General features: G+C 42.3%; 92 protein-coding genes, 3 tRNA genes and 1 riboswitch (2 of these 96 cut by a window edge). Of the genes, 59 read left to right on the forward strand and 36 right to left on the reverse strand.

Features of this window, described 5'->3' with window-relative positions:
- From AB4298_RS16495 to rnd, 6 genes are all read left to right on the forward strand, one after another.
- Window positions 1-179: the 3' portion of a hypothetical protein gene (locus tag AB4298_RS16495; protein WP_371987533.1), read on the forward strand. Its footprint begins 139 nt before the window's first position; 179 of the gene's 318 nt are visible here — the last part of the coding sequence; its start codon lies beyond the left edge, outside the window; the stop codon is at window positions 177-179.
- Complete coding sequence (locus AB4298_RS16500; RefSeq protein WP_248997395.1) at window positions 172-888, forward strand: M50 family metallopeptidase; 717 nt, start codon at window positions 172-174, stop codon at window positions 886-888. Before AB4298_RS16495 ends, AB4298_RS16500 begins: the two co-directional genes overlap by 8 nt.
- A gap of 166 nt (window positions 889-1,054) precedes the next feature.
- Window positions 1,055-1,888, forward strand: a complete 834-nt coding sequence (locus AB4298_RS16505) for a class I SAM-dependent methyltransferase (protein WP_371987535.1) — start codon at window positions 1,055-1,057, stop codon at window positions 1,886-1,888.
- A gap of 8 nt (window positions 1,889-1,896) precedes the next feature.
- On the forward strand, window positions 1,897-2,766 hold the full coding sequence (locus AB4298_RS16510; RefSeq protein ID WP_371987536.1) for an alpha/beta fold hydrolase: 870 nt from the start codon (window positions 1,897-1,899) through the stop codon (window positions 2,764-2,766).
- Between the two features lie 183 nt (window positions 2,767-2,949).
- Window positions 2,950-4,623, forward strand: a complete 1,674-nt coding sequence (gene fadD / locus AB4298_RS16515; protein WP_248997392.1) for a long-chain-fatty-acid--CoA ligase FadD — start codon at window positions 2,950-2,952, stop codon at window positions 4,621-4,623.
- Window positions 4,624-4,712: 89 nt separating this feature from the next.
- Window positions 4,713-5,825 (forward strand): ribonuclease D, encoded by a 1,113-nt coding sequence (gene rnd, locus AB4298_RS16520; protein WP_371987537.1) that lies wholly within the window; start codon window positions 4,713-4,715, stop codon window positions 5,823-5,825.
- 146 nt (window positions 5,826-5,971) lie between these two features.
- Here the strand turns inward: rnd and minE are convergent, their stop codons facing one another.
- The 3 genes from minE to minC are packed head-to-tail and all read right to left on the reverse strand — an operon-like array spanning window position 5,972 to window position 7,738.
- Window positions 5,972-6,232: a cell division topological specificity factor MinE gene (gene minE / locus AB4298_RS16525; protein WP_248470561.1), complete on the reverse strand. Its 261-nt coding sequence runs from the start codon at window positions 6,230-6,232 to the stop codon at window positions 5,972-5,974.
- 2 nt (window positions 6,233-6,234) lie between these two features.
- Window positions 6,235-7,044: a septum site-determining protein MinD gene (gene minD / locus AB4298_RS16530; RefSeq protein ID WP_371987538.1), complete on the reverse strand. Its 810-nt coding sequence runs from the start codon at window positions 7,042-7,044 to the stop codon at window positions 6,235-6,237.
- A 28-nt stretch (window positions 7,045-7,072) separates the two neighbouring features.
- Window positions 7,073-7,738, reverse strand: a complete 666-nt coding sequence (minC, locus tag AB4298_RS16535; protein ID WP_371987539.1) for a septum site-determining protein MinC — start codon at window positions 7,736-7,738, stop codon at window positions 7,073-7,075.
- Between the two features lie 120 nt (window positions 7,739-7,858).
- Between minC and AB4298_RS16540 the strand changes: the two genes are divergently transcribed.
- The 3 genes from AB4298_RS16540 to AB4298_RS16550 all read left to right on the forward strand — a co-directional run bounded on the left by AB4298_RS16540 (window position 7,859) and on the right by AB4298_RS16550 (window position 9,961).
- Complete coding sequence (locus tag AB4298_RS16540; RefSeq protein ID WP_371987627.1) at window positions 7,859-8,140, forward strand: YcgL domain-containing protein; 282 nt, start codon at window positions 7,859-7,861, stop codon at window positions 8,138-8,140.
- Between the two features lie 39 nt (window positions 8,141-8,179).
- A complete protein-coding gene (locus AB4298_RS16545) occupies window positions 8,180-9,175 on the forward strand; it encodes a lytic murein transglycosylase (protein WP_371987541.1) in 996 nt (331 codons plus the stop codon).
- Window positions 9,176-9,520: 345 nt separating this feature from the next.
- A complete protein-coding gene (locus tag AB4298_RS16550) occupies window positions 9,521-9,961 on the forward strand; it encodes a YcgN family cysteine cluster protein (RefSeq protein WP_371987542.1) in 441 nt (146 codons plus the stop codon).
- Window positions 9,962-10,043: 82 nt separating this feature from the next.
- Here the strand turns inward: AB4298_RS16550 and dsbB are convergent, their stop codons facing one another.
- A complete protein-coding gene (gene dsbB / locus AB4298_RS16555) occupies window positions 10,044-10,556 on the reverse strand; it encodes a disulfide bond formation protein DsbB (protein WP_248997386.1) in 513 nt (170 codons plus the stop codon).
- A 93-nt stretch (window positions 10,557-10,649) separates the two neighbouring features.
- Window positions 10,650-12,236: a sodium/proton antiporter NhaB gene (nhaB, locus tag AB4298_RS16560; RefSeq protein ID WP_371987543.1), complete on the reverse strand. Its 1,587-nt coding sequence runs from the start codon at window positions 12,234-12,236 to the stop codon at window positions 10,650-10,652.
- Between the two features lie 308 nt (window positions 12,237-12,544).
- Here nhaB and fadR point away from each other — a divergent pair, with 308 nt between their 5' ends.
- Complete coding sequence (fadR, locus tag AB4298_RS16565) at window positions 12,545-13,264, forward strand: fatty acid metabolism transcriptional regulator FadR (RefSeq protein ID WP_248997384.1); 720 nt, start codon at window positions 12,545-12,547, stop codon at window positions 13,262-13,264.
- 97 nt (window positions 13,265-13,361) lie between these two features.
- Here fadR and AB4298_RS16570 read toward each other — a convergent pair whose 3' ends face one another.
- Window positions 13,362-17,390, reverse strand: a complete 4,029-nt coding sequence (locus AB4298_RS16570; protein ID WP_371987544.1) for a translocation/assembly module TamB domain-containing protein — start codon at window positions 17,388-17,390, stop codon at window positions 13,362-13,364.
- Window positions 17,387-19,234, reverse strand: a complete 1,848-nt coding sequence (locus AB4298_RS16575; RefSeq protein WP_371987545.1) for an autotransporter assembly complex protein TamA — start codon at window positions 19,232-19,234, stop codon at window positions 17,387-17,389. Before AB4298_RS16575 ends, AB4298_RS16570 begins: the two co-directional genes overlap by 4 nt.
- Window positions 19,235-19,369: 135 nt before the next feature.
- Between AB4298_RS16575 and AB4298_RS16580 the strand changes: the two genes are divergently transcribed.
- The 15 genes from AB4298_RS16580 to AB4298_RS16650 all read left to right on the forward strand — a co-directional run bounded on the left by AB4298_RS16580 (window position 19,370) and on the right by AB4298_RS16650 (window position 35,398).
- Window positions 19,370-20,443 carry an isoaspartyl peptidase/L-asparaginase family protein gene (locus AB4298_RS16580; RefSeq protein WP_371987546.1) on the forward strand — a complete coding sequence of 358 codons (1,074 nt, stop codon included), beginning with the start codon at window positions 19,370-19,372 and terminating at the stop codon, window positions 20,441-20,443.
- A gap of 190 nt (window positions 20,444-20,633) precedes the next feature.
- The gene (locus AB4298_RS16585) at window positions 20,634-20,963 is read left to right on the forward strand and encodes a hypothetical protein (protein ID WP_371987547.1); all 330 of its coding nucleotides are present in this window, start codon (window positions 20,634-20,636) and stop codon (window positions 20,961-20,963) included.
- A 309-nt stretch (window positions 20,964-21,272) separates the two neighbouring features.
- Complete coding sequence (gpt, locus tag AB4298_RS16590) at window positions 21,273-21,728, forward strand: xanthine phosphoribosyltransferase (RefSeq protein WP_248997380.1); 456 nt, start codon at window positions 21,273-21,275, stop codon at window positions 21,726-21,728.
- Between the two features lie 345 nt (window positions 21,729-22,073).
- Window positions 22,074-22,550, forward strand: a complete 477-nt coding sequence (locus tag AB4298_RS16595) for a DM13 domain-containing protein (RefSeq protein ID WP_248997379.1) — start codon at window positions 22,074-22,076, stop codon at window positions 22,548-22,550.
- Between the two features lie 290 nt (window positions 22,551-22,840).
- Window positions 22,841-23,257 carry a CBS domain-containing protein gene (locus tag AB4298_RS16600; RefSeq protein ID WP_248997378.1) on the forward strand — a complete coding sequence of 139 codons (417 nt, stop codon included), beginning with the start codon at window positions 22,841-22,843 and terminating at the stop codon, window positions 23,255-23,257.
- Between the two features lie 251 nt (window positions 23,258-23,508).
- Window positions 23,509-27,390 carry an ATP-dependent RNA helicase HrpA gene (gene hrpA, locus AB4298_RS16605; protein WP_371987548.1) on the forward strand — a complete coding sequence of 1,294 codons (3,882 nt, stop codon included), beginning with the start codon at window positions 23,509-23,511 and terminating at the stop codon, window positions 27,388-27,390.
- Between the two features lie 343 nt (window positions 27,391-27,733).
- The gene (locus AB4298_RS16610; protein ID WP_371987550.1) at window positions 27,734-28,321 is read left to right on the forward strand and encodes a NapC/NirT family cytochrome c; all 588 of its coding nucleotides are present in this window, start codon (window positions 27,734-27,736) and stop codon (window positions 28,319-28,321) included.
- 454 nt (window positions 28,322-28,775) lie between these two features.
- Entirely contained in the window at window positions 28,776-28,934 is a 159-nt protein-coding gene (locus tag AB4298_RS16615; protein ID WP_012155661.1) for a periplasmic nitrate reductase, NapE protein, read from the forward strand.
- A gap of 40 nt (window positions 28,935-28,974) precedes the next feature.
- A complete protein-coding gene (locus AB4298_RS16620) occupies window positions 28,975-29,232 on the forward strand; it encodes a chaperone NapD (protein ID WP_248470539.1) in 258 nt (85 codons plus the stop codon).
- Window positions 29,233-29,234: 2 nt separating this feature from the next.
- A complete protein-coding gene (gene napA, locus AB4298_RS16625) occupies window positions 29,235-31,724 on the forward strand; it encodes a nitrate reductase catalytic subunit NapA (protein WP_371987628.1) in 2,490 nt (829 codons plus the stop codon).
- A 10-nt stretch (window positions 31,725-31,734) separates the two neighbouring features.
- Window positions 31,735-32,223, forward strand: coding sequence for a nitrate reductase cytochrome c-type subunit (locus tag AB4298_RS16630; protein ID WP_371987551.1), 489 nt, complete (start codon window positions 31,735-31,737; stop codon window positions 32,221-32,223).
- 8 nt (window positions 32,224-32,231) lie between these two features.
- Window positions 32,232-32,831 (forward strand): cytochrome c3 family protein, encoded by a 600-nt coding sequence (locus AB4298_RS16635; RefSeq protein WP_248997374.1) that lies wholly within the window; start codon window positions 32,232-32,234, stop codon window positions 32,829-32,831.
- A 137-nt stretch (window positions 32,832-32,968) separates the two neighbouring features.
- Window positions 32,969-33,346 (forward strand): hypothetical protein, encoded by a 378-nt coding sequence (locus AB4298_RS16640; protein ID WP_371987553.1) that lies wholly within the window; start codon window positions 32,969-32,971, stop codon window positions 33,344-33,346.
- The gene (locus AB4298_RS16645) at window positions 33,283-34,659 is read left to right on the forward strand and encodes an ABC transporter substrate-binding protein (RefSeq protein ID WP_371987554.1); all 1,377 of its coding nucleotides are present in this window, start codon (window positions 33,283-33,285) and stop codon (window positions 34,657-34,659) included. Before AB4298_RS16640 ends, AB4298_RS16645 begins: the two co-directional genes overlap by 64 nt.
- On the forward strand, window positions 34,646-35,398 hold the full coding sequence (locus AB4298_RS16650; RefSeq protein ID WP_371987555.1) for a substrate-binding periplasmic protein: 753 nt from the start codon (window positions 34,646-34,648) through the stop codon (window positions 35,396-35,398). The genes AB4298_RS16645 and AB4298_RS16650 overlap by 14 nt, the downstream gene beginning before the upstream one ends.
- A 2-nt stretch (window positions 35,399-35,400) precedes the next feature.
- Here the strand turns inward: AB4298_RS16650 and AB4298_RS16655 are convergent, their stop codons facing one another.
- From AB4298_RS16655 to AB4298_RS16700, 10 genes are all read right to left on the reverse strand, one after another.
- Window positions 35,401-36,402, reverse strand: a complete 1,002-nt coding sequence (locus AB4298_RS16655) for a D-alanine--D-alanine ligase (RefSeq protein WP_371987556.1) — start codon at window positions 36,400-36,402, stop codon at window positions 35,401-35,403.
- 168 nt (window positions 36,403-36,570) lie between these two features.
- Window positions 36,571-38,556, reverse strand: coding sequence for an exodeoxyribonuclease V subunit alpha (recD, locus tag AB4298_RS16660; protein WP_371987557.1), 1,986 nt, complete (start codon window positions 38,554-38,556; stop codon window positions 36,571-36,573).
- Window positions 38,553-42,203, reverse strand: a complete 3,651-nt coding sequence (recB, locus tag AB4298_RS16665) for an exodeoxyribonuclease V subunit beta (RefSeq protein WP_371987629.1) — start codon at window positions 42,201-42,203, stop codon at window positions 38,553-38,555. The genes recD and recB overlap by 4 nt, the downstream gene beginning before the upstream one ends.
- A gap of 17 nt (window positions 42,204-42,220) precedes the next feature.
- Complete coding sequence (recC, locus tag AB4298_RS16670) at window positions 42,221-45,874, reverse strand: exodeoxyribonuclease V subunit gamma (protein WP_371987558.1); 3,654 nt, start codon at window positions 45,872-45,874, stop codon at window positions 42,221-42,223.
- Window positions 45,875-46,021: 147 nt separating this feature from the next.
- Complete coding sequence (locus AB4298_RS16675; RefSeq protein ID WP_371987559.1) at window positions 46,022-48,094, reverse strand: transglutaminase TgpA family protein; 2,073 nt, start codon at window positions 48,092-48,094, stop codon at window positions 46,022-46,024.
- Window positions 48,091-49,077: a DUF58 domain-containing protein gene (locus AB4298_RS16680; protein ID WP_371987560.1), complete on the reverse strand. Its 987-nt coding sequence runs from the start codon at window positions 49,075-49,077 to the stop codon at window positions 48,091-48,093. The genes AB4298_RS16675 and AB4298_RS16680 overlap by 4 nt, the downstream gene beginning before the upstream one ends.
- Before the next feature lie 62 nt (window positions 49,078-49,139).
- The gene (locus AB4298_RS16685; RefSeq protein ID WP_371987561.1) at window positions 49,140-50,051 is read right to left on the reverse strand and encodes an AAA family ATPase; all 912 of its coding nucleotides are present in this window, start codon (window positions 50,049-50,051) and stop codon (window positions 49,140-49,142) included.
- A gap of 270 nt (window positions 50,052-50,321) precedes the next feature.
- The gene (katG, locus tag AB4298_RS16690) at window positions 50,322-52,505 is read right to left on the reverse strand and encodes a catalase/peroxidase HPI (RefSeq protein ID WP_371987562.1); all 2,184 of its coding nucleotides are present in this window, start codon (window positions 52,503-52,505) and stop codon (window positions 50,322-50,324) included.
- Between the two features lie 365 nt (window positions 52,506-52,870).
- Window positions 52,871-54,802 carry a transglycosylase SLT domain-containing protein gene (locus AB4298_RS16695; RefSeq protein ID WP_371987563.1) on the reverse strand — a complete coding sequence of 644 codons (1,932 nt, stop codon included), beginning with the start codon at window positions 54,800-54,802 and terminating at the stop codon, window positions 52,871-52,873.
- A gap of 55 nt (window positions 54,803-54,857) precedes the next feature.
- Window positions 54,858-56,351 (reverse strand): DNA recombination protein RmuC, encoded by a 1,494-nt coding sequence (locus AB4298_RS16700; protein WP_371987564.1) that lies wholly within the window; start codon window positions 56,349-56,351, stop codon window positions 54,858-54,860.
- A 216-nt stretch (window positions 56,352-56,567) separates the two neighbouring features.
- On the opposite strand from AB4298_RS16700, the gene msrP reads away from it, so the two are divergent.
- Window positions 56,568-57,590 (forward strand): protein-methionine-sulfoxide reductase catalytic subunit MsrP, encoded by a 1,023-nt coding sequence (msrP, locus tag AB4298_RS16705; RefSeq protein ID WP_371987565.1) that lies wholly within the window; start codon window positions 56,568-56,570, stop codon window positions 57,588-57,590.
- Between the two features lie 64 nt (window positions 57,591-57,654).
- Window positions 57,655-58,308, forward strand: coding sequence for a protein-methionine-sulfoxide reductase heme-binding subunit MsrQ (gene msrQ / locus AB4298_RS16710; RefSeq protein ID WP_371987566.1), 654 nt, complete (start codon window positions 57,655-57,657; stop codon window positions 58,306-58,308).
- A gap of 490 nt (window positions 58,309-58,798) precedes the next feature.
- Here msrQ and AB4298_RS16715 read toward each other — a convergent pair whose 3' ends face one another.
- A complete protein-coding gene (locus AB4298_RS16715) occupies window positions 58,799-59,116 on the reverse strand; it encodes a hypothetical protein (RefSeq protein WP_248997361.1) in 318 nt (105 codons plus the stop codon).
- A gap of 186 nt (window positions 59,117-59,302) precedes the next feature.
- On the opposite strand from AB4298_RS16715, the gene AB4298_RS16720 reads away from it, so the two are divergent.
- The 3 genes from AB4298_RS16720 to AB4298_RS16730 are packed head-to-tail and all read left to right on the forward strand — an operon-like array spanning window position 59,303 to window position 62,208.
- Window positions 59,303-59,800, forward strand: a complete 498-nt coding sequence (locus tag AB4298_RS16720; protein ID WP_248997360.1) for a putative 4-hydroxy-4-methyl-2-oxoglutarate aldolase — start codon at window positions 59,303-59,305, stop codon at window positions 59,798-59,800.
- Window positions 59,801-59,832: 32 nt separating this feature from the next.
- Window positions 59,833-61,662: an AsmA family protein gene (locus AB4298_RS16725; RefSeq protein WP_371987567.1), complete on the forward strand. Its 1,830-nt coding sequence runs from the start codon at window positions 59,833-59,835 to the stop codon at window positions 61,660-61,662.
- A complete protein-coding gene (locus AB4298_RS16730; protein WP_371987568.1) occupies window positions 61,663-62,208 on the forward strand; it encodes a BsuPI-related putative proteinase inhibitor in 546 nt (181 codons plus the stop codon).
- Window positions 62,209-62,316: 108 nt separating this feature from the next.
- Here the strand turns inward: AB4298_RS16730 and AB4298_RS16735 are convergent, their stop codons facing one another.
- Window positions 62,317-63,879 (reverse strand): lytic transglycosylase, encoded by a 1,563-nt coding sequence (locus tag AB4298_RS16735; protein WP_248997357.1) that lies wholly within the window; start codon window positions 63,877-63,879, stop codon window positions 62,317-62,319.
- 90 nt (window positions 63,880-63,969) lie between these two features.
- Window positions 63,970-64,746 carry a hydroxyacylglutathione hydrolase gene (gene gloB / locus AB4298_RS16740; RefSeq protein ID WP_371987569.1) on the reverse strand — a complete coding sequence of 259 codons (777 nt, stop codon included), beginning with the start codon at window positions 64,744-64,746 and terminating at the stop codon, window positions 63,970-63,972.
- A gap of 136 nt (window positions 64,747-64,882) precedes the next feature.
- Between gloB and AB4298_RS16745 the strand changes: the two genes are divergently transcribed.
- Complete coding sequence (locus AB4298_RS16745) at window positions 64,883-65,617, forward strand: class I SAM-dependent methyltransferase (protein WP_248997355.1); 735 nt, start codon at window positions 64,883-64,885, stop codon at window positions 65,615-65,617.
- An 81-nt stretch (window positions 65,618-65,698) separates the two neighbouring features.
- Complete coding sequence (locus AB4298_RS16750; protein ID WP_248997354.1) at window positions 65,699-66,595, forward strand: LysR substrate-binding domain-containing protein; 897 nt, start codon at window positions 65,699-65,701, stop codon at window positions 66,593-66,595.
- On the opposite strand, the gene rnhA is transcribed toward AB4298_RS16750, so the two are convergent.
- Window positions 66,592-67,071, reverse strand: a complete 480-nt coding sequence (gene rnhA, locus AB4298_RS16755; protein ID WP_248997353.1) for a ribonuclease HI — start codon at window positions 67,069-67,071, stop codon at window positions 66,592-66,594. The genes AB4298_RS16750 and rnhA overlap by 4 nt on opposite strands.
- Before the next feature lie 73 nt (window positions 67,072-67,144).
- Between rnhA and dnaQ the strand changes: the two genes are divergently transcribed.
- From dnaQ to AB4298_RS16785, 6 genes are all read left to right on the forward strand, one after another.
- Window positions 67,145-67,873 (forward strand): DNA polymerase III subunit epsilon, encoded by a 729-nt coding sequence (dnaQ, locus tag AB4298_RS16760; protein ID WP_248997352.1) that lies wholly within the window; start codon window positions 67,145-67,147, stop codon window positions 67,871-67,873.
- A gap of 22 nt (window positions 67,874-67,895) precedes the next feature.
- Window positions 67,896-69,221, forward strand: a complete 1,326-nt coding sequence (locus tag AB4298_RS16765; RefSeq protein ID WP_371987570.1) for a TIGR03503 family protein — start codon at window positions 67,896-67,898, stop codon at window positions 69,219-69,221.
- A gap of 258 nt (window positions 69,222-69,479) precedes the next feature.
- Window positions 69,480-69,556, forward strand: a tRNA-Asp gene (locus AB4298_RS16770).
- A gap of 77 nt (window positions 69,557-69,633) precedes the next feature.
- A tRNA-Asp gene (locus AB4298_RS16775) sits at window positions 69,634-69,710 on the forward strand.
- Between the two features lie 96 nt (window positions 69,711-69,806).
- Window positions 69,807-69,883 (forward strand) — tRNA-Asp (locus tag AB4298_RS16780).
- 507 nt (window positions 69,884-70,390) lie between these two features.
- Window positions 70,391-72,247, forward strand: a complete 1,857-nt coding sequence (locus tag AB4298_RS16785; protein WP_371987571.1) for a cation:proton antiporter — start codon at window positions 70,391-70,393, stop codon at window positions 72,245-72,247.
- Window positions 72,248-72,319: 72 nt separating this feature from the next.
- Here AB4298_RS16785 and AB4298_RS16790 read toward each other — a convergent pair whose 3' ends face one another.
- Window positions 72,320-72,730, reverse strand: a complete 411-nt coding sequence (locus tag AB4298_RS16790) for a hypothetical protein (RefSeq protein WP_371987572.1) — start codon at window positions 72,728-72,730, stop codon at window positions 72,320-72,322.
- A 298-nt stretch (window positions 72,731-73,028) separates the two neighbouring features.
- Here AB4298_RS16790 and AB4298_RS16795 point away from each other — a divergent pair, with 298 nt between their 5' ends.
- The gene (locus tag AB4298_RS16795) at window positions 73,029-74,315 is read left to right on the forward strand and encodes a coproporphyrinogen III oxidase family protein (RefSeq protein ID WP_371987573.1); all 1,287 of its coding nucleotides are present in this window, start codon (window positions 73,029-73,031) and stop codon (window positions 74,313-74,315) included.
- 92 nt (window positions 74,316-74,407) lie between these two features.
- On the opposite strand, the gene fadE is transcribed toward AB4298_RS16795, so the two are convergent.
- Window positions 74,408-76,855 (reverse strand): acyl-CoA dehydrogenase FadE, encoded by a 2,448-nt coding sequence (gene fadE, locus AB4298_RS16800; RefSeq protein ID WP_371987574.1) that lies wholly within the window; start codon window positions 76,853-76,855, stop codon window positions 74,408-74,410.
- Between the two features lie 239 nt (window positions 76,856-77,094).
- Here fadE and AB4298_RS16805 point away from each other — a divergent pair, with 239 nt between their 5' ends.
- On the forward strand, window positions 77,095-77,871 hold the full coding sequence (locus tag AB4298_RS16805) for a class II glutamine amidotransferase (protein WP_371987575.1): 777 nt from the start codon (window positions 77,095-77,097) through the stop codon (window positions 77,869-77,871).
- A gap of 397 nt (window positions 77,872-78,268) precedes the next feature.
- Here the strand turns inward: AB4298_RS16805 and AB4298_RS16810 are convergent, their stop codons facing one another.
- Together AB4298_RS16810 and AB4298_RS16815 are read right to left on the reverse strand one after the other, a co-directional pair.
- Complete coding sequence (locus AB4298_RS16810) at window positions 78,269-79,039, reverse strand: DUF3108 domain-containing protein (RefSeq protein ID WP_371987577.1); 771 nt, start codon at window positions 79,037-79,039, stop codon at window positions 78,269-78,271.
- 71 nt (window positions 79,040-79,110) lie between these two features.
- Window positions 79,111-79,464, reverse strand: a complete 354-nt coding sequence (locus tag AB4298_RS16815; RefSeq protein WP_371987578.1) for an MGMT family protein — start codon at window positions 79,462-79,464, stop codon at window positions 79,111-79,113.
- A 212-nt stretch (window positions 79,465-79,676) separates the two neighbouring features.
- Between AB4298_RS16815 and AB4298_RS16820 the strand changes: the two genes are divergently transcribed.
- Window positions 79,677-80,348 carry a hypothetical protein gene (locus tag AB4298_RS16820; RefSeq protein WP_371987580.1) on the forward strand — a complete coding sequence of 224 codons (672 nt, stop codon included), beginning with the start codon at window positions 79,677-79,679 and terminating at the stop codon, window positions 80,346-80,348.
- A 95-nt stretch (window positions 80,349-80,443) separates the two neighbouring features.
- Here the strand turns inward: AB4298_RS16820 and AB4298_RS16825 are convergent, their stop codons facing one another.
- Window positions 80,444-82,162 carry an MFS transporter gene (locus AB4298_RS16825; RefSeq protein WP_371987581.1) on the reverse strand — a complete coding sequence of 573 codons (1,719 nt, stop codon included), beginning with the start codon at window positions 82,160-82,162 and terminating at the stop codon, window positions 80,444-80,446.
- Between the two features lie 254 nt (window positions 82,163-82,416).
- Here AB4298_RS16825 and def point away from each other — a divergent pair, with 254 nt between their 5' ends.
- From def to AB4298_RS16850, 5 genes are all read left to right on the forward strand, one after another.
- Window positions 82,417-82,908: a peptide deformylase gene (def, locus tag AB4298_RS16830; RefSeq protein ID WP_248997341.1), complete on the forward strand. Its 492-nt coding sequence runs from the start codon at window positions 82,417-82,419 to the stop codon at window positions 82,906-82,908.
- A gap of 132 nt (window positions 82,909-83,040) precedes the next feature.
- Window positions 83,041-84,279, forward strand: coding sequence for an ImuA family protein (locus AB4298_RS16835; RefSeq protein WP_371987582.1), 1,239 nt, complete (start codon window positions 83,041-83,043; stop codon window positions 84,277-84,279).
- 43 nt (window positions 84,280-84,322) lie between these two features.
- Window positions 84,323-85,969 carry a Y-family DNA polymerase gene (locus tag AB4298_RS16840; RefSeq protein ID WP_371987583.1) on the forward strand — a complete coding sequence of 549 codons (1,647 nt, stop codon included), beginning with the start codon at window positions 84,323-84,325 and terminating at the stop codon, window positions 85,967-85,969.
- Window positions 85,969-89,193: an error-prone DNA polymerase gene (locus AB4298_RS16845; RefSeq protein WP_371987584.1), complete on the forward strand. Its 3,225-nt coding sequence runs from the start codon at window positions 85,969-85,971 to the stop codon at window positions 89,191-89,193. Before AB4298_RS16840 ends, AB4298_RS16845 begins: the two co-directional genes overlap by 1 nt.
- Window positions 89,194-89,270: 77 nt before the next feature.
- Entirely contained in the window at window positions 89,271-89,753 is a 483-nt protein-coding gene (locus AB4298_RS16850) for a DTW domain-containing protein (RefSeq protein ID WP_371987585.1), read from the forward strand.
- A 122-nt stretch (window positions 89,754-89,875) separates the two neighbouring features.
- On the opposite strand, the gene trhA is transcribed toward AB4298_RS16850, so the two are convergent.
- Window positions 89,876-90,571, reverse strand: coding sequence for a PAQR family membrane homeostasis protein TrhA (gene trhA, locus AB4298_RS16855; RefSeq protein ID WP_371987586.1), 696 nt, complete (start codon window positions 90,569-90,571; stop codon window positions 89,876-89,878).
- Window positions 90,572-90,816: 245 nt separating this feature from the next.
- Here trhA and AB4298_RS16860 point away from each other — a divergent pair, with 245 nt between their 5' ends.
- From AB4298_RS16860 to thiH, 7 genes are all read left to right on the forward strand, one after another.
- Complete coding sequence (locus AB4298_RS16860) at window positions 90,817-91,902, forward strand: hypothetical protein (protein ID WP_371987587.1); 1,086 nt, start codon at window positions 90,817-90,819, stop codon at window positions 91,900-91,902.
- Between the two features lie 169 nt (window positions 91,903-92,071).
- Window positions 92,072-92,170: riboswitch (TPP riboswitch) on the forward strand.
- Window positions 92,171-92,316: 146 nt separating this feature from the next.
- On the forward strand, window positions 92,317-94,320 hold the full coding sequence (thiC, locus tag AB4298_RS16865; RefSeq protein ID WP_371987588.1) for a phosphomethylpyrimidine synthase ThiC: 2,004 nt from the start codon (window positions 92,317-92,319) through the stop codon (window positions 94,318-94,320).
- A 2-nt stretch (window positions 94,321-94,322) separates the two neighbouring features.
- Complete coding sequence (thiE, locus tag AB4298_RS16870) at window positions 94,323-95,903, forward strand: thiamine phosphate synthase (protein WP_371987589.1); 1,581 nt, start codon at window positions 94,323-94,325, stop codon at window positions 95,901-95,903.
- Between the two features lie 2 nt (window positions 95,904-95,905).
- On the forward strand, window positions 95,906-96,727 hold the full coding sequence (locus tag AB4298_RS16875) for a HesA/MoeB/ThiF family protein (protein WP_371987590.1): 822 nt from the start codon (window positions 95,906-95,908) through the stop codon (window positions 96,725-96,727).
- Window positions 96,720-96,953: a sulfur carrier protein ThiS gene (thiS, locus tag AB4298_RS16880; RefSeq protein WP_248997331.1), complete on the forward strand. Its 234-nt coding sequence runs from the start codon at window positions 96,720-96,722 to the stop codon at window positions 96,951-96,953. Before AB4298_RS16875 ends, thiS begins: the two co-directional genes overlap by 8 nt.
- 1 nt (window position 96,954) lies before the next feature.
- The gene (locus AB4298_RS16885) at window positions 96,955-97,719 is read left to right on the forward strand and encodes a thiazole synthase (RefSeq protein ID WP_248997330.1); all 765 of its coding nucleotides are present in this window, start codon (window positions 96,955-96,957) and stop codon (window positions 97,717-97,719) included.
- Window positions 97,712-98,887 carry a 2-iminoacetate synthase ThiH gene (gene thiH, locus AB4298_RS16890; protein WP_371987593.1) on the forward strand — a complete coding sequence of 392 codons (1,176 nt, stop codon included), beginning with the start codon at window positions 97,712-97,714 and terminating at the stop codon, window positions 98,885-98,887. Before AB4298_RS16885 ends, thiH begins: the two co-directional genes overlap by 8 nt.
- Before the next feature lie 169 nt (window positions 98,888-99,056).
- On the opposite strand, the gene AB4298_RS16895 is transcribed toward thiH, so the two are convergent.
- Window positions 99,057-99,425: a response regulator gene (locus AB4298_RS16895; RefSeq protein WP_371987594.1), complete on the reverse strand. Its 369-nt coding sequence runs from the start codon at window positions 99,423-99,425 to the stop codon at window positions 99,057-99,059.
- 217 nt (window positions 99,426-99,642) lie between these two features.
- On the opposite strand from AB4298_RS16895, the gene AB4298_RS16900 reads away from it, so the two are divergent.
- Complete coding sequence (locus AB4298_RS16900) at window positions 99,643-99,894, forward strand: chemotaxis protein (RefSeq protein WP_371987596.1); 252 nt, start codon at window positions 99,643-99,645, stop codon at window positions 99,892-99,894.
- A gap of 68 nt (window positions 99,895-99,962) precedes the next feature.
- Here the strand turns inward: AB4298_RS16900 and AB4298_RS16905 are convergent, their stop codons facing one another.
- From AB4298_RS16905 to cmoA, 8 genes are all read right to left on the reverse strand, one after another.
- Window positions 99,963-100,862 (reverse strand): LysR family transcriptional regulator, encoded by a 900-nt coding sequence (locus AB4298_RS16905; protein ID WP_371987598.1) that lies wholly within the window; start codon window positions 100,860-100,862, stop codon window positions 99,963-99,965.
- A gap of 70 nt (window positions 100,863-100,932) precedes the next feature.
- A complete protein-coding gene (locus tag AB4298_RS16910) occupies window positions 100,933-102,018 on the reverse strand; it encodes a DUF3541 domain-containing protein (protein ID WP_371987600.1) in 1,086 nt (361 codons plus the stop codon).
- Window positions 101,963-103,705, reverse strand: a complete 1,743-nt coding sequence (locus AB4298_RS16915) for a peptidase M3 (RefSeq protein ID WP_371987602.1) — start codon at window positions 103,703-103,705, stop codon at window positions 101,963-101,965. Before AB4298_RS16915 ends, AB4298_RS16910 begins: the two co-directional genes overlap by 56 nt.
- On the reverse strand, window positions 103,674-104,624 hold the full coding sequence (locus AB4298_RS16920) for an alpha-L-glutamate ligase-like protein (protein ID WP_248997323.1): 951 nt from the start codon (window positions 104,622-104,624) through the stop codon (window positions 103,674-103,676). The genes AB4298_RS16915 and AB4298_RS16920 overlap by 32 nt, the downstream gene beginning before the upstream one ends.
- On the reverse strand, window positions 104,624-106,132 hold the full coding sequence (locus AB4298_RS16925; protein ID WP_248997322.1) for a UUP1 family membrane protein: 1,509 nt from the start codon (window positions 106,130-106,132) through the stop codon (window positions 104,624-104,626). The genes AB4298_RS16920 and AB4298_RS16925 overlap by 1 nt, the downstream gene beginning before the upstream one ends.
- A gap of 11 nt (window positions 106,133-106,143) precedes the next feature.
- A complete protein-coding gene (locus AB4298_RS16930; protein WP_248997321.1) occupies window positions 106,144-106,899 on the reverse strand; it encodes an ATP-dependent zinc protease family protein in 756 nt (251 codons plus the stop codon).
- A 22-nt stretch (window positions 106,900-106,921) separates the two neighbouring features.
- The gene (gene cmoB / locus AB4298_RS16935) at window positions 106,922-107,914 is read right to left on the reverse strand and encodes a tRNA 5-methoxyuridine(34)/uridine 5-oxyacetic acid(34) synthase CmoB (protein WP_248997320.1); all 993 of its coding nucleotides are present in this window, start codon (window positions 107,912-107,914) and stop codon (window positions 106,922-106,924) included.
- A complete protein-coding gene (gene cmoA / locus AB4298_RS16940) occupies window positions 107,911-108,642 on the reverse strand; it encodes a carboxy-S-adenosyl-L-methionine synthase CmoA (RefSeq protein WP_248997319.1) in 732 nt (243 codons plus the stop codon). The genes cmoB and cmoA overlap by 4 nt, the downstream gene beginning before the upstream one ends.
- A gap of 150 nt (window positions 108,643-108,792) precedes the next feature.
- Between cmoA and AB4298_RS16945 the strand changes: the two genes are divergently transcribed.
- From AB4298_RS16945 to ruvA, 5 genes are all read left to right on the forward strand, one after another.
- Window positions 108,793-111,603: a diguanylate cyclase domain-containing protein gene (locus AB4298_RS16945; protein WP_371987603.1), complete on the forward strand. Its 2,811-nt coding sequence runs from the start codon at window positions 108,793-108,795 to the stop codon at window positions 111,601-111,603.
- A gap of 362 nt (window positions 111,604-111,965) precedes the next feature.
- Window positions 111,966-113,759 (forward strand): aspartate--tRNA ligase, encoded by a 1,794-nt coding sequence (gene aspS, locus AB4298_RS16950; RefSeq protein WP_371987604.1) that lies wholly within the window; start codon window positions 111,966-111,968, stop codon window positions 113,757-113,759.
- A gap of 142 nt (window positions 113,760-113,901) precedes the next feature.
- Window positions 113,902-114,645 carry a YebC/PmpR family DNA-binding transcriptional regulator gene (locus AB4298_RS16955; RefSeq protein WP_371987606.1) on the forward strand — a complete coding sequence of 248 codons (744 nt, stop codon included), beginning with the start codon at window positions 113,902-113,904 and terminating at the stop codon, window positions 114,643-114,645.
- Between the two features lie 7 nt (window positions 114,646-114,652).
- A complete protein-coding gene (gene ruvC, locus AB4298_RS16960) occupies window positions 114,653-115,174 on the forward strand; it encodes a crossover junction endodeoxyribonuclease RuvC (protein WP_371987608.1) in 522 nt (173 codons plus the stop codon).
- Window positions 115,171-115,343, forward strand: the 5' end (the start) of a protein-coding gene (gene ruvA / locus AB4298_RS16965) for a Holliday junction branch migration protein RuvA (protein ID WP_371987609.1). Its footprint extends 445 nt past the window's final position; the window shows 173 of its 618 coding nt (coding positions 1-173); the start codon lies at window positions 115,171-115,173; its stop codon lies off the right edge, out of view. The genes ruvC and ruvA overlap by 4 nt, the downstream gene beginning before the upstream one ends.

Genomic DNA, 115,343 nt, shown 5'->3' on the forward strand with positions numbered 1-115,343 from the left:
CGCTGGTGGATGTTTATCACGAAGATGTAGCAACACTGCAATCTCGTTTAGGCGCCCATGTTGAGTATGAAAGTCAAACCGGCGGTCAACGTGGCGCGGTGGCAGAATATTTGATTAACCAACATGCTGCAAAGCGAGATGAGATCCAGCAGATGGTCGGTATAGATACTTATGCTTAACCGCCACTCAGACGCCGCTGATAACTCTTTACCTCAAGGTGTTCAGCCTTCGGGAGCCCCTGGACGAACTCGATTTTTTATAGAACTCCTCATCGCTTTCCTCGTGACACGTATTCCCTTTGTTAGTGTGCCTTTTAAATGGCTCGAAAGTTATTTTCATGAGGTCTCACACGCGCTTGCTACACTTTTTTCCGGTGGGGCAGTGAGTCATATTCAGCTTTTTCCTAATGGGGCCGGGCTATGCTTTAGCCAAGGTGGTTGGCCATTATTAATTGGTTTTGCTGGTTATTTTGGTGCTGCCCTTTGGGGTTATCTTATTTTTATGTTTGCCACTTGGCCAAAAGGGATCCGAGTCAGTTTTGCTGTATTAGGCGGGGCAGTTGTGCTGACGATATTACTATGGGCACGAGATCTTTTGACCATTGCCATTTTAGTGAGTCTTGCGGGCTTGTTCTTATTGCCACTCAAGCTGCAATTGAACCGGTTTTTAGCCACTTTCCTAAGAGTAATAGCGCTGATGATTATTTTAAATGCGCTAGCCAGCCCTATGGTGCTTTTAGGTTTAGAAGGGCAAGGCGATGCCAATATGCTGGCGGGTGAAAGCTGGCTTCCGGCTTGGTTTTGGGTGGGAGTTTGGTTAGCGACAAGCGCGTTAATGCTGTTTTTATGCTGGCGTAGAGTCGACAGCGCTGCTAAACGCCGTGATTAACAGTCCTCTATTGAACGACTCTTCTCTATAATTTGTCCACTTAACGCAAAATACGATATCCGTTGATTCGTTTCAGTCACTCTAAAATGTAAATCTCTGTTTATATGGGTTGGTTTTTTGTTAACTGACTGCTAGGTTGATGCCTATCATATAAGGGAGATTGATAATGAAAAAGAAAATTGTTGCAGCCAGTATCTTACTTGCTAGCACTTGTAGCCTATCGCTTTTAAGCACGGCAGCTAACGCACACAATCATGGCAATACAGCGCTAGAAGCCGCTTTAACTAGTGACTTTCGACAAGCTAAAAACAGCGCTCGTGATGAATACCGTCACCCACAGCAAACCTTAACTTTTTTTGAAATTAAACCAACTGATACCGTGATTGAACTTTGGCCAGGTGGTGGTTGGTATGCTGAGATCTTAGCGCCATACTTAGCAAGTGAAGGTCATTACGTTGCGGGCAACTTCGATACCAATCCAAGTGATGAAAAGCTCAAAAATGGTTATCGCGCCAAGTCAGGCAAGAAGTTCGAAGCTTGGCTTAGCTACAATAAACAAAAGCTTGGCGCAGCAAGTACAGTGACTTTCGATCCTCCTAGCTATTACGTGATGGGTAAAGATAATAGCGCTGATGCGGTATTGACCTTTAGAAACTTACATAACTGGGCAATGAAAGGGTATTTAGAGCCTGTATTTGCATCAGCTTATAAAGTGCTAAAGCCGGGTGGTACTTTTGGTATTGTTGAGCATAGAGCTAACCCTGGAATGGATGCTAAAACCGGTTATATGGATCAAACTGAAATGGTTAAGCTTGCTGAAAAAGCCGGCTTTACCTTTGTTGCTAGCTCTGAAGTCAACGCCAATGCTAAAGATACTAAAGATTATCCGAAAGGGGTGTGGACTTTGCCGCCACGTTTAGCGCTTGAAGACCAAGATAAACAAAAGTATCTGGATATCGGTGAAAGCGATAGAATGACGCTTAAATTTATTAAAAAGTAATTGTATAGATGCACTTAGTCTGCGAATCCGATAACGAAATAACCTTAGAGCTACCTCATATCAATTTAGCGGGACGCTTGTGGGGTTCGCCAGACAAACCTTTGCTATTGGCATTACATGGCTGGTTAGATAATGCCAATAGCTTTGAACCACTCAGCCATTATCTAACTGAATATCAAATCTTAGCCATTGACTGGCCCGGTCATGGCGGCTCGCAGCATAGGCCCGGGGCATATCCCTTGCACTGGATAGATTATCTCTACGATTTAGATGCCTTACTTACTGTACTTGAAACACAACCTGTCGCAATCGTTGGCCACTCCTTGGGCGGGATTATTGCCTCTGCCTACGCAGCAGCTTTTCCTGATAACATAAGTAATCTGGTGTTAATTGAAGCGCTTTCCCCTCTATATGAAAACGAGTCTAAGTCTAAAAAACGCTTAACTAATAGTTTTAGTGACCACAGGCGCTTTCTGGCATCACTATCTAAACCCGTCAGTATTTATCGAGATATGGCAATTGCTGCCAATGCTCGGCACAAATTAACCGCACTAGACCTGCAATGGTGCGAATTATTGACTCAGCGCAATATGCAAAACCTTGATTCTGGGGTATGCTGGCGCAGTGATCCTCGCTTAAAATTAGATTCCCCTTTAAGACTGACTTTTTCTCAAGTCGATGCCTTAATGCAAGCTCATACAGTCAAAACTCTATTAATTTCTGGTAGTGGCGGATTCCCGCAATTACGAGAAGCGATCCCGATGGCGAATCGCTGGTTTAAACAATTACAGACTATAGAGCTCGAGGGTGATCACCATCTGCATATGGGGAATGCGCTAAAGGTGTCTCTCGCAATTGAGGCATTCTTAAAAGTCTAAGCAAAAAGAGGCTAGGTTTTTTGTTTCTTTTATGTGATGATAATCAAAATTTAAACGCTTGTATGATTTATTGGCGTTGACTAAAAATATAAAGAATAGACAGTGTTTTAGCTTGCTTGTTGGCAAGCTGCTAACAACCATTGCGGGTTTGATTACCGCAGGTGGAGATATTAGGAGATTTTTGTGGACCAACTTTGGATTAATAATCTACCGGACGATGTGCCTTCTGAGATTGATGTAGAGCAATATGCATCGCTTGTTGATTTATTTGAGACATCAGTGGCTAAATATGCGGATCAACCAGCGTTTGTCAATATGGGCGCAACCTTGACATATCGCAAGTTGGAAGAGCGTAGCAGAGCGTTTGCGGCATACCTCCAGAATGAGTTGAAGCTAAATAAAGGCGACAGAGTCGCGATTATGATGCCAAACCTTTTACAATATCCTATTGCACTGTTTGGTATTTTACGTGCAGGCATGGTGGTCGTGAATGTTAATCCACTATACACACCGCGTGAGCTTAAACATCAGCTAAATGACTCTGGCGCAAAGGCTATCGTAGTGGTATCAAACTTTGCCCATACGTTAGAAAAAGTGGTTGCTGATACGCCAGTCGAAAGCGTTATCTTAACCGGTTTAGGTGACTTACTCAGTGCACCAAAGCGTACCGTGGTTAACTTTGTGGTTAAATACATTAAGAAAATGGTGCCTAAGTACCATTTGCCACATGCTATTTCTATGCGTAAGGCTTTATCTAAAGGTCGACGTATGCAATACGTGAAACCTACAGTTAAAAAAGACGATTTAGCATTTTTACAATATACCGGCGGTACAACAGGTGTGTCTAAAGGTGCAATGCTTAGCCATGGTAATGTTGTCAGCAACTTACTACAGGCTGATGCGGCTTATGGGCCAATGTTGGATCAAGGTAAAGAATTTGTGGTTACAGCATTGCCGCTTTACCATATCTTTGCATTAACGGTTAACTGCTTACTGTTTATTCATAAAGGCGCTAATAACCTGCTGATCACTAACCCAAGAGATTTGCCTGCATTTATTAGTGAATTAGAAAAGCATCCATTTACGGTATTGACCGGTGTTAATACTTTATTTAATGCGTTGGTGAATAACGAAGATTTCGCTAAGCTTAACTTTAGTGAGCTGAAATTATCAATTGGTGGCGGTATGGCTGTGCAACGTGCTGTTGCTGACAAGTGGCAGGGATTAACTAAGACCCGACTACTTGAGGGTTATGGCTTAACAGAAGCAGCTCCGCTGGTAACTTGTTGTCCATATAATCTAGATGGCTATAACGGCTCTATTGGTTTCCCTGTCGCCAACACTGATATTCAAGTGCGTGACGATGAAGGTAATGTTTTAGCCCAAGGCGAAACTGGTGAGTTATTCGCTAAAGGTCCACAGGTCATGGTTGGTTATTGGCAACGTCCTGAAGAAACTAGTAATGTTATTGATAAAGACGGTTATTTAGCAACGGGTGATATCGGTTACATGGATGAAAAAGGTTTCTTCTTTATCGTTGACCGTAAAAAAGACATGATTTTAGTATCGGGCTTTAACGTGTTCCCAAATGAGGTTGAAGAAGTCGTTGCTCTGCACCCGAAAGTGATTGAAGTCGCTGCAGTGGGCGTACCGCATGAAGTGTCTGGTGAATTAGTTAAGGTATTTGTTGTTGCAAACGACAAATCTTTAACCAAAGAGGACGTAATCAAGCATTGTCGAGTGCATTTGACGGGCTATAAGATCCCTAAGCTGGTAGAATTTAGAGATGAACTGCCTAAAACCAACGTAGGTAAGATCTTACGTCGGGAATTAAGAGATGAGGCTAAGCAAGATTAACCTCATTAGTCATTAAGTGGTGATTGCCACTTTTGATTAGACTAAAGCCGGCAATTGCCGGCTTTTGCATATTTATGGAGTAGACAACTTTGTTAGCGTTTCAATATATTGAAGATGATGCCAGTTTAGCGGCCCTTGTAGAGCAATACCAAGCAGCTGATTTATTGGTGCTAGACACAGAATTTGTTCGTACTCGCACCTACTATGCAAGATTAGGTCTTATTCAAGCCTATGATGGTAAAACACTCGCGCTAATCGATCCATTGGCCGTGAGTAATTTACATCTATTTTGGCAACTGCTTAAGAAAGAAAGCAGTGTAAAGCTACTTCATTCATGCAGCGAAGATTTAGAAGTGTTTGCTCATTATGGGCAATGCCAACCAACTAACTTGTTTGATAGCCAAATAGCGGCAAGTTTAGCTAGCATGGGGCACGGTTTGGGTTACGCGAAACTCGTTGAGCAAACATTAGAAGTCAGCTTAGATAAAGGTGAATCACGTACTGATTGGATTAAGCGTCCTCTGACCGAAGCGCAGTTAAACTATGCCGCCAATGATGTTTATTATCTTTATAAGCTATATCCACAATTGGTGCAGAAATTAAAAGAGCAGGGCAGACTCGATTGGGTATATGAAGAAGGTGAACGTATCACTCAAGGTCGACTCGATCTTCCTGAGCCAGATACAGCTTACTTAAAGGTTAAAAATGCTTTTCAGCTCACCAGCAATCAGCTTGCGGTGCTGAGAGACTTAGCTAGCTGGCGTTTAAGACGTGCATTGCAAAAGGATTTAGCATTAGGTTTTGTGGTCAAAGATCATGCGTTGATTGGTCTTGCCAAGAAACAACCTAAAAACAGTAATGATCTGTATAAGCTAACCGAGCTTACTGAGCAAGAAAAGCGTATTCATGGTAAAGAGATTTGCCGGATTATAGCTAATGTTAGCTTTGATAATCCGCCTAAACCGCTAGATGTGATAGCGCTGAAGACAGGTTATAAAATTGCATTTAAGAGCATTAAAAATTGTATTACAGAGCAAGCGGAAGTACACAATATTCCAATTGAACTACTTGGCTCTAAGAAGTTTATTCACGAGTATCTAGAGTGGGTTTGGGCCGGTAAGCAAGGTGATAAGCCGCTAATCTTAACGGGATGGCGTGAAGCGATTGTCGCAGAAGCACTTTACGCACTGAAGCTCCAATAATTCAGTAGTTAACGTTAAGTATTGAAAACGAATAAAAAGCCCGCAATAGCGGGCTTTTTATTACTCTAAGTTTGATATCACTTTCTGCTTGGTACCAATAGCACAGCTACACAGCCACTATTGATAACAAGAAAGCTAACTAAAAATTAGTTTTGCTCTGGTAGGGTGACATTAAGCTCGAGTACCGACAAGTTTTCGTCATTTTGATCAAGCTGCACAGAGACTTGATCTGGGCCTACTTGCACATACTTACGGATCACTTCAATGATTTCTTGCTTCATCTGCGGAAAATAATCCGGTGCATCACGTTCACCGCGCTGATGGGCTACGATGATTTGCAGTCGCTCTTTAGCTGTGACAGCCGTGCTGGGCTTTTTATTTGTTTTAAAGTAATCAAGTAAGGACATAGTTAGCTACCAAAAATTCGTTTTAAGAAACCTTTCTTCTCTTCCTTAAGAAATCGGAAAGGCAGTTCTTCACCTAATAACCTTTCTACAGCATCGCTGTAAGCCATACCTGCATCGCTTTCTTGATCGATAATAACAGGTACACCAGAGTTAGAGGCTTTGAGTACGGCTTGTGATTCTGGGATCACGCCGATCAATGGGATAGCTAAGATCTCTTCTACATCTTGCACACTTAGCATTTCACCGGTAGTTACTCGAGCTGGAGAGTAGCGAGTTAGTAGCAAGTATTCTTTCACCGGCTCTAAACCGTCTTCAGCACGCTTAGACTTGCTTTGTAACATACCCAAGATACGGTCTGAATCGCGCACTGAGCTGACTTCAGGGTTAGTTGTTACAACCGCTACATCTGCAAAGTACAGCGCCATCATGGCACCTGTTTCAATACCCGCAGGTGAGTCACAAATAATGTATTCAAAATCTTTAGCGAGATCTTCTAATACCTTACCTACACCCTCTTTGGTTAATGCATCTTTGTCACGGGTTTGTGACGCTGGCAAGACGAATAATTTTGGTGTGCGCTTATCTTTAATCAAAGCTTGATTAAGGTTTGCTTCGCCATTAATTACATTAACAAAGTCATATACCACTCGGCGCTCACAGCCCATGATTAAGTCTAAGTTACGTAGACCAATATCAAAATCGATAACCACGGTTTTATGGCCTTTCATCGCAAGACCAGTGGCAATTGCAGCACTTGAGGTGGTTTTACCCACGCCGCCTTTACCCGATGTGACAACAATAATTTGCGCCATTTATAATAATCCTTTCAATTTTGCGCTCTTACAGAGGCAATGATTCAACCGTAAGCGTTTCGCCTTCTAGGCGAATACAACCGCTTGGAGCGGCTCCGTTTTGCTGAAGATTTTCAGTTAACCAGTATTGACCTGCAATCGATACCAGTTCTGCTTCAATTTTTTGTGCCATGATGACAGTATTTCTGTCACCCGCTGCGCCAGCCATCGCTTTACCACGCAATGTGCCGTATATATGGATACTGCCATCAGCAATTACTTCTGCACCGTTACCCACTGCGCCAATAATGATTAAGTCTGCATTCTTGGCGTAGATTTGTTGCCCTGATCGGACATTTTGCTTAACGATTTTAGTCGTTTTAGGTAATTGAGGCTGTGAAGTGGCTTCTTTTCCTGATTTTACTGCTGCAAGACCAATAGATTTAGCTTGTTTTGTGAGCGCGGCAGATGCACTTGTTATGCCCACAACAATCAAATGACGACTGGTTAATATTTCTTTTAAACCAAGTATGTCAAAATCTTCAGTTTGAATAGCACTAAGGTTAACCACTAAAGGTGCACCAATAAAAAACTGTGGTGCAATGGCGAGCTTAGCATCTAACTCAGCTGCTATAACTGCCATATCATCATTGTTGATATGCAGTACAGAAAGAGTAAAAGAGGAGCCTTTTAATTCTAGGCTAGGTGTTTGCATTCCTGTATTGCTCTCTAGAAAAGTTCAGCACGAGGCCGATATCCATTATATTCCTAACGGTCCATGGTATAGTGTGCTTTCGTAGCTGGCAAGTTGAATAGTTTGGAAATTGAGTCGTATATGATCTGTGCAGTGTATAAAAGCCTTAGAAAGGCCGAAAGTTACCTTTTCGTTGAAAAACGTAATGATTTTGAACGTGTTCCTGAAGCATTAATGGCCATGTTTGGTGAGCCACAATTAGTGATGATGCTACCGATAGAAAAACGCGACCATTTAGGTTTTGCCGATATCCATAAAGTAAGAGCAGAGTTGAAAGAGAAAGGATTTTATTTGCAGCTGCCCCCTCCAGTTGTTAATTTACTAGAACAACATAAGAAAGACATCGGCTTTAACCCTGATTAACCTTTAGGGAAAGCCATTATAGGTGTATCAAGGGGATTTATGGGTTTAGAAAAACATGTTTTGGTTCTGGCTTTTTGTTTGAGTGTTATGCCGGTGGTTGGGGCTGCCGAAGAGCAAGTTAAAGGTTCTTTTAGTGATTATGTTGCGACTTTAAAGCAACTAGCCGCAGATAAAGGGATTAGTTTAGAAACAATTAATGATGTTTTTCCCAAAATAAAGCGATTTAAAAAAGCGCAGGTCGGAAAAACCAACGAACCTGTTGTATTAGCAACACTTGATACCTACCTACCAAACGCCGTGCCGCAATCTAAAGTCGATACGGCGCGTGCTTTTTACAAGCAACATCAACAACAACTGATTACGATTGGCAAACACTATGGTGTTCAGCCTCGCTTTATTGTGGCCATTTTGGGGGTAGACGCTAACTTTGGTAAGCTGGGTAGTAATTACTCCGTTTTATCGGTTAGCGCTTCTTTAGCTTTTGCAGGCGAGCGCGAAGCGTTCTATCAGAAGCAATTTATTGATGCGCTCAAGATTATTGAAAGAGATAACATCGCTTTTGCTGACCTAAAAAGTAATTCCACCGGTAAGATGGGATTAAATCAATTTAACCCAAGTATTTACTTAGATTACGCCCAAGACGGCGATGGTGATGGTAAAAAAGATATTTGGAGTAATATCAGCGATGCTTTTGCCTCTATTGCATATTACCTACAACAAAATGGTTGGAAAGATTCACAGACTTGGGGGCGGCAGGTAAAAGTCCCCGTGAACTTTAATTCAAATTTCGCGGGTTTAAAAATTGAAAAGACATTTACGGAGTGGCAAAGTTTAGGTGTAACCCGTTTTGATGGAAGTACTTTGCCAAAACGCGACGATATGTATGTTTCAATGGTGATGCCCGACGGTGTGAGTGGTCGAAAATATCTGGTGTATGGTAACTATCGCAGCTTGCGAAGTTGGAAGGATTCGGACTATTTTGCCATTACAGTAAGTTACCTTTCCGAAAGAATTAAATTTCCAGCGATTATCTAACGACCTGTTAATTTGATTTCATCTGCTATTACCGTTTTTCGTTGACGACCCATAAGTTCAACTTATGTTGTAGGCGTGCTTTTTTGCGAGAAGTTGTCATAAACTAGCGTTTTTTTATCACGATAAGTTGGGTTGTCGTAGGTGCTAGATAGCCATCTTTAGTTGTAGAACTTAATAGATGGTAGTTGCTCTGCTTAAATGTTGTACGCAAATGTCAGCGATATCACAATAATTGCAATTTTGTCGCCTTAACTAAAATAGAAAACGAATGTGTGGTGGGCACAGATATGACTGCGCTGTATAATGCGCGCCTAAATTGGTTGAATACGAGTTAATGAGTTAAGCATGGCATTTTGGAACGAAAAAAACTTAGCGCAAATGAGCACTGAAGAGTGGGAGTCACTTTGTGATGGTTGTGGTAAATGCTGTCTAAATAAACTCATTGATGATGAAACTGAAGAGCTTTATTACACCAATGCCGCCTGCCAATTACTAGATAACAAAGCAGGGCATTGCACCAACTATGAGCAGCGTTTTAAGTTTGTTCCAAGTTGTACTAAAGTGACCGTAGATAATATTGAGTCATTAACTTGGTTACCCGATAGTTGCGCTTATCGTCGTTTATTTATGGGGCGTGAGCTTCCAACTTGGCACCCTCTGCGCACAGGCTCAAAAGAGGCTATGATCTTGGCCGGTATGTCAGTTGCTGGTAAAGTTACCTGCGAGACAAAAGTACGTGATATTGAAGACCACATCGTTTTGTGGCCTATGAAAGATATTGAATAAACAGTTGTGGTCTTTGCTCAATATATAAATAAAAACGCCCTATTTAGTCGGGCGTTTTTTTATGGGGTTAACTTAATACTCTCTATTTAATCGACTTTTTAAGTGCTGGGATCATAAACACCAGCAGGGCTAGCAGATAAACACTGAAAGCGATAATCATATATTGCCCCATAGTTACGCCCATAAACTCCCATGGGATATCAGTGCACATACCTGTTGGCATAAATACTGATGGTAACCACTCATGCAGCTGTAGCCAACTAGGGAATTCTGGTAAGTATGAGCAAGTTGCAAAAGGAGAGGGGTTAGTTTGCATATCGACTAATTCAATTGCGAGCTTAAGCCCCCATCCTGCGCTAACTCCCCAAGTTGCTAGACCTATAAAACGTGCAATTCGTGAATTATGACCTATAACACCAATCAATCCAGCAAACACTAAGCCAAAAACCGCGACGCGTTGATAGATACACATAACGCAGGGACTGAGCTGCATAACGTATTGAAAGAATAGGGCTGCTAGTTCAAGTGCAACAGCTGAAAACATCAAGATCAGCCAGGCGGTACGTGAGTGAGCAAAATTGGTTAGTGCATTCAACGACAAAGTCTCCATTGCAAGTAAAAAAAACGCCCTATTGAATAGGGCGTTTTATATGACTAACTATTTAATAAATAGTTCAGATAAGGCTTATCAATGAGATGATACTACACCACCTACAGCTGCTTGAGCAGAGTGATGGATTAACATTTGACTGTCATAGAAGTATTGAGTCATCTGTTCTAACGCTCCTAATTGAATAGCAAGAACACCAACGATAGATAAAACGATCGTATATGGCAGTGCCATCCACACCATTCTGCCGTAAGAAAGGCGGATAAGTGGAGCGATTGCTGATGTTAGCAAGAATAGGAACGCAGCTTGACCATTAGGCGTTGCAACTGAAGGTAGGTTAGTACCTGTATTGATAGCTACGGCTAGTAGGTCGAACTGATCACGAGTAATTTGGCCATTAAGTAGCGCTGATTTCACTTCGTTAATGTATACCGTACCCACGAATACGTTATCACTCACCATTGAAAGCAGACCGTTAGCGATGTAGAAAATAACTAACTGAGTGTTACCTTCATAGCTTAGTGCCCACTGGATAACTGGTGCAAACAATTGCTGATCAATAATTACTGCAACGATCGCAAAGAAAACGGCTAATAGTGCTGTAAAAGGTAACGCTTCTTCAAAAGCTTTACCAAGTGCATGTTCGTTAGTGATACCGTTAAATGCAGTTGCTAGAATAATTACAGATAGACCGATTAAGCCCACTGAAGCCAAATGTAGCGCAAGACCTGCGATTAACCACACACCAATAACTGCTTGGATTAGTAGTTTAACTTTGTCATGTTTAGTGCGGTTAGCATCTTCATGAGCATCGTAGTCTGAAAGGATTTTATGAACCGCTTCAGGTAGTTGCTGACCATAGCCAAATACTTTGAATTTCTCTACTAAGAAACACGTCGTAATACCAGCAAAGAATACTGGTACAGTTACTGGTGACATGCGAATAGCAAATTCAGCGAACTGCCAGTTAGCTTGCGCAGCAATAATTAGGTTTTGTGGCTCACCAACCATGGTACAAACACCACCTAATGCAGTACCAACACCGGCATGCATAAGTAGGTTGCGTAGGAAACCACGGAATGATTCTAGTTCTTCTTCACATAACTGATTTTGACCATCAGAGGTGTGGTCATGGCTGTCGCCAAAGCTCTTGCCTGATGCCACTTTGTGGTAAATAGAGTAGAAACCAACTGCAACTGTAATAATAACTGCGATAACTGTTAACGCATCCAAGAATGCAGATAGGAATGCAGATGAAATACAGAACAACAAAGATACCGCTACTTTAGAACGAACCTTAGTGATCATCTTGGTAAATACAAATAGTAGCAATTGCTTCATGAAGTAAATACCAGCAACCATGAAGACTAATAATAGGACTACTTCAAGGTTTGCTTCGATTTCATGCAGCACCTGGCTAGGCGATGTCATACCAATGGCGACAGCTTCAATCGCTAATAAACCACCTGGTTGAAGTGGGTAACATTTTAGGGCCATTGCTAAAGTGAAGATAAACTCAACAACTAACAGCCAGCCAGCCACAAACGGATTAAAATAAAATACGATTGGGTTGATCACTAAAAACGATATGATCGCGATTTTGAACCACTTTGGTGAATTACCCAAGAAGTTGTCAAGAAACGCCCGACTCATTGTCACAGGCATGGAATCCTCTCTATTTGATATCTATATATAGTTGCTAATAACAACATTTTAATGAAATTTGCTACCAGCTATAATTAAGCCGATGCTAAAGATAAAACCTTTTTGAAAACTTAAAAAGCCCATAATGACGAAACAGCTATCTATATCAAAAAAATGTCATTTAAAATGGCCTGTTAGCGTAAAAAATGAGCGGTCTAGCCCGTTTCTGTATTTAGTCACTATCAATTCGCGCTGTTTTGGTTTTCATTTTTCATGGCTCTGGTATGATCTGTCCCAGAACAACACTAATAATTGGATAGAGTAGCCACATGATCATCAATGCCAAAGGCCCTGCAAGTTTTGCAGAGAAGTATATTGTACGATCCATATGGGAAAATAAGTTTCCTCCAGGCTCTATTCTTCCTGCTGAGCGAGAGCTGTCTGAATTAATCGGCGTAACTCGCACAACGTTACGAGAAGTATTGCAGCGTTTAGCACGAGACGGCTGGTTGACTATCCAGCATGGTAAGCCAACTCGCGTGAATAATTTTTGGGAAACATCAGGTCTAAATATTCTTGAGACCATAGCAGAACTTAACCCTGATGGTTTTCCTGAGCTAGTCGATCAATTGTTATCTGCGCGTAGCAGTGTGAGCGCTATCTATTTTAGAGGTGCAATTCGTAATAATCCAGATAAAGCCGTTGCGGCTTTATCTGAGCTTGATGCGTTAGAAGATAATGCTGAAGCGTATGCGGAATTCGATTATGAGTTACAGCATACTTTAGCATTTTCCTCAGGAAACCCACTCTATGTATTGATCTTAAACGGCTTTAAAGGCTTATACAGCAGAGTAGGGCGTTATTATTTTTCAAGCCCAGAAGCACGAGCCTTGGCTATGGAGTTTTATAAGCAGCTACAAGCATTAGCGGTTGATAAAAACTACGTAGATGTACCAGCATTAATGCGCACATACGGTATTAACAGTGGCATGATGTGGCAAAGTTTGCGAGATAATATGCCAGAAAATCTCGGACACTCAGATACTTAAGTTAGATAGTTCAATCTGTTATCACAGCCGCTAATATATAAAGCCATCATTTAAGATGGCTTTTTTGTGACGATTAAAATGCGTCACTATCTAAACGCTATAAATCAAAGCTGTAATAAATATCTAAAGACTGTTCTATGGTACCTGATACGGTTTCTAAGTAGAGTTGAGACAGTAAGTAATAGCGCACAGTCATCTCATAGCCAGGATTAAATACTCCAACACCATATTTGACCATTAATTTTTCGCCAATAAAACCACTAATTGCAAAGCGACCATCGTCATTGGCATCTAGCTGTACGTTAGAGAAACCAATTTTTTCAATAATTCCGGTTGCCGTATTGCCAATATTGCCAATTGCACCGCCGCCAATTTGACTACTTAAGGTTAATGCCGCGCCCATCATTAGGCCGCTGTTTTGGTCGACACTGTTATTACTAAGTCCTGTACCACGGACAATATAATTTAAAATTTCTGCCTGTTCTTTGGTTGGGTTTGAGAAAAGGTTAACAACAGGTTTCAATGGTGTTCCTGTAATGCGAACACCTGCTATTACATCTTCATCTTTAATTTCACGCACTGCTTCGATGTTAAGGTTTGGCACATCTATAGGGCCAATGAACTGCATCTCACCCGCTCGTATTTCAAGGGTTTGTCCCATAAATTTATAATTGCCATCGACAACTTTTATTTCACCAAATAACAAAGGTGGCCTGAAAGGATCTTGTTTTAGTTCTAATTTACCTAATAGCTTTCCGGTAAGGCCCATACCGTCAACTCGTAAGTCGTCACCTACATTTAAATTAACTTGAGCAGATACAGCGAGTGGTGACACTTTGGTTTCTTGAGAAGCTAAGCTATCTTCAAAAACTACATCTTTGGAAACGGCTATACCTCCTTCAGGCAACTGTACGATGGTGATTTTCCCTGAAGGCACATTAATATCGCCACTGATATCAAAAGATTCATTGGTGAACTTAACTTTTAGATCTGTACCGACGTTCAAAATGGCGAGTGGGGGCTGAATGACGGCTAAGTCTTTACCCTTAATATCGAAGCTACCTTTTAACTTGCGCTCAGCCCAGTCTAATTGACCGTCAACAAAGGCCTGACCTTTGCCCATTTTTAACTCGCCATCTATTTGGGCTTTTTTACCTGCAAAGATAAAATCAAGATCGATATCTTCAAGTAGCGTTGGGTTTGCTGTTGCCATAATCGAGCCATTATTTAAGGCTATTTTCCCCGAAACTTTTGGATCGCTTAGGCTTCCGCCAATGGTGAGTTCACTGGATATTATCCCCTCTAAAACTTCAAGTTCTGGAAGCAGAACAGCTAGGGCTTGCAGGTTGATTTCCTGCAGCGCTAGTTTGCCATCCATTTGTCTATCTGGTGTAACATTAATACCAAGGTTGGCATCCAATGTTGCAATTTTATTAGACTCAAGAGCAAGTGAAGTCAATAGTTGCTTTTCATCTAGGCGGCTTCTAAGTTGCAGTGATTTATAGCCAACCGCAACATTACTGTTATTGGTGGCTTTAAAGTCGATCTTGCCTTCAGTTAGCTGAAGATCGACATTACCAATTGGTTTACGGTCTGCAAACCATTGGATGTTTGAGGTGAGTATAGCGGGACCAGTCCAATCAATACTTTCTGGCAACCATGGTTCAGCTAATTTGCCCAGATCACCAACAAACTCCAGCGCAGCTTGGCCGCTTAAACCAAGGGTGATGTCTTGTTTTGCACATAACTTACCACCTGAGTGAGATAAACAAAATGGTTGTAAAGTACCACTCTGCTTATCTATCAGATAACTCCCTTCTAAGGGAGTGTCGAGGTCCACCGATCCAAGCTTTGAAGCTAACGATAGGCTCTTTATTTGAGCCTCAATACGATGTAATTTTTGATCATACTGGCTTACTATCTGGCTATTTAGTGCTAGCTCGCCTGTTGTTCCAAGCTTTAATGACTGCGCAGCGAGATCACCTTTTGCTGCTAGTGTTACGTCGTTGAGTTCAAGATCTTGGTACTTAAAATTGTATAAGTCCATTTGAGCATTGAATGCTTGGTTATCAAATGGTTTGTAATGTCCATTCACAGACATGGTTTCAAGTTCTAGAGTCTGAAATTCAAGATCTGTTGCAGTCAGTGCGACTTCAATATCAGGGTGCTCATTCTCGCCTGAAACATTGATATCAGCATTGATAGTCCCGCTAGCATCTTGCTGCCATAAACTTAAATCCGGTACGGTTAGTTCCCCATTAAGTGACCAATTTTTTTCAACTTCACCTTGTATAAATAAACGGCTTTGCAGTGCGTTAACATTTAGTCCATCAGAACTTAAATGCCACTTGTCATTGATAGCGAGATCACCAACGACATTGAGAGGGTATTGCATTACATGACCATAGAGATCGGCATTGTTTAGGTTTACTGACCAAGTATGATCGAGCAGACTATATTTCCCTGAGCTATTAATCGGGCCGCTAATGTCGCTAGCAGGAAGAGGGTTGTCTTTTGATAATGTTAATTGACTTATATCGAATGTTTGCGCTGCGATTTTCGCGTTCCACTTTAATTGGTCTGCATAATCAAATTTGCCTTGTATCACCAAATCACCAAGAGCACTGTTATAGGCGTGGAGTTTTTCAAACACTAGTTGTGCATTGGTGTGGCTAAATACAGTATCTATATCTAATTTGGGTTGATAAGGTGACGAAAAGTCTCCTTTTAAATTGACGTGTTGCTCAGCTAAATCACCTTGGCTAACCATTCTGATATTTTCAGCAATAAAGTCTGGGTTCTCTAGAGGCCATTGTAATTTTTTTGCGGTTAAATTTAAGCTGTAAGGGATCTTTGAGTTTGCGAGTTTGATATTTGAAGTAAGGTCGAAATCAAACTGGCCGCTACCAACAATATGACTTTTAAGTTCGTTAAAGCCTTGGTTAACCGTGACCGTTAAATGTTGTTTGTTTAGTCCAGGAATCTCTTTCACTTTTTCAAGTGATATCGTCGAATGAATATCCATAGGATAATCATCGAGAAGAGACATTTGCCCTAACAGTCTAATATCTCCGTAGCTATGACTAGCACTAAAATCGTCGATATTGATGAGAAACTGCTGGTAACTTCCGCTTAAATGTAACTTGCTAAAGTGATCCTTTCTTGGGCCAAGAATTAGATCTCCATTGTCTATATCTAAGGCTTCAACAAATACAGGGATAGGCATGAAGACTTCAGGTAGGTTTGCCATTGCCCAGTCTTTGGCTAGATCTACTTTGTTAGTTGTACTACCGGTTTCTTGTGTTACTGCACTTTCAATCTTATTGCCAGTATTTGTTTTAGTATTTGTTGGGTTAGATAAAGGAATAGAAACCAATAGACCTTCGGCGTAGACAGAACTGGCACGGATCCCCGTAGATAACCATTCAGCACTTAAGTTTAATTGGTTTGCATTAAAGTCCATATCATTAACGCGTACAGTCACTTGTTGCAGGACGCTACTGTTTAAGGTGATACCAAAGGGAAGGGTGATTTCTTTGTTTTCTTCAGTCGTCTCGGTTTCTGCAGGCCCTATCGCCTCTGCAGTGACTACATTTGCCAATGGGTCATCAGTCGACACACTGGACAACACATCAGGTGTAGTTACGGATGCAGCTTCTTGAGTTTTGGTGGTGTCAACTTGTGTTGATGGGTCATTGTTATCAGTTCCAATTAACGCAGTATCAATCTCAACATTGACTTTGGAGCTTGAAAGCTGCTCCACACAAAGCTGTTTTTGCATTAAACACATCGGGTTCCAAGCGAGGACTAAATCGCTGACCTCTACGGCTACACCATTCATCTGCCAAGTGCCATAGTTAAGCTCTAACTGACGATTTATTTGCCCAGACTTATAACTAACCTCGAGATCTGGCACCAACATATCTGCCAGCTTAACGGTAATATGGCTACCAAACTCGGTACCAATTAATACGGCAAGGCTGATTAGTAACAGAAGTGGGGCATAAATAAGAATACGGCTACATAGTTTAAACCAGCGCCAAATTTTAAGGCGATAGCTGAGTGCAACTGGTTTTTTATTTTCAGTCGATGTCGGCATATTTGTTTTATCTTCAGGAGCAATCATAATTCAGCTCCCATCGTGATATGAATGCGCCATGGGCGGCTAATGGTATCTGTTTCTTTTAAGCCGACACCAACATCAAGCTTTACCGGGCCAATCGGTGAGATCCAGTGAATACCTGCACCCACCGAGGTAATTAATTCTATTTGGTTAACATCAAAAGCATTACCAGCATCAATGAATGTTGCGACCCGCCACGTTGGGGTTACGTAATATTGATACTCAATACTACCGACCATTAAGTAACGTCCACCAACAACTTCACGTACAACTTGGCCTTCATCATTGACTGAATCAATTGAAGGGCCAAGCTCGTTATAACTATAACCACGAATACTTTGGTCACCACCGGCAAAATAGCGCAGCGAAGGCGGTATATTTTCTAATGATGAGTCACTGGTAAGGTTAGCGGCCATGTCTAAGCGCGACACAATTCGATGTTTATCAAAAAAGGTATCAATCCATTTAAACTTAGATTGTAGGCGTGCAAGTCTTACCTCTGATCCTAATGCTGGGTCTGCGTATTCAATACTATAAAATTGAAAGAAGCCTGATTTAGGATCGAGTGAGTTATCACCTCGGCTAGTTCTAGATAAGCTGGTGCCAAAAAGTACATAGCGAGGATCATAATCAACACCGGACTGTTGATAAGTCTCTTTCATGATCTCGGCTGAGTAGTTAAATAACCATTTGTTTTTTAGTCGTTGCTGTCTAATTACGGCAAACAACATTTTTGATGACTCAAGCTGGCCAGTATTACTAAAGTCACGGTCTTCAGCGTCATAAACTTGAGTAACGCCGTATTTGTCACGCAGCATACCCGTGCGCAGTTTCAATTGGTCATCCAGTGGATGAGTCAATGGAATTGTATAAGTCGTTAAGAATTTTGGCTTTTCTGGTGACCATTCTGCTGTGGTTTCCTGAGAGTGGCCATACTTGTTAATTTGCGGTGTCCGCCAAGTGACTCGCACTCGAGGCTCAAGATTATTGTCTACGGTGTTACCAATGTCTGCACCTAATCCGAGCTCGATAGAATGGTTAGGTCTAGGGCTTAATTCTACTCTAACAGGTACTTGTATGCCTTCTACCTGATCAACCAAAGGGAGAACTTTTATATTTGAAAAGTAGCCAGTGTCTAATAACTGCCTATTTAACTGGCCCAAGTTACCCGTACTGTATGGCGCATCTAATTTAAATGGTACCAATTGTTGCAACAGTTGTGGTTCTAGGGTCGAGCCAGTAAAAGTTACTTCACCTATGTGATAGCGTTTGCCCGAGTTGTAATATAGTGCGATTTTTGCAGTGTTAAAGTCTCGGTCAACGACAATTTCAGCTTTATCAAACTTGCCATCAAAATAGCCGCGCGCAAGCGCAAGCGTTAATAGTTGCGATTTGATATCATCATAAACACCTTGATTAAGGCGATCACCTGGGCGCACTTTTAATGTGCTGAGCCATTTTTCAAAAAGAGGATCGGTTTGCATCTCTCCCTTTACTTGGATATCAACCCAACTTATTAATGTTGGTTTACCTGCATCGATAGTGAGTTTGAGTACCCAAGGTTTTTTGTCATTGTTAACGACTTCTTGCTTCACTTTACTGTGGTAATAGCCCATTGAATGCATAGCAGCTTCAATATTGTCTTCAGCATTAAAGATAAAAGCTCGGCGTTGTACGCTAGAGTCGGGTAATGCACCAAGGTGAGCGCTGACGTTACGCGCTAACGAGCCCTCGACACCTTTTATGTCGAGAGTTAACCAATCCTTTGCTCGTACAGAAAACGTTGCCAATGTAAGACAGGCAATCAGCAAGATTGAAAACGTTACTCGAAAGAAACTTATCAACAAAAATCAGACTCTTATTATTGGTTTAATGCGGACAGCCTATTGTCACTAGAATCGTGAACTCAAGCAAGTTGCTGATTGTAATTATGGCTGAAAATGGTTACAAAGAGGGCAAATAAATAGAATTGGAGAAGGTTTGTGAATTATAAGGCCCTGAGTAGTGCATTGTTGGTTGTTTTATCTACAGGTTTGTCAGCAAATGTGACTGCAAATGAAAAACCTTTTTCTATTGCTATACATGGCGGTGCTGGAACCATCTCTAAAGCGAATTTAACGGCTGAACAGCAAAAAGCCTATCGCGAGAAGTTACAAGAAGCTGTTGATGCTGGATATGATGTATTGGCCAAGGGTGGTGATAGTTTAGTTGCAATTAAAACATCGATAAATATTCTGGAAAACAGCCCATTATTTAATGCAGGTGTTGGCGCTGTTTACACATTTGATGGTGCCCATGAGTTAGATGCCTCTATTATGGATGGCAAAACGATGAATGCTGGCGCAGTGGCCGGGGTTAAACATATTAAGAATCCAATTGATTTGGCTATTACTGTGATGGAAAAGTCACCGCATGTAATGTTGTCAGGTCAAGGCGCTGAGGAGTTTGCCTTAACTCAGGGATATCAGCTTGTACCTGCTAACCATTTTGATACCGATAATCGTTACCAACAGTTAAAAAGTGCGAAAGAAAAAATTCAAAAAGCAGAATCTAATCCAGATTACCAAGCAAGTATTGGCTCAAGTAGCCATCATAATTATCAACAAAGTGCCCTCGATTATAGTGAATTCGATTACAAGTTTGGCACGGTTGGAGCGGTTGCACTTGACCAAAATGGAAACCTAGCAGCGGGAACCTCTACAGGAGGCATGACTGCAAAACGCTTTGGTCGCATTGGCGATTCACCGGTTATCGGCGCAGGCACTTACGCGGAAAATGGAGTATGTGCGGTTTCCGCAACGGGGCATGGCGAATATTTTATTCGATATCACGTAGCTGGTGATATTTGTGCAAAAGTTAAATATCAGAATAAATCGATTATTCAAGCGGCAGATGAAGTGATTAATCAGCGTTTAATAACTGCAGGTGGAACAGGTGGGGTTATTGCTATTGATCATCGCGGCAATATCGCGACACCTTTTAATACCGAAGGTATGTACCGCGCAACGCGTAAAAACAACGAACCCGCTCAAGTAATGATATGGTCTGACTTATAATTTAACTTAAGCTAGATGGTACGTGAGTAAGCCCTAATTCTTTGGATATTAGGGCTTTTTTGTTGACCATTCAATTTAAATTGTTATTCACTAATTAAATACTTACTAAAGGTTTATAATGTGGGTAACGAGGTACGTAAACGCAATCATTGGCCTCATTACCTTACTTTTAATCAAAGCCGTCATGCCCATGAAAGCTCAAATCTGCACCACTAAAAAGCCCGATAGAGCAACTGCCATGATGCAAATTATTGAGCAGGTTAAACAAGAGTTCCCGCTATATGAGTCTGAGACCTTTGTTTGTGGACCTGATGGAAATTGTTTAGGCTGCCCTAAAAAGTTACTTGAGTTGGTAGATACCGAACTTAGCTATTGGGAAAGTGCAATTGCTAACGGTAATGTGCCACAATTTGATGACATTCGCCGATTTGGTAAGCTTTGTAGTAATGTAAAACGTGGCTTAAACCGTAATGGCGTTTTAGAAAAGTACCAGCAAATCAAAGCGATTAATTTGAGTTAATCGTTCTTAACCAAAAATAGTACGCTCAAAATAACAGCTCGTCGTCTACCGTTACTATCTAGCAGAGCTATTTTTTACGGGGCATATCTAGCATTAACTCACCATATTAGTTAATAATTATTTATAAAATTAGTCTTATAGTGTAACGGCTTATACTTTGGTGGTGTTGTAAAGTGAGCCTAATTTAGGCGAAGTCTAAATCTGTGAAATAGCTCACTAATATTTATTTGTATGACTATGAATAAAAAGCCAAAATGCCGCGCAATCTCTTCCCCCTCAAAATAGCGTACTCGCATAAAAAGGTTGCACATGAGCAAAAAATTTCTGATCACTTGGGATCAAATGCAAGGTTATACCCGTGAATTGGCCGAACGTTTACTACCTGTCGAGCAATGGCAAGGTATTATTGCTGTTAGCCGTGGCGGTTTGGTACCAGCTGCAATTCTGGCTCGCGAGTTAGGTATTCGTCATGTAGATACCATCTGTATTTCAAGCTACGATCACGATCATCAAAGAGAAACTAAAATCATTAAGCAAGCACCGGGAGATGGTGAAGGCTTCATCGTAATTGATGATTTGGTGGATAGTGGCTCAACAGCTAAAATCGTGCGCGAAATTTATCCTAAAGCTAAGTTCGTTACCGTATGTGCTAAGCCAGCGGGTAAGCCACTTGTTGATGATTACATTGTCGATATTGCTCAAGATACCTGGATTGAACAACCTTGGGATACAGGCGTTAGCTTTAGAGAGCCGCTTTGTAAGTAATTTGCTTTTAAGCAATATGCTAAATCTAAAAACCGAATCGTTAACGCTGTTCGGTTTTTTTGTCGCTGGAATTTGTAGTAACTAGTTGCTGTCGTTGAATGACCACCTTCTAATTGTCATCATTTACTTTTAATCTTACCTAAGAACATTTTATAGGTATCTTTTGAGGTTACTTATTATTTGGTGGTGCAGAGGTTAAGCTAATGATAGGTTCAGTGCAGAGTATGCTAACAAGCGATTGGATTCAGATTAACAAAGTCAGTCGTGCTTGTTGTTTAGTCGTGACATAATCAGCCTTACTTCATTATATTAGAGTTGTCGGACGTTTTTAAAAAAGGCAAAGATATGAAGTTAAAGAAAATGATATTACTGTTAATAAGCCACTTGCTTATAGGTTTATTTGGAGTGGCTTTAGGCATTTATATATTGCCTATTCTTATTGCGCCAGCATCACCAACAGTCGCTGAATTATCAACGCTATCTTCTCAAGCACAGTATGTAGGGACCTTCAAAAAAGACCTGAAAGACAGTGATTATTTTCACTGGGGAGAAGGGAAGATATTGGTTGGTCAGGAGCATATTACATTAGTAGGAAGCCTTGCGCCTGGGCCAGATTATAGGCTTTATTTATCACCGGAATTTGTTGAAACTGAAACTGATTTTAAGCGATTGAAAGCCAATATGATTTTCGTTGGTCCTGTTACAACCTTTAATCACTTTACAGTTAAAATGCCCCAAGGTATTCAAGTGTCAAAATATAATACTGTAATAGTGTGGTGTGAGACATTTAGTGAATTTATTACCTCAGCTAAATACCAATAATACAGCTTATATATGCTATCAGTCTGCAGACAACACTTGGGGCCACTTTTCTTTCTAAACATTTAAGCGCTTAAAATGTGTAGTGATTGCTTCATTTTGAAGTTGTTCTAGTATTGTAGAACTCTGTAATTTTGAGCTGATGTAAGCGCCATTTGTTTTGCTGAGTTTGCGTTCTGTTTGACATACCCTTTAAATTTTCTTTTGGGCGATTAAGCTTATCGGTTTAATCCACACCCTTGTTGTTCATTCTTAGCTAAACTAACGATAGAACAACCAAATAGGGGAACGAAATGGATTCAATAAATGTACAAGAGCATATGGATCGTCAACCTGTATTGTTAACGCCAACTATGTCGTTGGCCACAGCGGTTGAAAAACTGCTTGATAATAAAAAACTCGGTGCACCAGTAGTTGAAGCTGACGGTTCTTTAGTGGGCTTTTTATCGCAGCAAGATTGTTTAGCGGCAATGCTTAAAAGTAGTTACCACTGTGATTTAACTGCGATTGTTAAAGATTGTATGCGCACCGATGTGCTATCAGTAACACCGAGTACCAGTGTGCTTCTGTTAGCAGAACAAATGCTTGGCCCTAAGCCTAAGGTATATCCGGTTGTTGAAGAAGGTAAAGTCATCGGTACTATCAATCGAACCAATGTATTGCAAGCCATTAACACCTATATGCAGCAATGTTATTTAACGCCGGCCTAGTTTACTGCGCTGCAGGATAGCAAACGAACTCATTTAATAACAGGTTAAGTACAACTACATTTATTAAAAGCATAAGACACAAAAGGGCAGTAAATGCGTTTTTGTGTTTTTTGTGCCTAGAGAAACACCAATCCTAAATTTAAATTACCGATAACCTAGAGATAGAGGTAAAGTATTTTAAGTCAGCTATACCAACCGTCAGCGTTCCTTGCTAGGATCACTTTCTTTCGTCTTGGCTATGGAATTTGCACTTGAGTTCGCAACAGCATCCTTTATCTAACGCATTCTTAAAACACTGTTATGAAGCTGACGCTGCCTATATTAGGCGTCGTCTGTTTAGGCTTCGAAAAGAGCCTGACTCAGACAAGAAAACCGCCACGCTTGAAAAACTTGAAACTGTCGCGCTTGAGTCACGTAAAAAAGTGGAGCAGCGTTTAGCGAACCGCCCAAGTATTACTTATCCAGACAGCCTACCTGTATCGCAAAAACGCGATGAGATTGCAGCCGCCATTGCTAACAATCAAGTGGTGATTGTTGCCGGTGAAACCGGCTCAGGTAAAACCACACAGTTACCCAAGATCTGTTTAGAGCTAGGCTTAGGTACACGTGGACTGATTGGTCATACTCAGCCACGCCGCCTAGCTGCAAGAAGTGTTGCAACGCGTATTGCTGAAGAGATGAACACACCATTAGGTGAAGCCGTGGGCTTTAAAGTTCGTTTTGCTGACGCCATTAACGATACCTCATACATCAAATTGATGACCGATGGTATTTTATTGGCTGAGTTGACTAATGATAAATATCTCAATCAATACGACACTATCATTATCGATGAAGCGCATGAGCGCAGTCTTAACATCGATTTCATTTTGGGTTATCTGAAAAACGTATTGAGCAAGCGTCCGGATCTTAAAGTGATTATTACCTCGGCAACCATTGATGTTGACCGTTTTTCAAAACACTTTAATAACGCGCCTGTGATAGAAGTGTCAGGCCGTACTTATCCGGTTGAAACTCGCTACCGCCCATTAGTGCAAGACAAAGATGACGATCTTGATTTGATTGATGGCATTTTTGCTGCGACCGATGAGCTGATGCAAGAAGGCCTAGGCGACATTCTCATCTTTATGAATGGTGAGCGCGAAATTCGTGATGTGGCTGAGCAGCTAAATCGTCGTAATTATCGTGACACCGAGATCTTACCTTTATACGCGCGTTTATCTTATGGCGAGCAATCAAAAGTATTTAAGAGCCATGTCGGTCGTCGCATTGTATTAGCGACAAACGTTGCCGAAACTTCATTGACGGTACCTGGTATTCGCTACGTTATTGACCCAGGTACTGCACGTATAAGCCGCTACAGTTACCGCACTAAAGTACAGCGTTTACCGATTGAGCCGATTTCTCAGGCAAGTGCTAACCAGCGTCAAGGCCGTTGTGGCCGTGTCGCGCCGGGTATTTGTATTCGTCTATATAGCGAAGATGATTTTGTTTCGCGTCCAGGCTTTACCGATCCAGAGATTTTACGCACTAACTTAGCCTCAGTTATTCTAAAAATGCTATCGATTGGCTTAGGCGATATTGAAGGCTTCCCGTTTATTCAGCCGCCTGATTCGCGTTACATTCGTGACGGTTTTATGCTGCTAGAAGAGTTACAAGCGGTAGTGAAAAAGAAGGGCAGACTCGACTTAACTCAGCTTGGTCGTCAGTTAGCGCATATTCCGGTGGATCCTCGTTTAGCGCGTATGGTGATAGAAGCTCAGCAAAACGGTTGCTTACATGAAGCTTTAGTGATCACTGCGGGTCTATCTATTCAAGATCCTCGTGAACGTCCAATGGACAAGAAGCAAGCAGCCGATCAGGCACATAATCGATATAGCGATAAAGATTCAGACTTTGTTTCTTGGTTACACCTGTGGGATCACATTAAACAAAGCCAGAAAGAGCTGTCGAGTAGCCAGTTTAGAAAGCAATGTAAGGCGGAGTTCCTAGCGTATCTACGGGTGCGCGAATGGCAAGACTTGTACACCCAGCTAAGGCAAGCGACCCATGAGCTTAAGTGGAAGCTTAACTCGCCAAGCGATGAGCTTGATTATGAAGGCTTGCATCGCTCGTTATTAACCGGTCTATTAAGCCATATCGGTTTTAAAGATAAAGATAACGAGTATCTTGGCGCTCGTAACCGTAAGTTCTTTGTGTTCCCGGGCTCCCCTCTAGCTAAAAAAGGTCCTAAATGGATCATGGCGGCAGAGATGACGGAAACATCGCGTTTATTTGCCCGTTGCTGCGCCAAAATCCAACCTGAATGGGTTGAGCCGCTAGCGGCGCATCTAGTGAAAAAGAATTACGTAGAGCCACACTTTGAATCAAAACAAGGCTCGGTGGTAGCACTTGAAAACCAAGTACTGTATGGCTTACAAATTGTTAATCGCCGCAAAGTACAATATGGTCCAGTTGAGCCCGTCGAAGCGCGTGAAATCTTTATTCGCTCAGCTCTGGCTGATGGTGAGTTACGTACTAACGAAGCCTTCTTTATTAACAACCAGAAGCTATTGCTCGACATTGAATCACTTGAACATAAGTCGCGCCGCCGCGATATCTTGGTTGATGAACAAGCCTTATATGCGTTTTATGAGCCGAAGATCCCTGATGGTATATATAACGCACCAAAGTTTTTAAAATGGTGGAAAGCGGCTAAAAAGTCCACGCCTGATCTATTAGATTTTGAGCGTGAAAGCTTGATGCAGCGCAGTAGCGAGCATATTTCAGCACTAGATTTCCCCGAGAAATGGCACAAAGGCAACTTGGTGCTTAAAGTCAGTTATCATTTTGAGCCATCGCTGCCTGATGACGGCGTATCTGTGCATATTCCGGTCGCGCTGATTAACCAGATTGATGAAAGTGATTTTGACTGGATAGTGGCGGGCTTGCGTGAAGAAAAGTGTATTGCACTCATCAAGTCATTACCAAAAGCACTGCGCCGTAATTTTGTGCCTGCACCAGATTATGCCAAAGCCTGTTTACAGGCGATGACACCGTTTGAGTTACCTTTAATCGATGCCATGTGCAAACAGCTGTTGCGTATGAGCGGAACACGGATTTTACCAGAAGATTTTGATACTTCTCAGCTAGCCAAGCATCTTTTAGTTAACTTTAAGATCGAAGGTGACAAGGGGAAATTACTTGCAGAAGGGCGCGAGTTAGAGCCATTAAAGGCGAGTATGCAAGGCCAAGTCGTGCAGGCTATTCGCAGCGTTGCTGACTCAGGTATTGAGAAAAAAGGGCTAGAGCAATGGACCTTTGGCGATTTACCTAAACAGTTTGAGCAAAAGAAGGGCAACTTCGAAGTTAAAGCGTTTCCTGCGCTGGTGGATGATAAAACCAGCGTGTCGATCAAATTATTTGATGATGAATTTGAAGCGCAAAAGCAGCATCGTATTGGTCTACAGCGTTTGCTATTACTGAACATTCCATCGCCGGTAAAACATTTGCAAAAGTCACTGCCAAACAAGGCAAAGCTTGCGATGTATTTTAATCCTTTTGGTCAGGTGAATATCTTAATTGATGACATTCTATCTGCGGCAGTGCAGCAGCTACTGGATGAGAAGGGCATTGATGTTCGCTCAGAAAGCGCCTTTACTGAAGCTAAAGATTGGGTGAGACAAGAGCTTAACCCTACGGCCGAAAAGATTGCCTTAAAAGTCGAAGAGATTTTGACGATTTACAATCGTACTAAAAAACGCCTTAAGGGAAAAATTAGCTTAGATATTGCGTTTGCGATGAGTGATATTCAAAGCCAGTTAGACCAATTAGTGTTTAAAGGCTTTGTTGAGCAGTCTGGTTGGCAACGTCTTGGTGATTTGAACCGTTACCTAAAAGGCATTGAAAACCGCTTAGAGAAGCTACCTGTTGACCCTAACCGCGACCGCATTCATATGCTGAGTGTTAATAAGGTACAAGAGCTGCTTAAAGCGCAAATGGCGAACTTGCCTAAGTCACAACCTGTGCCAGATGCTTTGATTGAAGCTAGATGGATGATTGAAGAGTATCGAGTGTCCTGTTTTGCCCAGGTGCTAGGTACGGCTTATCCAATCTCAGAAAAGCGTATTCTGAATCAAATCGCGCAAGTGTAATTCGCTTTATTGTTTACAGATGAAGCGCACCTTTTTAGGTGCGCTTTTTTGTATCTAAAAAATCATATCTCGTGTTCATTGTCTCTTTGCTTTCAGTCTCTTTCCTGCACGTTCTCAAACAGTGATCTTTAAAGAAATTAAAAGTGATCTAATCCTTATCGTTCGAGGTAGTAATTAATAGGTTTAGATTAAATGTTGAGCAGGTAGGCTAGCTTGAACATATACTGATTAAGTGTTCTAAGGGGGTGGAACGTTTAAAGGTTTATGATTTTAAACAGTATTTTTAACAGACTGTAATCCGCCTTTGCTGCAAAACAATGTTTGACGACAAAAAGGAATTACTATGGCGAAGCTAAAAGTCTTTCTCAATAAAATATGGCAAGTGCTTAAAAAACCAAGCGTTCATTATAGCTTAGGCTTTTTAGTGATAGGGGGCTTTGTCGCTGGGGTTATCTTTTGGGGGGCGTTTAATACGGCGTTAGAGCTTTCGAGTACCGAAGAGTTTTGCAGCAGTTGTCATCAAAATGTTTATCAAGAGATGGAGCCAACCATCCATTTCTCTAATCGTAGTGGCGTTCGTGCCACTTGCCATGACTGTCATGTTCCGCATAAGTGGACCGATAAAATCGCCCGAAAAATGCAAGCGTCAAAAGAGGTTTGGGCCTATCTAGTAGGTACCATTGATACGCCTGAGAAGTTTGAAGCCCATCGTAAAGAGATGGCGCAGCGAGAATGGACACGATTAAAAGCCAACAACTCACTCGAATGCCGTAACTGTCACGAATTCGATTATATGGATTTCACTCGTCAATCAGATCGCGCAGCCAAAATGCATTCCACCTTTTTAGAAAGCGGTGAAAAAACCTGTATCGATTGCCATAAGGGTATCGCACATCAACTTCCAGATATGCAAGGCGTCGAGGGCTGGTGAGCAAAAATCGAAAGCTATTATCGTCTTCTTGCTCATTCGCCTAACTTAATAATCACTTCACAGGTCAAAAATTGAGCAGCCTTAAAATAAGCTTAATACCTCTTGGTGAATATTTTGTTAAAAAACACCCTCTAGTGATTGATGTTTAACCATGTATCACCCATTGTTTAGTGTGTTGTGAATAGCTTAATTAATGGTATTTACTAACTTTTAATCGTTCAATTCGTTTGGAAAGGTGTTTGAGTACACTAATTGGTTCTAAACGATGATCTGGATCAACATGGGTATGCTTTTACCGAATTGTGGGTATACAGATGATTGTTAAGTTATTGATATCATTTTTTAGCAGGAAGTAGACAGTTAACACTAGGTTGCAATACGCAGTTAATTAGGTCTCTTTACCATCAACTCACAATAAGAATCATGTTAGACAGCCCCACTTGTTGGAGGATTTATGAGTTCCACACCAAATGATGAGAAAAAACTAGAGTTTAGAATATTCATTTTCCTAACCGTGTTTCTCGCGCCACTTTTATCCGTTTTGCTTGTATCAGGCTTGGGTTTTGCAATTTGGTTTAGCCAAATTCTAACCGGGCCGCCAGGTGCAGGTTAAACCTATAAAAACAAAAATATAAATAAACAGAGTGATACAGATGAGCAATGAACTTCACGTAACAAGCTTGGTACTCCAAGTGCAGCCAGAACAGATGTCCGAGGTAAGGCAAGCCATTATCAAAATGGAAAATGCCGATCTCTCGGTTAACAACGAAGTGAAATTGGTCGTGGTGCTAGAAGGCGCAAGCCAGAAATCACTAATGACAGATATTGAAACGATAAACGCCATCCCCGGTGTGTTGTCGGCTGCAATGGTTTATCACCAAAGTGAAGTGCTTGAAGAGGGTGAACAATGAAAATGAACAGACGCGAATTTATGAAAGCTAACGCCGCATTAACCGCAGCGAGCGTAGCTGGTTTAGCTCTACCCGCAACCGCGAGTAATCTAATCACGAGTTCTGAAGAAACAAAACTAGAATGGAATAAAGCGCCGTGCCGTTTTTGTGGTACGGGTTGCTCGGTGATTGTTGCCACGCGAGATGGCAAAGTGGTAGCGACTCACGGTGATGCTGAAAGTGAAGTGAACCGTGGATTAAATTGTATTAAAGGTTATTTTCTGTCAAAAATCATGTACGCCAAGGACAGATTACAAACGCCCTTGCTGCGTATGACCAATGGCAAATATGACAAAAATGGTGAGTTTACGCCGATCTCTTGGGACACGGCTTTTGACGCCATGGCGGATAAATGGAAAAAAACCATTAAAGAAAAAGGCCCGACTGCAGTAGGTATGTTTGGCTCTGGTCAGTGGACGGTTTGGGAAGGTTACGCCGCTTCTAAACTGATGAAAGCGGGCTTTGGCTCAAACAATATTGACCCTAATGCACGCCATTGTATGGCATCTGCTGTGGGGGGCTTTATGCGTACCTTTGGTATCGATGAGCCTATGGGGTGTTATGATGATATGGAAGCTGCCGACGCCTTTGTACTTTGGGGCTCTAATATGGCAGAGATGCACCCGATTTTATGGAGCCGGGTTACCGACCGCCGCTTAAGCGCACCACATGTCAAAGTATCAGTGTTATCAACCTTTGAGCATAGATCATTTGATCTTGCAGACTTAGGGATTGTGTTTACCCCACAAACCGATTTGGCTATGCTGAACTTCATTGCCAACTACATTATTCAAAATGATAAAGTAAACTGGGATTTTGTTAACAAGCACGTTAACTTCCGTAAAGGTGAAACCGATATTGGTTATGGCCTGCGTCCATCACATCCACTGCAAAAAGCTGCTAAAAATGTCAAAACCGCAGGTGATTCTACGCCAATAGATTTTGAAGCCTTTAAAGAGTTTGTAGCAGATTACGACGTTAAGTCGGTAAGTGAACTTTCTGGGGTACCAGAGCATAAACTGATTGAGTTAGCTGAGCTTTATGCCGACCCTGATAGAAAAGTCACGTCATTCTGGACCATGGGCTTTAACCAGCACACTCGTGGCGTTTGGTGTAATAACCTGATTTATAATATCCATCTGCTAACGGGTAAGATCTCTACGCCTGGTAACAGTCCATTCTCACTTACTGGGCAACCATCAGCATGTGGTACCGCGCGTGAAGTGGGTACTTTCTCTCATCGCTTACCGGCCGATTTAGTGGTAAATAACCCGAAGCACAGAGCGATTGCTGAGAAAATTTGGCGCATTCCAAGTGGCATTATTCCTCCAAAACCTGGTTATCATGCTGTTGAGCAAAACCGCCGTTTGAAAGATGGCGACTTGAACATGTACTGGGTGCAAGTCAATAACAACATGCAGGCTGGCCCAAACATTAATGAGGAAGGTTTACCGGGCTACCGTAACCCTGAAAACTTTATCGTTGTCTCAGATGCTTATCCAACAGTAACAACTCAAGCTGCAGACATGATTTTACCGTCAGCGATGTGGGTTGAGAAAGAGGGCGCATATGGTAATGCAGAGCGCCGTACCCAGTTTTGGCATCAAATGGTCAAAGCACCAGGAGAGTCTCGCTCAGATCTGTGGCAGTTAATGGAGTTCTCTAAGCGTTTTACAACCGATGAGGTTTGGCCTGCTGATGTACTGGCTGCAAATCCTGAATTTAAAGGTAAGACATTATTTGAAGTGCTCTACCAGAATGGCAATGTTGAAAAGTTCCCATTGTCTGACACCGATAGCAAGTACATGAATGATGAAGCTAAAGATTTTGGTTTCTATGTGCAAAAAGGCTTGTTTGAAGAATATGCCACATTTGGTCGTGGCCATGGTCATGACTTAGCACCATTTGATACCTACCATGAAGTGCATGGTCTGCGCTGGCCAGTGGTCAATGGTAAAGAAACCAAATGGCGCTTTAGAGAAGGCAGCGATCCGTATGTGAAGGCGGGTAAAGGTTTCGAATTTTACGGAAAACCTGACGGTAAAGCGGTTATTTTTGCTCTGCCTTATGAGCATGCTGCTGAATCGCCTGATGAAGAGTTTGATATTTGGTTATCGACAGGACGCGTACTAGAGCATTGGCATTCAGGCTCAATGACGCAGCGTGTACCAGAGCTTTATAAAGCGTTTCCTGATGCGGTGTGTTTTATGCACCCAGATGATGCTAAAAAACGTGGCCTGCGCCGTGGTGATGAAGTACGTGTTATTTCCCGTCGAGGTGAAATTAAAACCCGTGTTGAAACCAGAGGTCGTAATAAGCCACCAGTCGGTCTTGTTTTTGTGCCTTGGTTTGACGCCAGTCAGTTGATTAACAAAGTGACCCTAGATGCGACGGATCCTTTGTCAAAACAAACTGACTTTAAAAAGTGCGCCGTTAAAATCGTTAAGGCATAGGAGCAATATCATGAAAACATTACTACGTGTATCCGCTGCTGCCTTGATGGCCATCTCGCTAAGTAGCGCATTTAGTGTATCGGCAGACGGGATCCCCGCCGATAAAATCGCAACGCTGCGTGAAGCGCCGCTTAATATTGAGCCGACTCCGCCGGTCATGCAAAAGGTGATCAACTCCGATGTAAAAGAGGTGCGTAATTACCCAATGCAGCCACCCGTTATTCCGCACAAGATTGATGGCTATCAGCTTAACCTTAACGTTAATAAGTGTATGTCTTGCCATGCTCGTACTCGAACGGGTGACTCGCAAGCGCCGATGGTGAGTGTGACTCACTATATGGACCGTGAGAATAACTTTTTGGCAACGCTGTCACCAAGACGCTATTTCTGTACCCAGTGCCATGTACCGCAGTTAGACGCTAAATTATTAGTGCCTAATGAGTTTGTCGATATGGATACACTAATAAAAGCTGACGTTAAGAAAGAAGCTAAGCACTAGGAGCGGTTATGATTGCGAAATTACTCGCTACCCTTAAGAAAGTCTGGGCAGTACTCAGAAAGCCAAGTGTGCACTATAGCTTAGGTTTTCTAACACTCGGTGGCTTTATTGCTGGGGTAATTTTTTGGGGGGGCTTTAATACGGCGTTATCAGTATCCAATACCGAAGCGTTTTGTATTAGCTGTCATGAGATGGAAAATAACGTGTATCAAGAGCTTCAATCTACCATCCACTTTACTAACCGAAGTGGTGTGAGAGCGACGTGTCCTGATTGTCACGTACCACACAATTGGACCGATAAAATAGCCCGTAAGATGCAAGCTTCAAAAGAAGTTTGGGGCAAGCTTTTTGGTACCATTAATACTCGAGAAAAGTTTGAAGCAAAACGCTTAGAACTTGCCGAGCATGAGTGGGCGCGTTTAAAGGCTAACGATTCATTGGAATGTCGAAACTGTCATAACTTTGATTACATGGACTTTACGCGTCAGTCTCAACGAGCTTCAAATATGCACTCAACGTCATTGGCTAGTGGTGAAAAGACCTGTATTGATTGTCATAAAGGAATTGCACATCAACTTCCCGATATGAAAGGAGTAGAAGGCTGGTAAGCCTTAATTTTGAGTCAAATTAGAAGCCAGTGCAAAATTGCACTGGCTTTTTTGTTTTTATCGTATACGTTATCCTAGCGTGTCCAGTAGCCGCTATAGCCTATTTAGCGGGGAAATCACTATCAGGGAGAAGGTGGGTGGCTAAACAGTGTAAGTTGCGTATGAGCATAATCTGTTTGTTAATGTTTGTAGGCTCAAGCCGTACAGCCATAGGCGAGGGTAACGCAATAGACTGGATAACGAATGAATTCCAACCATCGACCTTGACCAAAGCTCAGCAACAGCAAGAGCTGCAATGGTTTATTGATGCGGCAAAACCCTATCAACATCTGACCATTAGGGTGACATCTGAGCGTATTGCTACCCACATTTATGAATCTGAAGTTTTAGCTAAATCACTGGGATTAAAGTTATCCATGAAGTTACTGGCGAAGATGATGTATTGCATAAAATGTCGATTCAAAATCGTACCAAACAAAATTTATATGACGCATACATTAGTGATAGTGATTTAATTGGTACTCACTTTAGACAAAGCTATGTTGTGCCCATAAGTGATTTCATTGCTGGAGCTGGTAAAAAGGTTACCTTACCAACCCTCGATTTAGATGATTTTATTGGTTTAAAATTTACAACTAGCCCAGATGGAAAACTGTATCAATTACCGGATCAGCAGTTTGTTAATTTGTACTGGTATCGTCAAGATTGGTTTCAACGTCCTGAATTAAAGCAATTATTTAAAAACCTATATGGCTATGAACTTGGGGTGCCCCAGAATTGGCAAGCTTATGAAGATATCGCAGAGTTTTTTAGTGAAAAAGTTCAAGTAATTGATGGTGAGCGGATCTACGGCCATATGGATTATGCTAAAACCCACCCGTCATTAGGCTGGCGTCTTTCAGATGCGTGGTTATCAATGGCGGGAGTTGGCGATACTGGGTTACCCAATGGCTCGCCAGTGGATGAGTGGGGGATCCGTGTTGAAGACTGTCGACCTGTTGGTGTCAGTACTGCAAGAGGCGGCGCATTAAACAGTCCTGCTGCAGTATATGCGGTAGAGAAATATGTCGATTGGCTTAAATATGCGCCTAAGAGCGCTAAAGATCTTTATTTTTCACAGTCTCTTGCATGGGCAGCCAAAGGTGTTATTGCCCAACAGATCTTTTGGTATAGCGCTGATATCGAAAATTTTACTAAGCCTGGTTCAGTGATTGTTAATCATGACGGCACACCTAAATGGCGAGTTGCACCGTCGCCAGTGGGGAAATACTGGCAACAGGGCATGAAGTCGGGTTATCAAGATACAGGGGCTTGGACATTTTTGGCTTCAACACCGCTTGAACGGCGACAGGCTGCGTGGCTATATGCCCAATTTGTAGTGTCTAAAACAGTCAGTTTGAAGAAATTACTTAAAAGTTATACTCCAGTTAGATTGTCAGATCTGAGATCTGCGGAAGTTACAGCCAAAGCCCCTTATTTGGGAGGATTGATTGAGTTTTATCGAAGTAAAGGAAGAGATATATGGACGCCAACAGGTAATAATGTGCCTGATTACCCTGGTATGTCAGTTTATTGGTGGCGCTATCTTTCGATGGTTGTTGAAGGAAAAAATAGTGCCCAACAAGCCTTAGATGAAATGGCTGAAGAGGTGGATGCTCATTTAGCTAAAATCGAGGTGTCATCAACTGGATCGTGTAGCCCAAAGTTAAATCCGCGTATTGATAAAGAGTTATGGCTACAGAAAACTGGCGCTCCTAAGCCGCTCATGAATTTGCCTGTTCGAGGCCGTACCTTGTCTTATGAGGAGGCTATCCGTGTGTGGCAATAATTGGCTAAAAGTTTGTTTTGCACTGCTAGCTTTTATAGGTTTTGCTAATGCAGATGATAGCAAGGTTGAGACAATAACCCTGCAAGTCTTAACCTATGATTCTCCGCCCTTTGCCTATGTGGAACAAGGGCTGCAGAAGGGAATGCTTGTAGAATTAGTCGCAGAATTGTTTAGTCGGGCCAAAGTCGATTATCAATTAAGTTTTGTGCCGTTAAAGCGGGCACTTCTGACTGTCCGTAAGAGTGAACATTATTGTGTTACTCCTATTGAGCGCAGCCAAGAGCGCGAAGCTGATTATCAATGGATTAGCCCGATGTTGATCTCTCGCTACGGTTTATATAGCGCAGAGGGGCAAAGGGTATCGTTAACCAGTCTTAGCGATGCAAAATCATTAGCCATAGGTTCTTATTTAGGAAGCGGGATTGCCGAGTACTTAATAGAGCTTGGCTATAATGTTGAACTGGCCTCAAATGGGCAGCAAAATATAAGAAAGCTGCAATATAACCGAATAGACTTAATGGCGTCAGAGATCATGAGCGCTAGGGAGAATATGGATTTATATCAAGTTGAGTTAGGAAAACCAGAGCTTATATTTTATACCTCTATTAGAGCCATGGCGTGTAATATTGATCTTGAGCCTAGATTAAAAAGCCACCTAGATAGTACCCTAATAGGGATGTACCAAGATGGCTTTATCGCAGCGTTATATTTGCGTTACGGCGTCAGTGTTGAACAATAGGTTTATTTAAGCTGTTCTAAAATATTGCTCGATAAGTACTGGGCAAAGTTATGACCGTGGTTTTGCAGCATTTTAGGGAACATTGAAATATGCGTTTGCCCAGGGAAAGTATTAATTTCATTAAGCAAAATTTCATTTTCGTCAGTTAAAAAGAAGTCGATTCTTGATAAATGGCGTAGTTTCATGCCTTTAAATGCCTTAATGGCATACTCTTGGATCTGCTGGCCAATTAAGTCATCGACATCGGCTTCAATGACTGTCTGTGCTTGGCTATTTTCAGCATACTTTTCATCAAAGCTATAGAAAGTATTGCTAGCACAAACAATCTCACCCGGTTTAGTGGCAACAATTTCGCCGTTAACTTCATAGGTCGCAACTTCAAGTTCACGGGCGTTAATGGTTTTTTCTACCACAACGTAAGGTGAGTACTTAAAGGCTTCTTCAAGTGAAGTCGCTAATTGCTCAAGTGTATCAACGCGGTAACAGCCGACTGATGAGCCCTGTGATGCCGCTTTAATAAAGATTGAGCCCCATTTTTCTAACGCTTGTTCAGTTTGCTTAATGGCATCATTGTTAAATTCATTTAAGAAAATATATGGCGTATTGGGGATCCCAAGGGCGCTAAACCACATTTTAGCGGTAACTTTATTGAAGCAGTTACTGCTGGCCTCAGATTCACAGCCAAAGTACGGCAGATTGATAAGCTCAAAGTAAGATTGAATATCACCGGTTTCACCCGGGTAGCCGTGCATACAGGGGATCACGTAATCCACATCCCAAGCGGTTTTGCTTTGGTCTGCAAAGCGAATTTGTCTGCTATTGGTTAGCTCACACAGTTCGCCTGTTTGAGTGTGATATTGGCCTTGGGCATTAAGCTCAACGCGTAGCACATTGAAATGGGATAACGTGGCTAATTGGGCTTCAAAAAAATTGGCTGATAAGAGTGAGATGCTGTGTTCATCACCACCACCACCGCACAATAGTAATATATTCTTTTGGGTCATTTTCTCTCCAGCAGTTGCCCATAATAAAAGTCAGCTGAATCACTATGGCGTAATCGCCTTTTAATGCAAGTAATCCATGTTGCTTATGGCTTAAATGCTGCTTTTATATTCGAGTCGATTAAGCATTTTACGCTTAGTTTACATTACAGTCTGAAATCAAATCTTTCACTATGCATCACGCCAGAGTCGCTGGGCTAAGCCAGATGCCCGTTGGGTCAAACAGGTACTGGCGTGTTCAAAAACTTTTTGGCTACCCAGACAAGTAAAGTGATGCTTAGCTCGGGTAATCGCAGTATAGATTAACTCTTTGGAGAGTAATTGCTGCTGAGCCACACTGGGTCTTATTGGCAGTACAAGCGATACATGGCTGAACTCACTACCTTGGCTTTTATGTACTGTCATGGCGTAACAAGTCTCATGGCTGGGAAGTCTTGCTGGCAGCACTTTTAGCAAGCTGCCGTCAGCTTGGATAAAGTGCGCCATTAATCGTCCGCTTTGGCTTTGAGGATCCGGGAGGATAAGCCCAATATCACCATTGAATAAGCCGAGGTTATAGTCGTTACTTTGAATAATAATTGGCCGACCGGCGTAAAACTCTTGCTCGGGTTTAATTAAGCCACTAGCGGCTAGGGCTGAGGTAACGCTTTGGTTTATCCCGTCAACACCATACTCGCCAGCGCGCATCGCACATAAAATCCGGTATTGGTTAAAGCTATTGATAACGGCTTCAGCATCAAGGCTTCCTTGGGAGACAGCTTGATTAACCGCAGTTAGATAAATGCCATACTGCTCAACAGATTGAGCTAACAGGCTTTCAAGCCCAGCATTGCTTGAAGCGTGACTTTGTTGGTTGAGCAGGCTGTGTTCTATCCAGCGCAGTTCTTGATAGCCATGTTGCCAAACTTTGGCGACACGCGGCAAATTCGACTGATTGACAGCCAAAGCTAATTGGCCAATCCCTGCATCGCCTTGAAAACGATGACTGTGCATTAGCATACATAAGCTGTCACCAATTTTCGGGTTAGGGTGGGTAAATTCGGCGAGGGTGCTATTAGCTAATTGACTGAGTTTTTCAGCCTGAGTCTGCGAATAGCGCATCTGCCAGCGGCTTTGAGCTGTTGTTTTTGATATCTGTTTTAAACCTGCACAGATGTCGGCAAGGACGGCACCTGCTTCTACAGAAGCTAACTGATCTTGATCGCCAAGTAATATCAAGCTGGCATGCTCAGGTAGCGCCGATAATACCTTGTGCATCATCGGCAAATCGACCATAGAGGCTTCATCAATGACTAATAAATCTAGACGTAAAGGGTTATCTTTATGGTGTCTAAACTGATGTGAGTTAGGAATAACGCCCAACAAGCGATGCAGGGTGGCGGCATCTTCTGGCACTTTGCCGATGTTTTCGTCTAAATCCGCAATATTGGCTTGTGCCAGTTCACTGGCTAGGCGTTGCTTGGAGGCTTTTATTGACTCACTTAATCTTGCCGCGGCTTTACCGGTTGGCGCAACTAATCGTATGGTGAGATCTTGGCCTGAACAGAGTAAATACAGCAGTTTTGTTACCGTTGTGGTTTTACCTGTGCCCGGACCGCCGGTGATCACCGCGAGCTTTTTAGTCATTGCAGTAGCCGTGGCTATTTTTTGCCAATCGTATTGCTGCTCGGAAGGCGGGAAAAGCTTGCCTAATAGTTCACTTGCCGCCTCAATATCGGTTAACTGAGAGGCTGCATATTGCTCTGCAAAAGACAAACGTTTAAGCGAGTCTGCGACTTCAGTTTCATATTGATAATAGCGCTGTAGGTATAGATTACCTTTATCAAGAATTAGCGGCGTCAGTGCGCCATCTTCTGGCGTACTTATGGCATCAAAGTTCAGCAATGCTTGCTCTAGCGATAAAGGGTCGAGCTCTATTTGGCATTGGCTCGATTGCTCTTTAAATGGATTCGTAAAATCAATCTGTCTAAGTGGCAAACAAGTGTGTTGACTCGACAAGTACTGGCTTACTAGTGCGCATATCAGCGTAAATAAAGGCGATGATTCTCCATGTAGTTTGCTCATTTCGAGGGCAAAGTGTCTATCTAGGGAGGTCATTAACCGAGCTTGTTGCCACTCTTTTAGTAACTCGTTTATTGATTTAGTTGCGGCGATCATTTTGCCTCCACTGATGCAGTATTGCTAAATAAAGCATCGAGCTTCTCAATAAGTAATTTGGGTGGTTTGTCGTAGTAGATTCCTGATTGTGGGCTAGATTGCGACATGCCACGTAAAAAGAGGTAGAAACTGCCACCAATGTGCTGCTCGTAATCATAGTTAGCCATACGTAATGACAAATACCTATGCAGCGCTAAGGTATAGATAATGTATTGCAGATCATAGCGGTGAGAGCGGATCGCTTGCTGCATATTATTAAAATGATATAAATTTAGATCATCGCCTAAATGATTAGACTTATAATCGGCGATAAAGAATTGATTATTGTGCTCAAATGTCAAATCCACAAAGCCCTTTAACATCCCTTTTAACTCATCAAAAGCCAGTCCTGCGCTGTAGCCAAATTCACTTAGCAATTGATTCAGTTTTTCAGCATTGAGTGCGTCAATTGGTAGGTAAAACTCCATTTCAACCAATTTTTGTTGATTGCTAAGTTGCGCTAAAGTTAACGACCCATCCGTTGCCAAAGGTGCATGCAGCAGATCCATGTACCAATCTTTAAGCACTTCAGTCCAGCTTTCATCTATGCCGTATTTAAGCATAGCAACAGGAAGCTGTTCATTGAGATCGCTGTCGGCATTAGTAAAATCAATAAGCTCTAATACAAGATGCATAAAACTACCGGCGTTAGCGCCGCGCTCAAACGTAAAGCGTGAGGGTGTGTCATCGACTTCATCGGTGATGACATCTACTTCAGGAAACACTTCATCGTCAGCACCGGGCAGTACTTTTTCATGAGCAACATGTTTGACTAAGCCGGAATAGCTGCCGACACGCCAAGGTGTCAGGTGAGGGCGATTAAGAGACTTAGGCGCAAAGTGTGTTGGTGCGCTATCGCAAGTTTCAAGTAGGCGTATTTCAGCATCTGCAAGATTGCCGCTACCTGCAGGGGCTAATTCATGTAGGCTCATTGCAACGGGGCAAGTTTGTTGTAAACGTTTAGCCTGCGTGAGCAGTCTGTCGTATTCACAGGCCTTGTCTTCAATCCCTAACAGGTAACCAATAGCGGTTTCGTGCAGTTGACTGGTCATGCCCGATTTTTTGGTAAACCGGCTATGATTGGCGATATACAAATAGCACTTAAGCACTGGGCGAGTGAGCGCAACATATAACAAACGCAGATCTTCGGCTAAGGTTTCACGCTTTTGTCGCTCCCAACCTTCATCTGTTTGTTCAATATCCCAAATCAACTGATTGTTGTCGTGATACAGCATTGGTGATGGCTTTTTACGATTATCTCGGCTTAGGCTCACAAAGGGGATGAAGCAAATTGGGTACTCCAAACCTTTACTTTTGTGAATGGTGACAATTTGTACTAGGTTTTGCTCGCTCTCAATGCGTAGCTGCGCATCTTCACTAGGCTGGTTTTCAATAAGCGCTTGCTCAAACCAGTTGATGAGTGCGCTCATACCATCAAGCTCGGTGGCTTTTTGCTGCAGTAATTCGCCTAAATGCCTGAAGTCGGTTAAGCGTCGCTCGCCATCACTATCGCTAAGCAAACGTTCAATAATTTGGGTTTGGCTAGCAAGGGTAAGCAGCGCTGGCATAATGCCGCGTCTTACCCAAACTTGATTTAGCTCGGCAAATTGCTCAAGTAAGGCTTGGCGTTTATCTTCATCTTGGTTGAACTGATGAATCGCTTCGGCGCTATAGCCAAGTAGAGAGGTTGCAAGGGCGCTGCGCAGGGCGCGCTCATCTTTAGGGTCGCTAATTGCATAAAGCACTAAAGCCAGTTCACGTGCTTCTAAGGTATTAAACACGCTATCACGACTTAAAAATACCGCACCGACTTGGCGCTGATTTAAAGCTGACTTGATGACATTGGCTTCATGGCGGTCTCTTACCAGTACCGCAATGTCTTTGGCCTTTAAAGGCGAGCTGCCAATTAAACATTGGTTTTGCTGCGCATCGCTGAGCAGTGAGGTGATCTCATCGGCCACATCGTTTGCTAATAGCTGGCGAGCAGTGGTTTTATTGAGACCTTTCTCTGCTTCTTCACTCAAAACTCTTATACGTAACGCGCTGTCGTCAGCTTTTTGTTCGGTTAACACTTTGCTGTTTGCAAAGCTTGAGGCTTTTACCGATTCAAAAGGGATCGACTCGCTGATAAAGGGATCATCTTTTTGGCTAAAAATACCATTAACAGCATCAACCATCTGCTTATTGGAGCGATAGTTAGTATCGAGATTATAGTGTTTAGCGGTTTGCTCGCGGGCATGGATATAAGTATGAATATCAGCGCCGCGAAATGCATAAATAGCCTGCTTAGGATCGCCAATCATTAATAAACTGAGTTTATCTTTTGCCTTTCCTGCTTCTGTATCAACATCAGCACCGGCTTGATAAATAGTGTTAAAAATCTCAAACTGCAGTGGGTCGGTGTCTTGGAATTCATCAATTAATGCAACCGGAAAACGCTGACTAATACTGCTTGCTAGCCCGTGCTCTTGGGATGTTTTTAATGCCCCTGCAAGGGTGAGTAACAGATCATCTGGCGTGAGCAAGTTGCGCTCGAGCTTTTGCGCGGCAAAGCGCTTGGAGATCCCGTCTCTGGCACAATATAAAAAGCTTGGTATGAGGCTAGTAATTAACTCGGCAAGGCGCTCCATATGCGCAAGTTCAGGTGCTTCTTGCGCCGTTGGGATTTGGCCACCCTTGTTTAACTTTAAATTATTAAGCGATAACGCGTCGAGCACTTTAGCGGGCGGTAAGCCTTGACCAAAGGTTGCCCAGTTATCAAGGGCGTCAAGCATGACAGCAAGCTTTGGATAACCATCAGCTTGTTTACCAAAACGCGCACCATTAAGTGGCAGTGAATGCAGTAACGTTTCGGTTTGTTCACGAGCAGTAGGCCAACTTAGCTTAAAGCGATTTAGACTTTCATTAAGGTTGACTTCAAGTTTGTCAAAAGCCTCTGGTGCAGGTTTAGCAATAGCGCTGCTAGCACCGAGTATGGGTCTAAGCTGACGTGATAGCGCATCTGGGTCGCTAAATTTTGCCTGTATAACATCGGCTAAGCTGCCGCTAAGTGGATAGCATTTTTCGCGCCAGAAATCGCGCACCGCATGATGCAAAAATTCACTATCATCTAAGGTAAATTCTGATTCAAACAATAGCGATGATTCAAAGGCCATATCAGCCAAAATACGCTGACAAAAACCGTGAATGGTATAAATTGCCGCTTCATCGAGTGACTTTAGCGCCAAATCTAAGCGTTTTCTTGCCAGCGGTAAATTGTCTTCTGCGGTTGCTTCATATAGCGCATTGATCAAATCATCGTTTACTTCTAAGCCAATAAAACGGCGATACGCGAGCTGAATTTTTTTACGGATACGATCTCTTAGCTCACCCGTAGCAGCGTTGGTAAAAGTTACTACCAAAATTTGCTCACAGGTAAGCGGTGACTCAATTCCGTGACCTAGCAATAAACGCACGTATAAACCAGCAATGGTAAAGGTTTTACCTGTACCCGCACTGGCCTCAATTAATCGACTGCCGCCAAAAGGTAAGGTGAGGGTGTCGAGAGGCTCAGTAACGATAGTTGCTGCTGTGCTTGTGCTATCGGCCATATTGATATCAGTCGTCATAGATTGTTGTTGGCTCATTACTTTACCTCGCCTAAATCTGCAGTATTGACGCCAGCTTCTACAAAGTTGGCTAACTCACTTAACCTGTCTTTATGATAAAGGCTGATTAACGGCGCTAATAATTGATTGGCAATATCGCCAAAGTTATCTTCGGTAAAGTCATCGGGGAAACTAAACAAACGTTGAAAATGCGGCTCTAGGCCTTCACCTAACTGGCTTTGCTCATCGAGCCATTGAGATTGAGCTTCAATTAGCTTTTGCCAATGAGAACCCTCTGCCTCTACATAGGCTAGGGCAGTGCGCGGCATAAACATAATCGGATGCATCTGTCCTTGTTGGAAATAGCTCAACCACTGGCTTAACTGGTTTTTTGCCTGCTCTGCTGTAATAGGAGCGAATGCATAAAAATGACCGATATCAAGCAAATAGCTGGTAATTGGCAGAGCATTAGCGCTTGCTTGTTTGGCATTAGAATCAGTTTGCTGCATGGCACATAAACATAAATGACGTAAATACACGCGAATTAAATCACGGCCATTGGCTGTGCCTGGGCGATAATTGACTAAGCCTTTAGCGCTTAAGTCATCAATGCGGCCGACGAGTTTAAGATCTAACTGCTCAAAGTGTAAGTCGATATCCACCGAATGAGATTTATCGCCTTTTAAGTATAAGCTTCGGCCAATCAGCGGTTTAATATCATGCAAATATTGATTGAGCAATAAGTCATCAAATGGCTTTAACGGCAAGTTGCCTTGCGCCTTTAGCCGTTCTAATAGCTCAAGGTTTGGTTTTTCGATGCCGCTATCAATTGCGCTATCGAGCAGTACTGCCTGTAACTTATAACGCTCTAATGCATTTAAGCTAAATGGCTCATCGTTATCATCCGCTTGGATTGATAAGCTAAGATCCACTTTTAGAGTACGGTTAAAAAAGTACTGCGCTGGGTTTCTGAAAAAACGGATTAAGGCCGACACTTCTAGCTCTGGCACGTTTACAGCGGTATTGGCTTCGCTATTGCTATCGTCAGTAAAAGGCAATATCTGGCTATTGGCATCGATAAAGCGTTTGTAGTGATTGTTTGAATCATCTAATCGTTTCGCTTCACTAACAACGGCAGGGCACCACTGGGCTGCATAGCTTTGCTGAATATGGTTAGAGTCAGCTTCAGTTTCCGCTGCTTGATAAAGCCTGCCATCAAAAGGCTGCAGAGGCTGCTTAATAATAAGGTGCTCACGGATCTGCTTTTCAATCGCATCAACTAAATTGGGCTCAATCTGCTCATCATGTAAATGCTGCTCAAGAGATTGCGGCAGATACACTAGCTGACAATATTCGATAAGTTCTGATACCAACATTGACGGGATACGCTCAGAGTCATCGCGCTCACTATTACCGATAAAGCTGATGTATAGCTGCTCTCGAGCCGATAGAATCGCCTCTAAAAATAGGTATCTATCATCTAGACGGCGCGAGCGGTCACCTTTTCTTGGTCCCATTTGTGCTACGAGATCAAAACCAACCGGGTGCTGAACTCTTGGGTAGACGCCATCATTCATCCCCAGCAGACAAACTAGCTTAAATGGGATTGAACGCATAGGCATTAAGGTACAAAAGTTAACGCTACCCGCAAGGTAACGCTGGCCAACACGAGATTCAGATAGGCGACTGTTAAACCAGTTTTGTAATACTTCAATGGTTAATGGTGTTGTATGGCCCGCTTCAGTGAGTTCTTCATTGAGCTTAACAATAGCGTCGCGGATCTCTTGTTGCTGCACACGCTCATCATCGTCAACCTCATAAAAATCATCGAGGATGCTTTCAAGTTGTGCCATGCGCTGCTCAAGATCAGACACTTCTGCTAACGCTTGTTGTACTTCATCGAGGGCCTCGATGAAATCAAGTAACTTACCAAGCGCTTGAGCGGTTTGGCCTTCAACGCCATTGACCGACAAACTGTGTTGGTATATCGGTGCATCATCACTAAAGCTATAACCTAAGATCAGCCTTTTAATACCAAAGGCCCAGGAGTTTTGCTCAAATGCCGGTAGTTGATATTCGGTGCGGCTGGTTTCATCACGGCCCCAACGAACGCCAGCTTGCTCTAACCAGCGCTTAATTACCGCGAGGCTTTCATCATCAAGTTCAAAACGGCGTAGCACTGCTGGCACTTCAAGAATACTTAAAATATCAGTAAGGCCAAAGCGGCTTTGATTGATTTTTAACAGGTGCAAAAAGCTGGATATAAGCGGTGATTCTTGAGCTGCACCGCGATCGGCAATGGCATAAGGAATATAATGACTGCCTTGTTTAGCGCCAAAAACCGCATCAATGTAGGGTGCGTAGGCAGCTACATCTGGCATCATGATCACGATATCTTTAGGAGACAGCGCAGCTTGTTCAGCTGTTTCTGGCCGCGATAGCATTTCAAGTAAATGATCATGTAAGGTTTCAACTTCACGCAGCGGGCTATGACAGCTTCTTACGGTAATTGAGTTATCAGATGGCTCAATTACACGGCGGCCATCTAAGCTTAAATAAAGCGCAGCATCTGGGCCAAGACTTTGGCCGCGGGTGCTAAGCTCTAAAATATCGTATTGCACCCCGCTTAACATGCTATTTGGGCTTGGCTCTTGATAGCAATCGAAGTTGAAAGCGGTATGTTCTTCTGGCAACTCTAGTAATAAGTCGAGCAGTTCACGACCCATTTTACCGTTATTGGCTAGCAACGGGTTGCCCACTTCAAGCTTATCTTCCCATTCTAGCTCCAGTTTATTTTTGTCTGCATATTGCAGCGCCATACGCGCGCGTAGTCGAGGATCGACAATATCGCCCCAGTAATGCTGACACGGGCTCAAATTCAGCATGACAACGTCGATTCGTTTAGCCAAATAGTGCAATACATCTAATGTTTGTGGCGCCATTGATGAAATACCAAATACAAATAGACGTCTTGGTAAGGCATCTAAGTTAGTGGTGGGATCGTCTAGGGCATCAAACAGCGCTTGATGTAAATTGGCACGGTGATATTGGCTTTTTTGTAGCGTATTGGCATTAAAATCGATTAACGCACGCCACAGGATTGGCTGCCATGCTTGCGCTGGACTGAGTCTATCGCCTTTGGGCGGCAGGGTTGGCTCATTAGCTTCCCAGGCTGTAATCCAGTCTGGGCGGTAAACCAAGTATTGGTCAAAAATATCGGCGATTTGGCCGCAAAGCTGATAAAGCTTTAATGGATTTTGCGCGGTTTCTTGGTCGCCTATAGCGTGTGTTTGGTTATCGAGTGCTGCGCTGCTTGAAATCTCCGTTTCTGTATTACCGTTATTAAGGTAATTTGCCAGCGGTAAAAAGTCTTCCCGATCAATCAGTGTTGGCAACAGCTCCATTAGCTTCCATGTCATGGCCGCTTTAGTAAATGCGTTCTCTTTTGGTACGTCATCGAGCAAGGTGTGGCAAAGTTGCCAGATAAAGCTTGAAGGTAGTGGGAACTCAAGTCCTGCAGCAATGTTATTTTGTCTGGCAATTTCTAAACGTAACCAAGTAGACATGCCTGGACTTTGTACCAAAATATGCTCTGGCATTAACAAAGGCGTATTAGGCAAAGGGGTACGAAGCTCGGTTGCTAAAAGCGCAGACAATGCTTCCATTTGGTTTGATTGCACTAGATATAACATGGCGGTCCTTTAACAAGCATGCAGTCGAAAAATGGACATAAATGCGCGCTTAAAGTTGTTAAGAAAATATACATTAACAGCTGAGCGGCTGTCCGTAATGTCCAAAAAAAGAACACATTTTTAATAGGATAAGTATTGTAAGCTATTTTATGTGTTTGTCTTATTAAGTGCCAATCTCTGTTTCAAGATCTTGATTTTCAACCACCTCGACTGCTTGATTAATAATCGAGAAAAGCGCTTGGCTCGCTTTGGATCCATATTTTGATATTTTAAGGCAATAAAATACTGGGTTAACTTGGTAAAATCCGCAGCGATGCTAGGGAAAGCTGCAGTTACTCGTTGATTATATGCTTGCGGTCCTTCATGGTGCTTTCGAGGTAGTCCGCGCTTATTGAGCATTTTACACACCGAATAATAGGCGTTGAGGTGCTTGTCAGTTGAGCGCCTAAATTGGATGAGTCCGGCGCTATAGGCAATAGAGAGTCCGATAACGCTTAAACTGACAATAATGAATATTGTGACTTTAGTGCGAGTAACATTACCTAAAATCTCTTTGAGCACTTGGCGTTGTTTTTGTTCATTAAACCCAAGTACCCAACTACTCCAAAAATAATCAATACTGGCTAAACGCATTCTAAGCTCATTAAGCATTGGATTATCACGGTAGGCCAAGCTGCTAAATGGATTATCCATAAGATAGCTGCTTTCTGGGTCGAAGAATGCATCAAAGCCTTGCTCGACGCGCTCAGGAGCAATCATTGCGGTTGGGTCGAAACGCACCCAACCTTCATCCGCGAGCCAAACTTCTACCCAAGCATGCGCCATATATTGATAAATACTGTAATAACCCGCTGTTGAGTTTAATTCGCCGCCTTGGTAGCCGGTAACTAAACGGGTCGGGATCCCCGTTGCACGCGCCATAAATGCAAACGCACTCGCGTAATGCACACAAAATCCTGCTTTATTGATAATTAAAAAATCATCTATTTGCTGCTCGCCAACGCGCGGTGGCCTCAAAGTGTAATAGTAAGGCTGCTCGGTAAAAAAACGCATCATTGCATTAAGTCTTGATTTTGGCTCTGGGTAGCTAAGGGCAAACTCATTTGCTAAGGCGTGAGTTTTGGGGTTACTCGACCTTGGCAGTGCGAGGTTAATATTGCGTACAGAAGGACTTAGCTTTGGCTCCATAATTAGCTGCTCGTTACTTATTACTTGATATAAGCGCTTTTGCTCAATTGGACGCTCAGCTAAAAGAGTAAAGTCGTTAAGAGCGCGAATGCCTCTATCACTGGTGTTTGCCACGTCTAAACCAAATAGCCATTGCTGGTGGCTAGGCTCTGCAATTATTGAATATTCAAACTGACTGCCAATAGCGCTGTCTGCTTTTGCAAGGTGTTGAGGCCTTTGAGCTATGTCATTATTTGTATTATTGCGGTTTAGACTGTTTTTGTTGGTTATACGTGGGTTTTGCAACCAGGTTTTGCCGTCATAATCTTCCATCACAATGGCTCGCCAATAGAGCTTTTCATTAGTAGGGGCTTGTCCTGAAAATCTGGCTCGAAAGGCTAGCGCACTTGAACGTGTTAACTCATTTATATCACCAAAACTTACGTTGTCAGACAATCCTGTTTGCGCTTTATTTTGCGGTGGAACTAGCCACAAAGGAGCAAGTCTAGGCAAAACTAAAAAAAGAACGATTGCAAAAGGTAGGCTTTGCAGCAAAATTTTACTGCCTAGTAACCCAGCATATTTAAAGTTCTTTTCATCGTGGTAAAGGCTAATTAGCACGCAGGTATTAATAATGGTTATAACGAGTAAATGCAGGGTTGATAATAGTGTTTGCTGGTGGATAAAAGTAAATGCAATCAGGAAGTAGCCAACAAGCACTACAGCTTGAACGTCACGTCGGTTACGCATTTCGATGTATTTTAGTGCGTAGCCGAGGATCAACAAGTTAACCATTGCGTTTAGTACACCAATCTGGCCAGCAACGATTGCAAGTGTTGTTGCAGCTGCGAGGGCAAGCGCTGTAACCAGCCATTTAGGCGGCTTGGCAACCCTGCCTAAATAAATCCCGATCCGCCAAAAAATACAGATGGCACAAATTGCTAAAGACCAAAGGGTTATTTGTTGATATAGCGGCGATAGGATCGCGATATTGGTGATTAGCAGCCACATTAGCGTGTGGCGTGAGATATTTTGATTTTCTATGCTTGTCATTTTCGTGGTCTCCTCGCTGGTGAACGTCGAGGAAACAGCGCTAATTGAGTTTGTACGTGAAGCCGATGTTTTTCGCCATGAGCGGGAGGGATAGATTGGCCTGAGAGGGTTAATCCAAAAACTTGATTATTTTGACTTAATTGCTCTGTATGCCATGCAAGGTGACTCAGTGCTAGCTCAATATCATCCGCGTTATCTTCTAACGCTAACCACATTGGGGCGCCTTGTGGTTGTTCAAACTCTTTGGTTAACATGCCGCGGCCCTGTGCCCATTGTTTCCACGCAACTTGCTTTAAAGGCTCACCAGTTTGATACTCTTTTAGCCCTTTAAACTCATCAACGCCAGAGACATATTTACCACTATGTTCTTGTTCATCACCGGGCTTTGAAATAAAAGAGACCGGATTTGAATCGACAATCGGCTCTGCAAAGACTAATTGCGATAAATCCAGATCTATATTGGACCATGCGCGACATAGGCCAAGTGGGTAACGGCTTTCAACTTTTAAGCGACCAGGTCGATTAATCCCGCGGCGTACCTTGTCAACAGTCACTAACAGTTGTGATTGCTGATTATTTACTGACTTGATGCTATGTAGTGGCTGGTCTTTAAATTGGCATTGGATTTCAAATGCTTGGCGCTTGCTCGATAACTGAATAGGATAGTAAATGGGACTTCCTGCAAAATGACCACTTTGTTGCCTACTTGAAAGGGTTAAGCCTGCAAGATTTTTATAGCTATAGATAATGCAGGTGTTAAATACGCTTAACAGTAAAAAGCTTAGCCCCATAATCAGGTTATTTTGATAGTTGGTACCGAGTAAAAAAAGCAAAACCACTAAAACCAACCAAGCGATGCCAAAGCCCGATGGGAGGATAAAGATACTTTTATGGCTTAAAGTGATTTGCTTGCTGGCTGGTAATCGCCTAGAAAGCCATTTTAGCCAACCTTGTTGTAGTTTTTGTTTACCGCGATTTTGCATAAATCCCTATTTCTATCTCATTGTTGTGACTGGCAGCTACACTGCTTATCAATTGCTTGCAGTTACAAGATAGGGTTAACTTGATTAAGAATTTTATCTGATACAGCTTCGCCTTGTTGTTGAGAGTGTTGCCTTATTCTGTGTTCGGCTACATGAGGAAAGATTGCCTGTACATCTTCCGGGACTAAATAGGTTCTTTGGTTAATAAATGCCCAAGCCTTAGCGGCTTGTAGTATGGCTATGCTTGCTCTAGGCGATAAGCCAGGGGATTGAGCTTGGTCTCTTGATGTATTCACCAACGCGAGAATATATTTAAGCAGTGCATCAGAGGCGCTGACATCGTCAACTTGCTTTTGTAGTGCTTGTAGCGATGTGGCGGATAGACATTCTGGTAAGTCTGCAATGCTTTGATTGGGGTCTTGATTCTTTAACATTGCAAGCTCAGCTTCCGGTGCTGGGTAGCCGATGGATATGCGCATCATAAATCGGTCTAATTGTGATTCTGGCAGTGAAAAAGTACCAGATTGCTCGGTTGGGTTTTGTGTTGCAATAACAAAAAAGGGTTGTGGTAGAGAGTAAGTGGCACCGTCGACAGTGATTTGCTGTTCGGCCATGGCCTCTAAAAGTGCACTTTGGGTTTTTGGACTGGCGCGATTAATTTCATCGGCCAAAATCATTTGGTTGAAGATAGGGCCTGGGTGAAAGTTAAATTGCGCTTGTGACTTATCAAAAATAGACACTCCAAGAATATCTGCTGGCAGCATATCACTGGTAAATTGAACTCGCTGATAGCTAAGCCCTAAGCTGTGGGCAAGGCCATGTGACAAACTGGTTTTACCCATCCCGGGAAGATCTTCGATCAGTAAGTGACCACGAGCAAGAATACAAGTGAGGGCGAGTTTTATTTGATGGGGTTTGCCAAGTAAAACCGCTTCAAGTTGCTGTAGAAGGTTGTTGATAATTGAGTTATGCATACACACCTTGTGTTGTTATTTTTATAAATCCAGTGTGTTAACTACTATGGTGCAAATTGGGTGTGCTTACTAGCCTTTAGCGTGTTTTATTCATGATTTATTCTGTGTTTTTAGCGCATTTACATTCTAGTAAAAGTGGCATTAAAGAGAGGGGATTAACAGCTGAGCAAAAGTTGTAGAGCAGGGTATTGAAAGAGCAATAAAAAGATAAGAAAAAGCTACAGCTTGATAGTCAGTCGCCATAACCTTTTCTTTGAGTGTGATTCACGCTTATGTCAAATCAAAACGATCAGCGTTCATCACCTTTACCCATGCATTGATAAAGTCATTGATAAACTTTTGCTTACTCGTATCTTGGGCGTAATGCTCACAATAGGAGCGTAAAATCGCGTTTGAACCTAAGACTAAATCGACGCGGGTTGCGGTCCATTTTAGCTTACCGCTTTCTCGATCTAGGATATGGTATAAATTATCACTTTTAGGTTGCCAGCTATAATTCATATCAGTGAGATTGACGAAAAAATCATTACTGAGTACGCCTATATTGTCGGTGAATACCCCGTGTTTTGTGCCTGCGTAATTAGTGCCTAAAACCCGCATACCGCCTATCAGTACTGTCATTTCTGCGGCGGTAAGTTGCATTAATTGACTGCGCTCTAACAGTAACTCCTCAGCTGAGACGCGATAATCTGCTTTTAACCAGTTTCTAAAGCCGTCATGTAATGGTTCTAATACTTCAAAAGAGTGCTCGTCTGTGTTTTCTTGGCTTGCATCTCCTCGGCCTTGGGCAAAAGGTACCTCAACCTGACAACCAGCTAATTGCGCAGCGTGTTCAATCGCAGTGTTACCGGCTAAAACAATTAGATCTGCCATTGAAATTGAAGAATTCAATTGGCTTTGGATCTGTCTTAGTGCAGTAAGCACTTTGTTAAGTTGTTCAGGCTCATTACCTTGCCAGCTACTTTGCGGAGCAAGCTGAATACGAGCGCCATTAGCACCACCACGGCGATCTGAGCCGCGGTAAGTGCGAGCGCTATCCCAAGCGGTAATAATAAATTCAGACGGGGAAACATCACTTGCTAAAATGGCCTTTTTAAGTGAGGTCAACTCAGATGCATCTAACCGATTGGGGTTGAGTGGGATAGGGTCTTGCCAGATAAGCTCTTCTGCTGGAACATCCGCGCCGAGATAACGGGTCTTGGGTCCAAGATCTCTATGGGTGAGTTTGAACCATGCTCGGGTAAATACATCGGCAAAATATGCAGGTTCTTGGTAAAACTTCTCCGCGATTTTACGGTATTGCGGATCAAATTTTAGTGCCATGTCAGCATCGGTCATGATTGGATTTTGGCGTTTAGTAGGATCCTCTGCATCAACAGGCATATCCTCTGGTTTGATATTCACTGGTTCCCATTGCCAAGCCCCAGCGGGACTTTTTTGCATCCACCAATCGTAATTTAATAGTAAGTGGAAATAACCATTATCCCATTGGGTTGGGTTCGTGGTCCAAGCGCCTTCAAGGCCACTGGTGACGGCATCAGCGCCTATGCCGCGCAGCTGTTTATTCAGCCAGCCAAATCCCTGATCTTCAAGCTCGCCAGCTTCGGGTTCTGCGCTGAGTTGGCTTGCGTCACCATTACCATGACATTTACCAACTGTGTGGCCGCCAGCTGCAAGTGCAACGGTTTCTTCATCGTTCATCGCCATTCTGGCAAAGGTAATTCTGACATCGTGAGCGGTTTTAATGGGATCGGGTTTACCGTCAACGCCTTCAGGATTCACATAAATTAACCCCATCATCACTGCGGCGAGTGGATTGTCTAAGTCTCGCTCGCCAGAGTAGCGGCTATTTTCAGTATCGCTGGTGGCTAACCATTCCTTTTCAGCGCCCCAATAGGTGTCAATTTCAGGAGTCCAGACATCTTCTCTACCGCCGGCAAAGCCGAACATTTTAAGCCCCATTGATTCATAGGCCATATTGCCAGCTAAAATGATCAAGTCCGCCCAAGAAAGGGCATCGCCATAGCGTTTTTTAATTGGCCATAATAGCCTGCGAGCTTTGTCTAAGTTGCCGTTATCAGGCCAGCTGTTCAGTGGAGCAAAACGTTGACTGCCACGACTGGCACCACCACGCCCATCTGCAATTCGGTATGTACCTGCTGAGTGCCAAGCTAAACGGATCATCAAGCCGCCATAATGGCCCCAGTCTGCCGGCCACCATGATTGAGACTGGGTCATAAGATCTTTTAAATCTTGTTTTACAGCCTCCAAGTCTAAGGTATTAAAAGCCTGTTTATAGTTAAAATCACTGGCTAGGGGAGAGGTTTTGGTGTCATGTTGATGCAAAATATCGAGATTTAGCGATTTTGGCCACCATTGGTTTTGTTTGCTTTGTTGAGTGGTGTTTGCACCGTGCATGACAGGACACACACCTTTACCTTGAGAGCTATTCATTATTAGCTTCCTTGTATTGCTCATTAAGATTAATGGTTAAGCTGCCTTTGCAGAGAACACTTGGCAGTGTTAACTGTAAGGGATTAAGTTTTATATTGATTGCTATAACAGTAGAACAGTTTTCAGTTTTTGATAGCGTAAACGGGCGGTTCTGGTATTGGGACGTTAACGAAGTTGTAGCCTCGGGGTCGCTTGGCGGAATAGGTTATTAAGGCTATTTTGGGGCCTTATTGATGCTGTGGCGCTTTGTTTAAAAGAGAATGATATTAGAGGTGGGCTGCTTAAGAAAAGCAGCCCACTACTGAATGATATAGCAGGTTAGTTGTGCAGGTTTAAACGCTAGCAATCAATGCAAATAGCTAAAGCTAGTAGCTAAAGTTCAGTTCCTCAGCGGATAGTAACTCGGCTTGTTTGCCTTGTCTGACTTGATAAATAACTTTATAGCTAAATACTGCTTGCACGTACTCCCGAGTTTCTCGATAGGGAATAGATTCAATAAAGCTAATTGCGTCAAGTTTACCATCGCTTCTCTTCAACCAGCTTTTAATTCGATGAGGTCCGGCATTATAAGAGGCGGTTGCGAGCACTTTGTTTTGGTCAAATTGTTTTAATAGACCACTGTAATAGGCGCTACCTAAAGCAATATTGAGCTTTTCATCATATAAACTCTTAATACCGCGATAAGGCAGCTTAGCTTTTTTGGCTGTTTGCTTTGCTGTGGCAGGCATTAGCTGCATATAGCCGCGAGCACCAACGCCTGATGTCGCATTAGGGTAATAGGCACTTTCTCGTCTTGATATAGCGCGAATTTCATCAATATCGACGCGGTACTTTTTGCTGGCTTGGGTAAAAGCATCTTGTGCTGCATAAGGGAAGCGCATTTGCATGTCATTCCATAGTTTGGCTTGGATACTCGCTTGTACACCTAAACTATGCCATTTCTGCTCAACCGCATAGACGCCATATTCTGTTTGCATGGCTTTATTGTGACGCTTTAACAGCATCACCCATTCGGCTCGAGCATCAGACTGTTTATCGATAGCAAGTAATTCACGGACTCTGGCCAACCCTTTGTCTTCCGTGATATCTGCTCTAAGCTTTTTATCGCTCTGACTAATTTGGTTTTGCAATTGAAATGGCTGCTTTTGCTTTGCAGCCGCAAGGTAGCCATAAAAATTACGCTCAAGCCTGAGTTGTTCAAATAAACCTTGTGATGTTTGCTGACTTTGTTTGCTGTTTTCTCGAGAAAGCACTACTGCGCGCCAATATTTCCAGCGTGCAGTATTTTGTTTTTGTTCAGTTAATAGAGGTAAAAATTTGGCAAAGTTCGTTTGATCATTGTCTCTTAACGCCCAGCGTAAACGCATCTCTACCAAGTCATCGCTGTCTAGTAAAGGTAAAATGGTGTCGGCATAACTTTGTAGCTCAATGACTTGATAAATGAGCGTTCGTCTAACTAAATAGCGACTGAGTTTACGGCCTTGGAAATCAGTAAATCTATCGGCTTTTTGGTATGCTGCAAATAGCTTTACAGCTTGTTTTAAATCTTTTTTAGCTAACTTTCTTAAGCCTAAATCAACAATAGTGGCATTGATTTTTGCGCTGCCACTAAACTTTGATTTGTGACGTAAGCTACGAGGATCTTTATAGACTGCGAGTAGACGTTTAGCATCGTTTTTATTAGTGGTTAGCTGCTTAGATAGATATGAAAGTAGGCCATACTGTCCTTGCTCAAAGCTGAGTAGCATTCGAGACCATATTAACTCTTGAGTACGGAGACCTGCTTTTTGCCATTGCCTAAACAACGGATCACACTCTTTAGGGCGTGAACGACCATATAGCCAGAGCTTTTCTGTGCCTTCAAAAGCGAGCTTTTTATTTCCTTGTTGTAATTGAGCTCGATAAAAGTAGCACTGTAAGGCAACGTTATTCGGCTGATTTGGGCTTATCACCAGAAAGTCTTTCCAGCGTTTTTGACTGCCACTGCGTTTAAGGTAACGGTAACGTCCTGTGTTATAAAGTGGACTGCCTTTAAAGTGATTTAACTCCTTAAGCGCTCTATCGGCGGGTAATTTAAGGATAGTGTTTATCTGATCATGAAAATCGAGATAGATAGCCAAAGGATAATCGTCAAGCTTATTTCGCATTGCTTGATATTGATTAATTTGCTGTTTATTTAGTTTGCTTCTCGCGTCTAAGTATAATTGCTGCTGCTCGGTAAGTTGAGCAGCAGTGGCTGACAGTGACGAAACGACGGCTACAAACCCTATTAAAATGCGACTTAACTGCTTGTGCATTTACGAGAATCCTCTTTAATATCCTTATAATGAGCCTAGTGTTAACTTTCTATGGCTAGCTTTGATGAAAATTATCATCTGCTAAGCTTAGCGCTTTATCTAGAAGTTGGGCGTCCACTTTTTTACTGGTTTCTACACCTAATTGTTGCATTTGATGCGCTTGACGAATGACGTTTCCTTTTCCGGTCGATAACTTATTCATCGCACTAGTAAAGTTTTTATCGGCAGATTCTAAAGCACGGCCTAACTTATCCATGTCGTCTAAATAGCTGCACAATTTGTCATAAATCTTTCCAGCTTGTTTAGCAATCATTTGCGCATTTTGGTTTTGATATTCATAACGCCAAATATTATTAATTGTTCTGAGTGCAACGAGTAAGTTGGTCGGGCTAACTAGCATAATATTACTTTCAAGCGCGTAATTGACTAAACTAGGATCATGCTCCAGTGCAAGTAAAAATGCAGGTTCTAGTGGTATAAACATTAATACATAGTCTAAGCTTTTTAGTCCATGTAGCTTTTGGTAATCCTTTTGGCTTAGCCCTTTAATATGTGCTCGAACTGACAGTATGTGTTCTTTAATCGCTTGCGCACGTATTACTTCGTCATCGCTGTTAAAGTATCGCTCGTAGGCGATTAATGACATCTTTGCATCAATCACCACATCTTTTTTTTCTGGTAAATGTACGATGACATCAGGTTTAAAACGTTTACCTGTGTCATTTTTCAAATCTGTTTGGGTATCGTACTCATGTCCCTCCCGCAGACCACTTTCTTGTAATACACGCTCTAAGATGACTTCGCCCCAATTACCTTGTTGCTTGTTATCTCCCTTTAGCGCTTTGGTCAGGTTTACAGCATCTTGGCTCATTTTTAAGTTAAGCTCTGTTAATGAGTCAAGTTGATGTTTAAGTGCACTCCGCTGGGTTTGTTCATGCGAATAGGAGGCTTGTACCTGTGCTCTAAAACCTTCAATCTGTTGTTTAAAAGGTGCCAGTACACTGTCTAGCTGCTGATTATTTTGTGATTGTAATTTTTCACTGCGAGCTTCAAAAATTTTTGTTGCTAGGTTTTCAAATTGCGCATTAAGTCTAAGTTCAGAGTCTTCAAGTAATTGAATTTTATCGTTAAGCGCTTGCTCTTTAGCGTTAAAACTTGCTGCCAATGTTTGTTGCATGGCATTAGACTTTGACAGGGCGAGTTGGGTTTCCATCTGTTTTCTTTGGTTATCCAATAACGCTTGTTCTAATTCGACTGTTCTTTCTGCTTGAGCTTGAGCTTTCCCTAACTGCTCTAGTCGATATTCTAATTTGTCTTGGTATTGGTCAATAGTAAGTTCTTTTTGGTGAATATTTTCTTTTAGCTCTAAGATCTCTGAATTTAATCCAACTTTGGTTTGTTCCATTTCATCCAATAGTTGCTTTCGAACGTATTCCCATTTAATGCGAGTTTTTCGTTGATTGAATAATGCGCCGATTAACATGGCAAGAAAGGCAATAGCAACGATGATGACTATTTGTCCGGTGGAGAAAGCAAGCTCTAAAGGCATGTGAGAAGGCTCTTAACATGGTGAATGAACCGCTAGAGTGGCATGGCGATTTAAACACTGCAAGTATAAGCGAATGATTAGTAATACAAGTGATGCAGACATAGTCAGCTGTTATCGAAATGTAACATTTAAATTGGTGTGAAACCTTTTTGGAACTTAGTCGGTCTGATTAGTTAATAGCAACATATTGATCTGATAGAAGGATGGAAGCGGCCAATGAATATAAAAAAAACTGCTGCATGGGATAAGTTTAAAGACTGTGATATTACACCAGAAGAAGTCTATCGTGACCGGAGACGTATTTTGAAGCAGATGGGCTTTGTTGGAGCTGGGGCACTGCTGTCTTCTCACGCGAATGCAGGTGTGTTCGATCTATTTTCTGATGATAAGAAGAAGGCTGCTTTTTTGACACAAACTCTGCCTTTTGCAAAGCAAGCACAGTACGACCACTTGTTGTACGGTTCGCTGACACCTGAATCTAAAATCATCTCCCACAATAATTTCTATGAATTCGGAACCAGTAAAACCGATCCTGAAGAGAACGCTCAAGGCTTGAAAGTTGATCCGTGGAAGTTAGTTATTGATGGTGAAGTTGATAACCCTATGACGCTTGATTATGACGATTTACTCAAGTTATTTCCGTTGCAAGAACGTGCCTATAACTTTAGGTGTGTAGAGGCGTGGTCGATGGTGATCCCTTGGGTTGGATTTTCTTTAGCGAGCTTGCTAAAAAAAGTCGGTGTAAACAGCAATGCCAAATATGTTGCATTTGAAACTTTATATGATCCCGAGCAAATGCCGGGGCAAAGAAGTCGTTATGCTGGTGGTGGCATTAATTACCCTTATGTTGAAGGGCTAACGTTAGCCGAAGCGATGAACGATCTTACGTTTATGTCTGTAGGCTTATACGGTAAAACTTTGCCACCACAAAATGGTGCGCCTATCAGGCTTGTTGTTCCATGGAAGTATGGCTTTAAGAGTATTAAGTCTGTTGTGCGTATTCGCTTAACTGACAAACAACCGCCTACTTCTTGGAATCAACTTGCTGCCAGCGAGTATGGTTTTTATGCCAATGTAAACCCGGATGTTGATCATCCAAGATGGTCTCAGGCTTCTGAAAGGCGTATCGCTGAGGGGGGGCTTTTCTCTGCTAAAAGGATCCCAACGTTACCTTTTAATGGTTATGGCGATATTGTCGCTGATCTTTATAAAGATATGGATTTGAAAAAGTTTTATTAAGCTAGTTTTATTTACGTTAATTCAAAAGTATAGGCTTTACTTATGCTGTTGGAAGGAGAGGTTTATGCGTTTAACTAGCCGTTCTTTGTTTTGGCTAAAATGCGTGTTTCATTTAATTGGTTTAGTACCAATCGGCTACTTACTGTTAAAAGTGATGACTGATAATGCCGGTGGAGATCCGGTGCAATACATCATTCATTTTACCGGAATTGGGGCTTTAAATGCATTGATAGCAACACTGCTTATCTCTCCTATAGCGAAACACTTTAAGCAAGGGTTATTGCTGCAAACACGGCGTTTAGTTGGTTTGTACGTGTTTGCTTATGCAAGTTTGCATGTATTGGCATTTTTTAGCTTAGATCTGCTATTTGCGTGGTCACTGTTTTTTGATGAGGTTTTGAAACGTCCTTATATATTAGTTGGTGCAGCTGCTTACATTTTATTGGCTTCGCTAGCGGTAACTTCTTTAAACTCAATTAGACGTAAGATGGGGCGTAAATGGCAGGTGTTACATAACGGGATTTACCTTATAGGTATACTTGCCGTAATTCATTTTTACTGGTCGGTAAAGTCTGAAATTATTGAGCCTAGCTTTTATATTCTAGCGTTAGTTATATTGTTGGGATTAAGGTTTAAACAAGGAAAAGCAAAGAGTATTACATCAAAGTTATTAAAATTGTTTATGTTTAGTACTAAGAGAAAGCAATCCTCTAATTAGAGTGTAGCCAATTCAATAGTACCTACTTAGAGATACGTTAAAGAGAGCTTTACGCGCAGGCGAATTGTTCTTACATTATTTTAGCTTGTGTATTTTGTATCTTAGAGTATACCGATTAAAAGTTGGGAATATCTTACTTTCCCTCTTTTTAACTAATCATTTTAAAAAGTGTATTTTTACTTTGGAATGATAGCTTGATGTATTTGAAGTCAGTTGATGACGGCAAGATTTTTAGGAATATGTAACGTACATGTGAGGCTGCATCAGCCCATCCATAGGCTTAATATATATCAACTGATAAAACTCGGTTACTTTGCAGTTTGAGTTTTACCGATAGCTTTGGCTATTGGTTATTTAGTCGTTAAAAATCCAGCTAAATAGACTTTTATTACTTAGATTTAACTTTGAAAATAGTAATAGCTTTTTAATACTTAAGTACTGCAAAATTAATACTTAAGTACTGCAAAAAGCAATGTAAAATTAGTTAATATTACTTATTTTCTTGTTGCTTCATTATTTGAACCACTTCATCGTAAGAGATATTAAATTGGCGCGATAAGTTAATGATCTTTGTTTTATAGGTTTGAATACTTTCTTGCTGAGCAAGTAATCGCTTTTCATTTTCTACCAATTCATTGACAGCTTCTTGTAATATCAATAAACGGCGAAGGTTAAAATCTAATGAGTCGATGTATTTTAGCATCTGTGTTTTATTGCGAGCTTGTTCTAAATCGCTAGTGTGTTTCTTATCATAACCATATTGGTCAAGTGCAGCTATAGCGCTTTCTAAATCCATATTATTATTCATTTTTACCTACGGTTAACGGAAGATAGGTCTGTCTACAGACGTTATGCAAGATTATAGTTTGTATTTTAGTTGCGGAAAAGTCTAGATGGTATAAATAATCACTAATTTTAGCTGTTATTACTTGGGTTTGAGCGTCTGACCTGTCAATCTAGCGATATTATGAAGAACATTTTGCATGGAGGCCTAATGTTAGATCTATTACCAGATTTGTTTGATACCTATGCTGATAAGCTTATTCTATTACCGCCAATGTTTATATCATACGGTAAGCAGGAGTGCTTTTGGGGAGAAGTTGTTACTGTAAAATGCTTTAGAGATAACTCAAAAGTTAAAGAGTTATTGGCTCAAAATGGCACAGGTAAAGTGCTCGTCGTTGATGGTCAAGGCGTTACAGACTGCGCTTTGTTAGGGGATATGATTGCTTTGAGTGCAGCTAAAAATGGTTGGAATGGTGTCGTGATTTATGGCTGCGTACGAGATGTTGGCACCTTGAAAACAATTGATCTTGGGGTTCAGGCAATTGGTATTAACCCGATAAAAACAGAGAAAAAAGGGATCGGAGAAGTGAATATTGCTGTTGAAATATATGGAGTGATTATTTCGCCCCAGTCATTCATTTATGCCGACGGTAACGGAGTGGCGGTTTCTAATGAAGCTTTAGACATTTCCGTGCTAAATTTATAACAACGTCTTTGTGATAACAGATGGAATCTGCTATGAAATTTTTAAAATGGTTTTTTATAACACTCTTAGGCTTAGTTCTTGCTTTGGTGCTTTATGTGACTGTGATTTTTGATCCCAATGATTTTAAACCACAAATAGTCGACTTAGTTAAGGAGCAAACTGGTCGAGAGTTAGCGATAGGCAGTGACTTATCGTGGACATTTTTCCCAAGTCTTGGTATCGAGCTAGGTCAAATCACTTTATCTAACCCTGATGGGTTTAAAAATGCGTCAATGGTAGCGATAAACCAAGTGGTTGCCGAAGTTGCATTGATGCCTTTATTAAAAAAAGAAGTTGAGATTTCACAGCTAAATCTCGATGGATTGACGCTGATGCTAGAAACCCAAAAAGATGGTCGTACGAGTTTTGATGGTTTAGCAGGCGAGGCTAGTGATAAAAGTAATGTTGAACAAGCTAAAAGTACAACCTCAGCATCGAGTGGCTCTAGCTTAGCGCGCTTAGACATTGGTGGTATCAATATTACAAATACTAAAATTACTAATATTGATAATGCGACTCAAACTGAGCAAGTTTTTTCGCTAAAGGAGCTAACATTAGGTCGTTTTCAATTAGGTGAATTTGCGCCACTACAATATGAGTTTACCGCGACCTTACCTGATATGAGTATTCTGAGTCGTGGTGAAGGCCAGATTAAGGTTGCTCAAGATCTGCAAACCATCACAATTAATGACTTTGCTGTTGCTAACAAAGCTACTGGTGAAGGGTTACCAAATGGCCGTTTGCAAGCTGATCTGAAAACATCAGTGGTTGTGGCGCTGGAAAAGCAAACATTAAATCTTGTGCTTTCTAGTTTTAGTGCTGCCAATATCAATGCTTCTGGGTCTCTAGATATTGCTTATGGACAAAAAGTGCCTAATGTTGTGGCTAAACTCGAGGTTGGTGATGTCGATCTTGATGCTATGTTACCTAAGCATGAAGGCGAACAAGCAAAGGAGGCACAACAAACCAGCAATACTTCGGTAGCAGTTGAACCAGACTTACGCGCAATGAAGTCCGTTAACCTTGATGTTGATGTGCGGGTTAAGTCGGTTAAGGTTGCCAACTTGAAAACACAAAACTGGGTAATGCAGTTAGTGATGAAAGGTGGTGTGGCTAATATGAAGCAGTTATCGGCTGATTTATACGGCGGTAAAATCAGTGCTTCAGCTGAGATTGACGGGCGTAATAAAGTGGCGTCGTACCAGTTTGATAAACGCCTTTCCGGTGTAGATATTCGAGCCCTATTGATTGATATGGCTGAAGTAGACATGCTTGACGGTAAAGCTAACTTTAACGTGGCTGGTAAAGGTTCAAGCCTATTGCCGGATAATTTAAAGAAAAACTTACTTGCTAACGGTAAATTTGAAATTGCAGATGGCGCAATACACGGAGTTAATATTCCACAAATGATCCGAGAAGCAAAAGCAAAGTTAGGCGGCGACCTTTCATCGGGAGCTAGCTCAAGCGAGAAAAAAACGGATTTTACGAGCATGACTGGCTCGTTCAAGATTGCTAAAGGTGTAGTGACGAACCCTGATTTAGATATGGCTTCACCGCTAATTCGTCTAAAAGGTGCTGGTACTGCAAATATCATTAATGAAGCGTTAGATTATAAACTAACAACATCTGTTGTTGGTTCATTAGAAGGTCAGGGCGGCGATAATCGTGACGCGCTTTATGGTGTCGAAATTCCGTTTGCGATAAAAGGCACTATGTCTGAACCAAAATTTTCACTTGATACTAAGGCCTTACTTGATTCGAAATTAAAAGATGAAACTAATAAGCTTAAAGACAGTTTATTAAAGAAATTGGGGGGCTTTTAAATGTTGATTAGAAGTTTATATATGCTTGCTTTGGCCTCTTTGCTGGGGTGCTCTCAAGAAGTAAGCGAACAATTAAGTGAGGGCCAAACTGTGCCACTAAGAGCTGAGGAAACACGCTCAGTCAATATCGTCGGTGCAGGCGAGTTGCCTGTTAAACAGCAGGAGGCACCAATGGGCGCAGGGTTACTTGATGGTAAGCTATCAGTTGAAAGCGGCAAAGAAAACGAAATCATAGCAACACTGACATATCAGAATAACCAGTCTTATGGTGTGCCACTCATGTTTGCATCCGGCAAGACGGCAGACTTAATAGTCAGTGATGAAAACGGTAAAAAACTTTGGTTTTGGTCAATGGGGATGATGTTTACCCAAGCTATACGTGAAATTGTAATGCCAGCTGGGGCAACACAGAAAGTTAAATTTACTATTCCAAGCCATATTGCGGCGAAGATCGGTAAAGGTTCTACCTTAACCGCAGTATTTTCTGGTAAAGCAACAGAATCTCAACGTCCCGCTATGCAGGAAGTTAAATACGTTTATCTATAGTAATATAAGAACCATAAATAGTATTTAATATGTAAAAAAGGCGACCATGAGTCGCCTTTTTAATTTGGTTCGTTAGCAACTAATAGCTAACATCACTATCTATAATCCCTAAGCTCTGACCTTAGTCATATCTACATACAACTTTAACATTTGTCCTGGCTGTATATATTTGCTTTTCTCTAGTGAATTCCAGCGAACTAAATCGTTTACGCTAACATTAAACTTGCCTGCGATACGTGCTAAAGAATCACCATTACGCACTTTGTAATTAACGGTGCGCATGACTTCACTTAGACCTTGGCTGCTTGTAGAGCGAGTGCCTGACCAAATCACTAGCTTTTGGCCGATTTGTAGCGGATCTTTAGGCGCCATGCTGTTCCAGCTAGCAAGTTGAGCTGTTTTTACTTTATGTTGCTTGGCTATTTTCCATAGTGAGTCGCCAGACTTCACTTTGTATGTAATTTTACTTGAACCACGAGCCTTGTTTTGTTGGCGGTTTAAACGCTGATCTGCTGACAACAAGTATTCGTCGAGGTTTTTAGCTGACACTGGAATAAGCAAAAACTTACCAGCAACAATGGTGTTGCCTTTAATATCGTTGACGGATTTAAGTGCTGAAATTGTCGTTTTATAACGCTTAGCAATAATACCTAAACTATCACCCGATTTAATCTTATAACGCTCCCAATTTAGGCGTTCATTAGTATGGGTTTTGTTTAATGCGATTTTAAACGCATCAGCCTTTTCTACGGGTAGTACAAGCTTATGTGGGCCTTCGGGTGCGGTAGCCCAGCGATTGTAACCAGGATTTAGTTTATGTAGTTCTGAAGTTGTCATGTTAGCGATATCAGCTGCTAAAGCTAAATCAATCTGGCTTCCAATATCGACAATTTCAATTTGTGGCTCGTTGGTAATTGGTGTGAGTTTAATACCGTACTTATCAGCATTTTTAATTACATCAGCTAATGCAAGTAACTGAGGTACATAGCGCTCAGTCTCTCTGGGTAAGTTAAGGCTAAAGAAATCGGTTGATATACCTTTTTTCTTATTACGCTTAGCAGCGTTGATTACGCGACCTTCACCTGTGTTATAGGCAGCAATAGCATACAACCAGTTTTGACCTGTCTTACCGTGAAGATATTCAAGCATATCTAATGCTGCGGTTGTCGCGGCTGGTACATCACGTCGCCCGTCGTACCACCAGTTCATTTGTAGACCAAAGTGACGAGCCATCGGCGAGGTAAACTGCCATAGACCCGATGCGGCACCGTGTGAGTATGCAAAAGGATCAAATGCACTTTCTACAATGGGTAGTAAAGCGAGTTCGATAGGTAAGTTACGCTTTTCAATCTCTTCAACAATAAGATACATAAATGGCGTAGCACGTTCAGATACACGTTCTAAATGTTGAGGATGCTTGATATACCAATCACGATATTGGCGTACGAGTTTTTCATCTGGAACGTCCATTTGCATATCAAGACGGATCCGTTGCCAGATATCGGTGATCTCTACTGTTTCTTCAATAACTGGAGCAACAGGTTCAATGGTGACTTTTTCAATCGCTACGGGTGTAGCGGGGATCCCTTCAGAAGTCTTCTGGCTGTCCAAAGTTTGACAACCTGTCAGCAGGGCAATGCCCCCCGCGACGAATAAAAATGGTACGCGCATTTAAAATGTGTGTCCTCTAATTAGGCTCAAAAAAGCCAGATTTAATCTGGCTTAGTGGCACTGGAATAGCGGGCTATTGTAGATTGTTTTTTAGAAATTGTCTTTCCATTGACGCAGAAGTGCGAAGCTTTGCAGTGTATTTTCGATAGGTTGTTGGAATTGAACGGCTAAAATTTGTTGAATTTCTGTACTATCGCTGCGTAAAAATGGGTTTATCGCTTTTTCTAAACCAATTGATGACGGTAATGTGGGCTTATTTTGCTCTCGAATAGCTGCCGCATTATTGGAATATTGAATAAGTGCAGCATTGTTAGGTTCAACCGCTTTAGCAAACTTAAGGTTCGCTAACGTGTATTCATGAGCGCAGCATACGCGGGTATTGTCGGGAAGCTGACTAAGCTCTGTTAATGAGTGGAACATTTGCTCGGCAGTTCCTTCAAACAAACGACCACAGCCACCACTAAATAAGGTATCGCCACAAAAAAGCACATCTTCGATTAAGTAAGTAATATGTCCTAAAGTATGCCCTGGTACTTGAGTGACTTTGGCTTTTAGCGTGATACCTTGCAGTTCAATTTCAGCATTAGTTGATATTGGATGGTTTACTCCAGAGATGTTTTCTGCTTGAGGGCCGTAAACGTTAATCTTGTCACCATATCGGTTAATAAGCTGCTTAATTCCGCCGGTATGGTCCTCATGGTGGTGGGTGATCAAAATACCTAGAAGCGGTAGCTGTTGCTCAGTTAAATAGTTAATAACCACCTGAGCGTCACCGGGGTCAACAACATACACGCCCGAACTTTGCTCAGTTTGAAACGCCCAGATATAATTGTCGGTAAACGCAGGTAATGGAGTGATGTGCAGCATATCGATACTCTCTATGTTAGAAATTAACTGCGCGACTTATATTATTTGCGCGCTTTAACAAGTTTACTGACCAAATCTATTGCTTGTATATGCCTTTCGTTATTAAAGTAGCATATCAGTGATTTTGGAGATTGATTTGTCACAGTCTGAATTACCGCTAAAACCTTATCATTGGTCAGAGCTTCCTAATGGCCCCGTTATTCGTGAAAGCGTTGAAGAGGCGTTGTCTTTATGGTGGCCAAGAATTTTTGGTTACTACATGCTAAATCTCGGACCGCTTAGCCATAAAATGGCGAAAACCAATGTAGGAATTAGTCGACAATACTCGTTATTTGATGAATCAGAAGCTTGTATCAAAGGTGACTTTAGTCAGTTACCGATTCAAAATGTCAGTGTTGATGCCGTGGTAATGAACTTTATCTTAGAGTTCGAATCCGACCCTTATCGATTGCTTAGAGAAGTGGATCGTGTGCTGGTATCGGGCGGACACCTAATAATTAGTGGCTTTAACCCCTTAAGTCCGATGTTTTTGGGGCAAGTACTGCCAAAATATCAGCGAGAAATCCCGTGGAATGGTCGTTTCTTTACCCCTTCGAGAGTTAAAGATTGGTTAGGCCTGCTTGGATATCAAGTTGTAGCAGACGAGCGTTTGTTACATCACCATCTGCTCAGTGAAGTGAAACCACACAATATCTGGTCTCATGCGCTTAAGTCGTGGTTACCAAGTAGTGGTAGTATTTATGTGCTGGTAGCAAAAAAGCTAGAAAGTCCGTTAACGCCGATCCAAGCCAAACGCAAAGTAAAACAACCTAATTGGTCGACAGCCCCAAGTGCTGGTCGTACGGGACATGCGTCTAAATCATCAAATTAACGTTAATTGCCATACAATTGCATATCAACGACTGTATTTGATAGATAATATTAATCAGTAAATGACTAAGTAAGAGATTTGATGCGCATTACACTAAAACAACTCGCCATTTTTGAAGCCGTGGCTCGCAGTGGACAAGTTGCAAAAGCTGCTGAAATGGTTAATTTGTCATCTCCGGCTGCATCAATGGCATTGTCAGAGCTAGAAAAACAGCTTGATACTCGATTATTTGAACGTATCGGTAATCGACTACGCTTAAATTCTCAAGGGAGCTTACTGTTGCCATTAGCAACAGAGGCACTGCAAAAAATTGAACAAATTGAACATACTTTTTCTCATGCTGGGGCTGAGCTTGGCGGAACACTTAACGTAAGTGCTAGCTCAACAATTGGTAATTATCTGTTAGCAAGAAGTGCCGTTGCATTTTGTCAGCAACACACTAATACGCTTGTCAATGTTGATATTGATAATAGCCAAGCTGTGATTAATTCGGTTCTCGAATTTAGAAGCGAAATGGGCTTTATTGAAGGACAATGTCTTGATAGCCGTATTGCAACTGAAGCCTGGCATAAAGATAAGTTATTGGTGTTTTGTCATCCAGCAAACCCGCTAGCGGGTAAAACCGTGACGCCAACTGAACTTCGAAATATGCCGTGGGTGATGCGAGAAGAAGGTTCTGGTACACGCGATTATTTTGTTAATGCAGCTAATGCACTCGATATGCAACCACAAGAAAAATTTCGCTTCTCAACTCCTGATGCGATAAAACAAGCGGTAAAGCAGGGCGCAGGTCTGGGCGTCTTATCTGAATTGACGCTTGAAAAAGAGCTAATTCGAAAAGAATTAGCTGTTATTCATGTGGAAGGGTTATCGTTAGAACGTAAGTTTTATCGAATACACCATAAAAGCCGTAACTTCACGCCGATAGGCCTAGAGTTTATAAAGTTTAATCAAATGTTTCTTAACACTGATGGTTAACTTTGTTGGCTAATATAACCGCTATCTTCTTGTGATGGTTTAGCTTCAGCAGCTTGACGAGCAAGTTCGTCACAACGCTCGTTTTCTGTATGGCCGGCGTGGCCTTTGACCCAGCGCCAGTCTATCTGGTGTCGCTGTGAAACAGCGTCTAAGCGTTGCCACAAATCGACATTTTTTACCGGTTGATTGGCCGATGTGATCCAGCCTTTACGTTTCCAGCCGTGGATCCATTGCGTGATCCCTTGGCGCATATATTGGCTATCACTAGTCAGGATCACTTGGCACGGGACTTTTAGCACTTCGAGAGCAATAATAGGCGCGAGTAACTCCATGCGGTTGTTAGTGGTTAACGTAAAGCCATCTGCTAGCTCTTTTGTTTGCTTTTTATACTTTAAAACGATGCCATAACCGCCGGGGCCAGGATTTCCGAGGCAAGAACCGTCGGTATAGATAGAGATCTGTTTCAGTCCAGTCATCAAGTTGCTACCATAGCTATAATTGCTGGGCGAGTATACCCAAAAAATTTAACTGAGAAATGTAAAAATTCATATGAATATTGTTTCAAGCGCGAAGCGACAAATTATTCTCGATACCGAAACCACTGGTATGAACCAATCGAGCGGTCCAATTTATTTAGGCCACAGAATTATTGAAATTGGTTGTGTTGAAGTTATTAACCGTCGTCTGACTGGTCGCCATTATCATGAGTATATCAATCCGCAACAACCGATTGATGAAGAAGCGATTGCGGTTCACGGTATCACTAACGAATTTGTTGCAGATAAACCTAAGTTTCATCAAGTTGCGCAGAGTTTTATAGAGTTTATTGATGGCGCAGAAATTGTGGCACATAACGCGAACTTCGACGTTAGCTTTATGGACCATGAATTTTCGATGTTGCAGCCTTTAGGGCCGAAAACAGCTGATATTTGCCAAGTGCTTGATTCGCTGGAAATCGCCAAGTTCTTGCACCCAGGTCAAAAGAATAACCTAGATGCCTTATGTAAGCGTTACGGCATTGATAACTCCGCTCGTGATCTCCACGGTGCATTACTCGATGCTGAGATTTTGGCTGACGTATATCTGTTGATGACAGGTGGTCAGACTAAATTTAATCTTTCAAGTGAAAAGGCAGGCCAAGAGGGCGGCGGGATAAATCGTTTAAGCTCAGAGAGAACAAAACTTAAAGTGATCGCTGCAACGGCCGATGAACTGATAAGACATGAAGAGCGATTAGATTTAGTCGCTAAATCAGGACAATGCCTCTGGCGCGGATAATCCTCATTTTATGAGCCTCTCTATGACTAGAAGAGTTAACTTTTTTGTTGTTTTTTTTATTAGCTATTTTTTATTTAGCAGTGTTGCGATAGCTGACGTACTGTTATCTAAAAATGCTTCAGAATTAAAAAACCGCTTCAGAGTCGATCATATGGTCGACTCGATGACGTTACTTATTCATAGAGAGTATGGTAGTGCGCCGGTTATTATCGTTCGCCCTGACGGTAGTAAATGGTATGTAAACCGCTTCCCAGATGATAGCGTGAGCTGGATGGAAGGGTTGACTGGTGACATGATCACCATAAAAAAGCCTATGCCAGGCCCTTGGCAGTTAATTGGCCAAGTTGTTGATGGCTCAGTTATCGATAAAGTGTCTACTTTATCGATTGATGTTGACCCCCTCCCGCAACCTTTGTTTCAAGGTGAGCGAGTAAAAGTAACCGCAAGGTTACTTGGCGACGAAGAGAAAGTTCGCTTACCAGGCTTAGATTTTATGATGAACTGGACTGCACGTTTTATTAGTGAGAATAATCCCGCTGATGAAAATTATGTTGCAGGTACTTTTATCGTCGGCGCTTACCGAGATAATGGTGAAGAACTCGATGAACGTCCTGATGATGGGGTTTTTACCAGTGACTTAGACCTAGAGCAACCTTGGGGCGATTATACGCTGCAAGTAAGAGCAAAGAATGCAGTGCTTGACCGTGAATACAATCAAGCTTTTAGACTCTCTAAACGTCCTATCGACATTGAGCTGTTAACTCCAGATGATCCAAATAGCGGTATTTGGACGCTAAATATTAGCCTTGATGAACAAGTTATCAAACTTGAACAGACCCACCTTGATTTGGAAATCTTAGGACCAACCGGTAAAAGAGTTCCCGTACAGCTGACTGATTTCAATCAAGCGCAAACAAAGATTGCTTTACCTAAAGTGATAGACTTTGGCAGTTATAACATCAAAATTAATGCTGTAACTACGACTGTTAATAGCCGCGAAATATACCTAAGTTTGCCTGAACTATTTTTTAATTTGGTAAGGCCTCCGGAACCACCACCAAGTAAAGAAGAGTTAGCTGCTAAAGCTGACGCCGTTGCTAGAGTGCAAGAACAGCAGGCAAAAGATAAAGCTATTGTGTTAATTGCTTCGATAAATGGCGCATTGATATTGTTGGGTGTATTAGTGCTACTCATTATGCGTAAACGCAGTAACCTTAAAAAGGCGTTAGCAGCCACAGAAGAGCGCTTAGAAAAAGAAGTTCGCCGAGAGAAAATGTTACTTGAGCTTGATCAAATTGATTTGACAATGCCTGAGGCAAATGACGAAAGCTTTTCTAGTAAATCATAGCGTTAAAAAGGCATCAGGATAAAGTATGAAAAAAGCGTCATTTAATGAATATATAGACGTTTGAAAATGAAAACGTAGCAAACACTGTCGAAAATGCTCCTTAGCTGCTTGAAACCAAAGCTGTTTAAAACCTCATTTTAGAGTGGTAAATGTTTAACTTTAAATCGGATTGTTCGTTTTTCGACTAGTCAGTAAAAATCTTATAAAAAATTATTGACGGACTACCTCTCTCTACGTATTATTCACCGCACTTGATGTGGAGCGGTAGTTCAGTTGGTTAGAATACCGGCCTGTCACGCCGGGGGTCGCGGGTTCGAGTCCCGTCCGCTCCGCCAATCAAGTGCTAAATTTTAGTTATTTGTTAGTGACATAACAAGTAGCTGGAGGTCCAAACAGGATTTCTAAAAGTTTTGGAGCGGTAGTTCAGTTGGTTAGAATACCGGCCTGTCACGCCGGGGGTCGCGGGTTCGAGTCCCGTCCGCTCCGCCAATTTAGTAGAGCTAACTAATTATTAGTTAGTAATAAGTCATGTTAGTGACATAACAATGACTTTAGAAATCGAAACACTGATTTCTTAAAAGTTTAGGAGCGGTAGTTCAGTTGGTTAGAATACCGGCCTGTCACGCCGGGGGTCGCGGGTTCGAGTCCCGTCCGCTCCGCCAACATAAAGGAAAAAGCCTTCACAAATGTGAAGGCTTTTTTCGTTACTAGATTGATGTTCTTGAGGAGCTGATAACCAAGTTTAACGGAACAAGTAGAATTATCTGTAATTTACATTGAAAAATTCATTTAGCATCACTCCATTAATATCGTGACACATTAGCTCTGCAAATAGGATTTAAATCAGCAATCGATAATTCGCAGGTATTGTTCACTTTTCACTCCTAATTTCTCTTACCGATTTTTCTCTGCTTAAATGATGACTTATTGCTTAACGGCTCGAGTCCGTCATTGAATGTTTACTAACGCAGTTGCAGCTCTCTAAATTAACCCTTAAGTATAATCCTGGTTAGCTTTAATCTTACTCATCTAGAATATTTAACGATAATTTTGATTTACTTTTCTTGGTGTTATCGTATTTTACTCAGGTTTGACTATAGTTTTTACACTCAACAGCATGTTTTAACAAACATCGTTTCACTTGAAACGTTCAGATAAGGAAATAGGCTATGCTGGAGCAGATCACTGCGATGCTTGCTTTGCTAGGTGTTTTATCACTGTTTTGTCAGTGGATAGGTTGGAAATTACGACTGCCTGCCATCTTACCGCTATTACTTTGTGGCCTATTATTAGGTCCAGGCTTAGGTTTTTTACAGCCAGATGTTATTTTTGGCGATTTACTTTTTCCTATTATTTCTCTGGGTGTTGCCGTTATTTTATTTGAGGGGGCATTAACCCTAAACTTCAAAGAGATCCAAGAACACGGTGCTATGGTTACTCGGCTAGTGACTTTAGGCACCGTGATTACATGGGCTTGTATTACCGTTGGCACCTTCTACCTCCTCGACTTTGAATGGTCAATGGCATTGTTGTTTGGTGCACTGGTTGTCGTTACAGGGCCTACGGTTATCGTGCCAATGCTCCGAAGCGTGCGGCCCAAGACAGAACTTGCGAGCATATTGCGCTGGGAGGGGATCGTCATTGATCCAATTGGGGCTTTACTCGCTGTTTTAGTGTTTGAATATATTGCAGTCGCTGCCGATCCGACGACACATGTGTTACATGCATTAAGTGCCATGCTCGCGGTAGGGCTTGGCTTTGGTGTGGCTAGTGGGTATTTAGTCGGCCTTGTTTTACGCAATAATCTGTTGCCTCATTACTTACGCAATACGGCTGTGCTGACTTTAATGTTAGCAGTTTTTGTTGGCTCGAACTTGTTACAAGAAGAAGCAGGGCTATTGTCAGTAACAGTGATGGGAATATGGCTCGCAAATATGAAGGGCGTAGATATTGCCGATATTCTAGAGTTTAAAGAAACACTTACGGTTCTGCTTATTTCGGCGTTATTTATTCTATTGGCAGCTCGCTTGAATGCAGATGCATTGCTAAGTCTGGGTTGGGGAGGTTTAGCATTACTTGCAGTGGTAATGTTTATTGCAAGACCGTTAAGTATTTGGTGTTGTGGTGTAGGGACGTCTTTATCTAGCGGTGATAAATGGTTTTTAAGCTGGGTTGCACCACGCGGTATTGTTGCCGCAGCTGTCTCGTCTTTGTTTGCGATTAAACTTGAAGCCATTGGTATTAAAGGCGCCGAAATGATTGTGCCCTTGGTGTTTCTCATTATTATCGGTACCGTTGTTATTCAAAGTCTCACGGCGGGAAAATGGGCGAAAATACTTGGTGTTACGGCTGATTCTTCTCAAGGTTTACTAATGTTCGGTGCCTCGAGTTTTTCACGTGCTTTGGCTAAAACATTACAATCGAAAGGCGTTACCGTATTACTTGCAGACAATAACTGGGACAACATACGGCAGGCTCGTATGGACAATATTCCGGTATATTTTGGTAATCCAGCGTCAGAGCATGCTGAAAACCATATGAACATGGCGGGGATCGGACGAGTATTAGTCGTGTCTCCGTATAGACAGCTAAATCCATTAGTTAGTTTTTATTTTCAAGATGTATTTGGCGAAGAAAAAGTATTTGGTCTCAATAATGGTGAAGCATCGAGTGCAAGGCATCAGCTATCTGAGTCATATTTAAAGCGGTTATGTTTATTTGGGGAAGGTGTTTCTTACTCAAAACTGGCAAGCTTAATGGCGAAAGGGGCTGGTATTAAAAGTACACGCCTCACAGATAGCTTTAATTTCACCATGTTTATGGAGCAATATGGCCAAAGCGCGATCCCACTTATTTATTTGCAAGACGGTAAAGTAAGGTTAATAAGTGCTGCAGAGCTTGAGCTACTCTCGGGAGTTGAGCTGATTAGTCTGATCCCCGCAGACGCTGTAAAACAAGATATCGTTAGTGAGAATGAGCCTAATCATAGAAATAGTAAAGATATTGAATTTATTGAAAAAAATTAGCAGGTAAACAAATAGCGCAGCGTACGTAATAATCTGATGAGTTTTGACAGCCATCGAGTATTACTTGCTGCGTTAGTTTTTTGTGTGATTAGCTTCGCGTTGGCTAAAAAATATCATTGCGAAAAAAATCATAAATATCAAATCGTTTACCCCATAGATGCTGTAAAAAATACCGGCAAATAGGTCTTTTTCATAAACACTTGTTAAGTCATTATTAAATAGCCAGCGGCACCAAGACACCACATAAATCAATTTTTCAACAGTAAACGCGGCAGCTAGCCATTTCACATTGGACTCAATAAATGCTGCAGCCAAAAAAACAAGTCCCCATACGCAAATCATCAATAAACCAAAGTTTGACATTACAACTGGGTCGGCTTGATTAATGATTGAGTTACTGAAAAATCGAGAAAAGATTAATACACCGCCGAGGTTCATCAGTGCTGCGGCAATAAAGCCAAGCTTTACAGTATGTTTTTTCATGGTGCAACAATTTCCTTGAGAGCAAATATATGCATATCGCTGATAGGTATTAATTTTAAACTATATTGCGATATCAACCACTTTAACTAACAAGTAAACTCAAAACTGAGAGCATTTGCATCTGGTATTGTTTATAAGTTTTGAGATCAATACGTTGTTCTGTGACAGACTTAGTATAAGAGGATAAGTGGATAACTAAACATCAGCCATACAACACACTTTTTAATATAATCAAAGAGTAAGGTATTAGATACTTACTTACCTGGGCTCAGGTAAATTCATCATCACAAGGTGAGTTATGTCATTTACCGATTTACGTTTAAGTTTAGCAACACAAAGCCTTGATTTTGTTATGCAGCGTACGATTACACAATCGCTAAGCTTAGCGGATGCGAAAGCGCTGCCGATCTTAACGTCATCAGTAGGTTTTACCCTAGAGCAGCATATCGAAACCCTCTATATTCACATTCCTTTTTGCCATACTCTTTGCCGTTTCTGCTCGTTTCACAAAATTAAATACAATCAAGAGAAAGCCCTTGAATATTTTCAAGCATTGCGAAAAGAAATACGCCGTGTGATAGAAGGAGGGCTGCGGTTTAACCGGGTATATATTGGCGGTGGTACAACGACAATATTAGAAGATGAATTAGTTAAAACTATCGAGCTAATTAAAAGCTTAACGACAGTTAGGGAGGTCTCTTGCGAAACCGATCCAAGTTACTTTAGGACTGGTAATCCTGAAATACTTAACGGCTTAGTAGATCGTATGTCTATTGGACTACAGAGCTTTGACGATAGAATATTAAAAGCCAGTGGTCGCTTTGAAAAATTTGGATCTGGCGATGAACAAGCAATAGATATTAAGCGCGGAATTGAACTATTTCCTACGGTTAATGTGGACTTAATGTACGGGTTCAAAGGCCAGACTCCAGATAGTGTGGTGAGCGATATTAAGCGGATGATCCAATTGGAGCCTGATCAAATAACTACATACCCGTTGACTATCGGGATAGGTAAGAGTCGCAAAAAGTCTCAATGTTTAGTGGGCGAAGCTAAAGAGCTATTTCCCCAATTTCTGGCGGTTAAGCAGGTAATGTCAGATCGCTATATAATGGAGTTCCCTTGGACCTATAGCCGTAACTTTGGTCAAGCCGTCGAGAATAAATATGTATTAGATGGCGAAAACTGCTTTGGTGTAGGCTCTGGCGCATTTGGTCGTTTTGGTGAGCAATTCCAGGTTTCAAGCTTTAATATCGATAAGTATATTCAATTAATTAATCACGGTGGCGTGGGGACAAGCCATCATAAATTGCTAAGCGTAAAGTCGATAAATCAACACCATTTAATGATTATGATGGGCAAAGGTCATTTAGATAATGATCTGTTTAAAGCCCATACCGGTATGAGCTTGTGGCAAGCTTTCCCTGTTGAGTTAGCATATTTATTAGCTTCTGGTGCACTCATTAAGCGAAGTGATAGTTATTTTACGACAGAGGCGGGGCAATTTATTGCGTTAAAAATGTTTAGTGGATTCTTAGCGGGCATGGACTATCTGCGTGAGCAAGCTATTGAATTGGCTGCTTAGTGTTTTGATTTAGCACTTAGCCTTTTGAGTCAATGGTATAAAAAAAGGCTTAAGTTAATACTTAAGCCTTTTCTATGCGCTCTGTTTCGCAATTATGCGGCTTGCACCTGCTTTGCGTATTCAAGAGTACGTGCTTTTAGTTCTTCAGGGTCAAAGTCATCAACATTAATTGACTTCATTCGACCAATCTCAGCGCGCTCAAGCAGGGCGATTTCAGACTCGCTCAATACACCAAGTGCTTTGCCTTCTGCTGCAACTTTATCAAGCCACATAAAGGGCAGACGTTTGCCAGCAGCTTTACAGACTTTGTCGTAGATCGGCTCTGACGCTAAGATATCTTTGAATGTTTCTTCTTGAATACCTACAGCGTTATGTTCGCTTGCAGTCCAGAACTGACCTTTGCCTAAACGGTCACGGCTGGCACAAGGTGTTTGCATGATCTTAGCAACCTTGTGATCAAGTATGTCACTGGGGCGCTTAAGTGGACGACCAAATGGGAAGATCACTGCACGTAGCCCAATACCCAGACCCATAGGGAAGTTATCGAGTAACTCATCTAGCGAAGATTGTAGTTTGTACAGTGAGTCTTCAACTGCCCATTGCACCAGTGGTAAATCTTCAGTTAAACGACCTTCATCTTCGTAGCGCTTAAGTGTCGCAGATGCCAGATACAACTGGCTCAGTAGGTCACCAAGACGCGCTGAAATACGCTCTTTACGCTTCAAGTTACCACCAAGAGTTGCCATAGCTAAGTCAGACAATAACGCTAAGTTTGCACTAAAGCGGTTCATTTGCTGATAGTAGCGTTTAGTTTTATCTGAATACGGCGCGTTAGAGAAACGGCTTGAAGTTAAGCCCATCCAGAAACTACGTACTAGGTTGCTGGTGGTAAATCCAATGTGGCCAAAAATAGCTGCATCAAAGTCACGTAAGCCTTTGTTTGCATCTGGGTCAAACGCCGACTCCATTTCTGCTAATACATATGGATGGCAGCGAATTGCACCTTGACCATAAATAATCATTGAACGGGTAAGAATGTTGGCGCCCTCAACAGTAATCGCGATAGGTGCTGCCTGATAACCACGACCAAGATAGTTATTTGGGCCTAAGCACACACCTTTACCGCCGTGAATATCCATGGCATCGATAACGCATTTTTGCATTCTGTCGGTGAGGTGATATTTGACGATGGCTGAAATCACCGATGGCTTTTCGCCAAGGTCAATACCGGTTGTCGTTAGTGAGGTTACCGCATCCATTAGGTAAGCGTTACCACCAATGCGTGCCATTGGCTCTTCAATACCTTCAAGTTTACCGATAGGCAGCTTGAACTGACGACGAATACGGGCGTAGGCGCCGGTTGCGAGTGCTGCAGTTTTAATGCCGCCAGCAGAGTTTGATGGCAGAGTAATACCACGGCCAACGGATAAACATTCTACGAGCATTCTCCAGCCTTGGCCGGCCATTTCGGCGCCGCCAATAATAAAGCTTAGTGGTACAAAGACATCATTACCGCGGGTAGGGCCATTTTGGAACATACAGTTAAGTGGGAAGTGACGGCGACCTGTTTCCACACCTTCAATATCAGTCGGAATAAGGGCGCAAGTAATGCCTAAGTCTTCTTGATTACCCAGTAATTGGTCTGGGTCGCGAAGTTTAAATGCAAGGCCAAGAACAGTCGCTACAGGGGCAAGGGTAATGTAACGTTTGTTCCAAGTGAGCTTCATCCCTAGAACTTCTTCACCTTCCCATTCGCCTTTACACACAATACCGAAATCAGGAATTGCGCCTGCATCACTGCCTGCTTCTGGGCTAGTTAAGGCAAAACAAGGCACTTCTAATCCTTGCGCTAGGCGGGGGAGATAATGGTCTTGCTGAGCTTTAGTACCGTAATGCTGTAGTAGTTCACCTGGGCCTAAAGAGTTAGGTACACCAACCGTTGATGCTAATTCGCTGCTTAAACCTGCAAGCTTTTGCAGTACACGAGACTGGGCATAAGCTGAATATTCTAAACCGCCGTATTTCTTTTTAATGATCATCGCAAAGAAGCCATGGTCTTTTAAGTATTGCCAAATTTCTTCAGGTAAATCACCTAATTCATGAGAAACCTGATGTTGGTTTAACATGCGGCAAACTTCTTCTACCGGACCGTCAAGAAATGCTTGTTCTTCAGCACTTAATGTCGCCTTAGGGTAGTTGTGGAGTTTATTCCAGTCTGGCTTGCCTGCAAATAGGTCTGCTTCCCACCAAGTTGTTCCTGCTTCAATCGCTTCTTTTTCAGTAGAAGACATTTCAGGCATGATCCCGCGATACACTTTAAGCAATGGTCGCGTGATCATATTTTGTCTAAAGGAGCTGACATTAAGGGGCAGAGCAATAGCTAGAAAAACTAGCCAAAGTATTGCACTTGCATTGCCGATACCTGTACCTATTGCTAATACAATAGCGGTGCCTAGGGTGGCGGTAAGCAGAGAGACTCTGAGATAAGCAAAAGCACCTATCGCCACAATCATTGCCAGAATCCAAAGTAGGGTCGTCACTGTTATTCTCCTTGTGTGCGTGACCTAAAGTTGACCTAAAGGCACTTGTTTTGGTGCTACCTCACAATTATAGTGCGTGGTCAGACCTGTGTCTCATAAAATTAAACCTTAGTGAATTTTTATACAAGCCTTTTTCAAACAAATGTTTAAATTAATTGCAACGCTTTATGATTCCACAAAGCTGATCAAGTGGTTAGAATGATAGATATTAAGTAGTAGATAGAACGGGATTAAGATTAATGTGCGAGTTACTGGCCATGAGTGCCAATGTTCCGACTGATATTGTATTTAGCTTTACCGGACTAGCTGAAAGAGGCGGGGTTACCGGGCCGCATGTTGATGGCTGGGGCATTACTTTTTATGAAGGCAAGGGCAATCGAACCTTTAAAGATGCGCGCCCGAGCAGTGAATCCCATGTTGCGCAGCTTATAAAATCCTATCCGATAAAAAGCGAAGTAGTGGTCAGTCATATCCGTCAAGCAAACCGAGGCTGTGTGTCACTTGAAAATACTCACCCGTTTACTCGTGAGTTGTGGGGCCAATACTGGACCTATGCACACAACGGTCAATTAAGTGATTATGAGGATAAGTTTATTGCCAAACGCTTTACCGCTGTGGGGGATACAGACAGTGAAATGGCGTTTTGTTGGATCATGGACAAAGTTGTCGAAAAATTCGGTGATAAAGAGCCAGATGATCGTGTCGCCGTATATCATTACATTTCAACGTTGGCTGATGAAATTCGCGCTTTAGGTGTGTTTAATATGATATTAAGTGATGGTGAGCATTTAATGAGTTATTGCAGTAATAACCTATGCTATATCACGCGCCGCGCACCGTTTGGCAAAGCAAAATTGATTGATACCGATGTGGTGATTGATTTTGATAAAGAAACCACACCTAATGATGTGGTTACCGTAATTGCAACTCGCCCTTTGACTAAAAATGAGCAATGGAATGTGCTTAGCCCAGGAGAGTGGAAGTTGTTTAAAAAAGGTGAGCTAGTTAGCTCGTGATTGAGTTAGCTTTATTAGAAGCTTATCAATAAAAATCTCGTCATAGTCTATTTGGCGAGCTTTTTTATATTTAGCTTTGATGTTAAAAGATCCGATTCTAATTGCTGTTAATCGAAATGACCCAAAATGCAGAGTCTGCTGACGGGAAGCCTGCAAATTGTGTTAGCTCATCGGTGGTGCTGCACCGACATATGAGCCTCTGGTCACACTCTAGGAGCGCTTGTGATTGTTTCTAATATTAGCCAAATAAAACTGACATCTATACTTAGTCCGCTAAGTGTAGGGCGACACATTGAGCAGCGGCAAAAAGTGACATCACTTAATTTTACCCATCCCCCAGTTTACACTGCTACATGAGCAGCTACCCTGGACTCATTGTTTTGTCATTTTGTCTTATTTAACCTTGTGTGTTTTTAGCAGGCTCATTTACGAGTGCTTGTTCTGTGTTATTTTGTGGCTCAAACCGGTAGTTAAGTAGCTTTATATCGAGTTGTTTACTGCCTTTTTCAAAATGCGATAGACGTATTGGTAGATAGCCTAAATCTGGTGCCATCCAAAAAAATGTTTGACGCTTTTTACTGTCCCTAATCACTTCAAACTTAATGGTTTGGTAACTACCACTGTCAATATTTACCCGTTCTTTACCGACAATTTTAAACGCATAATCGTCGACTTCACCTTCTTTTACCATGCTGTAGTGCAGTGTTTCTTTATCGGCTTGCATATCCAGCCTAAATTGCAATTGCACCATTAATGGGTCAAAGAGTTCGGTATCGTAAGGGAATTTAGCTCGTTCTCCTTTATAGCGGCTATGCACTACATTTTGCCCTTTAGCAAAGGCGGCTTGTTCCCGAAAACCTGGCCCTGTGCCTGTTCGCTCAACAGAGTAACGCATTGGAACAAGGTGATCCGTGCCTTCGAGTGTAAACTCACTGCGAATATGGCGCTGATCAGAGAGCATCAATAAACCGACATCACTGTCAAAGCGGTATTTAAACAAGTTGCCTTCAGGAGCTTCAAGAATATAGCGGGCGCGACCTAACTCAATACTGCCGTAATAGACTTCATACTCTGCAGTATGTGGCGTCAGTGCCGTTGGCGCTGCAAGCGTTGTATGGCTTGTAATTAATAAGCTGACAGCAGCTAATATAGGGAAGTGTTTAAACAAAGGCGGCTCCTTTGATAATGCTGTGGATTAAATAAGTATTTTCGATTGCATCTGTTTGTTTAGGTAAAACATTAAAATGGCATTGATAGCACCAATGTTGCCATATCGGGATGCCATTCATACTCAGATAATTTAACTTTTCCGCGATTAACGATGACCTCTTCGCTTCGTAGTCGCTGCATCTGCTCTATAAACCCCTCACTATGTTCAGCAAAAGAGATTCTTCCTTGACTATTAATGACTCTGTGCCAAGGCAGTCCAAGTTCAGAGGGAGCTGACTTTAGCGCTTTTGATACATAGCGAGCCCGCCCTGGGAGACCAGCTAAGTCCGCGACTTTACCGTATGAACACACTTTACCTTTAGGGATCATAGACACAATATGCCATATTTGCGTCATTGGTGAAGGTTTACTGACTTGATGCATAAATTTTATCTCTTAAGCATTACGTTAAATTTTAATGGTGATGAGATCAACAAACCAGTGGTTTAGTGTTCAATACACGCTAACTTCACGTTGCAGCTGTTAACTGCTTGGGCTAATGTTCTTTCTGAGTTATGCGCTTGTAATATAAAGTAAAAGCTCTTGCTGATAGTTAGCGCTAAAGTAATAATAGCGCTTTTTTGACGGTATATATAATGTCAGTAAAGGCTTTACGTCCTTTTATAGGGTCTTTGTTATTACTCTCAGTGGTATCAGCGCCTGTTTTGGCGAATGATTTTCGTCATATCGCTGACCCCTTAAATCTCAATACTTCACTCTATATTGGTTTTGACGACGATACCTTTAAACTCGGTGGTAGTTTTGCAACGAGCCATCAAAAGTTTTCAGCTAATAGCAATTTCGATGGCGATAAATGGCACTTAGGTTACCTGTATTCAACAAGTGAAGTTAACTTTAGAGCTTCAGTCGATCACGGTAAAACAGATACCCCTCAAGGTAAAGCTAACCATTACCAATATCAAATGGGTTTAATGACGGAGCACCAAGGCTGGCTATCAACGCAGGTCTTTACCGAAGTCGCAGTGAATCATCTTGCTGTTAAATCTTATAAAGACAGCACGGCTGCCAATGCAAGCATGACGATATTAAAGCCGATGACTGAGCATTGGTATAGTGAGCTTTATGTTCAAGGTAACGCTGGCATTGATGGTGTTGAGCGTTATGACGCTAGAAGTTGGTTGGCACTTGGCTATCAAATTAACCCACAGTGGTCTTGGGTTATTCGTTACCAGTATGATTGGGAAAAATTAGAGCAAATTGAAAGCGAAGATACTCAATGGGTATTTGCTATTCGCTCACAGTTCTAAATTAGCTTAGTTCATAACAGATAAGCCCATATTGGTAGCGATACTAATATGGGCTTTTTATTGTGCAGAGCTTACAAAATAAGTGTCGTGATAGACTAATTAACTTGCGCTAGTGTAGGGGAGCTAACCACTGCTTGCGGCGTTGTACCAAATTTATGGAACAGCACTAAGCCAAGTGCTGTTAATAATCCCAGTGCGCCAATGATGTACCACATCAAATCTGGTCTATCTGCGCCTTTAGCCACTTCTGAATATAAATAGCCAGATAGTGGTCCAGCGAGTAAAAATCCAATCGCTGAAGAGACAAAATAATAGCCCATAAACATAGCTTTTTTGTCATTAGGCGCAAAGCTTGCCACATACTCTTGGCTTTTTGGTGAAGCCACCATTTCACCAATTGAAAAAACGAGAATAGAAGTAAGCACCATCGCTCCCCCCATAATCGCGCCATGGGCCACACCACCAATTGCTGTGCCGAGAGCTAGAATAATAGTGCCACCCACTAAAACTGGTAATGCTTGAAAGCGTTCAACAAAACGGCTGATCATTAATTGCATCACCACTATTGATAAGAAGTTGAGACCGATTAAATATTCAGGGTTAATTTGACGATATTCGCTTGCCCAAGTTTGTGCATATTGAGTAGCCAAAGCAGGGGTTTGCGCTATAGCGGTTAATGCTTGGCTTATTTCAGTGGTAGGTACCATGACTTTAGTGTGCACCAGTTCAAAGTAAGCTTGTTTAGCATTGAGTGTGCCGTTAGCTACCTCACTGCTTAAGCGAGTGAGTTCTGATTGCAATAAATTAATATCCACAGGTGCAAAAAATTGCAGTAGATCAGTGTAAGGCGCAAGCATCAATACCAGATCAGAGGTATCAACAAAGTCACGTATATAAATAGGTAGAGTAATAAAGATTTGCTGATACACCATCCACATGCCAGATAAAATCAGCAAGTAAATCACAAAGGGTTTATTACCTAGACTGATCTTTTGGGCGTACCAAGGAGCTTGCTTATGAGTCGAAGCCAGTTTATCCCAAATAATATGTGCCGCGAACCAAATGGCATAAATGATTAATGTGGTTTCACCCGTTATCCATTTAGCACCATAAGACATCAAAATAACTAACGTGCCGAAGAATAAAATCGCAAAGCGAGCGTTGCCTAAAACTTCTTGGATATCTTTAAATACTGCTTTAAGAGGCTTGCCTTGTTGCTGGTTTTGATCCGTCGGCTCTTTATAAAAGAAATAAGCAGGGATAAAGTTAATCGCGATCCAAAACGCAGACATGATAAATACCCAGTCCCAGCTAATCGCTCTAACATAACCTGCAATGAACGGACCTAAGAAGCCACCAATATTGACCATCATGTAGAATATGCCAAAGCCTAAGCCTCGGTTAGTGTCATCAGTCGTGCGTGCCACAGTGCCGGTCACGACAGGCTTAAAGCAGGCTGCACCAACTGCAACGCCCATAAAAGCGACAAAAAATCCCATAAAGGTATCGACTTGGCCGAGAAGATAATAACTCGGACACATAATCGCGTAGGCGACAAGGAACATCTTTCGATAGCCATATCTATCAGCAAGGGCGCCCGTTAATACCGGAAATAAGTACAGAAAAAAGGGGATCATGCCTTGCAATAGCCCGCGTTCTTGCTCTGAAAAACCTAATCCACCTTGGTTTTGTGGCGAGGTCATATATAAAGATGATAGGGCGAAAAAACCATACCAGGCTAAGCGTTCGAAGATCTCCATTGTATTGGCAACGAAGAATGTAGGGGGCAGCGCAGTGCGTCCTGCAGAGGTCATATTATTTTCCGTATATTTTATACATTTTGATTTATGCTATCACATGTTAATAAAAAGTGGATCTAATTGTGCAAAATAGAAACGCTTTAGTAGGCAGAAATGGTGAGTTTATAGGGCTGGAATTCGTGAATTATTGTGCTAATAAGCCCTCTAGTAGAGGGATTGCTGACTTTAAATATAAGTCGAGATTGCCTTTATTGATGATTCGGTCATAATAGCGCGAATTTTTTAGTTAACATTAGTGTGATAAGAATATGGCAGTGTTAGACATCTTAACGATCCCCGATGAGCGCTTAAAGCGTAAAGCTGTGCCAGTAACTGATATTGCGTCAGTACAAGGCTTTATCGACGATCTAATTGAAACTATGTATGACACCGAAGACGGTATCGGTTTAGCAGCGACTCAGGTTGGTAGTTTGCATGCTATTTTAGTTATCGACTTATCTGAAGAGCGTGATCAGCCAATGGTGTTGATTAACCCTGAAATCGTTGAGTCTCGTGGTGAGTATCAAGGTGAAGAAGGTTGCCTATCTATTCCTGGCTATCGCGCTAAAGTAAACCGCCATGAAGGGGTTAAAGTCAGTGCATTAGATCGTGACGGTAAAGCGTTTGAAATTGATACTGATGAATTCTTAGCGATCGTTCTACAACATGAAATGGACCATCTTAATGGTATCGTATTTACCGATCATCTTTCTATGCTTAAGCAACAAGTCGCATTGAAGAAAGTTAAAAAGTACAAGTAAGCATTCAGTTAGCCACGTTATCTAATCAGTAATAACGCGGCGCTAAATTAAGCACTTAAGCGCTCCTCTCTAAGAGGAGCGCTTTTTTTTGCAGGTAAGATCTCTTGCGATCTAATAAAAGATAACTATACTGTGTTTTTATACAGTATTTATTGGGCCGTTGAATATGCTTGCTCAGCCTTAAGCAAACGAATGCTAAATGGCGAGATGAGAGGTGAAGAGCTGGTCGACGAAATTAGGTGCATGATGATGAGTTACGCTACAGCATTAACTGCGGATGAATTAAAGGAGGCAAATATTGCTGCTCAGCAGCAAATTAATCAACGTTCAAGCAGTGAGCTAAAAGTAAAGCTGCCGCTAGCCAATTTACTTGAGCGACAAGATCTCTGGTTAGGTGAGCAATGGCAGCATCAGAGCGAGGCTTATTGCACTGGCTTTTCGCTGCTCAATAAGCACTTGGCTGATAATGGCTGGCCTAAACAAGGTGTATGTGAGTGTTTATACGATAATCCCGGCCAAGGCGAGTTAACGCTAGTATTACCCTTATTACAGCAACTGATTGGTAAAGGTGTTGTATCGCAAACGTTTGCTTCAGAGCAGGACTCTGAAGCTAGCAAGACATGCGCAGCTGATACAAACCATGTAGAGTCATTAGTCATGCTGGTTGCGCCGCCTTATATTCCTAATCCTCAAGCGCTTGAATTACAGGGTGTGGAGGTTGAGCGTTTAATTTGGATTGATACCAGCGACAGAAAAGAGCAGTTATGGTCCATAGAGCAGGCATTGAGTAGTGGCGCTGTACCTCTCGTGTTGGCGTGGCTGGATTATTTATCTATTACAGAGTCGAGACGACTGCAGCTCGCCGCAGAAAAAGGCCAAGCATTGTGTCTATTATATTTACCAAACAAGTTGGCTGATAACGCGCATCCAGTTAATTTACGCTTAACGCTTAAACGTTCGTATTTCCGCCGTAATCAAATGAACACTAAAGCGATTTCCAATGAGCAAGCTCATTCTAATAAACAGTTTAAAGAGCAAACTCAAGTTAAAGCTAAAGATCAGCCCCAGCCTAAAAAGAGTGTAAATGCTAATAATGTTAATGCCATTAGGGCAGTGGAACGCTGTGGCGATAGCTGCATTAATATTATTAAGCGCAGAGGCGGTTGGCCGAGTAAAGCATTTAGTTTGTCGTTACTGCCACCCCATTTAAAAGAAAGCTTACTTGGGACGCCCGACTATTTAACGCATAAGCTATCAGCAGAAGCGTTAGTTGCTAGTGTTCCTCAAAGAAGAACAATCGTTAAAGACCTGCCAATAGAACAGACACTCAAGCTTAGTATCGTCGATAACATTGCTCATGCAGCGCCTTAATTTATTGGGTTCTAACTGAACAATAACTGCCGAGAAAATCAATATGTTATGGCTTGCAGCTTATTATCCTCAATGGGCATTTCAATATCTTAGGTATTTACATCAACAGCAATCTACTGATGGCTGTGTGTTATTTGAGCCTAAGTCATTACAAGTATTAGCCTGTGATCACAGTGCAACACAATCAGGAATTCGCTGTGGCATGAGTATTAGCACTGCGCAAAGCTTATTGGCTGAAGTGGTACTGATAGAGTTTGACGTTCATGTGACTCAACAAGCTTCTGACTGGCTCTGTCAGTGGAGTTATGCGTTTAGCGCCCGAGTTGCGCCGCTGCATTGCTCGCTAGCCGCGCAATATGCCAAACAGGAACTGACTAATGACGGTGCTGTATTTAACCAAAGCTTGGTTAAAAAAGCAGGCAAGTTCTCAGTGAATGAGTTTGTTGATGACTGCTTAGTGTTAGAAGTTAGCTCCATGGGGTTAGTGTTTGATGGCATTGACAATCTGGTTCAACAATATGGGCAAAAGGCTTTAGCACTAGGGCTAGACGTACAGCTTGCGATTGCTGAAACACCACTAGCAGCACAGCTTTTAGCGCTGCAAGCACCAATATTTAGTTCCTTATCCGATAGCTTGCATAAGGTTTTTCTTGAACAAGGTTATCAGAGTAATGAAAAAGCATCAGAGCTTGAACAGCAAGCGGATCTGCAAAACCGTTATTTACAACATGAACATAATTGTTTGTTGCTAGATACTCTGCCGATTAAGGCTTTACCGGTATCAAACTATTTATCCGAGGCATTTGTTAATATGGGTTTGCATACGCTATCTATGTTAACCGCATTACCCGAAAAAGATCTTGGTCAGCGCTTTGGTAAACCTTTATTACAGTTACTGACTAAGATCAGTGGCAAGCTACCCCAGCCAATGCAGTATTTTGAGCCTGCTAGCCATTATCAGCAAAAACTGACCTTACTCTATGAAGTTGAGTCTATGCTGGGAATCATCTTCCCGCTAAGGCGAATGTTAGATGATCTCGCCAGTTATTTAGTGCAGCGTCAATGGGCACTGCAAACACTGAGTTTAAGTTTAGGTTATCGTGACCGAGAGTTAGCGCCTTTAGAGCTGACAATTTACTATCCCTTCGCTGAACATAGAAGCGCCGAACTGCTTAGTTTATGCCGTATGCAACTTGAGCGCGTAACCTTATATCAGCCAGTGGTTGAACTGTGTATTTATGCCAATAAATTTGCGCCAATTACTCAAGGGCAAACTCATTTACTCACTCATGCAAAAGCTGGGAAAAACGATGCCGGCCGCTACTTGTTATCGAGCTTACAAGCGCGGCTTGGCAGCGATAAAGTTAAAGGTATTGCGTCAGTCTCTGAGCACTTACCTGAGCATAGTTGGCAGAGTACAACACTTAACAGTATTGGCAAGGTACAAACTAGGCAGCAGGAACATACTTTGTCGTTTGGGGCTTGCAGGCCTTTTTGGCTACTTGCTCAGCCTGAGGTCATTGCTAGAACAGAGTTTGAATTATTGAAAGGACCTGAGCGATTACAAACCCATTGGTGGCAGCAAGCTTACTATTGCCGAGACTATTACATTGCTAGCCATGTTGATGGTGGGCTGTGCTGGGTTTACCAAGAGCAAGAGGGCTTCTATCTACATGGATGGTTTAGCTAATGTATGCAGAGCTACACGCTATTTCAAACTATAGCTTCTTAAGGGGAGCCTCTCATCCTCATGAGCTCGTGGAGCAAGCGGCAAAGCTAGGTTACAAAGCAATCGCGATAACTGATGAATGCTCGTTTGCAGGCATAGTCAAAGCCCATGAAGCGGCCAAAAAGCATCAAATCCGTTTATTAGTCGGCGCGGAGTTTCGCCTAGCTGAAGGCGTATTTGTATTCTTGGCTAAAAACCGTAAAGGCTATGGGCAAATAAGTCAGCTTATCACCTCATCCCGTCGCCGAGCAGAAAAGGGCGCTTATCAGCTGCAGTTTACTGAGCTTTTAAATGGATTAGATGAGTGTATTTTATTGTGGCAGCCTCAGCCTCTTGGGCAAGCATTGGAATCAACTGTCCAAGTAGCGAGTCAGTTGCAGGCATATCAAGCGCAGTGTTTGACTATTGCTCAAGGATTAGTTTCAGCATTTGCTGAGCGTTGTTACTTATTAATGGAGCGAAGCTTACTGGCTGGTGAAGCATTAAAGCTGCAGTTATGGCAATCACTAGCGGATAACTTACAGATTGAATGCGTAGCTGCAGGTAATGTGCGTATGCATTGTGAGCAGCGACAAAAGCTGCAAGATGTGCTGACTTGTATTCGCTACGCCACTCAATTAGAGCAAGCTGGTGCGTTGTTACTCGCAAACACAGAAACGGCATTAAAACCGTTAAATGCGATTGCTAAGCGGTACCCTAAAGCTTGGATTGATAACAGCTTAGTGATAGCACGGCAGTGTGACTTCAGTTTAGATGAACTGAGATACGAATATCCAAGTGAAGTTGTTCCTAGCAACGTCACTGCGAGTGAATATTTAGCTGTTGAAGTTGAAAAGGGCGCGAATTGGCGTTTTAACCACAAGATCCCTGTATCGGTTAAGCTGCAATATTTAAAAGAGCTGCTGTTAATTAAAGAGATGCAGTATGAGTATTTCTTTTTAACCATTTACGACATAGTTCAGTTTGCTAAATCACAGAATATTTTACATCAAGGCAGAGGCTCGGCGGCTAATTCAGTTGTGTGTTATTGCTTAGGGATCACCGAAGTTGACCCAACTAAAGTCAATATGTTGTTTGAGCGCTTTGTGTCTAAAGAGCGTAATGAACCGCCAGATATTGACGTCGATTTTGAGCATGAGCGCCGCGAAGAGATCATCCAATATATTTATAGTAAGTACGGCCGCGAACGTGCAGCACTTGCCGCTACGGTGATCAGCTATCGCTTTAAAAGTGCCATGGGCGACGTCGGTAAAGCCTTAGGTATAGACAGACAACACATTGAACATATACTGCACAGTGTCGATAGGCGCGATAGTGAGTTTGATTGGCTAAGCCAGTTAGAGGCTAAAGGCTTGGTGCCAAAAGAGGGAATTGGTCAGTATTTATTGCCTTTGGTGCAGGAGATCTTAGGTTTTCCGCGGCATTTGTCTCAGCATGTGGGCGGATTTATTATTTCATCTGGACCATTAAGTGAGTTGGTGCCAGTTGAGAATGCTGCAATGGCAGATAGAACGGTTATTCAGTGGGATAAAGACGATTTAGAAAGCTTAGGCCTGCTAAAAGTCGATGTGTTGGCTTTAGGCATGTTAACTGCTATTCGAAAGTGTTTTCAGTTAATTACTCAATCTAAAACTCGCGATAGCGCTAATCAATTACAGCAAGCTCAAGCATTTTCAATGGCAGATATTTGCTGGGAGCAAGCTGAGGTGTACCAAATGCTACAACAAGGGGATAGCATTGGCGTGTTTCAAGTGGAGTCGCGGGCGCAAACCTCAATGTTGCCAAGGCTCAAACCTAAATGCTATTACGATTTAGTGGTGCAAATTGCCATTGTTCGTCCGGGTCCAATTCAAGGCGATATGGTGCACCCTTACTTAAGGCGCCGAGACGGGTTAGAGAAGGTGAGTTACCCAAGTACTGAGGTTGAATCAGTTTTATCACGCACTATGGGGGTGCCGATTTTTCAGGAACAAGTGATTCAATTAGCTATGGTGGCTGCGGGATTTTCTGGCGGCGAAGCCGACCAATTAAGGCGTGCGATGGCAAGCTGGAAACGTTCGGGAGAGTTACAACAGTTTGAAGCAAAACTGTTAAATGGCATGCAGAGCCGTGGTTATTCGACAGAGTTTGCCGAGCAAATTTACCGGCAAATAAAAGGTTTCGGTGAATATGGTTTCCCAGAGTCACACTCTGCAAGCTTTGCGCTACTTGCTTATGTTTCAGCGTATTTAAAATACCACTATCCGGCGGTATTTTGCTGTGCGTTACTTAATAGTCAACCTATGGGGTTTTATAGCCCGTCACAGTTAATTCAAGATGTGAAACGACACGGTGTAAAGGTGCTACCAGTTTGCATCAATCAAAGTCAGTGGCAGCACAGTTTAGAGTCTGATGAAAATGGTGTGCAGCAGTTACGGTTGGGCTTTAGATTAGTGAAAGGACTCAACCAAAAAGAGTGTGCTCGACTTGTAGAGTTAAGACCAGAGCAAGGGTTTCATCAGCTTGAGCAGATCTATCAGTTAGGAATTGCCCGCCATGAACTTGAAACCTTGGCGAGTGCAAACGCATTTGTAAATCTTGCAGGGCATAGACACCAAGTTCGTTGGCAGCTGTCGGCTTGTCAGCAGAGTTTACCGCTGTTTGCTGCCGATGAACTCGAGCAACTAAATAAGTATACCAAGGGAGAGAGTAAACGGATAAAAGCTGATTTGATTAACAAGCATCAGGTCACGCCTCAGTTAGCTGCACCTACAACTGCTGAGTCTATGCAAGCTGATTATGCTTATACAGGTGTTACATTAGGTGAGCACCCGATGGCAATGCTTAGAGCAAAGCCTAGCTCATATCAATCCTGTTTGCGTCACTGCTTAACCGCTGAACAACTTGATAATTGTCGCAGTGGTCAAGTCGTGACAGTGGCAGGGCTGGTGGTTGGTCGGCAAAGGCCTGGGACTGCATCGGGGGTGACATTTATCACCTTGGAAGATGAAACTGGTAATGTAAACCTTGTTGTTTGGAGTGCTACAGCAAGAGCTCAGCGCCAAGCGTATTTAGTGTCAAAAATCATGAAAGTGAGCGGTATTTTAGAGAGACAATCCGGTGTGACTCATGTTGTAGCTGGCAAGCTTGAGGACATATCCCATGAACTGGATAAGTTATCGATTCGTTCTCGAGACTTTCATTGAGACTAGTCTGCATTAGGCCCATTTTGGGTATATACTGCAACCGTGTTTTACATATTACAGATTAAAGAGCCACTGCTGTGCACGTTATACTTTTAACCCATGAACGCGAAGCCACTCGTCCAACTAATACAGGTAATATTGCCCTTAAATTTGCAGGCGAGCATTGTGAGCGAATTATTTGGTCACGTGTTAATCCGGCCCCGGCATTATTAGATAAATTAGCTCTGCCCGGTACCGCTCTTTTATTCCCTAATGATGCTACCAATGGGCAAGAAGCTATAGGTGGGCAAGCAAAAGAAGTCAAAGCGCTTCCAGAGACTTTGATAATCTTAGATGCTACATGGCAAGAAGCACGTAAAATGTTACGCCAGAGCCCATACTTGAAAACAGCACGAACTTATTCATTAACTGAAACCGCTACATCAGAGTTTACTTTGCGCCGTAACCAAATCGAAGGGGGGTTATGTACGCTAGAGTGCATTATCGAATTGTTTAAGAAAGCGAACATGGATGTACCTGCGCAATGTTTACAAGCTGAATTTCAACAGTTCTGCGAGTAATTCATCACAAGCTCATTGTCATTATTGATTATCAATGAATAAGGCGCCGTTAGCGCCTTATGATTAAAGATGAAACTTTATGAGTAACGAAGATATTTAGGTTTGCTCGTCATTTATAGATATTAAATCACTGTCAGATAAATACATAAGAAATGACAAACAGCCCCAGCTAACACAAACAAATGCCAAATAGCATGATTAAAGGGGATCTTCTTAGCCACGTAAAATATCACGCCTAAGCTATAAAATAACCCACCACTTATGAGTAAGTTAAAGCCAAGATCTGACATATTGGCAATTAAATCTTGCATCACAGTCACACAAAGCCAGCCCATAACAAGGTACAGAATTAAGCTAAACGCTTTAAAGCGACCAATAAACAGGGTTTTAAATAATACTCCACCGATAGCGAGTGACCAGATAGCAATTAGCACCCAATCTGCATCACTACTTGTGAGCGTGATAAGCATTAAAGGCGTATAAGTGCCTGCAATCAAAAGGTAAATAGCACAGTGATCGGCAATTTTTAATTTATGCTTTAAAAGTGGTGATGTGGCGCTGTGATACAAGGTTGAGCATAGAAATAACAGAATGAAACTTGCGCAGTAAATAACAACTCCACTTAATTGCACAAAGCTTAAGTGGTCATAGCCCTTTAGCAAGCAAAGGATAAGCCCAACAATACCTATAATGACACCGAGGCCATGACTAATACTGTTAGCAAGTTCTTCTTTGGCGCAGTAATTTGCCACAGTAATTTGCTTCTCTATTGTTGGAGATGTTTGATTGTCTGAAACTGTCGCTTGTTCTACTGCCATCGTATAAAAGACTTCTGGTTTGACCACAATTAGGCCCAGTGTAACAGTTTTGAATTGAAAAGCCACAGGTTTAGCTAACACGTGTACGCTTAAATTGGTTGGTGTTAATGCTGTTATTATTGGAGACTTTTAGTCATTTTGTGTTGGCTTTAGTCGGTAGAATCAATGTTGAACTAATTTCATTAAGCTTGCTCTAAATTACAGCTGAATAGGGATAATAGTTCAAATAGGATCAAGTTAACTGCATGAAGCAAATAACCGTCAAAAAGGATTTCAATGCTAAGGTTGAGGCTAACGTCGATGACAAAAGACATTTTACGGCATACTCAGCGACTGATACTTGCTTAGATGATAGGTTGATAACGGTATTTTATGGCGCTGAAGGTGTTCTAGAACCCAGCGCTTATTTTATTCAGCCTCTAAACATCGATAGACAGACTGAGGATAGCCGCCACGGTCGTTCCTCAGGTAACAATAGCGTTATATTACAAAACCCTGTTACACCAATAGTGCGAGATAATACCGCAACCAATGTGTTATCTAAATCGTATTTAGCAAGATCTCGATTATCACCATTTTCAGTGCTGATTATTAGCGTGCTTTTAGTGCATGTTGCTGTCATTGTAGCGGTCAATTACTTTTGGGTTAGACCTACTGTAAGCGTTAATAAACTGGCCGAGACTACAATCCAATCTTACTTATACCAAGCGCCAAAAGCTGATCCTTTGTTAGAGGGCCGCATAGAGAGCCTATTTGAGAGTAAGCCAAGTGCAACAACGCCATTAAAGGATAAGCTAGCTGTTAATAATCAGGATACGGCAAGGATTAAGCGCACAGAAGTTCAAGAGCCTAGTAAACAAATTAAGTCTGCGCCCAAAACTGACTTATCACAGGCAATTGATGATAAAGCTAAAGTGGCAACTGCATTATCTGCCCCGAGTGCTGATACATCCAAAAACACCTCAGCAAAGCGCTTTACCCAATCTTATCTTGCAAAACAGCGGGCGAATAAACTTGATGAACTGGTCGTAAGTAGCGCGGCTAACTATAGCCAAAAACGCTCGCTTAGTGAGATGGATGGCGAAATGCAGGAACTCGTTTTTCCGGAGATAGATAAGTACAGTAAGGTGGTCACCACCGATCATGTACTGGATCCTAATCGCATCATTAGAAAAGGCGATACTTGCTATCGCATCGTTAAAATTGGCGACCAAATTAACCCTTATGCCGAGACTATCGGTTACCCTTTCAATTGTGGTGGCGACAAGGTTAAAAAAGCAATTAATGAGGCCATCGCTGCTCGACTAGAAAAGCGTATGCTGGGGAAATAATAAAAAATTTGTTTGATAAAAACTCAAGTTGATGACCGTTTACTATAAAGTAGCGATTCAAAGTCCTTGAATATCATCAGCTTGAGCTTTGATGGCTAAGTCTTTAACTTCTGGTCTAATAACTTTTTAAGCCCTTGTATCTCACCTGCGGATAGGTCTATACTGCCAGCTCATCTTGTCGGAGTGCCATATGGCTGAGACCGTTAATTCGGGATCCGTTGAACCTGATCAGGCTAGAACCTGCGAAGGAAACAAGCGAAATAACTGCATAAACTGACTTTTAAATAAGCGCCAAAGCAGCATTTCGGTGGTTACGTGTAACTAGAATTTACCCCTAGTTATATGTTCAACTTTTCAGATTCTCATTTTCTCCTGGCAAGCAACTTCATTTCTTTTTTTAAAGTGAGTTTGCTAATGTCAAATCGTCGCGAAACCCGAGCTCAAGCTCAACAATTTATTGATAATCTAAAACCACTACAACACCCAAATTCTGAGAAAATCTACCTTGAAGGTAGCCGTGCTGACCTTAAAGTGGGTATGCGCCAAATTCATCAAGCCGATACGCTTATTGGTGGTGACGAAACCAATCCTGTATTTGAAGCCAACCCGCCGTTAAAGGTGTATGACTGCGCGGGTGCCTACTCAGATCCTGATACACTGATTGATGTGCGTAAAGGTCTTGAGAAGTTCCGTGAAAACTGGATTGAAGAGCGCAGTGATACTGAGCAGTTACAAGGTGCAAGTTCGGGCTTTACTCAGCAGCGCCTTGCTGATGATGGCCTAGACCATCTGCGTTTCGAGTCTTTATTACCGCCGCGCCGCGCGAAAGAAGGTAAACGTGTTACCCAATTGCACTATGCTCGCCAAGGCATTATTACCCCTGAGATGGAGTACATTGCCATACGTGAAAATATGGCAAAGTCTGAGGTAACAGACCCAATTCTGACCCAAAAAGACAAAGGCGAGAGTTTTGGTGCTGCGATTGGTGAACCAATTACCCCTGAGTTTGTTAGGCAAGAAATTGCTCGCGGCCGCGCAATTATCCCACTAAACATTAACCATCCAGAAGCAGAGCCGATGATTATTGGCCGTAACTTTTTAGTTAAGGTTAACGCCAATATAGGTAACTCAGCGGTAACCTCATCGATTGAAGAAGAAGTTGAAAAGCTAGTTTGGTCGACCCGTTGGGGCGCCGATACGGTAATGGACTTATCTACCGGTCGTTATATTCACGAGACCCGCGAATGGATTATTCGTAACTCTCCGGTACCTATTGGTACCGTTCCTATCTATCAAGCACTAGAGAAAGTGAATGGTGTTGCTGAAGATCTTAACTGGGAAACATTCCGCGATACCTTAATTGAACAAGCAGAGCAGGGCGTGGATTACTTTACGATTCATGCCGGCGTATTACTGCGCTATGTGTCGATGACGGCTAAACGCTTAACCGGTATTGTTTCTCGCGGTGGCTCTATCATGGCTAAGTGGTGTTTGTCGCACCATAAAGAAAATTTCCTTTATGAACACTTTAGAGAAATTTGTGAAATCTGTGCCGCCTATGATGTGTCGCTGTCATTAGGCGATGGTATGCGTCCCGGCTCAATTGCCGATGCCAATGATGAAGCGCAATTCTCTGAGCTAGAAACCTTAGGTGAGCTGGTGAAAATTGCTTGGGAGTATGACGTGCAGACCATTATTGAAGGTCCGGGCCATATTCCAATGAATCTGATTAAAGAGAACATGGATAAGCAGCTAGAGGTGTGTGATGAAGCACCATTCTATACTTTAGGCCCACAAACGACCGATATTGCGCCGGGTTACGATCATTTTACCTCAGGTATTGGCGCTGCAATGATTGCTTGGTATGGCTGCGCGATGCTTTGTTATGTCACGCCTAAAGAGCATTTAGGTTTGCCAAACAAGGAAGATGTTAAGCAAGGTCTAATTGCCTACAAAATTGCTGCTCATGCTGGAGATGTGGCGAAAGGGCATCCGAGCGCGCAAATTCGTGACAATGCCTTATCAAAAGCGCGTTTTGAGTTTCGTTGGGAAGACCAATATAACCTAGGTTTAGACCCTGAAACCGCCCGTGCTTATCACGATGAATCACTGCCACAAGAATCAGCTAAAGTTGCTCATTTTTGCTCTATGTGTGGCCCAAAATTCTGCTCAATGAAAATTACCCAAGAAGTGCGTGATTACGCTGCGGCGCAAGAGCGTGAAGCTGGGGCTAAAACCATTGATATTAAATCTGCCGCGGAATATGAGTCTTATAGCGGTAGCGATGCTGAGGCGGCAAAATTGGCTGTTGAACGAGCGCAAGGTATGGCACAAATGTCGGCCGAGTTTAAGGCGAAAGGCGCAGAGCTTTACCATGAAGCAAGTAATAAACAGCCTGATGTAGCACTAGAGGACTAATCATGGCAAACCCAGATGCGTTATCTGTGAATCGTCCTATTGTATGGACTATAGCGGGCTCAGATAGTGGCGGTGGTGCGGGTATTCAAGCTGATCTGGCAACCATGTCAGATCTTGAGGCCCACGCTTGCAGTGTGATCACCGCAGTAACCGCGCAAAGCTCGGTTACTGTGGCGTTGGTTGAGTCTGTATCAAGCAAAATGTTGCAGTCTCAGCTTGATACTTTAGCGAGTGATTTACCGCCAGCGGCGATAAAAATAGGCTTGCTGGCCGATCAGGCTCAAATAGAGCTGCTAGCTAAATGGTTAACAGAGCAGCAAGCTTGTTGGTTGCAATCAGGCAAAAACGTGCCTGTGATTCTCGATCCTGTGATGGTGGCTACTTGCGGTGATGCCCTAGCAAATGGTGGCGGCTTAGACTTTACGCCGTTTAAAGGGTTATTAACCTTAATCACGCCGAATGTGAGTGAATTGGCTGTGCTTGCAGCCACTGAGCTTACAAGTGTTGATGCATGTATTGCTGCTGCCCAAAAGCTATCTGAAACCTTAAATACTTCAGTGTTAGCAAAAGGCGGTGATAACGGGCCTGCTTGGTGTCAGCAGCAAGCTAACGATTTACTGGTATGCACCGATGTTGATGGGATCTCTGATAAGCACCAGTGGCAGAGCTTTTGGCTATCGAGTAATCGAATTGATACAAATAATAATCATGGTACAGGCTGCACATTATCGTCTGCTATCGCAGCGGTAATGGCTCATGGCTTTGTGCTTAATGATGCGGTGGTTGTGGCTAAGGCTTATGTAAATTCGGGGCTTAAGGCCAGCTATCAGATAGGTCAAGGCCCCGGCTGCTTGGCAAGAACGGCTTGGCCGAAGGAGTTAGTTGATTTTCCATACATCAAGCTTGTGACGACCAACGAAATAGAGCCTATGCCGCTTAAAACTTATAGGCATGAGCAAGCCAGTTTCAAGCAGATTGAAGAGTCCTTGGGGCTTTACCCTGTGGTTGCAGATGTTGAAATGCTCGAAACCTTACTTAAAGCGGGTGCTAAAACAATCCAGTTAAGGGTAAAAGATCCTACTGATGTAACGCTTGAGCGCAGCATTATTCAGGCTATTTCACTTGGCCGTGATTACAAGGCGCGAGTATTTATCAATGATCATTGGCAATTGGCGATTAAACATCAAGCTTATGGGGTGCATTTAGGACAAGAAGACCTTATTGCTAGCAACCTAGAACAGTTGCGCGCTGCCAAGCTGGCGCTTGGGCTTTCTAGCCATAGCTATTTTGAAATATTGCTGGCTAAACAACATAAGCCTTCTTATATCGCGTTCGGTCATATTTTTCCGACAACAACTAAGGTTATGCCTTCAAAGCCACAGGGACTGAATAAATTAGCCCGCTATGTGTCGTTAATGAAAGGGGATCTACCGATAGTCGCGATAGGCGGTATTGATGCTGCACGTGTCAATAGCGTTAAAGCAACAGGCGTGGATGACGTTGCCGTGGTGCGTGCCGTCACTGAGGCTGATGATCCCGCTGCCGCTTTTACTGCGTTGCAGCAAACCTGGTGGGAGTTGTAGAGATGCCACTAACTGATAAAGAGTTTATCCGTTACTCACGGCAAATCTTATTGCCTGAAGTTGGTGAGGCGGGTCAGCAAACCTTTGCTGATGCAAAGGTCGTCATTATTGGCATTGGCGGCCTAGGTCATCTCGTAGCGCAATACCTTGCGGCTGCAGGTATTGGTCATCTAACACTAGTGGACGGTGATACGGTGGAAGTGTCCAATTTACCACGCCAGCTGTTGTTTGATGATAGTGACTTAGGTCTATATAAAGCCTTAGTGGCTAAAACAAAACTCCGCCGAGCTTATGAGCAAACGGGCGTTTCCGCTGTAACTGAACATTTAAACCATAACAATGCTGAGTCAGTGCTAAATAGTGCTGAGATTGATTTGTTGCTCGATTGCAGTGATAACTTCGCGACTAGGCATTTTATTAATCAGTTAGCGATTAAGCAGCAAATTGGTCTAGTGTCAGCATCTGCTGCCCACTTCCAAGGACAATTACTCAGTATTGATCAACATGTAAGTCCACAATCAGGCTGTTATCACTGTTTGTTTCCAGCTGACATGCGAGTTAATCAGAGCTGTCAAACAGTGGGGGTATTGGGGCCTATGGTCGGTACTTTGGCATCGATGCAGGCCTTGATGGCTTTACAATTGATAATGGGTAATAAAGCACTGATCGGTAAACTGTATCGTTTTGATGGTAATCAGTTTAGCTGGCGAGAAGCCCGTTTGCTGCGTAACCCAGAATGCATGATCTGCGGCAATGAATATACTTCCGCTGCGGCCAAGTCAGCTTGTAAAAAATTTCCGTTTACGGAGAACCAATATGAATAAAGCTACAGACAGCATTGATATCAGTATTAATGATGAAACCAAACAGGTTGCGATTAACTCAACAGTACAAAGTGTAATTGAAATCTATGCCGAATTAGCAGGCGCCGATGTAAACGCTATTGCTGTGGCGATCAACAGTGAAATTGTACCTCGCGTGCGCTGGCAGTCGGAGTGTTGTTTAGCCGGTGACAAGTTTGAAATTTTTTCTGTAGTAGCAGGAGGTTAATATGTTAACAATTGCTGATCATCAATTTGAATCGAGACTATTCACGGGAACGGGTAAATTTGCTCAACCGGAAACCATGTTAGCTGCGATTAAAGCATCACAATCACAGCTTGTTACCTTGGCTGTAAAGCGATTAGACCTTAGTACTGGCAGTGACAACATTTTACAGCCATTGCTCGATAGCGGCGTAAAGTTATTACCTAATACGGCTGGTGCGAGAAATGTCAAAGAAGCCATATTTGCCGCGCATTTAGCACGTGAAATGTTAGGCACAAACTGGGTGAAACTTGAAATTCACCCTGACCCTAAATATCTGATGCCTGATCCTATTGAAACTTTAGAAGCAGCGCGAATTTTATGTGAGCAAGGCTATGTGGTGTTGCCTTACGTACATGCCGATCCTGTGTTGTGTCGCCGCCTTGAAGAAGTCGGCTGCGCAGCGGTGATGCCATTAGGTAGTCCAATTGGCTCTAATCAGGGCTTGGCAACTGAAACCTTTTTAAAAATCATTATCGAGCAGGCTAATGTGCCTGTGATTGTTGATGCGGGTATTGGCGCTCCTTCACAAGCAACTCACGCTATGGAGCTTGGCGCTGATGCTGTACTGGTCAATACTGCAATCGCCAGTAGTTCTGATCCGGTTGCGATGGGGCACTGTTTTGCACAAGCCGTAAATACCGGGCGTCAGGCTTATATTGCGGGTTTAGGTGCAGTGAGTCATCAAGCACATAACACCAGTCCGTTAACAGGCTTTTTAAATGAATAGCATCGGTTCAACAACACTAAACTCCCAGAGCAAGGATACTGCTTCGAAGTATCCAGTGCCTACGAGTTTTGTCGATGTGTTTAAGCAGCTTTCTAGAAGCGAGCTTAAATTAAGGCTTTATTCGACGACGGCTAAAGACGTAGAGCAGGCGCTACAACGTCCATCGGGCAACTTAGATAGCTTATTAGCACTATTGTCTCCTGCAGCAGAGCCATACTTAGAACAGATGGCGCAGCAGTCTGTCACTCTAACTCGGCAACGCTTTGGCGCGAGTATCGGTATGTATATTCCGCTCTATTTATCTAACCTATGCGCTAATGAATGTGATTATTGCGGCTTTACCATGAGCAATAAAATAAAGCGTAAGACTTTGACTGAGAATGAGATCCATAACGAGATCCGGCCAATAAAAGCTATGGGTTATGACTCCATATTATTAGTCTCTGGCGAGCATGAAACTAAAGTGGGAGTGCCTTATTTTAAGCAAATGTTGCCTTTAATCAGGCAGCACTTTAGTCATGTAGCAATGGAAGTACAGCCGCTAGAAGAGCAAGATTATAAAGAGCTTATAGATGAAGGGCTTGATGCGGTGATGCTATATCAAGAAACCTATAATCCAGTAACTTATGGCGAGCATCATACTCGTGGCAAGAAGAGTGACTTCGCTTATCGGCTTGAGTCGCCTGATAGAGTTGCTCGTGCCGGTGTTGATAAAATTGGTTTAGGGGTGTTACTCGGATTAGATGATTGGCGCCTAGACGCGCTATTAATGGGGCATCATTTAGATTACCTTGAGAAAACCTATTGGCGTAGTCGCTATAGTATCTCTTTGCCAAGGCTTAGGCCTTGTACTGGTGGCGTTGCCCCCAAAGTTGAGCTTACCGATAAGGGATTAGTGCAGATGATCTGCGCCTTTAGATTGTTTAATCAACAGCTTGAAATTAGCTTATCAACCCGTGAAACCCCTGAGCTCAGAAACAACTTGTTTGCACTGGGTGTTACCAATGTGAGTGCTGGGAGCTCAACCCAACCCGGTGGCTATGTCGAACCTAATACAGAGCTAGATCAGTTTGAGATAAGTGATGAGCGCTCGCCTACATTGGTCGCAAAAGCCATGCTTGAGCGGGGATTAAATCCAGTGTGGAAAGATTGGGAAACGGGTTGGTAAATAATGACTGTTTAGATTGTGAACGATAACATTATTGCTTGATTTATCACTAGCTAAAGCATGAGACTTCTTGTGATGAACATTTTTAGCTAAGTGGTATACATTAATTGATGTATACCAAGCAGCCTAGTGCATTACACAGCGAGTGATGCAGTGTAATGAATAATAGTTACTGCGGCAAATGCTCTTTTAATTTAGCGTAAACTTCTGTTGGAATTATTGGTTTAGAAATATAGCCGTTTGCACCAAGGCGTAATGCGAGGTTTTCATCGGATTCTTCAGTTAGCGTACTAACAATAATCACAGGGATCATTTGGGTTAAGGGATCGTCTTTTAAATCCTTTAATACTTGGTAGCCATTTTTACCAGGCATCATTATGTCTAGAAAAATAAAGTCCGGACATTGAACACCTGAAATATCAATTACATCAAAACCGGAGTTAACGGTTGTGACTTGGTAATCGTCGCCTAATATTGATAATAATAGGCTTGAGCAAAAAGGATCATCATCTACAACCAGTATTCTAGCTTTATTCATTTAGACTTCCTCAGAGCAGACCGTTATCTTTTATTTTTTATTCGAAAAGGCTATCATTTTATCAATACAAAGGCTATCTCATTGGAACTTGATACCTTGTGATATGTTTTTAGTTAACTGTAGATGATTTAACGATACTTGCGAGCTTTTCTTACTGTACATCCAAACCTAATTGTACGATAATTGAACCACTTAGACATAGATAAAGGGGGATGATATGCAAATTCCACCAAGTATTATTTCTGGGCAAAATGGCTTTCAGGCGGCACAAACCGATTTAACTCAAGCTACAATAGATGTCGCTGGTGCGAGTCAGTCTGTAGCGGGTACCACTACAGCTAATACCGTCTCAAATACGACGGGGGCTTTGATTGATGCAGCTCAAGCAGTTAACCACGCTCAAGCTAACGCTGAAGTCATCCAAACATCATCGGATATGATTGGCAGCATAATAAATATCAAAGTATAAACTTACCTGTGTATGCTAACAAACAGTATAAAAAAGCACTCTTGTAGAGTGCTTTTTTATGGAAAAATTTAAGTTGTTTTAGCTTGATGATGTTGCAATATTAATGCTTCAAGTAGCTCATTTGCCGGCCCTTGCTTATCTCTATTGGGAATAACTAAGCTTAGCGTAGCTTTACGTTTACTTGAGCCTTTAAGATGGAGTTGACTGAGTGATTTATTATCAATTTCAACCTGGACCAAATGTTGAGGTACCCAACAAAAACCCATCCCCTTTTTTAAAATGGCAATAGCCTCATGAAAGTTGCTTACCGTCCAACGTTGCTCTGCTTTTAACCAGCCAAGATCAGTGTTGGGGCTTAAGGCTGTATCTTTAATCACGATTTGAAGCTGCTGCGCCAAGGTTTGATCATCTTCAATGTGGCTCAGTTGCGCGAGAGGGTGCTCAGGGTGGCAAACCAGTATAAAGTCGATATCTAACAGAGGTTCAGCAATATGGCCTTTAGGTGGCGGACCACCGCATATTGCTAAATCAACGCTTTGGTTATTGATTAATTCAGAGGTACCTGTTATCACAGTATCAATAATAGTGACACGTGTGCCGCGGCTTTGCGGTAAAAACTCGCTTAACGCATCGACAAGGTGATCCATAGGGTAAATGATTTCTCGAGCGATAGTTAATTGTGGTTCCCAACCCTTTTCTAAGTTGCTCGCCAACATCTCTAACTCGTTTACAGACTGAGTGATATGTCGTGAACGGCGCAGTAAAACTTCGCCACATTCAGTTAAATAAGCTTTCCGCCCTTTAACCTCAAGTAATTGTACGCCAAGTTGAAACTGCAGTTTTGCCACAGCGTGGTTAAGCGAAGATTGGCTTTTATTTAATTGTTCCGCTGCCTGAGAGTAGCCTCCATAATCGACTACCGCTTGTAATATTCGCCACTGCTCAAGTGTTGATTTGGCTCTATCCATATAAATTAACGGCTCTGAAGTTAGGTTGAGTCAATGCTAGAAAGGCTCATTGAGCCTTTCTGTAGAGGGATCACTTACTAATAGGAGTAACTTGTTTAGGCAGATATTTCTTAGTCGCTTTCAGTTCTGATAGGTAAGGGCCTTTATGTAACTTTTCAGGCCAATCAAGCAACATCATAGCCAATACATTGCGATGTTCACCGATCACTAAGTCAGGATTGCCACGAGGTGAGGGAATGATTTGCTCTTTGGTATTAAACGCATTAATGATATGTTTTTGAGTTTTTTTAACCACTGGGTGGTTAGGTTTCCCTGCGAGTAAGAAACTAATTCCCACTTCGGCAATAATGTCGTCTGTAGCATCTTTCAAAATACGATCAATATTGCGATCAAAATGGTCTAAAATCCAGGCGAACTCTTTAGCATCAACATTGTGCTGGTAATATTCACTGGCTGCAAAAATAAAGTGGGTCATACCGTATAGCTTATTGCGGTATTGCTTTTTATTTAACTCGCTATCTTCATTGTCTGGGTAAACTTCAATAAATGCTTTTTTATAATCGGCTAAATAGTCACCTACACCAATTTGTTTAGCCCAGTAAACGTAGTTAATTAACTGCGCTGCCCATGTCTCAATCATGGCTTTATCGGTCAAGCCTGTTTTTAAGTCGGCTTTTTTAAGCGCTGCAGTTAATTTATCATGACATGGACCAGTAAAGCCAAACTCATCAATTCGGCTTGAGTAACGTAGCAATACATCGGTATAGAAAATGAATTCAGGAAAAGGCTGGAGTGCTTTTTTACGCGCCTTAGCACGTGGGCCTTTGCCCAATACAGAGATAGCCTCTTCTGCTTGATCGATAATGAAGTTTGGTTTGTCTAGATTACACGCATAGAACGCCTGAGCTTCGGTTACAGCATAAAGATCGACTAGTGCAGCATTGGCGTATTTGTCGTCACCAGTCATGCGATATTGGCGTATGCCGTAATGACCTTGAACACGTGGAGGTAGTTCGAATAAATGTTCCTCCAGGTTATTCTTTATTCCTTGATAAACTTCAGATTTTGTAGACTCTGTGACAGCAAGGTCGGCGGCAAAACTATTGGCGCAAAAGAGTGCAGCGGCGAGAGTGCTGATCTTGATGATTGAAGGCATGTTGAGTCCTTTTTATGAGTGAGTCTGGGGTTATTGTTTCGTCTAACAACAGTTGTAACTGAGTGACCATGTCGTTAGCTGATTCATTAACGACTAAATAATCAAAAATATGTTTTTGATTTTGACAGTCTTTTGTTGATTGGTAAATATACTTGGCGACGGCTTTCTGCCAAACTTTTTGATAATACAACGGCCCTTGATACACAATGGCACTAAAAGTGTAGGGCGCATCATCGACGCTATCCCAACGAGCAGAAAAAGCTTGTTTAAAAGCACTATCTAAATCAAACCTGTTTTTATCCTCAGAAGACAAATAGCTATTTAGTGCAACCTTTGCTCTAAATATTTGTAGTTGAGTGGCATATCGCTGCAATACAGCTTCTCTACTATTATTTTTAGGTGTAGGGAGGAGCTCGCCTTTTAGCCACATTTGTAGCCAAAACTTGTCTATTTGATCGCTATCTTGGGTTTCTCCTAGCGTATTTTGTAAATAATAACGATGGCCGCTGGCTAGCTGGCTAATAATGCTTGCAACAGTATCGATCATTGCGCTTTGTTGTTGATAATTGGTGAGCTCATCTTTTAAAACCAACTCATATTGACCAAATTGTTGTCCTACCACAGCATGTCTTATTACTCTTGCTTGAGTTTTTTTGCCTTGACTGAGGTATAGGTCACCGAGCAAGCGGTGTTGATGATAAACCCGTAAGACGTTTTCGTTTACAGGTGTGATTGACACTGCTAGCGGCTCTAACACCTTAGCGATGTTATTTAACCATAACCGTGATGATGTAGGTTTAACGACTGTGGGTTTAGCGTTAGACAATACTTGCCCTAAACTCCAAGGGGTAGTGTTTATTGCTTGGGTTTGGCTTTGTAAAAACTTAGCTACAAGCTGTGGGTGAGATAACCATTGTTGCTGGAGTATTTCATGGCTGTGATCTTGATAACCATCTTGCTCTGCTTGCTGCTGGCGTAAGTTTTTTATTACCTCAAATGAGGTTTTGTTTTTTATCGATGCGCGAGCTTGGTAGGCTTGCCATACCGTCTTTCTGCATTGCTCGTTTGGCTGCTTAATTAAATAGCTTGCCAAGCTACCGTTAAAGTTTGTCTTAACTGAGTTAAGTTTTGCGTCAAGTTGGCAGCCAGTATTAGCAAAGCTAAGGCTTAATTGCTGACTCGTGACACCTTGTTTAAATGCAGCTTGAGCGGTATGTAATTGAGCTTTATCTAGCGGCGATTCACTATTAGTTGCAAGGCGGTTGATCCGCATTGCGAGTGCTTGAATATGTGGGTTATGACTTTCAGCGAGCTTAAAGCGAGTCGATTGAAACTGTGTCGATTTAAAAAATAATGCAAGCTCATCAGCTAAATACAGTTGGCACTGTAATACTAGCTCTCTATCAGAATAGGACAGTGGAAACTGTCGATAGTATTTAATTCTGTCATTGATATTAAAAAAACCGATTAATTGCCGTTCGAGTGCTGCTGCATGCTGCGCTGCACCTATTGTTATTGATGTTTGATTTTTTGCCGGAAATTGATAAGCAAGACATTGCTCGACTAAAAGTGGGATAGGAGACACGGCAGCAAAAGCTGCCGTGTCAAACCAACAAATACCAATTAACAGTGGGCTTAACAGCCATTTTATAATTCTAGCTGTTGGCACTGAAATGTATTTTTGCATATGCCACGCGTTCTTCGACCGTCATATTATGGTTGCCCATTTTTTCAACATGGCGAAGATTTGGCAAAATACCGCGACCGTTAGCAATTTGAATCGCAAGACCGGGACGGGCATTTAGCTCGAGCAAAAGTGGCCCTTTGTTTTTATCTAGCACCATATCGGTGCCTAGATAACCAAGTTCTGACATTTCATAGGCCATTGAAGCTGTATGCAACAAGGTATCCCATTGTGGGACGGCAATTGAAATAAGCTCTTTTTGGGTATCAGGGTGTAGGTCAATAGGCTGATCAAATTGCACAGCATGTAGGCCTTTACCCGTTGCGATATCAATACCAACGCCCACAGCACCCTGGTGTAAATTTGCCTTACCGTCTGACGCAGCAGTTGAAAGACGCAACATACCCATGATTGGAAAACCCTTGAAGATGATCAGACGTATGTCTGGTACACCTTCGTAGGAGTAGCCATCAAATACCGGGTCAAACTGAATCAATCCTTCTACAATCGCAACATCAGGTTTACCACCTAATGAAAATAGTCCGCTGAGTACGTTAGATACATGGCGGTCAACTTCAGAGGGCGTCACTTCTTGGCCATTTGGCTTGTAGTAACGACCGTTTTCAACCTTAGTGACAACTAAAATCCCTTTACCGCCAGAACCTTTAGACGGCTTGATAACAAAACCGTCAGTGTTATTGACCATTGCAGGAATATCCGCAATGCCATGTTGCTCTGATACGGTACCAATTAAGTCTGGCACAGCGATGTTATTTGCCAGTGCCAACTGTTTGGTCGTTAGCTTGTCATCCACACGTTTGTAAAACTTACGTGGGTTATATCGACCAATGTAATCGATATTACGCTTGTTCATACACAATACGCCATTACGACGTAGATCTGATGGCTTAGCTAGAAACATTATTTTTCTCCAGCTAGTGGCTTAAAGCGCTTAAGCTCAAGCAGACGGTATCCTGTGTATTGGCCCATTAGCAGCACTAAAGCCAAAATGACTAGGTGAATACCTAGGAAGTTAAACACCCAGTGCTGAACCCAAGTCGCGCTCATAGCTAAGTAAGCTAAAGTTGCTACGAATAGGCTACCGCCACCTTGTACGATAACTTCTTTTGGACCTTCTTCTTCCCAAAGGATAGACATTCTTTCAATGGTCCATGCCAAAATAATCATAGGGAAGAAAGTAATGGTTAAGCCTTCACTGAGACCAAACTTGTATGATAATAAGGTAAACAAGCCGATAATACCGATTACCACGATAATAACGGCGGAGATCCTGGATATGAGCAATAGGTTAAGCTCTGATAAATAAGAACGGATCATTAAACCGAACGCTACAATCAACAGGAAGCCAATTAAACCAGTAAATAGCGTTGTTTGAATAAAGGCGAGGGCAATCAACACTGGCATAAAAGTACCAGAGGTTTTGATGCCAATAAGTACACGCAGGAACACGACAACTAAAACACCGATAGGAATTAGCAAAATACCCTTGAATAAGCTTTGCTCTTCTAGCGGTAATTGATAAAGCGAGAAATCTAGCGCATTGTCATTTTTCATCACATCAATGGCAGTGGCTAACGCTGAGCGAGTATCTTGTAGCATAGAGAAATTAACTTGGGAGTTAACGCCGCCTATAACATCGAGTACAGAGGTGCCTGAACGGTCCCATAGCAATAGGTTTTCTGGACGACCTTGAGTGCCATCTTCGGCGTTAAATAAGTGCCACTCACCGTCGTTATATACTTCAACAAAACTTGACAGTTGTTGTCTACGACGTTGATCTTCTAGGTAAAGACCACTGACTTCTTTGGCTGGGATCCCTTTGCTATGTAGCATACGGATAAACAGCTTCGTCGGTGTGTTGCTTGTTAGTAGTAGCTCAATATTCTGGCTACGCTCATTAGCATTTAGTACTTTGTTTAGTTGCTGGGCAAAAGAAAGGTTAGTGGCACTGCGTGACCAAACTTCTTCGATTGCTTGCTCTGCAGCTGCTTGTTCTGTAGCTGGCCAAGCATAAACTGCAGGGGCTTGTGGCTCAGCAGTTTCTATAAGTTTGTCCTGTCCAGTTGGGATTAGCGTCACTTTATAGTAAAGATCTTGCGTCCCTGTTGCGGTGCGAATCGACCAAATTGCGCGGCGGTCAATAGCATTATTAGTAATGGTTAATCCGTAGCCAGGTGACGTGGCATTTTCGACCAAAATCTCGTATGCAGGATCTTCTGGGAGTGAGAAAGATACTTCAGCAGGCTCGCCAGTACCACGAAAGCTCACTTTGGCATCAACAGCCCAACTTTGTACTTGTTTACCTGGTACGAAAGGTACGCTGTGCTCAATACCGCGATACACGCTGGCTGCGATCCCGGTGATAAACAGCAAGGCAACTAAGATGTAAAAGGGTTTTCTAGAATGCATTTGCAATTATCCTATTTATTGGTTTTAGACGGCTTTGCGTCTTGTTTTTTTCCGTGGATAAAAGTCTGCCCAACATCGACAACTGCGATGTCTTGCATAAACTTACGACCAAGTAGTAACGGATATTCCAGATGGCTACGATCACTTAGATTCAAGTCTGTTTCAGCTTTGTATTGGCCAATCTCAAGGTGAGCGTGAATGACAGGGCGGCGGTCGCTCTTATCATCAGCATCTTGTTTAATACGAACAAAACGTTCTACTTTTGATTCAAAAGTTTTAGCGGGTTGTTTTTCGCCTTGAGTGAAAACATCGAAGCGAACCCATTGGCTTCCATCTCTTTCAAACAAAATAATATTTCGGGCGTCAAGTGAAGAAGATTCCGCACCGGTATCAATACGGGTATTGAAACTAGCTTTTACTTCATCGACATACACATTTTCAACTGCGCCAAGCATAAACTTGTCACCAATAGGAGAAGGAGGGCATTGCACTGGGGCAACAACTGGCACTATGGCTTTTTCTTCTTTCACATTTAATTGAGCTACATTGGCTTTAAGCTCATCAACCTGTGCTGTTAGTGTTTCAAAAGCAGCAGCTTGGCTTTGGTTACAAGTATTAATTGCTCCCAGTATATTGCTTTCTTGCTTGGTTAAGCTGGCTTCTAGTACCGTTACATCGACTGGAATTGGTGCATTTTTATCGCTCGTCGTTGCACAACCTGCAAGGACTGTTGATATTGCGGCAATACAAATTATCTGCTTGAACATAGTGCTTCCCATTTACTATTGGCTAGATTAAATCTTTATTAGGCTGATTCTTGGTGGCAATAATCGTGGCTCGTTTAGGTGCCGGATAGCCTTCAACTGTTAGGCTAACATCATTAGGGTCTAAATAATCAACTAATGATTCATTTGGCATCCATTGTGTACTTCTTTGTTCTGCAAGAGAAGTTACATCTACATCAACGCAGCGAATGTCTGTGAAATCGCATTTTTTTAACCACAACATTAATGCTTCAACAGACGGTAAGAACCAAACATTATTCATTTTACCGTAGCGGTCTTTTGGTACTAATACGGTATTTTCATCACCATCGACAACTAAAGTTTCAAGGACTAATTCGCCTCCGGTGCGTAATTGGTCTCTTAATTGGTAGATGTGGTCGATTGGAGAGCGGCGGTGGTATAGCACCCCCATCGAAAATACGGTATCAAATGCATCAAGAGGTGGTAGCTCTTCAATGCCTAGTGGTAAGAAATGCACTGGATGTTCGTTACCTGCTAAGCGTTTGACAGCTTCAAATTGGCACATAAACAGTGGTGATGGGTCAATACCCACTACGTGTTTAGCGCCTTCACCTAGCATGCGCCACATGTGATAACCACTACCACAACCCACATCTAATACTGTACGATTAGCAAGTGGTGAAATATGAGGTACAACGCGTTCCCATTTCCAGTCTGAACGCCATTCGGTATCAATCTCAACACCATGTAAAGAATAAGGGCCTTTACGCCAAGGCTTGAAAATACCCAATAAGTTTTCTAGTTTTTCTCTTTCGCCGTCGCTGAGTTGTTCACCTGACCCTACTTTTACGCTGGATTTAAAGTCAATGATATCAGCTTCTGGGTAATGCAGCTTATTAAGTACTTTTTCCCACTTAGGCAGCGAACCGTGCTTATGTTCCCTTTGCCACTGGCCAAGAATTGACGGAAGTGTCTCTAACCAATGTTGTAGGCTTGAGTCTGAAATTTGTTTGTAGAATGAGCTGAAACTAATCACTTAATTGCCACCATAGATGCAAAATTAAAACATTGGAACCACACGCTGAACTCACTAAAACCTTGGGCTCTGATCCGATTTTCGTGCTCAGCGAGTGTATCAGGTTTCATCACGTTTTCTAATGAACTACGTTTTTGACTGATCTCTAACTCACTGTAACCATTTGCTCTTTTGAAATCGAGATGTAAATCATCCAAAGTGGATTGAATTGTATCTTCTTTAAAGTAAAGCTTTTCCGAGAGAATTAATAAACCGCCAGGAACAAGCCCTTGATAGATATTTTTGAGCAGGTTTTCACGATCACTTGGGGCTAAAAATTGCATAGTGAAATTTAGCACCACCAAAGATGCATTTTCAATTTTAATATCTCGAATATCACCGCAAATCAATTCTACAGGCGTTTCGCTAACGTAGGCTGATAGGTTTTCTTGGCAACGTTCAATCATTGATTCGCTGTTATCGATGGCAACGATTTGGCAATTACGACCTTCAACGCGGCGGCGAATGCTTAATGTTGCAGAGCCTAATGAACAACCTAGGTCGTATATTTTACTATTTGGCGCAGCATATTTTTGAGCGAGATCGCCGATAGTATTAATGATTTGCCCGTAGCCAGGAACTGAGCGCCTAATCATGTCATTAAAGACACCGGCGACTTTATCATCGAATTGAAAGTCGCTGACTTGTTGGTAAGGCTTGGCAAAAAGATTATCTTGTGAAGAGTTCATGTGATCAGATCGTGGGAGTTCAACACTTTATTCTAGCTAAACATGGCTGTTACCAGCAAGACTAGCACTGGAAATTACTGATAAAATTTTGTCTAATAGCAATAATAAAACAAAAAACACTCATAAAATTAACCTTTTTGGGAAATGTAATTGAAAACTATCACTTGTTTGTTGCTTGTGCTGCTCAGTATTTCTTTAATGTCTACGGCTATGGCTGAATCCAATAAACAGGAGCCTCCGCTGATAATTGCAATGAGTAATGACACTTATCCCTTTCAATTCGTTGATGAAAACAATCAAGCTAGCGGCCTTTTAGTTGATATTTGGTTACATTGGTCAAAACAAACTAATCGTAAAGTTGTATTCAAGCCAACAGATTGGGTGCAATCGCTCAAAAACTTACAAAATGGTGTTGCTGATGTGCATATTGGTATGGCGAAAACGTCAACCAGAGAAAATCATTACCAGTTTTTACCGGAGCTACTTAGTTTTCATAGCTTCTTATATGTGAACTATCAATTACCTAAACCACAAACCTTATCTCAATTAATGCCTTATAAAATCGGTGTTGTCAGAGGAGCTGCTCAAATTGATATTTTGCAGCAACAAGAACCGCGACTTACTTTTAGTTATTTTGATAATCGGACTGATCTACTAAAAGCGGTAATTAATGAAGAAATTTTCGTATTTGTAGGGTTAGAAGGCTTCTTACGTGAAAGCCAAATCAATAACACTATTTCTATTCAGTTCCCTAAAGAGAACCGCAAAGAAATATCAAAGCTTTCTTTTTATCCTGCGATTTTGAAAGATAGAACTGAGTTAAGTAAAACTGTGCAGGCAGGATTTAGTGCAATGCCTAGCGATATTATCGACGAGTTAACTCGGCATTGGTTAGGCAATCAGCGCTATCAGAATGATATCGTTATTGCAATGCAGACTGGCGTCGCTCCTTTTGCTGATCTTGGTGCAGATGGGCTGCCTAATGGATTACTGGTCGATATATGGAAGCTGTGGTCTGAAAAGACAGGATTGCCAGTACGTTTTGTGGTTGGCACCATGAAGCAGAGCGTAGATAACGTCAAGCGTGGCATTGCTGATGTACATTTAGGTTACCCTGAAAGCGCTTCAATTCAAACGGGCCTAAACCGAGCCCACACTATTTACAAAGTTACGAGCCGGCTATTCTCCTATGGCAGTCAGCTGGATTCGTTGGAACAACTTAAAAATAAAGTGATTGCGGTATCGCCGACATCACCATACCTTGCAGAATTAATAGAAGCGCTGCCTGATTCCCATATTCGATATTATTCGTCGATGACAGAGATGATAGATGCGGCCAAAAATGATGAAATTGATGCCTTTGTTGCAGCTGGCGCTTGGACTCAACACTACCTTTTATTAGATCAAAGTTGGGGGGCTTTCTACCAATATCCAGATCTTGAATTTAATACCGAGTTATATGTACTTAACCGCAATAAGGATGTTGGTTTTGCTGCGCGAATCGCGGCTGGCTTTACCCAAATATCGCCGCTTGAGCTGGCTCAAGTAGAGCGTAAGTGGATGTTAAATCCTGCTGACAGGATCTATAAAGATCAGCAAGGTCTGATTCACCTAACGGCCGAACAGCAAAATATTATTAATGACACGGGGGTTATTAAGGTAGGTTACTTACGTGATTGGCCACCGATGGAGTTTGAAGAAAATGGCCTGTACTCAGGAATCAACAGTGACGTTATCAATATTATTGCCAATGAGCTTAGCTTAACAGTCGAAACTGTTGTTTTTGATGAATGGCAAAGTTTGCTCGATGCCTTGGTCACTGGTGGTGTTGATATGGTTGGCAGTGTGGCCAAAACTGCAGAGCGAGAATATCAGTTGGGCTTTTCTGAGGCTTATTGGCCCGCACCTTGGGGACTAGTGACCTCACACAGTAATATTAACGTGTTTGGCTTAGAAGAGCTTAGAGGCCAACGTATTGCAGTTGTTGAAGGCTACCATATTATTGGCCAACTAATGCGGGAATATCCAGAGTTAAAGTTGGTATTAGTACCTGATAGCAGCTCAGGACTAAAAGCGGTCAATTTAGGTAAAGCTGATGTATTTATTGATAAAGTGACTAACTTAAGTAGCGGATTAAGGCAGGGTCAATACTCAGATCTAAAGATGTCAATGCTTGTTGATTTTGCTGAACAAAGAAGTCATATCGGAGTTCACAGTAGTAAAAAATCATTACTGCCGCTAATTAACGTTGTGCTAGCAAGTATTGATCCTGTTCAGCAAAGGAAAATTCATCAAAAGTGGGTCACACAAACAGTTGCTTTTGAACGTGATGAATACGAGGCCAGAGTTAAACTCGGTATTGCTATTTTTACTGTTCTTGGATTAGGTGTTATCGGAGCACTATTGGCAAATCGGCGTTTACGTAAAGAGATTTTACGTAGGACTGAAGCTGAAACTCAAATGGCTCACTTTGCTAAGAACGATAGCTTAACTGAATTACCTAATCGCTCCTTGATTGATGATAGGCTTGAGCAGGCTATTTTATTGCATACCCGTGATACCGCCCAGTTTGCGGTTATTTTTATTGATTTGGATGGTTTTAAATTGATTAATGACCAATTTGGACATCAAGTTGGCGATCAATTTTTGGTTCATGTCGCAAAAGAGTTAGTCAAAGGGATCCGCCGTTCAGACACTGTAGGTCGTCTTGGCGGGGATGAGTTTGTGGTGATCTTAAATGATATCAAAGATATTAAATCTGTATATGATGTCGCTGAAAACCTACTCAACCGCCTATCTCAGCCTTTTATTATTGCAGATCATACGCTAACGGCATCTGCGAGTGTTGGAATAGCGCTATTTCCTATAGATGGAGATTGCATCGATGCGCTGCTAAAAACAGCAGATAAACAGATGTACCGCGCAAAAAATGCGGGCGGTAGAACATATCGTAGTAGTTAGTTTTGCATCCTTGTTGCTGACATGAGATTGTACTAATCCAATGGGCTGAGAGTTCAGTTTTGCAGACTTAAAGAGCAATATTAACATTGACGATGACTCGTTAGCTTGTTGAGTCCAATTGATGTTAGTAATAGATTAAAAACTAGCTTATTAGCTTTAAGAACTGTGAGGTTAAGTTAACCTGCTGCTTGCTTTTTATACAAACGAGCTCAAACACTTAAATTTCAATCTAAATTGATTGATAGTTAGCCGACTAGTCGAGAAGTTATTTGGAAAACGGCAATATTTCTCTATAATGCCCGTTTTGTCTTGTTTTGAACCAGATCCTCAAGCATCGCTTTGCGGAATAAAGGAAGAGTTAAATGCGCAGTCATTATTGTGGAGACGTCAATAAGTCTCACGTAGGTCAAGAAGTGACCCTAGTGGGTTGGGTTAATCGCAGCCGAGATTTAGGCGGCGTTGTTTTTCTAGATCTTCGTGATAGAGAAGGTATCGTTCAGGTTGTTTATGATCCAGACCTTCCTGAAGTGTTTGATGTTGCAAGCACACTACGCAGCGAATTTTGTGTTCAGATTAAAGGCCTTGTAAGAGCAAGACCTGATAGCCAAGTTAACGCTGATATGCGTACTGGCGAGATTGAAATTTTGGGCTTGGAGCTAACGATTCTAAATAGCTCAGCGCCATTACCAATCAACATGGACAAAAATCAGCATAACACCGAAGAACAGCGTCTAAAGTATCGCTACTTAGATTTACGTCGTCCAGAAATGGCTGACCGCATTGTATTCCGTTCAAAAGTGACTAGCGCGGTAAGACGTTTCTTAGATGGCAACGGTTTCTTAGATATTGAAACGCCAATCCTGACTAAAGCGACACCAGAAGGTGCGCGTGATTACTTAGTACCAAGCCGTACTTACAAAGGTCAGTTCTTCGCATTGCCACAATCTCCACAATTGTTTAAGCAGTTGTTGATGATGTCTGGTTTTGATCGCTACTACCAAATCGTTAAGTGTTTCCGTGACGAGGATTTGCGTGCTGATCGTCAGCCTGAATTCACTCAGATCGATATCGAAACGTCATTCATGTCTTCTACACAAGTAATGGATAAGACTGAAGAGATGGTACGTGGTTTATTTAAAGAGCTATTGAATGTTGATTTGGGCGAGTTCCCTAAGATGACATTTGAAGAAGCGATGCGTCGTTTCGGTTCAGATAAGCCTGATCTACGTAACCCTCTAGAGCTTATTGATGTCGCTGATATCGTTAAAGACGTTGAGTTCGCGGTATTTAATGGCCCAGCAAACGATCCAGAAGGTCGTGTTGCGGTACTAAGCATTCCTGGTGGCGCTAAGCTTTCACGTAAACAGTTAGATGAATACGCTAAGTATGTGACTATCTACGGTGCTAAAGGCCTAGCTTGGATGAAGGTTAATGATCTTGACCAAGGTATGGAAGGCATTCAGTCTCCAGTACTTAAGTTCCTAAGCGAAGATGTGGTTAAGGCGTTACTTGAGCGTACTGGCGCACAAACTGGCGATCTAATCCTATTCGGTGCTGATAAAGCTAACATCGTTGCAGAAGCAATGGGTGCACTACGTCTTAAAGCGGGCGAAGACTTTGACTTGCTACAGGGCGAGTGGAAGCCACTTTGGGTTGTTGACTTCCCAATGTTTGAGCGTACATCTGACGGCGGTTTGCATGCAATGCACCACCCATTCACTGCGCCAAGCAACATGACGCCAGAAGAGCTAGAGGCGAACCCAATTGCTGCTATTTCTGATGCATACGACATGGTACTAAACGGCTGTGAATTAGGCGGCGGTTCGGTACGTATTCACGATAGCAAGATGCAGTCAGCAGTATTTAGAATTCTAGGTATTAACGATGAAGAAGCGAGCGAGAAGTTTGGCTTCTTACTTGAAGCATTGCGCTATGGTACACCTCCACACGCAGGTTTAGCATTTGGTCTTGACCGCATCATCATGTTGATGACAGGTGCTAGCTCAATTCGTGACGTGATGGCGTTCCCGAAAACAACCACTGCGGCCTGTCCGTTAACGAATGCACCAGGATTTGCTAATCCTGTGCAGTTAGCTGAGTTAGGCGTGAGTGTCGTTGAAGCAGAGCCGAAAGCTGACGCTAAAGACGCTGAATAATAAAGCGTGATGAAGAGCCGAGTTAAGACTCGGCTTTTTTTTCGATAAAATATACCCAAGTAACTTACATTTAAAGCAAATAGGCGCATTATCGTCGGTTAGGTCGCTTAAGGTTGTTTGGGTATAAATTAAGGAGATAGAGATGGCAGGTCATAGCAAATGGGCCAATATTAAGCACCGTAAGGCTGCTCAAGATGCAAAACGCGGTAAATTATTCACTAAATTTATCCGTGAATTGACTGTTGCTGCGCGAGAGGGCGGATCAGATCCTGATTCAAACCCACGTTTACGTGCGGCAATTGATAAATCTCTTTCAAATAACATGACTCGTGACACCGTTGAACGAGCGATAAAGCGCGGTGCGGGTGAACTCGACGGCCAAGTGTTAGAAACCATTATTTATGAAGGTTATGGGCCAGGTGGCACAGCTGTGCTGGTCGAAACCATGACTGATAATAAAAACCGCACCGTATCAGGCGTGCGGAACGCATTTAGTAAGTCAGGCGGCAATTTAGGCACCGACGGCTCTGTGGCTTACCTTTTCGATAAGAAAGGCATTATTTCTTATGAAGAGGTGGATGAAGATACCGTCATGGACGCGGCATTAGAAGCCGGTGCTGAAGATGTGGTGACCCATGAGGATGGCTCAATCGATGTGCTGACTTCCCCTGAAGATTTCGGTAGCGTGAAAGATGCACTCGATGCTGCAGGTCTTGAGTCAGTTAACGCTGAAGTGACCATGGTGCCATCAACCAAAGCGGATTTAGATGCCAATACTGCACCTAAGTTTTTACGCTTAATCGATAATCTTGAAGATCATGATGATGTACAAGAGGTTTATCACAATGCAGAAATTTCTGACGAAGTGATGGAAGGGCTGGAATAAGTAAAATATGGCAATTATTTTGGGAGTCGATCCCGGCTCTCGGATCACTGGGTATGGCGTGATTCAATGTGTAGGTCGGCAGCAAGTTTATGTCGGTAGTGGTTGTATTCGTACCAGCTCAGATGAGTTGCCATTACGTTTAAAGCAGATTTTTGATGGCTTGTCTGAAATTATCAGACAATATCAACCGGACGAATTTGCAATTGAGCGAGTTTTTATGGCTAAAAATGCGGACTCTGCATTAAAACTTGGCCAAGCTAGAGGAGCGGCTATTGTTGCGGCAACAGCGGCTAACTTGCCGGTTGCCGAATACAGCGCAACGCAGATCAAAAGTGCGGTTGTTGGTACGGGCCGCGCGCAAAAAACGCAAGTACAGCATATGATCCAGCAATTACTTAAATTGCCAAGTGCGCCGCAAGCCGATGCTGCTGATGCATTGGGCGTAGCCGTATGCCATTATCATACTTGTCAAAGCTTGGCAGCGTTAGGTGGCCGAGCAAATGTTAGAACTTACGGACGTTATAAATGATAGGTCGTATTCGCGGATTGTTAATTGAGAAACAAGCACCAGAAGTGCTTGTGGATGTAGCTGGCGTTGGCTATGAAATCCAAATGCCGCTTACTAGCTTTTATGAGCTTCCAGAGCTTGGCCAAGAAGCGGTGATTTATACGCATTTTGTGGTTAGAGAAGATGCGCA

Source organism: Shewanella sp. 10N.261.52.F9, from assembly GCF_041471165.1.
GTDB lineage: Bacteria > Pseudomonadota > Gammaproteobacteria > Enterobacterales > Shewanellaceae > Shewanella > Shewanella marinintestina.

What these genes read in the sequence shown, in the direction of transcription:
- AB4298_RS16500 (WP_248997395.1), top strand. Translation starts at nt 172, where the DNA reads ATGCTTAACCGCCACTCAGACGCCGCTGATAACTCTTTACCTCAAGGT.
- AB4298_RS16505 (WP_371987535.1), top strand. Translation starts at nt 1,055, where the DNA reads ATGAAAAAGAAAATTGTTGCAGCCAGTATCTTACTTGCTAGCACTTGT.
- AB4298_RS16510 (WP_371987536.1), top strand. Translation starts at nt 1,897, where the DNA reads ATGCACTTAGTCTGCGAATCCGATAACGAAATAACCTTAGAGCTACCT.
- minE (WP_248470561.1), bottom strand. Translation starts at nt 6,232, where the DNA reads ATGTCCTTACTTGATTACTTTAAAACAAATAAAAAGCCCAGCACGGCT.
- minD (WP_371987538.1), bottom strand. Translation starts at nt 7,044, where the DNA reads ATGGCGCAAATTATTGTTGTCACATCGGGTAAAGGCGGCGTGGGTAAA.
- minC (WP_371987539.1), bottom strand. Translation starts at nt 7,738, where the DNA reads ATGCAAACACCTAGCCTAGAATTAAAAGGCTCCTCTTTTACTCTTTCT.
- AB4298_RS16540 (WP_371987627.1), top strand. Translation starts at nt 7,859, where the DNA reads ATGATCTGTGCAGTGTATAAAAGCCTTAGAAAGGCCGAAAGTTACCTT.
- AB4298_RS16545 (WP_371987541.1), top strand. Translation starts at nt 8,180, where the DNA reads ATGGGTTTAGAAAAACATGTTTTGGTTCTGGCTTTTTGTTTGAGTGTT.
- AB4298_RS16550 (WP_371987542.1), top strand. Translation starts at nt 9,521, where the DNA reads ATGGCATTTTGGAACGAAAAAAACTTAGCGCAAATGAGCACTGAAGAG.
- nhaB (WP_371987543.1), bottom strand. Translation starts at nt 12,236, where the DNA reads ATGCCTGTGACAATGAGTCGGGCGTTTCTTGACAACTTCTTGGGTAAT.
- fadR (WP_248997384.1), top strand. Translation starts at nt 12,545, where the DNA reads ATGATCATCAATGCCAAAGGCCCTGCAAGTTTTGCAGAGAAGTATATT.
- AB4298_RS16570 (WP_371987544.1), bottom strand. Translation starts at nt 17,390, where the DNA reads ATGATTGCTCCTGAAGATAAAACAAATATGCCGACATCGACTGAAAAT.
- AB4298_RS16585 (WP_371987547.1), top strand. Translation starts at nt 20,634, where the DNA reads ATGAAAGCTCAAATCTGCACCACTAAAAAGCCCGATAGAGCAACTGCC.
- gpt (WP_248997380.1), top strand. Translation starts at nt 21,273, where the DNA reads ATGAGCAAAAAATTTCTGATCACTTGGGATCAAATGCAAGGTTATACC.
- AB4298_RS16595 (WP_248997379.1), top strand. Translation starts at nt 22,074, where the DNA reads ATGAAGTTAAAGAAAATGATATTACTGTTAATAAGCCACTTGCTTATA.
- AB4298_RS16600 (WP_248997378.1), top strand. Translation starts at nt 22,841, where the DNA reads ATGGATTCAATAAATGTACAAGAGCATATGGATCGTCAACCTGTATTG.
- AB4298_RS16610 (WP_371987550.1), top strand. Translation starts at nt 27,734, where the DNA reads ATGGCGAAGCTAAAAGTCTTTCTCAATAAAATATGGCAAGTGCTTAAA.
- AB4298_RS16615 (WP_012155661.1), top strand. Translation starts at nt 28,776, where the DNA reads ATGAGTTCCACACCAAATGATGAGAAAAAACTAGAGTTTAGAATATTC.
- AB4298_RS16620 (WP_248470539.1), top strand. Translation starts at nt 28,975, where the DNA reads ATGAGCAATGAACTTCACGTAACAAGCTTGGTACTCCAAGTGCAGCCA.
- napA (WP_371987628.1), top strand. Translation starts at nt 29,235, where the DNA reads ATGAACAGACGCGAATTTATGAAAGCTAACGCCGCATTAACCGCAGCG.
- AB4298_RS16630 (WP_371987551.1), top strand. Translation starts at nt 31,735, where the DNA reads ATGAAAACATTACTACGTGTATCCGCTGCTGCCTTGATGGCCATCTCG.
- AB4298_RS16635 (WP_248997374.1), top strand. Translation starts at nt 32,232, where the DNA reads ATGATTGCGAAATTACTCGCTACCCTTAAGAAAGTCTGGGCAGTACTC.
- AB4298_RS16645 (WP_371987554.1), top strand. Translation starts at nt 33,283, where the DNA reads ATGTCGATTCAAAATCGTACCAAACAAAATTTATATGACGCATACATT.
- AB4298_RS16655 (WP_371987556.1), bottom strand. Translation starts at nt 36,402, where the DNA reads ATGACCCAAAAGAATATATTACTATTGTGCGGTGGTGGTGGTGATGAA.
- recD (WP_371987557.1), bottom strand. Translation starts at nt 38,556, where the DNA reads ATGATCGCCGCAACTAAATCAATAAACGAGTTACTAAAAGAGTGGCAA.
- recB (WP_371987629.1), bottom strand. Translation starts at nt 42,203, where the DNA reads ATGACGACTGATATCAATATGGCCGATAGCACAAGCACAGCAGCAACT.
- recC (WP_371987558.1), bottom strand. Translation starts at nt 45,874, where the DNA reads ATGTTATATCTAGTGCAATCAAACCAAATGGAAGCATTGTCTGCGCTT.
- AB4298_RS16675 (WP_371987559.1), bottom strand. Translation starts at nt 48,094, where the DNA reads ATGACAAGCATAGAAAATCAAAATATCTCACGCCACACGCTAATGTGG.
- AB4298_RS16680 (WP_371987560.1), bottom strand. Translation starts at nt 49,077, where the DNA reads ATGCAAAATCGCGGTAAACAAAAACTACAACAAGGTTGGCTAAAATGG.
- AB4298_RS16685 (WP_371987561.1), bottom strand. Translation starts at nt 50,051, where the DNA reads ATGCATAACTCAATTATCAACAACCTTCTACAGCAACTTGAAGCGGTT.
- katG (WP_371987562.1), bottom strand. Translation starts at nt 52,505, where the DNA reads ATGAATAGCTCTCAAGGTAAAGGTGTGTGTCCTGTCATGCACGGTGCA.
- AB4298_RS16695 (WP_371987563.1), bottom strand. Translation starts at nt 54,802, where the DNA reads ATGCACAAGCAGTTAAGTCGCATTTTAATAGGGTTTGTAGCCGTCGTT.
- AB4298_RS16700 (WP_371987564.1), bottom strand. Translation starts at nt 56,351, where the DNA reads ATGCCTTTAGAGCTTGCTTTCTCCACCGGACAAATAGTCATCATCGTT.
- msrP (WP_371987565.1), top strand. Translation starts at nt 56,568, where the DNA reads ATGAATATAAAAAAAACTGCTGCATGGGATAAGTTTAAAGACTGTGAT.
- msrQ (WP_371987566.1), top strand. Translation starts at nt 57,655, where the DNA reads ATGCGTTTAACTAGCCGTTCTTTGTTTTGGCTAAAATGCGTGTTTCAT.
- AB4298_RS16715 (WP_248997361.1), bottom strand. Translation starts at nt 59,116, where the DNA reads ATGAATAATAATATGGATTTAGAAAGCGCTATAGCTGCACTTGACCAA.
- AB4298_RS16720 (WP_248997360.1), top strand. Translation starts at nt 59,303, where the DNA reads ATGTTAGATCTATTACCAGATTTGTTTGATACCTATGCTGATAAGCTT.
- AB4298_RS16725 (WP_371987567.1), top strand. Translation starts at nt 59,833, where the DNA reads ATGAAATTTTTAAAATGGTTTTTTATAACACTCTTAGGCTTAGTTCTT.
- AB4298_RS16730 (WP_371987568.1), top strand. Translation starts at nt 61,663, where the DNA reads ATGTTGATTAGAAGTTTATATATGCTTGCTTTGGCCTCTTTGCTGGGG.
- AB4298_RS16735 (WP_248997357.1), bottom strand. Translation starts at nt 63,879, where the DNA reads ATGCGCGTACCATTTTTATTCGTCGCGGGGGGCATTGCCCTGCTGACA.
- gloB (WP_371987569.1), bottom strand. Translation starts at nt 64,746, where the DNA reads ATGCTGCACATCACTCCATTACCTGCGTTTACCGACAATTATATCTGG.
- AB4298_RS16750 (WP_248997354.1), top strand. Translation starts at nt 65,699, where the DNA reads ATGCGCATTACACTAAAACAACTCGCCATTTTTGAAGCCGTGGCTCGC.
- rnhA (WP_248997353.1), bottom strand. Translation starts at nt 67,071, where the DNA reads ATGACTGGACTGAAACAGATCTCTATCTATACCGACGGTTCTTGCCTC.
- dnaQ (WP_248997352.1), top strand. Translation starts at nt 67,145, where the DNA reads ATGAATATTGTTTCAAGCGCGAAGCGACAAATTATTCTCGATACCGAA.
- AB4298_RS16765 (WP_371987570.1), top strand. Translation starts at nt 67,896, where the DNA reads ATGACTAGAAGAGTTAACTTTTTTGTTGTTTTTTTTATTAGCTATTTT.
- AB4298_RS16785 (WP_371987571.1), top strand. Translation starts at nt 70,391, where the DNA reads ATGCTGGAGCAGATCACTGCGATGCTTGCTTTGCTAGGTGTTTTATCA.
- AB4298_RS16790 (WP_371987572.1), bottom strand. Translation starts at nt 72,730, where the DNA reads ATGAAAAAACATACTGTAAAGCTTGGCTTTATTGCCGCAGCACTGATG.
- AB4298_RS16795 (WP_371987573.1), top strand. Translation starts at nt 73,029, where the DNA reads ATGTCATTTACCGATTTACGTTTAAGTTTAGCAACACAAAGCCTTGAT.
- AB4298_RS16805 (WP_371987575.1), top strand. Translation starts at nt 77,095, where the DNA reads ATGTGCGAGTTACTGGCCATGAGTGCCAATGTTCCGACTGATATTGTA.
- AB4298_RS16815 (WP_371987578.1), bottom strand. Translation starts at nt 79,464, where the DNA reads ATGCATCAAGTCAGTAAACCTTCACCAATGACGCAAATATGGCATATT.
- AB4298_RS16820 (WP_371987580.1), top strand. Translation starts at nt 79,677, where the DNA reads ATGTCAGTAAAGGCTTTACGTCCTTTTATAGGGTCTTTGTTATTACTC.
- AB4298_RS16825 (WP_371987581.1), bottom strand. Translation starts at nt 82,162, where the DNA reads ATGACCTCTGCAGGACGCACTGCGCTGCCCCCTACATTCTTCGTTGCC.
- def (WP_248997341.1), top strand. Translation starts at nt 82,417, where the DNA reads ATGGCAGTGTTAGACATCTTAACGATCCCCGATGAGCGCTTAAAGCGT.
- AB4298_RS16840 (WP_371987583.1), top strand. Translation starts at nt 84,323, where the DNA reads ATGTTATGGCTTGCAGCTTATTATCCTCAATGGGCATTTCAATATCTT.
- AB4298_RS16845 (WP_371987584.1), top strand. Translation starts at nt 85,969, where the DNA reads ATGTATGCAGAGCTACACGCTATTTCAAACTATAGCTTCTTAAGGGGA.
- trhA (WP_371987586.1), bottom strand. Translation starts at nt 90,571, where the DNA reads ATGGCAGTAGAACAAGCGACAGTTTCAGACAATCAAACATCTCCAACA.
- AB4298_RS16860 (WP_371987587.1), top strand. Translation starts at nt 90,817, where the DNA reads ATGAAGCAAATAACCGTCAAAAAGGATTTCAATGCTAAGGTTGAGGCT.
- thiC (WP_371987588.1), top strand. Translation starts at nt 92,317, where the DNA reads ATGTCAAATCGTCGCGAAACCCGAGCTCAAGCTCAACAATTTATTGAT.
- thiE (WP_371987589.1), top strand. Translation starts at nt 94,323, where the DNA reads ATGGCAAACCCAGATGCGTTATCTGTGAATCGTCCTATTGTATGGACT.
- AB4298_RS16875 (WP_371987590.1), top strand. Translation starts at nt 95,906, where the DNA reads ATGCCACTAACTGATAAAGAGTTTATCCGTTACTCACGGCAAATCTTA.
- thiS (WP_248997331.1), top strand. Translation starts at nt 96,720, where the DNA reads ATGAATAAAGCTACAGACAGCATTGATATCAGTATTAATGATGAAACC.
- AB4298_RS16885 (WP_248997330.1), top strand. Translation starts at nt 96,955, where the DNA reads ATGTTAACAATTGCTGATCATCAATTTGAATCGAGACTATTCACGGGA.
- thiH (WP_371987593.1), top strand. Translation starts at nt 97,712, where the DNA reads ATGAATAGCATCGGTTCAACAACACTAAACTCCCAGAGCAAGGATACT.
- AB4298_RS16895 (WP_371987594.1), bottom strand. Translation starts at nt 99,425, where the DNA reads ATGAATAAAGCTAGAATACTGGTTGTAGATGATGATCCTTTTTGCTCA.
- AB4298_RS16900 (WP_371987596.1), top strand. Translation starts at nt 99,643, where the DNA reads ATGCAAATTCCACCAAGTATTATTTCTGGGCAAAATGGCTTTCAGGCG.
- AB4298_RS16905 (WP_371987598.1), bottom strand. Translation starts at nt 100,862, where the DNA reads ATGGATAGAGCCAAATCAACACTTGAGCAGTGGCGAATATTACAAGCG.
- AB4298_RS16910 (WP_371987600.1), bottom strand. Translation starts at nt 102,018, where the DNA reads ATGCCTTCAATCATCAAGATCAGCACTCTCGCCGCTGCACTCTTTTGC.
- AB4298_RS16915 (WP_371987602.1), bottom strand. Translation starts at nt 103,705, where the DNA reads ATGCAAAAATACATTTCAGTGCCAACAGCTAGAATTATAAAATGGCTG.
- AB4298_RS16920 (WP_248997323.1), bottom strand. Translation starts at nt 104,624, where the DNA reads ATGTTTCTAGCTAAGCCATCAGATCTACGTCGTAATGGCGTATTGTGT.
- AB4298_RS16925 (WP_248997322.1), bottom strand. Translation starts at nt 106,132, where the DNA reads ATGCATTCTAGAAAACCCTTTTACATCTTAGTTGCCTTGCTGTTTATC.
- AB4298_RS16930 (WP_248997321.1), bottom strand. Translation starts at nt 106,899, where the DNA reads ATGTTCAAGCAGATAATTTGTATTGCCGCAATATCAACAGTCCTTGCA.
- cmoA (WP_248997319.1), bottom strand. Translation starts at nt 108,642, where the DNA reads ATGAACTCTTCACAAGATAATCTTTTTGCCAAGCCTTACCAACAAGTC.
- aspS (WP_371987604.1), top strand. Translation starts at nt 111,966, where the DNA reads ATGCGCAGTCATTATTGTGGAGACGTCAATAAGTCTCACGTAGGTCAA.
- AB4298_RS16955 (WP_371987606.1), top strand. Translation starts at nt 113,902, where the DNA reads ATGGCAGGTCATAGCAAATGGGCCAATATTAAGCACCGTAAGGCTGCT.
- ruvC (WP_371987608.1), top strand. Translation starts at nt 114,653, where the DNA reads ATGGCAATTATTTTGGGAGTCGATCCCGGCTCTCGGATCACTGGGTAT.